The 111,789-nt window shown below is 66.7% G+C and carries 112 protein-coding genes (2 of these 112 only partly in view); 42 read left to right on the forward strand and 70 right to left on the reverse strand.

Going from position 1 to position 111,789, the window contains the following annotated elements; all coding sequences use genetic code 11:
• From FB478_RS13190 to FB478_RS13235, 10 genes are all read right to left on the reverse strand, one after another.
• Positions 1-604, reverse strand: partial view of an amino acid permease gene (locus FB478_RS13190; RefSeq protein ID WP_018769034.1) — the 5' end (the start) only. 959 nt of this gene lie to the left of the window's left edge; only the first 604 of its 1,563 coding nucleotides appear in the window; it begins with the start codon at positions 602-604; the stop codon falls past the left edge of the window.
• 176 nt (positions 605-780) lie between these two features.
• On the reverse strand, positions 781-1,188 hold the full coding sequence (locus FB478_RS13195; RefSeq protein WP_026265729.1) for a DUF779 domain-containing protein: 408 nt from the start codon (positions 1,186-1,188) through the stop codon (positions 781-783).
• Complete coding sequence (gene adhP, locus FB478_RS13200; protein ID WP_186447799.1) at positions 1,188-2,210, reverse strand: alcohol dehydrogenase AdhP; 1,023 nt, start codon at positions 2,208-2,210, stop codon at positions 1,188-1,190. The genes FB478_RS13195 and adhP overlap by 1 nt, the downstream gene beginning before the upstream one ends.
• 42 nt (positions 2,211-2,252) lie before the next feature.
• Positions 2,253-3,776, reverse strand: a complete 1,524-nt coding sequence (locus FB478_RS13205; protein ID WP_056393041.1) for an aldehyde dehydrogenase family protein — start codon at positions 3,774-3,776, stop codon at positions 2,253-2,255.
• A gap of 124 nt (positions 3,777-3,900) precedes the next feature.
• A complete protein-coding gene (locus tag FB478_RS13210) occupies positions 3,901-5,262 on the reverse strand; it encodes a helix-turn-helix domain-containing protein (RefSeq protein WP_056393038.1) in 1,362 nt (453 codons plus the stop codon).
• A gap of 33 nt (positions 5,263-5,295) precedes the next feature.
• Positions 5,296-6,567, reverse strand: coding sequence for a glycosyltransferase (locus FB478_RS13215; RefSeq protein ID WP_056393035.1), 1,272 nt, complete (start codon positions 6,565-6,567; stop codon positions 5,296-5,298).
• A complete protein-coding gene (locus FB478_RS13220) occupies positions 6,567-7,172 on the reverse strand; it encodes a TetR/AcrR family transcriptional regulator (protein ID WP_056393033.1) in 606 nt (201 codons plus the stop codon). The genes FB478_RS13215 and FB478_RS13220 overlap by 1 nt, the downstream gene beginning before the upstream one ends.
• A 54-nt stretch (positions 7,173-7,226) precedes the next feature.
• Positions 7,227-7,541 (reverse strand): DUF4304 domain-containing protein, encoded by a 315-nt coding sequence (locus FB478_RS13225; RefSeq protein ID WP_056393031.1) that lies wholly within the window; start codon positions 7,539-7,541, stop codon positions 7,227-7,229.
• Positions 7,542-7,584: 43 nt separating this feature from the next.
• On the reverse strand, positions 7,585-9,012 hold the full coding sequence (locus tag FB478_RS13230; protein ID WP_056393029.1) for an FAD-dependent oxidoreductase: 1,428 nt from the start codon (positions 9,010-9,012) through the stop codon (positions 7,585-7,587).
• A gap of 75 nt (positions 9,013-9,087) precedes the next feature.
• Positions 9,088-10,083 (reverse strand): DNA topoisomerase IB, encoded by a 996-nt coding sequence (locus tag FB478_RS13235; protein ID WP_056393027.1) that lies wholly within the window; start codon positions 10,081-10,083, stop codon positions 9,088-9,090.
• Between the two features lie 119 nt (positions 10,084-10,202).
• On the opposite strand from FB478_RS13235, the gene rarD reads away from it, so the two are divergent.
• Positions 10,203-11,207 carry an EamA family transporter RarD gene (gene rarD / locus FB478_RS13240; protein WP_144600821.1) on the forward strand — a complete coding sequence of 335 codons (1,005 nt, stop codon included), beginning with the start codon at positions 10,203-10,205 and terminating at the stop codon, positions 11,205-11,207.
• A 78-nt stretch (positions 11,208-11,285) separates the two neighbouring features.
• Here the strand turns inward: rarD and gabT are convergent, their stop codons facing one another.
• Positions 11,286-12,656 (reverse strand): 4-aminobutyrate--2-oxoglutarate transaminase, encoded by a 1,371-nt coding sequence (gene gabT, locus FB478_RS13245; protein WP_018769023.1) that lies wholly within the window; start codon positions 12,654-12,656, stop codon positions 11,286-11,288.
• A gap of 37 nt (positions 12,657-12,693) precedes the next feature.
• On the reverse strand, positions 12,694-14,124 hold the full coding sequence (locus FB478_RS13250; RefSeq protein ID WP_056393178.1) for an aminobutyraldehyde dehydrogenase: 1,431 nt from the start codon (positions 14,122-14,124) through the stop codon (positions 12,694-12,696).
• Positions 14,125-14,292: 168 nt separating this feature from the next.
• On the opposite strand from FB478_RS13250, the gene FB478_RS13255 reads away from it, so the two are divergent.
• Positions 14,293-15,729, forward strand: coding sequence for a PucR family transcriptional regulator (locus FB478_RS13255; RefSeq protein ID WP_056393023.1), 1,437 nt, complete (start codon positions 14,293-14,295; stop codon positions 15,727-15,729).
• 43 nt (positions 15,730-15,772) lie between these two features.
• Here the strand turns inward: FB478_RS13255 and FB478_RS13260 are convergent, their stop codons facing one another.
• Complete coding sequence (locus tag FB478_RS13260; RefSeq protein ID WP_056393021.1) at positions 15,773-17,368, reverse strand: CYTH and CHAD domain-containing protein; 1,596 nt, start codon at positions 17,366-17,368, stop codon at positions 15,773-15,775.
• Positions 17,369-17,504: 136 nt separating this feature from the next.
• Here FB478_RS13260 and FB478_RS13265 point away from each other — a divergent pair, with 136 nt between their 5' ends.
• The 3 genes from FB478_RS13265 (at position 17,505) to FB478_RS13275 (ending at position 20,900) form a co-directional block, all read left to right on the forward strand.
• Positions 17,505-18,806 (forward strand): MFS transporter, encoded by a 1,302-nt coding sequence (locus FB478_RS13265; RefSeq protein ID WP_056393020.1) that lies wholly within the window; start codon positions 17,505-17,507, stop codon positions 18,804-18,806.
• 4 nt (positions 18,807-18,810) lie between these two features.
• Positions 18,811-19,491, forward strand: coding sequence for a FadR/GntR family transcriptional regulator (locus FB478_RS13270; protein ID WP_018769018.1), 681 nt, complete (start codon positions 18,811-18,813; stop codon positions 19,489-19,491).
• 146 nt (positions 19,492-19,637) lie between these two features.
• Positions 19,638-20,900 (forward strand): AI-2E family transporter, encoded by a 1,263-nt coding sequence (locus FB478_RS13275; RefSeq protein WP_056393015.1) that lies wholly within the window; start codon positions 19,638-19,640, stop codon positions 20,898-20,900.
• A gap of 89 nt (positions 20,901-20,989) precedes the next feature.
• On the opposite strand, the gene FB478_RS13280 is transcribed toward FB478_RS13275, so the two are convergent.
• Complete coding sequence (locus FB478_RS13280) at positions 20,990-21,529, reverse strand: hypothetical protein (protein ID WP_056393014.1); 540 nt, start codon at positions 21,527-21,529, stop codon at positions 20,990-20,992.
• 160 nt (positions 21,530-21,689) lie between these two features.
• Here FB478_RS13280 and FB478_RS13285 point away from each other — a divergent pair, with 160 nt between their 5' ends.
• The 4 genes from FB478_RS13285 to FB478_RS13300 are packed head-to-tail and all read left to right on the forward strand — an operon-like array spanning position 21,690 to position 24,098.
• Positions 21,690-21,980, forward strand: a complete 291-nt coding sequence (locus FB478_RS13285; protein WP_026265726.1) for a hypothetical protein — start codon at positions 21,690-21,692, stop codon at positions 21,978-21,980.
• Positions 21,981-21,983: 3 nt separating this feature from the next.
• Positions 21,984-22,811 (forward strand): DUF1206 domain-containing protein, encoded by an 828-nt coding sequence (locus tag FB478_RS13290; RefSeq protein WP_018769014.1) that lies wholly within the window; start codon positions 21,984-21,986, stop codon positions 22,809-22,811.
• 28 nt (positions 22,812-22,839) lie between these two features.
• A complete protein-coding gene (locus FB478_RS13295) occupies positions 22,840-23,628 on the forward strand; it encodes a hypothetical protein (RefSeq protein WP_056393009.1) in 789 nt (262 codons plus the stop codon).
• Positions 23,629-23,648: 20 nt separating this feature from the next.
• Positions 23,649-24,098 carry an SRPBCC family protein gene (locus tag FB478_RS13300; protein ID WP_144600909.1) on the forward strand — a complete coding sequence of 150 codons (450 nt, stop codon included), beginning with the start codon at positions 23,649-23,651 and terminating at the stop codon, positions 24,096-24,098.
• Between the two features lie 73 nt (positions 24,099-24,171).
• Here the strand turns inward: FB478_RS13300 and FB478_RS13305 are convergent, their stop codons facing one another.
• From FB478_RS13305 to FB478_RS13360, 12 genes are all read right to left on the reverse strand, one after another.
• Complete coding sequence (locus FB478_RS13305; protein ID WP_144600823.1) at positions 24,172-25,638, reverse strand: FAD-dependent oxidoreductase; 1,467 nt, start codon at positions 25,636-25,638, stop codon at positions 24,172-24,174.
• 97 nt (positions 25,639-25,735) lie between these two features.
• Positions 25,736-26,998 (reverse strand): uroporphyrinogen-III C-methyltransferase, encoded by a 1,263-nt coding sequence (gene cobA / locus FB478_RS13310; protein ID WP_018769011.1) that lies wholly within the window; start codon positions 26,996-26,998, stop codon positions 25,736-25,738.
• 74 nt (positions 26,999-27,072) lie between these two features.
• A complete protein-coding gene (locus tag FB478_RS21535) occupies positions 27,073-27,210 on the reverse strand; it encodes a hypothetical protein (protein ID WP_395858351.1) in 138 nt (45 codons plus the stop codon).
• A 322-nt stretch (positions 27,211-27,532) separates the two neighbouring features.
• The gene (locus tag FB478_RS13320) at positions 27,533-28,489 is read right to left on the reverse strand and encodes an ABC transporter permease (protein WP_018769009.1); all 957 of its coding nucleotides are present in this window, start codon (positions 28,487-28,489) and stop codon (positions 27,533-27,535) included.
• Positions 28,479-29,204, reverse strand: coding sequence for an ABC transporter ATP-binding protein (locus FB478_RS13325; protein WP_056393004.1), 726 nt, complete (start codon positions 29,202-29,204; stop codon positions 28,479-28,481). The genes FB478_RS13320 and FB478_RS13325 overlap by 11 nt, the downstream gene beginning before the upstream one ends.
• 28 nt (positions 29,205-29,232) lie before the next feature.
• On the reverse strand, positions 29,233-30,363 hold the full coding sequence (locus FB478_RS13330; protein ID WP_018769007.1) for an ABC transporter substrate-binding protein: 1,131 nt from the start codon (positions 30,361-30,363) through the stop codon (positions 29,233-29,235).
• A 130-nt stretch (positions 30,364-30,493) separates the two neighbouring features.
• Complete coding sequence (locus tag FB478_RS13335; RefSeq protein ID WP_144600825.1) at positions 30,494-31,660, reverse strand: RtcB family protein; 1,167 nt, start codon at positions 31,658-31,660, stop codon at positions 30,494-30,496.
• A gap of 110 nt (positions 31,661-31,770) precedes the next feature.
• A complete protein-coding gene (locus FB478_RS13340; RefSeq protein ID WP_056393001.1) occupies positions 31,771-33,177 on the reverse strand; it encodes a sulfate adenylyltransferase subunit 1 in 1,407 nt (468 codons plus the stop codon).
• Positions 33,177-34,121, reverse strand: a complete 945-nt coding sequence (gene cysD, locus FB478_RS13345; protein WP_018769004.1) for a sulfate adenylyltransferase subunit CysD — start codon at positions 34,119-34,121, stop codon at positions 33,177-33,179. The genes FB478_RS13340 and cysD overlap by 1 nt, the downstream gene beginning before the upstream one ends.
• Entirely contained in the window at positions 34,118-34,846 is a 729-nt protein-coding gene (locus tag FB478_RS13350) for a phosphoadenylyl-sulfate reductase (protein ID WP_018769003.1), read from the reverse strand. Before FB478_RS13350 ends, cysD begins: the two co-directional genes overlap by 4 nt.
• Positions 34,846-36,591: a nitrite/sulfite reductase gene (locus FB478_RS13355; protein WP_056393000.1), complete on the reverse strand. Its 1,746-nt coding sequence runs from the start codon at positions 36,589-36,591 to the stop codon at positions 34,846-34,848. The genes FB478_RS13350 and FB478_RS13355 overlap by 1 nt, the downstream gene beginning before the upstream one ends.
• Positions 36,592-36,645: 54 nt before the next feature.
• Complete coding sequence (locus FB478_RS13360) at positions 36,646-37,515, reverse strand: sirohydrochlorin chelatase (protein WP_018769001.1); 870 nt, start codon at positions 37,513-37,515, stop codon at positions 36,646-36,648.
• 60 nt (positions 37,516-37,575) lie between these two features.
• Between FB478_RS13360 and FB478_RS13365 the strand changes: the two genes are divergently transcribed.
• Together FB478_RS13365 and FB478_RS13370 are read left to right on the forward strand one after the other, a co-directional pair.
• Positions 37,576-38,229 (forward strand): trimeric intracellular cation channel family protein, encoded by a 654-nt coding sequence (locus FB478_RS13365; RefSeq protein ID WP_144600827.1) that lies wholly within the window; start codon positions 37,576-37,578, stop codon positions 38,227-38,229.
• Between the two features lie 51 nt (positions 38,230-38,280).
• Positions 38,281-38,709: a hypothetical protein gene (locus tag FB478_RS13370; RefSeq protein ID WP_056392997.1), complete on the forward strand. Its 429-nt coding sequence runs from the start codon at positions 38,281-38,283 to the stop codon at positions 38,707-38,709.
• Between the two features lie 140 nt (positions 38,710-38,849).
• On the opposite strand, the gene FB478_RS13375 is transcribed toward FB478_RS13370, so the two are convergent.
• The 4 genes from FB478_RS13375 to FB478_RS13390 all read right to left on the reverse strand — a co-directional run bounded on the left by FB478_RS13375 (position 38,850) and on the right by FB478_RS13390 (position 43,293).
• Complete coding sequence (locus FB478_RS13375; RefSeq protein WP_144600829.1) at positions 38,850-39,689, reverse strand: type IV toxin-antitoxin system AbiEi family antitoxin domain-containing protein; 840 nt, start codon at positions 39,687-39,689, stop codon at positions 38,850-38,852.
• 398 nt (positions 39,690-40,087) lie between these two features.
• The gene (locus FB478_RS13380; RefSeq protein WP_056392994.1) at positions 40,088-41,188 is read right to left on the reverse strand and encodes a polyprenyl synthetase family protein; all 1,101 of its coding nucleotides are present in this window, start codon (positions 41,186-41,188) and stop codon (positions 40,088-40,090) included.
• On the reverse strand, positions 41,185-42,516 hold the full coding sequence (locus FB478_RS13385; RefSeq protein WP_056392992.1) for a geranylgeranyl reductase family protein: 1,332 nt from the start codon (positions 42,514-42,516) through the stop codon (positions 41,185-41,187). Before FB478_RS13385 ends, FB478_RS13380 begins: the two co-directional genes overlap by 4 nt.
• 3 nt (positions 42,517-42,519) lie before the next feature.
• The gene (locus tag FB478_RS13390) at positions 42,520-43,293 is read right to left on the reverse strand and encodes a demethylmenaquinone methyltransferase (RefSeq protein WP_261377409.1); all 774 of its coding nucleotides are present in this window, start codon (positions 43,291-43,293) and stop codon (positions 42,520-42,522) included.
• A 115-nt stretch (positions 43,294-43,408) separates the two neighbouring features.
• On the opposite strand from FB478_RS13390, the gene FB478_RS13395 reads away from it, so the two are divergent.
• The 4 genes from FB478_RS13395 to FB478_RS13410 all read left to right on the forward strand — a co-directional run bounded on the left by FB478_RS13395 (position 43,409) and on the right by FB478_RS13410 (position 47,717).
• Positions 43,409-44,809, forward strand: coding sequence for an isochorismate synthase MenF (locus tag FB478_RS13395; protein WP_144600833.1), 1,401 nt, complete (start codon positions 43,409-43,411; stop codon positions 44,807-44,809).
• A gap of 183 nt (positions 44,810-44,992) precedes the next feature.
• Positions 44,993-45,946, forward strand: coding sequence for an ABC transporter substrate-binding protein (locus FB478_RS13400; protein WP_018768629.1), 954 nt, complete (start codon positions 44,993-44,995; stop codon positions 45,944-45,946).
• A 35-nt stretch (positions 45,947-45,981) separates the two neighbouring features.
• Complete coding sequence (locus tag FB478_RS13405) at positions 45,982-46,944, forward strand: amino acid ABC transporter permease (protein WP_144600835.1); 963 nt, start codon at positions 45,982-45,984, stop codon at positions 46,942-46,944.
• Entirely contained in the window at positions 46,941-47,717 is a 777-nt protein-coding gene (locus FB478_RS13410) for an amino acid ABC transporter ATP-binding protein (RefSeq protein ID WP_144600837.1), read from the forward strand. Before FB478_RS13405 ends, FB478_RS13410 begins: the two co-directional genes overlap by 4 nt.
• A gap of 117 nt (positions 47,718-47,834) precedes the next feature.
• On the opposite strand, the gene menD is transcribed toward FB478_RS13410, so the two are convergent.
• Both menD and FB478_RS13420 read right to left on the reverse strand, forming a co-directional pair.
• On the reverse strand, positions 47,835-49,592 hold the full coding sequence (gene menD / locus FB478_RS13415) for a 2-succinyl-5-enolpyruvyl-6-hydroxy-3-cyclohexene-1-carboxylic-acid synthase (protein ID WP_144600910.1): 1,758 nt from the start codon (positions 49,590-49,592) through the stop codon (positions 47,835-47,837).
• Positions 49,593-49,783: 191 nt separating this feature from the next.
• The gene (locus FB478_RS13420; RefSeq protein ID WP_144600839.1) at positions 49,784-51,850 is read right to left on the reverse strand and encodes a PhoX family phosphatase; all 2,067 of its coding nucleotides are present in this window, start codon (positions 51,848-51,850) and stop codon (positions 49,784-49,786) included.
• A 300-nt stretch (positions 51,851-52,150) separates the two neighbouring features.
• Here FB478_RS13420 and FB478_RS13425 point away from each other — a divergent pair, with 300 nt between their 5' ends.
• A complete protein-coding gene (locus FB478_RS13425; protein ID WP_144600841.1) occupies positions 52,151-53,323 on the forward strand; it encodes a serine hydrolase in 1,173 nt (390 codons plus the stop codon).
• A gap of 34 nt (positions 53,324-53,357) precedes the next feature.
• Here FB478_RS13425 and FB478_RS13430 read toward each other — a convergent pair whose 3' ends face one another.
• The 6 genes from FB478_RS13430 to FB478_RS13455 all read right to left on the reverse strand — a co-directional run bounded on the left by FB478_RS13430 (position 53,358) and on the right by FB478_RS13455 (position 58,948).
• Positions 53,358-53,600: a hypothetical protein gene (locus tag FB478_RS13430; RefSeq protein WP_018768635.1), complete on the reverse strand. Its 243-nt coding sequence runs from the start codon at positions 53,598-53,600 to the stop codon at positions 53,358-53,360.
• A gap of 158 nt (positions 53,601-53,758) precedes the next feature.
• Positions 53,759-54,745, reverse strand: a complete 987-nt coding sequence (locus FB478_RS13435) for an o-succinylbenzoate synthase (RefSeq protein ID WP_144600843.1) — start codon at positions 54,743-54,745, stop codon at positions 53,759-53,761.
• 70 nt (positions 54,746-54,815) lie between these two features.
• On the reverse strand, positions 54,816-55,832 hold the full coding sequence (gene corA, locus FB478_RS13440) for a magnesium/cobalt transporter CorA (RefSeq protein ID WP_018768637.1): 1,017 nt from the start codon (positions 55,830-55,832) through the stop codon (positions 54,816-54,818).
• Positions 55,829-56,341 (reverse strand): GbsR/MarR family transcriptional regulator, encoded by a 513-nt coding sequence (locus FB478_RS13445; protein ID WP_134163956.1) that lies wholly within the window; start codon positions 56,339-56,341, stop codon positions 55,829-55,831. Before FB478_RS13445 ends, corA begins: the two co-directional genes overlap by 4 nt.
• Positions 56,338-57,960 carry an ABC transporter permease gene (locus tag FB478_RS13450; RefSeq protein ID WP_261377402.1) on the reverse strand — a complete coding sequence of 541 codons (1,623 nt, stop codon included), beginning with the start codon at positions 57,958-57,960 and terminating at the stop codon, positions 56,338-56,340. The genes FB478_RS13445 and FB478_RS13450 overlap by 4 nt, the downstream gene beginning before the upstream one ends.
• Before the next feature lies 1 nt (position 57,961).
• Positions 57,962-58,948, reverse strand: coding sequence for an ABC transporter ATP-binding protein (locus FB478_RS13455; RefSeq protein WP_144600845.1), 987 nt, complete (start codon positions 58,946-58,948; stop codon positions 57,962-57,964).
• Between the two features lie 53 nt (positions 58,949-59,001).
• On the opposite strand from FB478_RS13455, the gene FB478_RS13460 reads away from it, so the two are divergent.
• Both FB478_RS13460 and FB478_RS13465 read left to right on the forward strand, forming a co-directional pair.
• Positions 59,002-60,216 (forward strand): MFS transporter, encoded by a 1,215-nt coding sequence (locus tag FB478_RS13460; protein ID WP_144600847.1) that lies wholly within the window; start codon positions 59,002-59,004, stop codon positions 60,214-60,216.
• A gap of 101 nt (positions 60,217-60,317) precedes the next feature.
• The gene (locus tag FB478_RS13465) at positions 60,318-61,250 is read left to right on the forward strand and encodes a phosphatase PAP2 family protein (RefSeq protein WP_144600849.1); all 933 of its coding nucleotides are present in this window, start codon (positions 60,318-60,320) and stop codon (positions 61,248-61,250) included.
• Positions 61,251-61,384: 134 nt separating this feature from the next.
• Here the strand turns inward: FB478_RS13465 and FB478_RS13470 are convergent, their stop codons facing one another.
• The 6 genes from FB478_RS13470 to FB478_RS13495 all read right to left on the reverse strand — a co-directional run bounded on the left by FB478_RS13470 (position 61,385) and on the right by FB478_RS13495 (position 65,278).
• A complete protein-coding gene (locus tag FB478_RS13470) occupies positions 61,385-61,762 on the reverse strand; it encodes a VOC family protein (RefSeq protein ID WP_018768643.1) in 378 nt (125 codons plus the stop codon).
• A 351-nt stretch (positions 61,763-62,113) separates the two neighbouring features.
• Complete coding sequence (locus FB478_RS13475; RefSeq protein ID WP_056392971.1) at positions 62,114-62,608, reverse strand: hypothetical protein; 495 nt, start codon at positions 62,606-62,608, stop codon at positions 62,114-62,116.
• Positions 62,609-63,253 (reverse strand): signal peptidase I, encoded by a 645-nt coding sequence (locus FB478_RS13480; RefSeq protein WP_144600851.1) that lies wholly within the window; start codon positions 63,251-63,253, stop codon positions 62,609-62,611.
• On the reverse strand, positions 63,243-63,851 hold the full coding sequence (locus FB478_RS13485; protein ID WP_144600854.1) for a hypothetical protein: 609 nt from the start codon (positions 63,849-63,851) through the stop codon (positions 63,243-63,245). The genes FB478_RS13480 and FB478_RS13485 overlap by 11 nt, the downstream gene beginning before the upstream one ends.
• Before the next feature lie 75 nt (positions 63,852-63,926).
• Complete coding sequence (locus tag FB478_RS13490; RefSeq protein WP_018768647.1) at positions 63,927-64,469, reverse strand: alternate-type signal peptide domain-containing protein; 543 nt, start codon at positions 64,467-64,469, stop codon at positions 63,927-63,929.
• Positions 64,470-64,624: 155 nt separating this feature from the next.
• On the reverse strand, positions 64,625-65,278 hold the full coding sequence (locus tag FB478_RS13495) for a TetR/AcrR family transcriptional regulator (RefSeq protein WP_144600856.1): 654 nt from the start codon (positions 65,276-65,278) through the stop codon (positions 64,625-64,627).
• Positions 65,279-65,426: 148 nt separating this feature from the next.
• Between FB478_RS13495 and FB478_RS13500 the strand changes: the two genes are divergently transcribed.
• On the forward strand, positions 65,427-66,551 hold the full coding sequence (locus FB478_RS13500) for an NAD(P)/FAD-dependent oxidoreductase (RefSeq protein ID WP_144600858.1): 1,125 nt from the start codon (positions 65,427-65,429) through the stop codon (positions 66,549-66,551).
• Here the strand turns inward: FB478_RS13500 and FB478_RS13505 are convergent.
• The gene (locus FB478_RS13505; protein WP_144600860.1) at positions 66,520-67,221 is read right to left on the reverse strand and encodes a triacylglycerol lipase; all 702 of its coding nucleotides are present in this window, start codon (positions 67,219-67,221) and stop codon (positions 66,520-66,522) included. The genes FB478_RS13500 and FB478_RS13505 overlap by 32 nt on opposite strands.
• Positions 67,222-67,327: 106 nt before the next feature.
• Positions 67,328-67,933: a TetR/AcrR family transcriptional regulator gene (locus FB478_RS13510; RefSeq protein ID WP_261377403.1), complete on the reverse strand. Its 606-nt coding sequence runs from the start codon at positions 67,931-67,933 to the stop codon at positions 67,328-67,330.
• Between the two features lie 113 nt (positions 67,934-68,046).
• Here FB478_RS13510 and FB478_RS13515 point away from each other — a divergent pair, with 113 nt between their 5' ends.
• Complete coding sequence (locus FB478_RS13515; RefSeq protein WP_144600862.1) at positions 68,047-68,724, forward strand: NADPH-dependent F420 reductase; 678 nt, start codon at positions 68,047-68,049, stop codon at positions 68,722-68,724.
• 80 nt (positions 68,725-68,804) lie between these two features.
• Here FB478_RS13515 and FB478_RS13520 read toward each other — a convergent pair whose 3' ends face one another.
• Positions 68,805-70,022 (reverse strand): MFS transporter, encoded by a 1,218-nt coding sequence (locus FB478_RS13520; RefSeq protein WP_144600864.1) that lies wholly within the window; start codon positions 70,020-70,022, stop codon positions 68,805-68,807.
• Positions 70,023-70,115: 93 nt separating this feature from the next.
• A complete protein-coding gene (locus tag FB478_RS13525; protein WP_056393166.1) occupies positions 70,116-70,547 on the reverse strand; it encodes a hypothetical protein in 432 nt (143 codons plus the stop codon).
• A 193-nt stretch (positions 70,548-70,740) separates the two neighbouring features.
• Here FB478_RS13525 and FB478_RS13530 point away from each other — a divergent pair, with 193 nt between their 5' ends.
• The gene (locus FB478_RS13530; protein ID WP_056392959.1) at positions 70,741-71,136 is read left to right on the forward strand and encodes a hypothetical protein; all 396 of its coding nucleotides are present in this window, start codon (positions 70,741-70,743) and stop codon (positions 71,134-71,136) included.
• 7 nt (positions 71,137-71,143) lie between these two features.
• On the opposite strand, the gene FB478_RS13535 is transcribed toward FB478_RS13530, so the two are convergent.
• Positions 71,144-71,665, reverse strand: coding sequence for a PAS and ANTAR domain-containing protein (locus FB478_RS13535; protein WP_235509853.1), 522 nt, complete (start codon positions 71,663-71,665; stop codon positions 71,144-71,146).
• Between the two features lie 280 nt (positions 71,666-71,945).
• Here FB478_RS13535 and FB478_RS13540 point away from each other — a divergent pair, with 280 nt between their 5' ends.
• Positions 71,946-72,287, forward strand: a complete 342-nt coding sequence (locus FB478_RS13540; RefSeq protein WP_018768657.1) for a hypothetical protein — start codon at positions 71,946-71,948, stop codon at positions 72,285-72,287.
• Positions 72,288-72,337: 50 nt separating this feature from the next.
• On the opposite strand, the gene trxB is transcribed toward FB478_RS13540, so the two are convergent.
• Positions 72,338-73,315: a thioredoxin-disulfide reductase gene (trxB, locus tag FB478_RS13545; RefSeq protein ID WP_056392955.1), complete on the reverse strand. Its 978-nt coding sequence runs from the start codon at positions 73,313-73,315 to the stop codon at positions 72,338-72,340.
• A gap of 22 nt (positions 73,316-73,337) precedes the next feature.
• Positions 73,338-73,772 (reverse strand): arsenate reductase ArsC, encoded by a 435-nt coding sequence (locus FB478_RS13550; RefSeq protein ID WP_056392953.1) that lies wholly within the window; start codon positions 73,770-73,772, stop codon positions 73,338-73,340.
• Positions 73,773-73,928: 156 nt separating this feature from the next.
• Between FB478_RS13550 and FB478_RS13555 the strand changes: the two genes are divergently transcribed.
• The gene (locus tag FB478_RS13555) at positions 73,929-74,252 is read left to right on the forward strand and encodes a hypothetical protein (protein WP_018768660.1); all 324 of its coding nucleotides are present in this window, start codon (positions 73,929-73,931) and stop codon (positions 74,250-74,252) included.
• A 141-nt stretch (positions 74,253-74,393) separates the two neighbouring features.
• On the opposite strand, the gene FB478_RS13560 is transcribed toward FB478_RS13555, so the two are convergent.
• Both FB478_RS13560 and FB478_RS13565 read right to left on the reverse strand, forming a co-directional pair.
• Positions 74,394-74,837 carry a hypothetical protein gene (locus FB478_RS13560; RefSeq protein WP_235509852.1) on the reverse strand — a complete coding sequence of 148 codons (444 nt, stop codon included), beginning with the start codon at positions 74,835-74,837 and terminating at the stop codon, positions 74,394-74,396.
• Between the two features lie 62 nt (positions 74,838-74,899).
• Positions 74,900-75,418 carry a MarR family winged helix-turn-helix transcriptional regulator gene (locus FB478_RS13565; protein WP_056392951.1) on the reverse strand — a complete coding sequence of 173 codons (519 nt, stop codon included), beginning with the start codon at positions 75,416-75,418 and terminating at the stop codon, positions 74,900-74,902.
• Positions 75,419-75,645: 227 nt separating this feature from the next.
• Here FB478_RS13565 and FB478_RS13570 point away from each other — a divergent pair, with 227 nt between their 5' ends.
• Both FB478_RS13570 and FB478_RS21135 read left to right on the forward strand, forming a co-directional pair.
• Positions 75,646-76,395 carry an ANTAR domain-containing protein gene (locus tag FB478_RS13570; protein WP_018768663.1) on the forward strand — a complete coding sequence of 250 codons (750 nt, stop codon included), beginning with the start codon at positions 75,646-75,648 and terminating at the stop codon, positions 76,393-76,395.
• Positions 76,396-76,690: 295 nt separating this feature from the next.
• On the forward strand, positions 76,691-76,837 hold the full coding sequence (locus tag FB478_RS21135; RefSeq protein ID WP_155845532.1) for a hypothetical protein: 147 nt from the start codon (positions 76,691-76,693) through the stop codon (positions 76,835-76,837).
• Here the strand turns inward: FB478_RS21135 and FB478_RS13575 are convergent.
• Together FB478_RS13575 and ftsW are read right to left on the reverse strand one after the other, a co-directional pair.
• Positions 76,834-78,123: an MFS transporter gene (locus tag FB478_RS13575; RefSeq protein WP_235509851.1), complete on the reverse strand. Its 1,290-nt coding sequence runs from the start codon at positions 78,121-78,123 to the stop codon at positions 76,834-76,836. The genes FB478_RS21135 and FB478_RS13575 overlap by 4 nt on opposite strands.
• Complete coding sequence (ftsW, locus tag FB478_RS13580; RefSeq protein ID WP_235509850.1) at positions 78,107-79,408, reverse strand: putative lipid II flippase FtsW; 1,302 nt, start codon at positions 79,406-79,408, stop codon at positions 78,107-78,109. Before ftsW ends, FB478_RS13575 begins: the two co-directional genes overlap by 17 nt.
• A gap of 203 nt (positions 79,409-79,611) precedes the next feature.
• On the opposite strand from ftsW, the gene FB478_RS13585 reads away from it, so the two are divergent.
• Positions 79,612-81,147 carry an LCP family protein gene (locus tag FB478_RS13585; RefSeq protein ID WP_056392945.1) on the forward strand — a complete coding sequence of 512 codons (1,536 nt, stop codon included), beginning with the start codon at positions 79,612-79,614 and terminating at the stop codon, positions 81,145-81,147.
• A 17-nt stretch (positions 81,148-81,164) separates the two neighbouring features.
• Here the strand turns inward: FB478_RS13585 and FB478_RS13590 are convergent, their stop codons facing one another.
• On the reverse strand, positions 81,165-82,724 hold the full coding sequence (locus FB478_RS13590; RefSeq protein WP_056392943.1) for an HNH endonuclease signature motif containing protein: 1,560 nt from the start codon (positions 82,722-82,724) through the stop codon (positions 81,165-81,167).
• A 177-nt stretch (positions 82,725-82,901) separates the two neighbouring features.
• Between FB478_RS13590 and FB478_RS13595 the strand changes: the two genes are divergently transcribed.
• Both FB478_RS13595 and FB478_RS13600 read left to right on the forward strand, forming a co-directional pair.
• A complete protein-coding gene (locus FB478_RS13595) occupies positions 82,902-83,228 on the forward strand; it encodes a helix-turn-helix transcriptional regulator (RefSeq protein WP_144600866.1) in 327 nt (108 codons plus the stop codon).
• Positions 83,225-83,953, forward strand: a complete 729-nt coding sequence (locus FB478_RS13600) for a cation diffusion facilitator family transporter (protein ID WP_018768670.1) — start codon at positions 83,225-83,227, stop codon at positions 83,951-83,953. The genes FB478_RS13595 and FB478_RS13600 overlap by 4 nt, the downstream gene beginning before the upstream one ends.
• 31 nt (positions 83,954-83,984) lie before the next feature.
• Here the strand turns inward: FB478_RS13600 and FB478_RS13605 are convergent, their stop codons facing one another.
• Positions 83,985-85,226: an acyltransferase gene (locus FB478_RS13605; protein ID WP_018768671.1), complete on the reverse strand. Its 1,242-nt coding sequence runs from the start codon at positions 85,224-85,226 to the stop codon at positions 83,985-83,987.
• A 143-nt stretch (positions 85,227-85,369) separates the two neighbouring features.
• On the opposite strand from FB478_RS13605, the gene FB478_RS13610 reads away from it, so the two are divergent.
• Positions 85,370-86,107, forward strand: coding sequence for a GAF and ANTAR domain-containing protein (locus FB478_RS13610; protein WP_261377404.1), 738 nt, complete (start codon positions 85,370-85,372; stop codon positions 86,105-86,107).
• A gap of 90 nt (positions 86,108-86,197) precedes the next feature.
• On the forward strand, positions 86,198-86,614 hold the full coding sequence (locus tag FB478_RS13615) for a VOC family protein (RefSeq protein ID WP_144600868.1): 417 nt from the start codon (positions 86,198-86,200) through the stop codon (positions 86,612-86,614).
• Between the two features lie 14 nt (positions 86,615-86,628).
• Here FB478_RS13615 and FB478_RS13620 read toward each other — a convergent pair whose 3' ends face one another.
• A complete protein-coding gene (locus FB478_RS13620; RefSeq protein ID WP_144600869.1) occupies positions 86,629-88,080 on the reverse strand; it encodes an FAD-dependent monooxygenase in 1,452 nt (483 codons plus the stop codon).
• 195 nt (positions 88,081-88,275) lie between these two features.
• Here FB478_RS13620 and FB478_RS13625 point away from each other — a divergent pair, with 195 nt between their 5' ends.
• Complete coding sequence (locus FB478_RS13625; RefSeq protein ID WP_018768675.1) at positions 88,276-88,611, forward strand: YciI family protein; 336 nt, start codon at positions 88,276-88,278, stop codon at positions 88,609-88,611.
• The gene (locus FB478_RS13630) at positions 88,611-89,858 is read left to right on the forward strand and encodes an RNA polymerase sigma factor (RefSeq protein WP_144600870.1); all 1,248 of its coding nucleotides are present in this window, start codon (positions 88,611-88,613) and stop codon (positions 89,856-89,858) included. Before FB478_RS13625 ends, FB478_RS13630 begins: the two co-directional genes overlap by 1 nt.
• Before the next feature lie 277 nt (positions 89,859-90,135).
• Here the strand turns inward: FB478_RS13630 and FB478_RS13635 are convergent, their stop codons facing one another.
• From FB478_RS13635 to pdhA, 6 genes are all read right to left on the reverse strand, one after another.
• Positions 90,136-90,870, reverse strand: a complete 735-nt coding sequence (locus FB478_RS13635; protein ID WP_261377405.1) for a glycoside hydrolase family 16 protein — start codon at positions 90,868-90,870, stop codon at positions 90,136-90,138.
• A 441-nt stretch (positions 90,871-91,311) separates the two neighbouring features.
• Positions 91,312-91,620, reverse strand: a complete 309-nt coding sequence (locus tag FB478_RS21140) for a hypothetical protein (protein WP_186447800.1) — start codon at positions 91,618-91,620, stop codon at positions 91,312-91,314.
• Positions 91,621-91,830: 210 nt separating this feature from the next.
• Positions 91,831-91,977 carry a lmo0937 family membrane protein gene (locus tag FB478_RS13645; RefSeq protein ID WP_018768678.1) on the reverse strand — a complete coding sequence of 49 codons (147 nt, stop codon included), beginning with the start codon at positions 91,975-91,977 and terminating at the stop codon, positions 91,831-91,833.
• A 172-nt stretch (positions 91,978-92,149) separates the two neighbouring features.
• Positions 92,150-93,646 carry a dihydrolipoamide acetyltransferase family protein gene (locus tag FB478_RS13650; RefSeq protein ID WP_144600871.1) on the reverse strand — a complete coding sequence of 499 codons (1,497 nt, stop codon included), beginning with the start codon at positions 93,644-93,646 and terminating at the stop codon, positions 92,150-92,152.
• Positions 93,647-93,648: 2 nt separating this feature from the next.
• On the reverse strand, positions 93,649-94,776 hold the full coding sequence (locus tag FB478_RS13655; RefSeq protein ID WP_144600872.1) for an alpha-ketoacid dehydrogenase subunit beta: 1,128 nt from the start codon (positions 94,774-94,776) through the stop codon (positions 93,649-93,651).
• Complete coding sequence (gene pdhA, locus FB478_RS13660; protein WP_056392928.1) at positions 94,773-95,999, reverse strand: pyruvate dehydrogenase (acetyl-transferring) E1 component subunit alpha; 1,227 nt, start codon at positions 95,997-95,999, stop codon at positions 94,773-94,775. Before pdhA ends, FB478_RS13655 begins: the two co-directional genes overlap by 4 nt.
• Positions 96,000-96,341: 342 nt before the next feature.
• Between pdhA and FB478_RS13665 the strand changes: the two genes are divergently transcribed.
• From FB478_RS13665 to FB478_RS13695, 7 genes are all read left to right on the forward strand, one after another.
• Positions 96,342-96,569 carry a hypothetical protein gene (locus tag FB478_RS13665; protein WP_056392926.1) on the forward strand — a complete coding sequence of 76 codons (228 nt, stop codon included), beginning with the start codon at positions 96,342-96,344 and terminating at the stop codon, positions 96,567-96,569.
• 180 nt (positions 96,570-96,749) lie between these two features.
• A complete protein-coding gene (locus FB478_RS13670; protein ID WP_018768683.1) occupies positions 96,750-97,211 on the forward strand; it encodes an Lrp/AsnC family transcriptional regulator in 462 nt (153 codons plus the stop codon).
• An 892-nt stretch (positions 97,212-98,103) separates the two neighbouring features.
• Positions 98,104-98,556, forward strand: a complete 453-nt coding sequence (locus FB478_RS13675) for a hypothetical protein (RefSeq protein ID WP_144600873.1) — start codon at positions 98,104-98,106, stop codon at positions 98,554-98,556.
• Positions 98,557-98,634: 78 nt separating this feature from the next.
• Positions 98,635-99,771, forward strand: coding sequence for a hypothetical protein (locus FB478_RS13680; protein WP_144600874.1), 1,137 nt, complete (start codon positions 98,635-98,637; stop codon positions 99,769-99,771).
• Between the two features lies 1 nt (position 99,772).
• The gene (locus tag FB478_RS13685; protein WP_018768687.1) at positions 99,773-100,270 is read left to right on the forward strand and encodes a hypothetical protein; all 498 of its coding nucleotides are present in this window, start codon (positions 99,773-99,775) and stop codon (positions 100,268-100,270) included.
• A complete protein-coding gene (locus FB478_RS13690; protein WP_144600875.1) occupies positions 100,267-102,399 on the forward strand; it encodes an OmpL47-type beta-barrel domain-containing protein in 2,133 nt (710 codons plus the stop codon). Before FB478_RS13685 ends, FB478_RS13690 begins: the two co-directional genes overlap by 4 nt.
• Before the next feature lie 175 nt (positions 102,400-102,574).
• Positions 102,575-103,201, forward strand: coding sequence for a maleylpyruvate isomerase family mycothiol-dependent enzyme (locus tag FB478_RS13695; RefSeq protein WP_018768689.1), 627 nt, complete (start codon positions 102,575-102,577; stop codon positions 103,199-103,201).
• Here FB478_RS13695 and FB478_RS13700 read toward each other — a convergent pair.
• From FB478_RS13700 to FB478_RS13725, 6 genes are all read right to left on the reverse strand, one after another.
• Positions 103,183-103,545 carry a metalloregulator ArsR/SmtB family transcription factor gene (locus FB478_RS13700; RefSeq protein ID WP_018768690.1) on the reverse strand — a complete coding sequence of 121 codons (363 nt, stop codon included), beginning with the start codon at positions 103,543-103,545 and terminating at the stop codon, positions 103,183-103,185. The genes FB478_RS13695 and FB478_RS13700 overlap by 19 nt on opposite strands.
• Positions 103,542-104,000 (reverse strand): SRPBCC family protein, encoded by a 459-nt coding sequence (locus FB478_RS13705; RefSeq protein ID WP_018768691.1) that lies wholly within the window; start codon positions 103,998-104,000, stop codon positions 103,542-103,544. Before FB478_RS13705 ends, FB478_RS13700 begins: the two co-directional genes overlap by 4 nt.
• 130 nt (positions 104,001-104,130) lie before the next feature.
• Positions 104,131-104,343, reverse strand: coding sequence for a hypothetical protein (locus FB478_RS13710; protein WP_018768692.1), 213 nt, complete (start codon positions 104,341-104,343; stop codon positions 104,131-104,133).
• A gap of 515 nt (positions 104,344-104,858) precedes the next feature.
• Positions 104,859-106,208, reverse strand: a complete 1,350-nt coding sequence (locus FB478_RS13715; protein WP_144600876.1) for an MFS transporter — start codon at positions 106,206-106,208, stop codon at positions 104,859-104,861.
• A 223-nt stretch (positions 106,209-106,431) separates the two neighbouring features.
• Complete coding sequence (locus FB478_RS13720) at positions 106,432-107,484, reverse strand: S1C family serine protease (RefSeq protein WP_223992434.1); 1,053 nt, start codon at positions 107,482-107,484, stop codon at positions 106,432-106,434.
• A 73-nt stretch (positions 107,485-107,557) separates the two neighbouring features.
• On the reverse strand, positions 107,558-108,022 hold the full coding sequence (locus tag FB478_RS13725; protein ID WP_056392911.1) for a hypothetical protein: 465 nt from the start codon (positions 108,020-108,022) through the stop codon (positions 107,558-107,560).
• A gap of 435 nt (positions 108,023-108,457) precedes the next feature.
• Here FB478_RS13725 and FB478_RS13730 point away from each other — a divergent pair, with 435 nt between their 5' ends.
• From FB478_RS13730 to FB478_RS13740, 3 genes are all read left to right on the forward strand, one after another.
• On the forward strand, positions 108,458-110,563 hold the full coding sequence (locus FB478_RS13730; protein ID WP_261377406.1) for a transglycosylase domain-containing protein: 2,106 nt from the start codon (positions 108,458-108,460) through the stop codon (positions 110,561-110,563).
• Positions 110,564-110,716: 153 nt separating this feature from the next.
• Entirely contained in the window at positions 110,717-111,478 is a 762-nt protein-coding gene (locus FB478_RS13735) for a phosphatase PAP2 family protein (RefSeq protein WP_018768697.1), read from the forward strand.
• Between the two features lie 133 nt (positions 111,479-111,611).
• On the forward strand, positions 111,612-111,789 hold the start of the coding sequence (locus FB478_RS13740) for a glucose 1-dehydrogenase (RefSeq protein ID WP_144600877.1). 896 nt of this gene lie beyond the right edge of the window; the window shows 178 of its 1,074 coding nt (coding positions 1-178); it begins with the start codon at positions 111,612-111,614; the stop codon falls past the right edge of the window.

A 111,789-nucleotide genomic window follows, 5' to 3' on the forward strand; every position in this document is an offset into this window, starting at 1 on the left:
TCACGTAGGTGAAGCCCACCACGATCACGAACAGCACCACGCCGATCTTGATCAGGGTGAAGATGTTGCCCACGCGGGCGGACAGCTTGGTGCCCAGCACCAGCAGCACGGTGAAGATGGCCACGATCAGGAAGGCGCCCCAGTAGAGGTCCACGCCGCCCAGCGAGAGGGCCGGCGGGATGTCGAGGCCCGTGAGGGCAAACACCTTGCTGAGGTAGATGCCCCAGTACTTGGCGATGACGGCGGCGGCCGTGAACAGCTCGAGGATAAGGTTCCAGCCGATGATCCAGGCAAGGAGTTCGCCCATGGTGGCGTAGGTGAAGACGTAGGCCGATCCGGCCACGGGGATGGCGGTGGCGAACTCGGCGTAGCACATGATGGCCAGCGCGCACGTGACGGCGGCGATGGCGAAGGAGACGGTGACGGCGGGGCCCGCGAAGTTGGCAGCGGCCTTGGCGCCCACCGAGAAGATACCGGCGCCCACAGCAACGGCGACGCCCATGATCATGAGGTCCCAGGTGCTGAGGGAACGCTTGAGTTTGCGCCCTGGCTCATCGGCGTCGGCAATCGACTGCTCGATGGATTTTGTCCGCAGAAGATTCATAAGGGGGGTCACAATCCTGGTTTGTGATGGAAACAGACCTATCAACGATAGTGTCCATCCACTGGACGGCCCCAATCGTCCCGAATAGTGAGACGGCCTCTGCGCCGAATATTCTTCCGCCAACGCACTCGGGGCCCTCCTAATGGAGAGCCCCGACGCGTAAAGCGTCGAACTTGCTAGGCAGGCCAGTCCATCAGCGTTGACCGGATCAGGAAGCGTTTGCCCTCCGGCGCTTCCACCGAAAAGCCGCTCCCCCGGCCCGGTACAACGTCCACGGTCAGGTGGGTGTGGCTCCAGTAATTGAACTGTTCCCGGGACATCCAGAACTCCAGCGGAAGTGGCTGCAGGCCGTCGGACAGGTCGAACAGCCCCAGCAGGACGTCCGAGTCCCCCGTGATGAAGTCCCCTGCCGGGTAACACATGGGTGAGGACCCGTCGCAGCAGCCTCCGGACTGGTGGAACATGAGCGGTCCGTGCCGGTCCCAGAGCATCCGCAGCAGGTCCACGGCCGCCGGCGTGAGCGCCACCCGGGAAAAGTCTTCCCCGGGCAGCGTCACGGCGGCATCCATCCCGTGGTCCGGCATCAGAACCTCAGCACCACGCGGCCGTCGATCTTGGCGTGCTTCATCTCATCGAAGACGGCGTTGACCTCGGAGAGCTCCCGGACGGACACTGTGGGGCGGATCTTTCCCCTGGCGTAGAAATCCAGCGCTTCCTCAAGGTCCTGCCGGGTTCCGACGATGGAACCGCGGACCGTCAGCCCCTTGAGCACGATGTCGAAGATCGGCGCCGGAAAGTCCCCCGGAGGCAGTCCATTGAACACGATGGTGCCGCCCCTGCGGGCCATGCCAATGGCCTGTCCGAACGCTGACGGATGCACCGCCGTAACCAGCACCCCATGGCACCCTCCTGTTTCACGCTGGATCACCTCTACCGGATCTTCATGCAGCGCGTTGACGGTCACTTCCGCTCCGTGGGCCCTGGCCAGGGCCAACTTGTCGTCGGCGACGTCCACGGCGGCCACCCGCAGGCCCATGGCGACGGCGTACTGGACGGCGATGTGCCCCAGCCCTCCGATGCCGGAGATGGTGGCCCACTGCCCCGGCCGGGTTTCGGTCATCTTCAGGCCCTTGTAGACGGTGACGCCGGCACAGAGCACCGGCGCCACCTCGACGGGGTCGGATCCCGCCGGTATGCGCGCCGCGAAGCGTGAATCCACGAGCATGTACTCCCCGAAGGACCCGTCCACCGTGTAGCCGCCGTTCTGCTGGGCCTCGCAGAGGGTCTCCCAGCCGGTGCGGCAGTACTGGCAGTCGCCGCAGGCGGACCACAGCCAGGCGTTGCCCACCACGTCTCCGATGCGGAGGTCGGTGACGCCTTCACCCAGTGCCACCACCTCCCCCACGCCCTCGTGGCCGGGAACGAACGGCGGGGCGGGTTTGACTGGCCAGTCCCCTTCTGCTGCGTGGAGGTCGGTGTGGCATACGCCGGTGGTCAAGACCTTGACCAGTGCCTGGCCGGGCCCGGGTACCGGCATGGCGACGTCCTGGACGGACAGGTCGGCACCGAATTTGGTTACTACTGCTGCTTGCATTGTCGTCGTCATTGGCGAAATCCTTGCGTCGTTGTGGCGGGGGGTAGTGCTGGCCTAGAAGAAGCCCAGCTTGTTTTCGTCGTAGCTGACCAGCAGGTTCTTGGTCTGCTGGTAGTGGTCCAGCATCATGGCGTGGTTTTCACGGCCGATGCCCGAGGACTTGTAGCCACCGAAGGCGGCACCCGCCGGGTAGGCGTGGTAGTTGTTGACCCAGACACGGCCGGCCTGGATTTCCCGGCCGGCGCGGTAGGCCACATTGCCGTTGCGGGACCAGACGCCGGCGCCCAGGCCGTACAGGGTGTCGTTGGCGATGCCCATGGCGTCGTTGTAGTCACTGAACCGGGTCACCGCCACCACGGGGCCGAAGATCTCCTCCTGGAAGATCCGCATCCGGTTGTGGCCCTCGAACACGGTGGGCTGGACGTAGAAGCCGCCGGCGAGGTCCCCCGGGAGTTCGGCGCGGGCGCCGCCGGTGAGCACCTTGGCGCCTTCCTGCTTTCCGATGTCGATGTAGGACAGGATCTTCTCCAGCTGGTCGTTGGAGGCCTGTGCACCAACCTGCGTATCGGTGTCCAGCGGGTTGCCCTGGACCATCTTTTCCACCCGGGCCACGGCGTCCGCCATGAAGGAGTCGTAGATGTCCTCCTGGACCAGCGCCCGGGACGGGCAGGTGCAGACTTCGCCCTGGTTGAAGGCGAACAGCGCGAAACCTTCCTGGGCCTTGTCGTAGAACGCGTCGTTCTCCTGGGCAACGTCGTTGAAGAAGATGTTGGGGCTCTTGCCGCCCAGTTCCAGGGTGACGGGGATGAGGTTCTGGCTGGCGTACTGGCTGATCAGCCGGCCGGTGGTGGTCTCGCCGGTGAACGCGATCTTCCGGATCCGGGAGCTGGAGGCCAGCGGCTTGCCGGCCTCCACGCCGAAGCCGTTGACCACGTTCAGCACGCCGGCGGGCAGCAGGTCCCCGATGAGTTCCACCAGCACCAGGATGGAGCTTGGCGTCTGTTCGGCGGGCTTGAGCACCACCGTGTTTCCGGCGGCGAGCGCGGGTGCCAGCTTCCAGACGGCCATGAGGATGGGGAAGTTCCAGGGAATGATCTGGCCCACCACGCCGAGCGGTTCGTGGAAGTGGTATGCGGTGGTGTTCTCGTCCAGCTGGGAGAGGCTGCCTTCCTGGGCACGGACGGCTGAGGCGAAGTAGCGGAAGTGGTCCGCCGCCAGCGGCAGGTCCGCGTTCAGGGTCTCCCGGACCGGCTTGCCGTTGTCCCAGGTTTCGGCGACGGCGAGCATTTCCAGGTTTTCGTCGATGCGGTCGGCGATCCTGTTCAGGATGGCGGCACGTTCCGCTGCTGAGGTCTTGCCCCAGGACGGTGCCGCCTTGTGCGCCGCGTCCAGCGCCAGTTCGATGTCTTCGGCCGTGCCGCGGGCCACCTGGCAGAACGCCTTGCCCGTCACCGGAGTGATGTTGTCGAAGTATTGCCCCTTCACGGGGGCCACCCATTCCCCGCCGATCCAGTTTTCGTACCGATCCTTGAAGGTGACCTTCGAACCGTCGGTTCCCGGCTGTGCGTAAACGGTCATGTGCTTAGCTCCTTTGCTGTGCAGAAGGCGGGCCCCAGGGGCCGTTCGCCGTTGGAGACAGCGTAGGAGTTGGCAGGTTGCAGCCAGGTTGCAGGCCTGTGGCCGGTGTCACAGGGGGGCGTTGTCAGGCGCGCAGTTCGGCTTCCAGCCGTTCCAGGTCGGCCACGACGGCGGCCCGCTTGGGTGAGCGCGGCGGCAGGAGGCGGAGCGCGGCGCGGCGGATTCCGACGTCGTCACTTGCCTCGGGAAGCGCGGCGTACTTGAGCAGGGACTCGGCACTTCCATCCGTGAGGACGGCCTCCCGGAGCAGGGACGAGACCCTGTTCCTCAGCTCGATGATGCCGGGCGCCTCGGAGCGCGGGAGCACGCCGCCGCGGTAAATCTCCAGGGCAATCCGGTGTGCACCGCGCTGCAGGCAACTAAGCACCTGGCCGGTGTCCGGCACCAGGTCGACAGGCAGCCGGTAGGGGCGCGAGCCGGGAACAGCGTCCGGGGAAAGCTGTTGGATGACCTTGCGCAGGCGGACCATCTCGGCGCGCAGCGTCATGGTAGGGCCGTCCCCGGGATACAGCAGAGAGCTGAGTTCCTCCGCGGTGAGCCCGTCCGGGTGGGTGCTGAGCAGGGCCAGGATCTCGCTGTGCCGGGCGGACAGCGAAACCGTCCTGCCGCCCAGGCTGAGCAGCGCCTGGTCGCGGCCCAGCAGCTGCAGGCTGTTCCGGTAGAGGCTGCCTTCCTTGGCACCCTGGCCCTGCCTGCCGGCGGACGCCGGGGACCGCCGTCGTACGGGCTTCCTGGCCAGCTCCGCCGCGCGCTGCAGGCGCTCCACCCGCAGCTGCGCCTGCGCGGCCGCCACGGTGGCCTCCACCAGCGACAGCGTATGCGGCGCCACCGCGGTGGCTGTCCCGGTGATGTCCACGACGCCCAGCACGGCGCCTGAATCGGGGTCGTGGAAGGGGACGGCGGTGCAGCTCCAGGGATGGACGGCCCGCTGGTAGTGCTCGGCGCCGGCGATCTGGATCCCCTTGCCCAGGGCCAGGGCCGTTCCCGGGGCACTGGTGCCAACACTGGCCTCGGACCAGTCGGCACCGGGGACGAACATCATGCCTTCGGCGCGGCGCTGGAGCGTGGGGTCGCCGTCCACCCACAGGAGCCTGCCCACCTCATCGCCTACGGCCACCAGGAGGCCGCTGTCATGGCTGGGCTGGACCAGGAGTTTGTTGATGACCGGCATGATCGCTGCAAGGGGGTGCTGCCGGCGGTAGTCCTCCAGCTCGTCCCAGTCGAAGGCAAGCGGCGCGGCCGCATTGTCAGGATTGGCTTTGAAGCCGGCGGACCGTAGCCACGATTCCCTGATGAGTTTGCGCAGGCCGGGGATTTCGGGCGTGGCATCGCCCAGGCCCGGCATCTCTGGAATGGCACCGTCCAGGCGCTCGTGACCTGCCAGCGCGGCGCGCTGGCGCGGTTCAGGCTGGAGCAGGTTCGTCATCGAACTCCCGGAAAGTGCAGGCTTCTGGCGCGGCTAGTCTAGCCGTACCAGTTCCTCCAGCGCATCCACCCCTGCCACTGCTCCACCCGCGGCAGCGTAGCCCTCCGCAACCCGCCGCGCCCCCGGCGCCTTGGTCCGGGCCTGGTGGACGGCGGCGCGGAGCCTTTCCGGGGTGAGGTGCTTCCGGCTCAGCCGCACCCCGGCGTCGGCGGCCACCACCCTCGCCGCCACCTCGTGCTGGTCCCTGCCGAACGGAACCACCACCACGGGCACCCCTTTGGCGAGCGCCTTCTGCGTCGCCCCCATGCCGCCGTGCGTGATGGCGACGGCGGCGCGGTCAAGGACGGGACCGTGCGGCACGAAGTGTTCCAGCCGGGCATTGGCCGGGACGGACGCAAAGGCTTCGGCGCCGGATGCCCGGTGCGCCCCGGCGGACCCGGTGTCCGCTGCCGGCAGGGTGGCCACCACGGTGAAGGGTTCAGCGGCCAGGCCGGCCAGCGCCGCCCCTACCAGGGCTTCGTCGGCCTGGTATTCGGAGGATGTGGTCACCAGGACCACGGGGTCCTGGCCATCCCCGAGCCAGGAGGGAGGCTCCGCGGGCGGTTCCCAGCCGAGCGCGCCGATCATCCGCACGTCCGGCCCCCAGTCCGGATGGGGATACTCGAACGGCTGCGACGTGGCCACAAGCATCAGCGGCGCGGTGCGGAACATCTCGTCCGCACCGCTGACGGGTGGCAGTTGGCCGGCGGACAGCTCCGTCCGCAGCGCGTTGATGTGCGGCAGCATCAGCTTTTCCACGGCGCCGGTCACCAGGCGGCGGGCCAGTGCATCACGGGCCCTCCCCAGCGGGCCGGACATGGGGGCAAGCCCGGGTCCGAACGGCGGCGTTCCCTTCGACTGGAGCGGCGGGGTGTAGGGGCTGAAGGTGGCCCACGGCAGCCCCGAGGATTCGGCCTGGATGCGGGCTCCCCAGGCGTTGATGTCGATGAGCAGCAGGTCCGGGCGAACGTCATCAATGGCCTGCTGCAAGTCCGGGGCGTCGAACCGGGCGCGGGCCGTGAAGGTCTCCACGCTGGAAGCCAGGGCCGCCTTCGCGTTGTTGGCGCGGTAGTCAGTGGCCTCGACCGCAAGTATCCGGTCATCCACCGGTCCGGCATGGAACCCCGCCTCCATGAGCAGCGGGACCTGCCGGCGCAGGGTACGGACGTGGACACCATGGCCGCGGGCCTTCAGCTCCTGGAGCAGCGGGACCATGGGGAAAAGGTGGCCGATGGCGGGAGAGGTGTAGGCAAGGACGGTGGACATCAGGGCCTCCGGATGAAGGGTTCCAGCATTTCGAGCAGGCAGTGGGCCACGTGGTCGCGGCTGAGCCCGGCATCGAGGCGCAGCAGCTTCCAGGTGTAGACGTCGCAGAGGGCGACGAACTGGGCAAGGCGGCGCTTCCGCTCTACCCCGTCCGGCAGGAAGTCATCTGCCAGGAAGGGCGCGAAGACGCGTTCGCACCACTGCCGGTGGAGCTGCCGGCCGCCTTCGGTGATCTCTGCGAGGACAGGGGACGTTTCCTCCTCGGCCAGCATCTTCAGGGCCAGGGCGCCGGTGGTTTCGTAGTGTTCCAGGAGATTGTCGACGGCGGCGGGTACGTCGCCGGGAGGAGCGGCACCGCGCTTGCCGGCAACCTGCGCTGACGCGAATTCCGCCGTGGCGTGGATCAGGCCCGGGCGGTCGCCGAAGCGGCGGATGACGGTCTGGACGGTCACCCCGGCCCGTTCAGCAACGGCGTTCAGCGTCACGCCGGCGAGCGGTCCCTCCATGAAGAGGTCCAGCGTTGCCTGCAGGATCCGGCGCCCGGTTGCGGCGGCAGAGGCCGCACGCTTCCGGGAGTCGTAGGCACGGGTTCGCACCGTATTCATGTTAATTAGACTAACTTGAATACGGCTCTGCGGCCAGAGGTCACAGGGCCAGGTTTACAACCAGGGCCCGCCCGACCCATCAGATGGCCCCTTCACGGCCAGCGCCTCCAGCTGCCCGTCCGCGCTTCCAACAAGCAGTGAGAGGCGGGTGCGAACGTGGCAGGCCTGCTCCTTGGGGGTTTTCGCCTCTCCCAGAGGGCGCAGCCACAGTGCAATGTTCACGTAGTACTGCAGTCCATACTGCGATTTCTGCAATTCGGCCACAGTGATCACGTCATCGGTGTCGCGGTACCAGGATCCGCTGTGCTTCGAGAATCCCGCACCCTTCATGAAGCCGTCAAAAGTGGTTTGAATGACGTTCCTGCTCATGGCCCTCCCTAAGTAACCACCTGCTGGTGGAGTGCGGCCGGAGTCAGCCGCGGGAGATGCGGATCATGTCTTCGCGCGGCACCACTTTGATCCGTTCGCGCACCACGTGGTCCAGGCCTTCGGGTCCGGTCCAAGCGGCCCCGAGTCCAGCCTCATGGGCGTCGAGCTTGTTCCACCCTTCCCAGGTGGTGTATTCGATGCCGCGTTCCTCGAGCAAGTCGATGATGGCCTGGGGATCCGGGTTTTGTGCAGCGGGGAGGTTCGGCCGGTCCTCCAGCAGGAAGCCGATGGTCTCCAGCGCATCGCCCTTGGTGTGGCCGATGAGCCCGACGGGTCCGCGCTTGATCCAGCCCGTGGTGTAGATGCCCGGGACGGGGTTCCCGTCGGCATCCAGGACGCGTCCGCCCTCATTGGGGATGACGCCGCGCTTGGCGTCGTACTCCAGTTCGTCCAGGGCGGAGCCGTGATAGCCGATGGCCCGGTAGACAGCCTGGACGTTGTATTCGACGTACTCCCCGGTGCCCTTGGCGTTGCCGGTCCCGTCCAGCTGCATGCGCTCAAACTTGATGCCGCCCACCCTGCCCGTGCCGTCGTCGAGCACTTCCACGGGGCTGTGCAGGAAGTGCAGGTGCAGCCTGCGGGAGGAGGGGCTCTCCGACTCCGCGTGCTCCTCAACCAGCCAATTGGTGAGCGTGTTCACCATGGTCTTGACCTGGTTGTTGCTGCGGATGGCCTCATCCGAGGCATCGTCGAATTCAAAGTCCTCCGGATACAGGACGATGTCCACGTCGTCCATATGGCTGAGCTCGCGCAGCTCCAGCGGGGTGAATTTCACCTGGGCCGGTCCGCGGCGGCCGAAAACGTGGACGTCCGTGACGGGCGAGGACTTCAGGCCCTGGTAGACGTTGTCCGGAATCTCGGTGCTCAGCAGCTCCTCGGGGTGCTTGACCAGCATGCGGGCCACATCCAGGGCCACGTTGCCGTTGCCGATGACGGCGATTTCCCTGGCCTCGAGCGGCCATTCCCGGGGAACATCGGGGTGCCCGTCGTACCAGGACACGAAGTCGGCGCCGCCGAAGGAACCCTGGAGGTTGATGCCGGGAATGTCCAGGTCCGCGTCCTTCACGGCGCCCGTGGAAAAGATCACGGCATCATAGAAGGCCCGGAAATCGTGCAGGGTAAGGTCCCGGCCGTAGGTCACGTTGCCCAGGAACCGGATGTCCCCGCGGTCCAGGACCTTGTGCAGGGCGTTCACGATGCCCTTGATGCGGGGGTGGTCCGGGGCCACGCCGTAACGGATCAGTCCGTAGGGCGCGGGATAGGCCTCGAAAAGGTCGATGCTGACCTGGAAGTCGCCGTCCTTCACCCCGCTGGACTTGGTGAGGATGTCCGCAGCATAGACTCCTGCCGGTCCTGCGCCGACGATCGCGACGCGGAGGGGACGGTTGGCGGTTTCGCTCTTGTTGGACACCGGGAGCCCTTCTGAACTGGTCCTGCTCACGTTTCATGAGACTGCGCCGCGTCATGCAGCGCACAGTCCCCCATTCTAGTTGGCGGCCAGGGCCACCACCTTGCCTTCGCGGTACAGGAGTGCCCGGAGTTCGGCCTCCGCCGAGTCCAGGCGCTTTGGATCGATGGTCTCTCCGTCATGGAAGTGGTCCAGGACGCGGGGGTCCACGTAGCTCTTCCGGGCGATGGAGGGTGTGTTGCCCAGCGTCTCCGCGGCCTCGTGCATGGCCCGGCTGATGGCCCGTTTCCGTTTGGCCGCCGTGCGCTGGGGGCCGGTCCGGGCAAGGCTTGCCGCCGCGGCCACCGTCCCGCGAAGGGTGCGGAAATCCTTGGCGGTGAAGTCCGATCCGGTCCGCTCCTTCACGTAGGCGTTGATGTCCGCGCTGGTGACCGGACGCCAGATCCTGCCCTCCTTGTAGGCCAGGAGCCGGGCGTTGGGCCCGCGGCGCTTGAGGAGGCGCAGCACGACGGCGAGGTCCGGGTCGCGGATCTCCGATTCCCAGTCCTTGCCGCTCTTGCCCGGGAAGCGCAGCAGGATGCGGTCCTTGCGGACCTGGACGTGGGCGCACAGCAGGGTAGCCAGGCCCCGGCTGCCGTTTTCATTGGTGTAGCGTTCGGATCCGACGCGCAGGGATCCGCTGTCCAGCATCCGGAACGCGGCCGCCAGGACCCGCTCGCGGGTGAAGCCATCGCTGCGCAGGTCCATGGTGACCATGCGGCGTGCCGCGGGCAGCGATTCGGCCAGCTGGAGGGACCGGTCGAACTTCACCCGGTCCTTACGCTCACGCCACTCCGGGTGGTAGATGTACTGGCGACGGCCCACCGCGTCCACCCCGGTGGCCTGGATGTGGCCGTTCTCAAACGGGGCAATCCAGACGTCCGTCCACGCGGGCGGGATGCCGATGCTCTCCAGCCGGTCACGGACGGGACCGGGCGGCAGGGTGGAGCCGTCCAGGTCCCGGTAACTGAAGCCTTTGCCTGCCGGCACCCTGCGGTAGCCGCGGCCCGAGGCGTTGCTGCGCCGGAGCCTCATGGGGCCGACTGCGGGGTACGGGCACATGTCATGAAAGAAAGCCTACTGACTATTTTCGGGTTTTCCCGCCTGCCTCCCGGAATACCTGCCCGCGGGCTGCTGTTATGGAGAGCGTGCCCATGCCAGAAGGAACCCCCGTAGCCACCTCCCACACGTCACGCTCCACGGCAGGTGATGCGGTGCCCGCGGGTCCCAAGGCAGTCGCCGGGGATTCGACGGCGGGAATGCTGTTCGGCATCGGCGCGTACGTTTTGTGGGGGCTGCTCCCGCTGTACTTCTTCATCCTGATGCCGGCCGGCGCCGTCGAGATCGTGGCCAACCGCGTGGTGTGGTCGCTCCTGTTCTGCGCCCTCCTGATCACGGTCACCCGGGCGTGGGGTGCGCTGGCTGCCGCGCTGAAGGACCGCCGCGTATTTGGTTCCCTGGCGCTGGCTGCTTTCCTGATCGCCATCAACTGGCTGACCTATACCTACGGCGTGACCACCGGGCAGGCGGTGGAAACGTCACTGGGCTACTTCATCAACCCGCTGGTCTCGGTGCTCCTCGGCGTGCTGGTCCTGAAGGAAAAGCTGCGTCCGCTCCAGTGGGCCGCGGTGGGCGTGGGCTTCGTGGCCGTGGGCGTCCTCACCTACTCCTACGGGAAGTTGCCGTGGATTGCGCTGACGCTGGCGTTCAGCTTCGGCCTGTATGGCTTCGTCAAGAACCGGGTGGGGTCGAGGGTGGACGCCATCACCAGCCTCAGCGTGGAGACCATGGTGCTGGCACCGCTGGCCGCCGTGGCCATGGTGGTCCTGGCCGCGAACGGCAACTCCACGCTGACTTCCCAGGGGCCCGGGCACTTCTGGCTGCTGCTGGCGTCCGGCGTGATCACCGCCGTTCCGCTGCTCTTCTTCGGCGCCTCCGCGCGGCGGCTGCCCATGACCACCATCGGGCTGCTGCAGTACTTTGCCCCCGTGCTGCAGTTCCTGGTAGCGCTGCTGGTGTTCCGGGAGGCCATGACCGTGGAGCGCTGGATGGGGTTCGGGGTGGTGTGGCTGGCACTGCTCCTGCTGACCCTGGACATGCTGCGGACGGCGCGCAGGAACTCGGTGGCCCGCCGGGCAGCGCTCCGCCAGGCCGCCTAGAAAGCGTCCGATGACAAAGAAGGTGGGCTCCCAACCGGGAGCCCACCTTCTTTGTGTTGCCGGAGGGAGTCGTTCCGGTTAGGCGTTGGCCTTGATGGCGGCGGCGAGGACATCCAGGCCGTCGTTCAGCAGTTCGTCGGTGATGACCAGCGGCGGCAGCAGGCGGATGACGTTGCCGTAGGTGCCGCAGGTGAGGATGATGACGCCTTCCTTGAGGCAGGCGGCGGCAACAGCCTTGGTCAGTTCCGGGTTCGGCTCCTTGGACCCTGCCTGGACAAGTTCGACGGCGAGCATGGCGCCGCGGCCGCGGACGTCGCCGATCACGGCGGTGCCGGAGCCGGCCAGTTCAGTCTGCAGGCCGCGGAGCCGGCCCAACGCGAGTTCCTCGATGTGGCGGGCACGGCCGTTCAGGTCGTACTCCTCCATGGAGCCGATGGAGGCCAGCGCCGCGGCGCAGGCCACCGGGTTGCCGCCATAGGTGCCGCCCAGGCCGCCGGGGTGGACGGCGTCCAGCAGGTCGGCGCGGCCGGTGATGGCGGACAGCGGCATGCCGCCGGCGATGCCCTTGGCCATGGTGATGATGTCCGGGACGACGCCCTCGTGGTTCACTGCGAACCATTCGCCCGTGCGGCAGAAGCCGGACTGGACCTCGTCCGCGATGAAGACGATGCCCTTTTCCTTGGCCCAGGCGGCCAGCGCGGGCAGGAACCCCTCGGCGGGAACGATAAAGCCGCCCTCGCCCTGGATGGGCTCGATGATGATCGCGGCCACCTGGTCGCCGCCGATCTGCTTCTCGATCATGGTGATGGCACGCTTGGCGGCCTCGGCACCGGTGATGGAGGGGTTTTCCTCGCGGTACGGGTAGCTCATGGGCATGCGGTAGACCTCGGGAGCGAACGGTCCGAAGTTGGTCTTGTACGGCATGGCCTTGGCGGTCAGCGCCATGGTCAGGTTGGTGCGGCCGTGGTAGGCGTGGTCAAAGGCGACGACGGCGTCCCGGCCGGTTGCCAGGCGGGCCACCTTGACGGCGTTTTCCACTGCTTCCGCGCCGGAGTTGAAGAGGACGGTGCGCTTTTCGTGGTCGCCCGGGGTGAGGCGGTTCAGCTGCTCGGCGACCGCCACGTAGCCTTCGTACGGGGTGACCATGAAGCAGGTGTGGGTGAAGTGCTCCACCGCTTCCTTGACGGCGCCGACGACGGCGGGATCGGACGCTCCCACGCTGGTCACGGCGATGCCCGAGCCGAGGTCGATGAAGGAGTTGCCGTCGACGTCGTGGATGATGCCGCCGTCGGCGTCTGCAACGTAGACCGGGACGCTGGAGGCGACGCCGGCAGCCACCACGGACTTGCGGCGTTCGGTCAGTGCCACGGACTTGGGGCCCGGGAAGTCGGCCTGGACGTTGCGCTTCTGCTCCAGGCGGTAGGTGATGTCTGATGCGGTGGTGGTCATGGGAAGGCCTTTCTTTGAAGCCTGGCGGTGGGTGGTTTTACGCGTCGAGGGCGGACATCACGTGCTTGATGCGCGTGTAGTCCTCCACGCCGTACATGGAGAGGTCCTTGCCGTAGCCGGACTGCTTGAAGCCGCCGTGCGGCATTTCGGCGGTGAGCAGGATGTGGGTGTTGATCCAGACGGCGCCGAAGTCCAGGTCGCGGCTCAGCCGCATGGCGGTGCCGTGGTTGGTGGTCCAGACACTGGAGGCCAGGGCGTAGTCCACGTCATTGGCCATGGCCACTGCCTCTTCTTCGGTGCTGAACTTCTGCACCGTGATGACCGGGCCGAAGGTTTCCTTCTGCACCACGTCGTCGGTCTGCTTTGCTCCGGTGATGATGGTGGGTTCGAAGAAGTAGCCCTTCTCCCCCGCGCGGTGGCCGCCGGTTTCGATCCGGCAGTTGGCCGGCAGGTTCTCCACCACCGACGTGACGGCGTTGAAGTGGTTCACGTTGTTCAGGGGGCCGAAGTAGTTGTCTTCGTCGTTCTGCGAGCCGGTGTGCAGGGTCCTGGTGTGCTCCACCATGGCGGCCACGACGTCGTCGTGCACGGACTCCTCCACCAGCACGCGGGTGATGGCGGTGCAGTCCTGGCCGGCGTTGAAGAAGGCGAACTCGGCGATGGCCGCGGCGCTCTTCTTGATGTCGGCATCCTTGAACACGATGGCCGGAGCCTTGCCGCCGAGCTCCAGGTGCGCACGCTTCAGGCCCTTTGCGGCACCGGAGGCAACGGCGATGCCGGCGCGCACGGAACCGGTGATGGACACCAGGCCGGGGACCTTGTGCTCCACCATCATGGCGCCTGTTTCGCCAGTGCCGAGCACCACGTTCAGCACGCCGGCCGGGAAGATGCCGCCGGCCAGGCGTGCCAGGACCAGGGTTGATTCGGGGGTGGTGTCCGACGGTTTCAGGACCACGGTGTTGCCGGCCGCGAGCGCGGGGCCGATCTTCCAGATCGCCATCAGGAACGGGTAGTTCCAGGGCGCCACCTGGGCCACTACGCCGATGGGTTCGCGGCGGACGTAGGAGGTGTGGCCCTCGAAGTACTCGCCCGCGGACTTGCCTTCCATGATGCGGGCGGCGCCGGCGAAGAAGCGGAGCTGGTCGGCGCCGGCAGCCACTTCCTCGGAGGCGATCAGGGAGCGGACCTGGCCGGTGTTGCGGTGCTGGGCTTCGACGAGCTCGTCGCTGTTGGCCTCGATGGCGTCGGCGAGCTTGAGCAGCATCAGCTGGCGCTGGCCCGGGGTGACATGCTTCCAGGTCCTGAAGGCGTCCTTGGCAGCCGCCATGGCGGCATCGACGTCCGCCTGCACGGAAACGGGGGCCTGCGCCACCACGTCGCCGTTGGTGGGGTTGACCACGTCCAGCAGGGTGGTGCCGGCGGGGGTGACGAACTTCCCGTTGATGAAGTTCTGCAAGGTTTGGACCACGGTGTGCAACCTCTTTCGTAAGGGCCATCGGCGGCCGGGCGGAGACCACGACGGATGGATGGAACTGCCTTGAGCCTATGCCAGCGCCCAAGCGGGGTGAATAGCCACCTGCACACCCTTGCCAAAGAGGTTTAGTGCGGTTGCCCAGCTCACGTTTATCCTTGCTTCATGGCCATTTCCCTTGCTGCCCTGGTGGGCGTGTCCTCCCTGAAGCTGTCCAAGGCGGGCGTGGCGGAGACTACCTGGAACCAGGACATCAACTGGGTTGCCGTCACGGAGCTGGAGGATCCCCAGCGGTTCCTCAACGGCGGCGAGCTGGTCCTCACCACCGGCCTGCGGCTGCGTTCCGCCCCTGAGCAGCGCCGTTTTGTCCGCCAGGTGCAGCGCGCCGGCGCGGTGGGCATCGGTTTCGGCGTGGGCCTTTCGCATGAGGCGGTGCCGCCGGCCCTCCTGGCGGAGGCCAACCGCTGGGGCCTGCCCGTAGTGGAGGTGCCGTACGAGACCCCCTTCATTGCCATCACCAAGCTGGTGGCGGACGCCCAGTCGGCGGACCACTACGCCAAGCTGGAACGGCTGATCGCAGGGCACCAGGTGCTGGCGCGGGCGCTGCTGACCGGCGGCGGACTTTCCGAGCTGTTGAAGAACCTGGGGGGCATGCTGCGTACCGACATCGCGCTCACGCAGTTCACGGCACAGCTGTACAACAGCAGCACCGCCAGCCCGTCGGCGGAGACCTGGTCCAGCTATCCCGTCCCTACCGGGCGGCGCGATGCGTGCACGCTGTGGGTGCGCCAGCCGTTCGAGGACACAGGGATCATTGGCTACGCGCAGAACCTGATCAGCGTGGAGCTGAACAACATGGTCAAGCAGCGGCAGGCCCAGCGTGCCCTCTGCGGCCAGGTGCTGGAGGACGTGATCCACGGCGCGCTGGAGACCAGCGAGGCGCAGCGCCGCCTGGCCGGCGTGGGCGTGAACAGCACCCGCAAGAACGTGGTGCTGCTCGCTGTTTCGGCCGCCCATGGCAAGGCCCTGGGGAGCACCTCGGTGCCGCTGGAACTGGAAAAGGCCGTTGCCGCCGTCGTGGGCAAGGACCTGGTACTGGTGGTCAATGACGACGGCGGGACGGCGCCGGCGCTGGCACGGAAGCTCAGCGACCACCTCGCCGAAGCCGGGATCCACGCCACGATCGGCATCGGCGGGGCGTACACCAAGCCGAACGGCCTGCGCTGGAGCTACTTCGAGGCCCGGGACGCCGCCAGCCACGGCCTGCCCGTCAACGAACCCGAGCGGCTCAGCCTGACGTCGCTGCTGCTGGCCAGCGAGGATGTGCCGCTGGCGGATATGGCCCACGAATCACTGAACCCCCTGCGGTCCTTCGATGCCACACACGGCTCTGAGCTGATGGCCACGCTGGAGAGCTACCTGAACAACAACGGCTCGGTGGCCGCGGTGGCGGAGGAGCTCACGCTGCACCGCAACACCGTCCGCTACCGGCTGGCCCAGATCACCGAACTGACGGGGTACGACCCCGCCGTCACCGCCGACCGGGTGCAGCTGTGGCTCGCCCTGGCCGTGGCCCGGTTGTCGGCCCGCCAGGGCCGGTAGGCAGGGAGGCAGAATAGGGGGCCGGCAGCGCCCTGCTGCCGGGTCAGATGACGCCGTGCCCCAACAGGTCGCGGGATTTCTTCCAGGCCTTCCGGAAGCCGGCCCGGGCTGCCAGCATCCGTTCTTCCTGCCGGCTGAGCAGGTGGGCATAGATGCCTGCGGCGGCCGCGTCGGTGTTGTCGGCGGCGACACCGGCAAGCAGGTCACGGGCCACTGCGGCGTCCTGGAACCTGCCCAGGATCTTTTGCTGCCGGCGGGCGGCCTTTGCCACCTTGCCCGCACGCTTGCCATGCACCAGCGCGGCTGATTCGGCCACGTGGCGCAGCCGCTTGGCGTCCTTGCGGACACGGTGGAGGGCAAGTTCCTGTTCCCTGCCGCGCCGTGCCCCCTTGGCAGCCTTGCGTGAGCGGCGCAGCCGTTTGGCGGCCTTGTCCACCGCCTTTGCCGCCGCCCGCCGGCCGGCCGTCACAGCTTCGGCCCGCACCGGCGGGTTGTCCCGGAAGTCCTCGAGCTTGTCCAGGAGCCGGAAGTAGCGCTCCGTTCCCAGGGCTTCGCGCAGGAGCCGGTACGCGTCGTCGTAATCGGCGGCCGTGCGCTGTTCCAGCCCTGCCGTTGCTCCCGCAACACCGTCCCCGGGCGGCAGCCCGGCCAGCTCTCCGCGGAGCTGCTCCCGCAGGACTTCAGCGTCGCGCGGCCGGCCCAGCAGCTGGCCCAGCCACTTCAGCTCGCTCCGCAGCTTGCGCACCGGCGACGCCCGGTACAGCCTCCCGTAGGCGCCCAGGACCGAGCGGATCCGGCGCGTTGCCGAGCGCATGGCATGGACCGCTTCCGGCTCCTCGCCCCGGACAGCGGCGTCGGTGGCAAGGATCTGCTCAATCTGCGCCCCCACGTACACGGTGACGACGGCGGCTGCGGGGGCGCGCTTTCCGGCCAGCAGCGCCGGGCTGCCTTCGTCGCCGGCGGGGCCGGCGGCGTCCCCGCTGCCGGGGGACCGCGTTCCGGCCGCCTTGCCCGGCCCCAGTGCGCGGGCCAGCTTGGAGGCGTGGCCTGCGGGGCGGGCGCCGGCAGCGGCAAGCAGTTCCTCCACCGGGCCAAAGAGGCCTGGGTCGCCGTGAACCAGTTCCAGTTCCCACTCGCGCCACTGCTGCCGGGTGGCTGCGGCCCCATCCTGCAGCCGTTCCGCGGTGACCTGGTCGTCGGCGAGGTCGGCGAGGTGCACGCCGTCGTCACCGTACAGGGGGTAGGTGGTGCGCCGCGCGTGCAGTCGGACCACCGGCACCGGGACGGCACCCCTGAGGTAGGCATGCAGGTGGGTGAGCAGGGCGTCCGGGACCACGTCCGGGCGGCCCAGGGGTGCGTGCAGTTCCGTGCGTTGCTGCGGGCCTTCCCCGGCTGCGGCGGCGGCCTGGGGTGGCAGCTTCAGGTGCCACCCGGCGTCCTTCCCGCCCGTTCGCCGGCGGAGGGTGATGCGCCGGGCGGCGAGGGAATGCTTTGGCGTGTCGAAGTAGACCGCTTCAAGGAGATCGGTATGCGGCTTGCCCATGCGGGCCACCCCTGCCGCCTGCTCCAATGCGGGCACTGCGGCGCCAGTGTCGACGTCGTATTTTTTCTCGATCTCGAGTCCCCGGGAAGCCTCCACAGCCGTCCTTCCGCACCACCTGGTCCGCGCCAGGCCCTCCGACAGTCCGTTGGCAGTCTATTGCAGCGGCGCCGGACCGGGAGAGGTTGGCCACAAAAGCGCAAACATCAAACGTCTAACCTTTAGTGTGGAGGGTATGTCCGCCACTCCCCCCGCTTCCCCGCCCGCAAGCATCCAGGCGCCCACCGCAGCCCCCGCCGCGCCGGCACCCGGCATGGCGCCTGCCAAGCCACGCTCCGCCGTCGTGTTCGGTGTCATTGCGTTGGTGCTGATCGGGCTGAACCTCCGCGCGGGCATCACCGGGGCGTCAGCCCTGCTGCACGACCTCCAGTCGGTACTGGGCTACGGGGCGTTGGTGGCGGCCATCATTCCGTCGATTCCCACACTCTGCTTCGCGGTGGCCGGCGCCGCGACGTCCTGGCTCAGCGGCAAGGTGGGTGTGGAGAAAGCCATCCTGCTGTCGCTGGCCCTGCTGGCCGGCGGCCTGTTGCTGCGCGGCATCCCCGCCACCGGCATGCTCGTGGCCGGCAGTGTGGTGGGCATGTCCGGACTGGCCATCTGCAACGTGGCCATGCCGTCCTTCATCCGCGAGCACTTCGCATCCCGCACCTCGCTCATGACCGCCGTCTACACCGTGACCATGACCACCGGCGGCACCCTGACCTCCGTCCTGGTAGTACCCCTGGCCCAAGCCCTCGGATCCCCGTCCGCCGCGGTGGGCGCCGTGGGCATCGCTGCCGTGGCCGCCTTCCTGGGGTTCCTGCCCGTGGCACTGCACGCGCACCGCAACGCCGCCCCGGCCTCGGGCCTGCGCGTGTCCCCCTGGCCGCTGTTGCGGACCCGCAAAGGTCAACTCCTCACCGCGATCTTTGCCCTTCAGGCCCTGCTCGCGTACGCCCTGCTCAGCTGGTTTCCGTACATGCTCACCACCATGGGCCTGAGTGCCTCGGACAGCGGACTGATGTTCGGGCTCATGCAGCTGGTCTCGGTTCCGGCGGGCATGGTGCTGATCGCCATCGGCTCCCGCCCGCGGATGCTGCGCCCGGCGTTCTACCTGGTGAGCATCACCATGGCCGTGGGAATCCTGGCGCTCCTGGTCCTTCCCGTGGGGCTGGCGGCCGCGCCCGCCGTCCTGCTGGGCTTTGGCCTGGGCATCTTCCCGCTGGTGATGGTCATGATCAGCCGCAGCGGCACCAGCACCGCCGAAACCACTGCACTGTCCACGCTGGCCCAGTCGTCGGGTTACCTGCTGGCCACGGTGGGCCCGTTCGGCATGGGCCTGCTGCACAGCGCCACGGGCGGCTGGATCCTGCCGCTGGTGCTGCTGCTGGCACTGGCCCTGGTACAGATTGTGGTATCCCACCTGATTACCGGCCACGCCATGACCGGAAAGCCCGCAGGGGCAGCTCCGGTCCGGGCTGCGGACGGAAGGAAGTAACGCCATGTCCTTGAGCCCGTCAGTCCGGCCGCCGCTCGCCGCCGAAGTCACGGCCAAGCTGCGCGGGATGGTCCACTCCGGCGAGTGGGCCCTGAACCAGCGCATCCCGCCCGAACCGGAACTCATGGCCCGGCTCGGCGTCTCCCGCGGGACCCTCCGTGAAGCGGTCAAGGCCCTTGCCCACGGCGGCATGCTGGAGGTCCGGCGCGGGGACGGCACTTATGTGCGCGCCACAAGCGAGATGTCCGGCGCCGCGCAGCGGATGTACCAGGACCACACCGAGCAGCACATCCTTGAGGTGCGGCTGGGCCTGGACACCCAGGCGGCCCGGCTGGCCGCCCGCAATGCCACGGACGACGACGTCACGGCCCTGCGTGCCCTGCTCGCCAGCCGGGACCAGGCCTGGAACAACGGGGACGTCGACGCCTGGGCGGACGCCGACTGGCACTTCCACGAAGGCATCGCCCGGGCGTCCGGGAACCCGCTGCTGCACGAGCTCTACGCCAGCTTCGGAACCGCGTTCCACCAGGATCTCCTCAAGCAGCAGCGCCGGCCCGGCTTCAACGGGCTTCCGCGGGACGGCCACGAGACGCTGCTCGCTGCGATCGAGCGGCGCGATGAAGACGCTGCCGTCGCCACGGTGAACCGGAACCTGAACTCCTGCGCGGAGTGGCTGGCCGAGTAGTCCCGGCGGTACACCCTGCGGGGAAGGGCCCGCTCCGGGGTTTCCGCACCCCCAAACCATCAGTAGGCTTACCATCTGACGAAGGTTGTTCTGCCCTGCGCCGCATCCCGTGGCGCAGGGCACCCTCCGGACGATGAGGAGTACCCATGGCGCGATCAACACGCCTTAGTGATCAAGAGCTGGGCAACGAGCCCCTCCGGCAGGCGCAGGACGGTGCAGCGGCTGCCGATGGGGCACATGCCGATGCCGGGCGGCCGGGCGGTGCAGCCCGCCAGGGTCAGCGCCCAGGCACCATCAGGAAGGCCTCCGGGTCCAGGCCGCCGGGCGCGCTCTGGTCTGACGGCCTGGGCAGGGCAGGCACCCGCGCAGCCCAGGTTCTGCTGGTTGTGCTGGTGGTCGCCGTCTCCGTCTTCGCGCTGATGCAGATCAAGCTCCTGGTGATCCCCGCCCTGATCGCCCTGATCCTGGCAGCAGCGATCGGCCCGTTCGTGAACATGCTCCGCCGCCGCGGGATACCGGGCGGCCTGGCCACCGGCATGGCGTTCGTGGCGCTGCTGGTGATCCTGGCCGGCGTGTCCACCGTCATCTATTTCTCCGTCCGGAACCAGTGGGGCGAACTGGCGGCGCAGGCCTCCTCCGGCCTCGACGAGCTGGAGCAGTTCCTGCTGACGGGGCCCATCCCCATCGAGCAGGAACAGCTCAACCAGGCACGGGAGGCGGTGGTGCAGTTTGCCACCAGCAGCCAGGTCCGCTCCGGCGCGGTCACCGGGCTGTCCGTGGTGACCGAATTTATTGCCGGGGCCAGCCTCATGGTGGTCATCCTGTTCTTCTTCCTCAAGGACGGCGCCAAGATCTGGGACTTCTTCCTCCGCCCCTTCTCCGGCCAGCGTGAAGCCAAGCTGCGCCGGTCCGGACGCCGCACGCTCGAGGTTTTGGGCGGCTACGTCCGCGGCACCGCGATCGTGGCCCTGGTGGATACCGTGGCCATCGGTGCGGCGCTGCTGATCATGCAGGTACCGCTGGCCATTCCGCTGGCCATCATCGTCTTCATTACCGCCTTCATCCCGCTGGTGGGGGCCACGGTCGCAGGCATCCTGGCCGCCCTCGTGGCGCTTGTTGCCAACGGGCCGGTGGTGGCCCTCATTGTGGTGGCCGTCGTCGTCGCGGTCAACCAGCTGGAGGGCGACCTCCTGCAGCCGGTCGTCATGGGCAAGTCGCTTCAGCTCCACGCCCTGGTGATCCTCATGGCATTGACTGCCGGCACCATCCTGGCCGGGATCGTGGGCGCGGTCCTGTCCGTGCCGCTGGCGGCGGTGGCCTGGGCCATCATCCAAGTGTGGACAGCCGAGGACCCGGACCTGAAGGACATGAACCCGGACCTGCCCCCCGCCAATACGCAACCGGTCTAGTGGGCTCCGCCCCAAGCACCCCGGACACGGCAGCGGCCCGGCACTTACGTGCCGGGCCGCCGTCGTCAGCTTCTTACTGCGTGTCCGCCCTACTCGCCGCGGAGGCCTGCAAAGACGTTCTTGGGCCGCTGCATCTCGCCGTGCTTGGCGCCGAGGATGATCACCAGGGCTGCGAAGCCGGGGATGGCCCACTGCAGGAGCTTGAGCTGCTGCTGGGCCGTCCTCAATTCGTCCGAGGCCGCGCCGTGCGGCTCCGTTGCGCCTTCGGCGCCTTCACCGGCAAGCTTTTCCACCTTCTTGCCCAGGATGCCCGAGTACAGGGTCACCGCGGCGCCCACCACGGTGACCGCCGTCTTGATGACGGTGTCGCGGGCCACGCCCTCCTGCTTGGCGATGCGGCCCTTGTTCTCCCAGGCGATGGCGAGGTCCGCCACCAGGTGGGAGGCGAAAGCCGCCGTCTGGAACGGCGCCCACTTCATCCAGCCGGCACTGGAAAGCCGGGTGCGCTCAGCGGGGTCCTTGGCCTGGGCCGCCGCGCCGTTGAGTCCGATTGCGCCCATGAGTGATCCGCCAAACCATGCTGCCGCGGTCAGGTCGTGAACTGAACGGGCAATGAGGTTTCCTGCCATGATGTGCGTTCCTAACGTTGTGAACTGGTTCCGGGTTTTGCCGCTGTGCAGCGGACTTCGCTTGCCTGTTCCATCGAGGTATGGTGCGCCCATGGTAAGCACACTTACTAATATTACGAAACCCCGTCCCGGGCGGGGGCAACCGCGTAATATCGTCGCCATGGGAAAAACAGGAACATTGTTCGGCTGGGCCTTCGGGGACCCCGCCCGTGAAAGTGACGGCGGCTACGTGGACGGCCTGCAGCGCGAGGCGCTCAGGAATGCGCGGGAAACCGCCAAAGCCAAGGGCGTGGAGGCGGTCACCGGGTCCGAGGTGTTCACCGTCCTCAGTGCGGACGATTCCCTGGTGGAACTGGACAACGCCCCGGGCCAGCTGGTGGTCCGCTGCACCGTGCACGTGGAGGGACCGGGCGCGGAGAAGCTGAGGGCCGAAGGGCCCATGAACGGCTGAACCATGTCCGACGGCGATTCCACCCTCAGCCAGGCAGCAGACGCTGTCGAGGAGGCGTCCAACCACAAGGCCCTGGACGTCCTGGCCCGCACCGGATTTGCCGTCATGGCGGTGCTGCACATCATCGTTGGGGCCATCGCCGTTGCCATCGCCCTCGGCCATCCGGGCGATGCCGAACCCACCGGCGCCATCGCCCAGCTCGCGGACAACCCGTGGGGACCCGTGGTCATGTGGGGGTGCGTGGCGGCCTGCCTGGGCCTTGCCCTGTGGCAGGCCAGCGAAGCGACGTTGCGCGCACGGAGCCTGGCCCGCAAGGAACGGCTGGCCAAGCTGGTCTCCTCGGGATTCCTGGCCATCGCATACGGCAGTGTGGGCCTTACGTTCGCGGGCTTCGCCCTGGGCCAGCGCAGCGACTCGGGAGACAACACCCGGGACTTCAGTGCCAGCCTGATGGCCAACCCCCTGGGGCCGTGGGTCCTGGTGGCGCTGGGGCTGACCATCCTGGGCATCGGCATCTACTTCATCGTCAAGGGAATCCGTCGCGGCTTCAAGGAGGAGCTGTTCCACTTCGACGGCACCCGGCGCGGCAGGCTTATCGACAGCCTGGGCGTCACCGGCCATGTGGCCAAAGGGATAGCGCTGGACCTCACGGGCCTGTTGTTCGTGATCGCCGCGGCCAAGCACCGGCCCGAGGAATCCACCGGCCTGGACGGCAGCCTCAAGGCCCTGCAGCACCACCCGTTCGGGCCCACACTCCTGGTGGCCATTGGCGCCGGCTTCATCGCTTACGGGATTTTCGCGCTGATCCGGGCCCGGTTCGGGCGCATGTAGTCCGCCGCTTTATGGGTAGGAAGGAAGTATGACCCAGCAGCCGCGCGTTCTTTCCACCGTCACCGGGAGTGCCGGGCAGGCCTTTGCCGCCCTCTTCCGGCTCCTCAAACTCGCGCGGCCGGACCGGCCCATCCACCCCCAGGGCCTGGGCCTGGCCGGACAGCTCACCAGGACCGGCAACCCCGCACAGCCCAGCGGCATCGACTGGCTCGATTCCCCGGGGACCGACCCGGTGGTGGCCCGCGTTTCACGGTCCCTGGGCCTGCCGCAGGCGCTGCCGGACATCCTGGGCCTGGCGCTCCGGGTTTCGCCGACCAGTGCTTCCGCCGGTTCCTCGACCCCTGCCGCTGCCTCCGCTACCAACCCCGCGGACGTCCTGTTTGCCTCCACCGGCTGGGGACTGCCGGGCAGGTTCCTCCTGATGCCGCGGCTGGACATTGCGGGAGCCACCCTGACCACGCTGATGCCGTACCGCGGCCGGACGGGCCCGGTGCTGTTGGGACTGCGGACGCTGAACCTGCCTTCGGGGTCGCCGGCCTCCGGCGAATGGGTGCTGGGACTGTCCTGGGCCAGACCCGGAGGGCCGTGGCGGGCGTGCGGTGAACTGCGGCTGAACGCGGGTGCTGACCCCGCGGACATCCCGCTGCGTTTCGACCCCCTTGAGAACCAGCCGCCGGGCGCCCGGACGTACGCCTGGACCCGCCGCCTGCGGAAGCCGTCCTACCGGGCCGCACGGCGGGCCCGCACCTCCCGCCGTCGGACATTTGAAGGACACCGGACGCCGGCGGGGTCCGCCGAAGCACCCACCAAAGCATGACCGGAACCGGAAGGAACTCCATGTCCACCGTCTCGCAGCTGTTCACCTCCCCCGCGGCCGACGTATGGCGGGTCATCGCCGACGGCTGGCTGTATTCCGGCTGGGTGGTGGGCGCATCCCGGATCAGGGACGTGGACGCCGAATGGCCCCGGCAGGGTTCCCGGCTGCACCACTCCGTGGGCGCCTGGCCGCTGGTGATTGATGACAGCACCAGCGTGGCGGCCGTCGAGCCAGGCCGCTCGCTGGAACTGGTGGCGCGGGGCTGGCCGATGGGCGAGGCCAAGGTGGAGATCACGCTGGAGGACCGGGGCGACCAGTGCCTGGTGACCATCGCCGAGGATGCCATCCGCGGGCCCGGCAGGCTGATGCCGAAATTCCTGCGGGACCCGCTGATTTCGGCGCGGAACCGCGAGACCCTGCGTCGGCTGGAGCTCATGGCCGTTGGCGGCGCTGGTAAGCAACAGGGGTAGGGCATATTAAAGCAGGAACCGCGGGACCAATGGCCCCCGCGGTTCCTGTCTGATGGTGCGTTGAATCGGTGCATCAGACCTGCGCGGCCACACCGTCGCGGGAGATGTCCACCATGTCCTCGCGCGGCACCACCTTGATGCGCTCACGCTTGACCTCCACGCCGTGCGATCCCCCGGCCTCAGTGGCAGCTGCACCCAGTGCGAGTTCGTGCGCGTCCAGCGCCAGCCAGCCTTCCCAGCTGGTGAACTTCACGCCGCGTGCGTCGAGGAGTTCGGTGACGGCGTCCTCCTCCGGTGCCGAAGCGACGGGAAGGTTTTCGCGGTCTTCCAGCAGGTAGGTGACGGTCTCCAGGGCGTCGCCCTTGGTGTGGCCGATGAGGCCGACCGGCCCGCGCTTGATCCAGCCGGTGGCGTAGATGCCCGGCACGTGGTTGCCGTCGGAGTCCAGGACGCGGCCGCCGTCGTTCACCACAACGCCCTTCTTGTGGTCGAACTCCACGTCCGGGAGGGCGGAACCAAAGTAGCCGATGGCTCGGTAGACGGCCTGGACCGGGTAGTCCACGTACTCGCCGGTGCCGCGGGCGTTGCCGGCGCCGTCCAGCTCGGTGCGCTCAAACTTGATGCCGGCCACCTTGCCCGGGGTCTCGGCGTCGTCATAGATCTCCACCGGGCTGTGCAGGAAGTGCAGGTGCAGGCGGCGGGACGCCTTGAGCTCGGAGACGTCCTCGGGCTGCTCGGCAATCCAGTTGGTGAGCGTGCCCACCATGGTCTTGGTCTGGTTGTTGGTCTGGATCTGGCGGTCCGATTCCTCGTCGAACTCGAAGTCCTCCGGGTACAGGATGATGTCCACGTCCTTGGAGTGGGACAGCTCGCGCAGCTCCAGCGGGGTGAACTTGACCTGGGCGGGGCCGCGGCGGCCGAAGACGTGCACGTCGGTGACCGGGGAAGCCTTCAGACCGGCGTAGACGTTGTCCGGGATCTCGGTGGTGAGGAGGTCGTCGGCATGCTTGGACAAAACACGGGCCACGTCCAGGGCCACGTTGCCGTTGCCGATCACCGCGATTTCCTTGGCCTCGAGCGGCCATTCGCGCGGGACATCGGGGTGGCCGTCGTACCAGGAGACGAAGTCGGCGCCGCCGAACGAGCCCTCCAGCTCGATGCCGGGGATGTTCAGGTCCGCGTCCTTGATGGCGCCGGTGGCGAAGATGACGGCGTCGTAATGGGTCCGGAGGTCCTCAATGGTGAGGTCCGTGCCGTAGTCCACGTTGCCGAAGAAGCGGATGTCGCCGCGGTCCAGCACCTTGTGCAGGGCGTTCACGATGCCCTTGATGCGGGGGTGGTCCGGGGCCACGCCGTAGCGGATCAGGCCGTAGGGTGCCGGGTAGCGGTCAAAGAGGTCGATGCTGACGGTCAGCTCGCCGCTTTTGACGGCTTCGCTCTTGGTGAGGATGTCGGCGGCGTAGACGCCGGCCGGGCCGGAGCCCACGACGGCGACGCGCAGTGGACGCGCAGCAGTTCCTACGGTGGTGCTGGATGACACGGCTGTGTTCCTTTTCTTCGTTCCGGCCCAACTGGCTCGCATTTGTTGTCGTTTTGACGGCTCAGAACGACAACAACTGCCAGTCAGTTGGGTGGGGCTAGGTGGTGAGGACGGTCTTGCGGGGGCTGTTCGGGGTGGTGGTGCTGTAGTCAGCGGTTTTGAAGTGCGACGGCGCGAAGGGGCTCACGCGCACCACGTCACCGATGACAATCACGGCAGGATTTGCGACGCCGGCCGCCTGGGCCTGGTCGGCGATGGAACCGAGCGTGCCAATGGTGACGCGCTGGTCCGGCAAATAGCCGTTTTCCACGATACCAACCGGGGTGTCCTGCGGCAGGCCGGCTTCGCCCAGCGCGGACGCGGATTCGCGCAGCTGGCCGACGCCCATGAGCAGGACGATCGTGTGGTCCGGACGGGCGGGTACCTCGGAGAGTTCCTCGTGGCCGGTGACCACGCTGAAGCCCTTGGCCAGGCCGCGGTGGGTGACGGGAATGCCGGCTGCTGCGGGAACGGAGATTGCCGAGGTGACGCCGGAGACCACTTCAACCTCGACGCCGTGCTGGCGGCAGTATTCGGCTTCCTCGCCGCCGCGGCCCAGCACGTAGGGGTCCCCGCCCTTGAGCCGGACAACGCGGTGTCCCTTGAGGGCTTCCTCGACGAGGATCCGGTTGATCCCAGCCTGCGGAACGGGGTGGTGGCCGGGGGTCTTGCCGACTTCGATGATCCGGACGTCCGGGGCGAGTTCGTTGAGCAGTCCGCGGGGGCCCAGACGGTCGGCGACCACGACGTCGGCCTGGCCCAGGAGACGGCGGCCGCGGACCGTGATGAGGCCCGTATCGCCGGGACCGCCGCCAACCAGCGCGACGGATCCCTGGTGTGCGCGGCGGCGGCGCAGCGGCAGGTCGCCGGTTTCGAGGGCGGTGGCCACGGCATCGCGCACGGCCATGGCCCGCCGCGGGTCGCCGCCGGCGTTGATGGCGATCTTGACGTCGTCCACCTCCGCAACGGCGGGAGTCCAGGCGGCGGAAGCTTCATGGTTGGAGGCGTTGACGCACCAAACGCGCTGTGCCTCGGCGTCGGCCGACACCTGGGCGTCCACGGCGGAATCGCCGGTGGCGGTCTGGACGAACCACACGCCGTCGACGTCGCTGGAAAGGTAGGGCCGCGCTTCCCAGGTGAGCAGGCCGGCGCCGGCCATCTCCAGCAGCGCGGGCGAGGCAACCGGAGCCACGACGGTGACCACGGCCCCTGCGTCGAGCAGCCCCTTGGCGCGGCGGGCGGCAACGGGGCCGCCGCCCACCACCAGCACCGGGCGGCCGAGCAGCCGCAGCGCCGTGGGGTAAATGTCCTGAATTGCCATGAATCAACGGTAGGTCCGCGTCACATTCGCCCACAAAGGCCGAGCAACACCAGTTCACGTAAGGTAATGCTGCGTCACAAACGTTTAGCCGCAGCGGCGAGGAACCTGCCCCTGCGGACGATGAGGCGCTCCAGGTACCGGGTCAGGAACAGGCGCTCGACGGCGCGGCCCAGGACCCCCAGCGGGGCGGTGAACTCCACCCGGTCAACCATCAGGCTTCCCGTGGCAGTAGGCGCGAATTCGTGGACGTGCCGGAAGGCCTTGAAGGGGCCCTTGACCTGTTCGTCGGTAAAACTGCGCGGGGATGGTAAGCCCGGTTGTCACCCCTCCCACGGCCCGTCCTGGTGGGCGCCGGCGGTCCCGGGGCACTTTGGCGCGTTCCGGCGTCGAACCGGCCCTGAAACCCGGCGTGTCCGTGTCAAAGTGCCCCGGTTCCGTCAGGTCAGGGCACAGGACAGTCAGGGCACAGGACAGCAGAGAGCCCGACGGCGGGACTCGCCGTCGGGCTCTCAGGGTGCCTGGGTGCGGGCTGACTTAGCGGGTGCTGCCGGCCAGGAGGCCGCGGCGGCGCAGGAGGCGCTTCTCGATGGGGCCGAACACCAGAAGCTCAATCAGGATGCCGACTGCGAGGATCAGCAGGATGGCGGCCATGACCACGCCCATATCGGACAGGGTCCGGCCCTGGTCCAGCAGCGACCCCAGGCCGAAGCCGATGGTGCCGCCCACAGCGATGATCTCCGCGGCCATGAGGGAGCGCCAGGAGAAGGCCCAGCCCTGTTTGAGGCCGCCCAGGTAGCCCGGCAGCGCGGCCGGGAGGACAATCTGCAGGGCCATCTGCAGCCGGGACGCGCCAAGCACCGTGCCCACCCGGCGGTACTGCGGCGGGATCTGGTCCACGCCGGAGATGAGCCCGTTGATGATGGACGGGATGGCGCCCATGAACACCACGAAGTACACGGTGGCGTCAGTAAGGCCGAACCAGATGATGGCCGCGGGGACCCACGCCACGGAGGGCAGGACCTGCAGTCCCGAAATGAGCGGTCCAAACGCGCGCCGCAGCGGTGCCACCTGGGCCAGGAGCAAGCCGACCGGCGTGGCGATGGCCACCGAAATCAGGAAGCCCACCACGCCGCGCTGCAGCGACGTCCAGACTGATTCCTGGAACTTGCCGTCGCCCCAGAGAACGCCCAGCTGGCCAAGGACGTCCAGCGGCCCGGGAACCAGGTCGCGCCGTTTGACGCCCAGGGACACGTAGAACTGCCAGACCAGCACCAGCACCAGCAGCGCGGCTACGGGCAGGAGGATGCGGCTCCAGTCGATCCGGTGTTTGCGGTCGGCGTCGGACTGCAGCGAGTCAAGGCCGGATTCCAGCTCCCGGAGGTCCTCGTTGCCGGTGGACGTCCGGGTCAGGGCGGCATGGACTGGCTCGCGGGTTTTGGTTTCGTCGGGCTCAACCACCGGCGCGGAGCCGGACAGGGACTTACTTGGCATGGCGGCGAATCTCCTCCCGCAGCCGGGCGGTGATGACCCCGGTCAGCTGGCCGGCGAGCCCGGCGTCGGTTCGGTGTTCCTCGGTGACGGCCCATTCCTGGACCACGCGGCCGGGGCGCGAGGACAGCAGCAGGACGCGCTGGCCCAGCCGGACGGCCTCGCGGACGTTGTGGGTGACGAAGACGATGGTGCGCCCGGTTTCCTTCCAGATGCGTTCCAGCTCGTCGTGCAGCAGGTCGCGGGTGATTGCGTCCAGCGCGGCGAACGGCTCGTCCATGAGCAGGAGCTGCCGGTCCTGGGCCAGCGAACGTGCCAGCGAGACGCGCTGCCGCATGCCGCCGGAGAGCTCGTGCGGGCGCTTGTCCCCCGCCGTCCCCAGGTGCACCAGTTCCAGGAGCTCCTGGGCCTTGGCCTTGCGCTCGGCCTTGCCCACCCCGCGGAGCTTGAGGGCCAGCTCGATGTTTTCCCGGGCGGTGAGCCACGGGAAGAGGGCGGCGTCCTGGAACATGAAGGCGGCGCCGTCGCTGGGTACTTCCAGGGCGCCCGACGTCGGCGCTTCGAGTCCCGCGATGATGTTCAGGAGGGTGGATTTGCCGCAGCCGGAGGCACCGAGGAGGGCAACGAACTCGCCCTGCTTGATGTTGGCGTTGACGTCGTCCAGTACCGGGGCGCCGTCGCCGAAGCGCTTGCCCAGGTGTTCCAGTACGACTGGCATGGTGCCGTCCTTAGGTAGTGGGGGTGGGTCAGTCCTGGCCGAGTCCGGCCGCAGAAATCTTGTCGGTACCGCCGGTGACCTGGTTGAGGGCACGGAGGTCGAAGAGGCCGTTGATGTCGGCCTTCTTGGTGGTGCCGGCCTCCACGCCGTCCTGGAGGAGCTTGGAGTAGCTGCCGGCCAGGGGGTCCAGGGTGAAGGTGATGTTGGCCAGCGACCTGGTAAGGACATCTCCCGGCAGTGCTGCCCCGGCGGTTTCCTGCAGGGCGGAGTTGATGAGCTCCGCCTTCTGGCCGGCCGGCGCCGAATTGAGCCACGCTACCGATTCCGCGTTCCCCTTCAGCAGCGCCTTGACCGTGTCCGGGTGGTCCGCGGCGAACTTCTGGTTCACGATCAGGATGGTGGTGGGGAACTCGCCCGGCTTGCCGGTGCCGGTTCCGTCCCACAGGTCCTTTTCGTCCACCAGCACCTGGGCGCCGGCCTGGAGCACCAATCGTGAGGCCCACGGCTCAGGCAGCCACGCGCCGTCGAGCTTTCCGTCCTGGAACAGCTTGAGGGACTGGGCGTTGTCTGTGGGGTTGATGGCGACATCGCCGCTGCCGTCCACGTTGGTCTTGTAGCCCTGCTTGCTGAGCCAGGCCCGGAGGGCCACGTCCTGCGTGCCGCCGAGCTGCGGGGACGCGAGCGTCTTGCCCTTGAGGTCGGCGGCGGAGTTGATCCCGGGCCTGACCACCAGCTGTGCACCGCCCGCCGCGGCGCCCGCAATCACCCGCACGGACTGGCCCTGGCTCTTGGCGAACGAGTTGATGGCCGGATTGGGGCCGATGTAGGCGGCGTCGATGGCACCGGCATTCAGGGCCTCGATGGCTGCCGGGCCGGCGTTGAAGGTTTCGGTGCTGAGCCTGGTGCTGCCCAGGGCGTGCGCGAGGAACCCCTTTTTGATGCCCACCAGGGCCGCGGCGTGGGTGACGTTGCCGAAGTAGCCCAGCTTCAGTTCCGCGGCCGGGGTGGGCTCGGCGGCCTGCGCCTCGCTGTTGCGGGAAATGTTCGAGGCCACGATGGCGCCGACGGCGATCAGCAGGACCAGCCCGATGGCCAAGGCAGCCTCGACGGCGCGCCTGCGCGTGGGAACCGCGCTTTCGCCTGCCACGATGCGGGTCATCCCGGGCTTGGAACTAGTCATTGTTTCACCATAGGGAGTGGCCCAAACCCGTTCAACGACGCGGAAACGGGGGGTCACGCACGTTCATCTAGCGTCACATTTGGCCGCACTCCTGCCCTGTTTCGCAGATTCAGTTGCCTTTGACGTTGACCAGCTGCCGCAGCTTGTGCCGCACCGTGACCAGGTCCGCGGCATCCTGCATGACCTGGTCGATCGGCTTGTACGCGGCCGGGATTTCGTCAATGAAGGCCTCCGAGGCGCGGAACTCGATGCCCCGCATGGCCCGCTTCAGCTCCTCCAGCGTGAAGGCCTTCCGGGCAGCGTTCCGGGAGTACTCACGCCCCGCCCCGTGCGGTGAGGAGTTCAGCGACGCCGGGTTGCCACGGCCCACCACAACATACGACGCCGTCCCCATGGACCCGGGGATAAGTCCGGGATCTCCGGGGGCGGCTTTGATGGCGCCCTTGCGGGACACCCACACGGACTTGCCGTAATGCGTCTCCAGCTCGGTAAAGTTGTGGTGGCAGTTGATCCGCTCGCGTTCCCGGACCGGCCCGCCCACCCAGTGGCTGAACTGGGTTCTTACGCGGTCCATCATCTCCTCCCGGTTCAGCAGGGCGAAGTGCTGGGCCCAGCGCAGTTCGGCGATGTACCGCTCGAACTGCGGGGTTCCCTCGTCCAGGTACGCGAGGTCCGGGTGCGGCAGGTATATCTGGTTCTTGCGGCTGATATGCCGGGCGACGCCGATGTGGTGCTGGGCGATCCTGTTGCCGATGCCCCGCGAGCCCGAATGCAGGAAGAGCCACACGCCGTCGTCCTCATCTGCGGACACCTCGATGAAGTGGTTCCCCGAGCCCAGGGACCCCAGCTGCAGCTCCCACTTGGGAACGTACTGGGCAGGGTTGAAACCGGCCTTCGCGGCCCGCTGCTTCAGCTCCGCGATCCGCGGCTGCGCCGTGGGAAGGACCTGCCTGTTGTTATGCCCTGCCGATAAGGGGATGACCCGCTCAATGTCCTCCCGGAGGCGCTTGCGGTCCTTGGGCAGGTCCTTCACGGAGTACTGGGTGCGGACCGCGATCATGCCGCAGCCGATGTCCACGCCAACCGCGGCCGGAATGATGGCGCGCAGCGTGGGGATGACGGAGCCCACGGTGGCGCCCATGCCCAGGTGCGCATCCGGCATCAGCGCCAGGTGCGGGTAGATGAACGGCAGGGCCGCGGTCATCACTGCCTGCTCGCGGGTCTTGTCATCCAGGATGGACGCCCAGTTGAGGAGCTTCGGGCTGATGGTCTCCATGCTTTCGCCTCCTCTGACAACCTTACGAGACGGCAAAACCGCGGCTTGTTCGCGCGTCAGAACCTTCACGGTCCGGATCTGCGAACAAGCCGCGGTTTCGAAAGGAGTACCTAGATGCTGTAGCGCTCGTCCTCGTGGTCGCCCGGGTGGTCCTTGACCAGGCCGGCGGCCAGCGTGTTGCCGTCCAGCGGGTCGATCACCAGGAATGCGCCGGTGCGGCGGTGGTGCAGGTAGTTCTCCAGCGGCAGCGGGGCGGCGAGCCGGAGCTGCGCGTGCCCGATGTCGTTCAGTTCCAGGCTGGAGGCGCCTTCAAGCTTGAAGGTGGCCAGGTCCAGCTTGCCTGAGACGCTGCGGACCATCGCCTGCACCGTCCGGGTGCCGTGCTTGACCAGCACCTTCTGGCCTTCGCGGAGCGGCTTCGGGGACAGCCAGCACAGGGCGGCGTACAGGTCGGCGGAAGCCTCGCGGACGGTGCCGGCGGCCGCGATGGTGTCACCGCGTGCGACGTCGAACTCGTCCGCCAGCCGGATGGCCACCGACTGCGGGGCGGCGGCTTCCTGCAGGGAAGCCCCGGCAAAGTCGATGCCCACCACGGTGGTGGTCCGCGGTGCCTGGCCCGGTGTCAGCACGGACACCTGGTCCCCCACCTTTACGGAGCCTTCGGTGATCTGGCCGGCGTAGGCGCGGTAGTCGCGGAACGCCTCCACATCCAGGCCGGCGGCGACGGCGTCGGGGGCCAAGGCGCCCTGCGGCCGGATGACCAGCTGCACCGGGAAGCGGAAGCTTTCCAGGTGGCTCTCCAGTTCATCGGCGGCTGGCAGGGTCTCCAGGACCTCCAGCAGTGCGGGGCCGGTGTACCAGGGGGTGCGCTCGGAGCGCTCCACCACGTTGTCGCCGTCGAGAGCGGAGACCGGGATGACCAGGAGGTCGCTGATGCCGTCGGCGCCCAGGCCCAGTTCGCGGCCCACCTGCTGCACGTCGGCTTCGATCCCGCGGAACACGGACTCGCTGAAGTCCACCAGGTCGATCTTGTTCACGGCCACGATCACGTGCGCCACGCGCAGCAGCTGCAGCACGGACAGGTGCCGGCGGGTCTGCTCCAGCACACCCTTGCGGGCGTCAATGAGCACGACGACGGCATCCGCAGTGGACGCGCCGGTCACCGTGTTCTTGGTGTACTGCACGTGCCCGGGGCAGTCGGCCAGGATGAAGCTGCGCTGGTCGGTGGCGAAGTAGCGGTAGGCCACGTCGATGGTGATGCCCTGTTCGCGCTCGGCGCGCAGGCCATCGGTCAGCAGGGCCAGGTCGATGCCGCCCTTGTCGCCGCCGAAGCCGCGGTCGGCCGAGGTGCGGGCGACGGCGTCGAGCTGGTCAGCCAGGATGGCCTTGGAATCGTGAAGGAGGCGGCCCACCAGAGTGGACTTGCCGTCGTCGACCGATCCTGCCGTGGCGAAGCGGAAGAGCGTGGTGGGCAGGGCCGTTTCCAGGTCTGCCGGGAGAACTGCTTCGGTGGTCATTAGAAGTACCCGTCCTTCTTGCGGTCTTCCATGGCGGCCTCGGAGATGCGGTCATCTGCGCGGGTGGCGCCACGTTCGGTCAGGGTGGAGGCGGCGACTTCCACCACGACATCGGACACGGTGTAGGCGTTGGATTCCACAGCGCCGGTGCAGGACATGTCCCCCACTGTGCGGTAGCGGACGGTCTTGGTGATGACTTCCTCGCCGTCGCGGGGCTGGGACACTTCGCCCACCGCGCGCCACATGCCGTCGCGGGCGAAGACCTCACGCTCGTGGGCGTAGTAGAGGCCCGGCAGCTCGATGTTCTCGCGCTCGATGTAGCGCCAGATGTCCAGCTCGGTCCAGTTGCTGATGGGGAAGGCCCGGACGTGCTGGCCCACGGTGTGGCGGCCGTTGTAGAGGTTCCACAACTCGGGGCGCTGGTTGCGCGGGTCCCACTGGCCGAACTCGTCGCGGAGGCTGAGGATGCGCTCCTTGGCGCGGGCCTTGTCCTCGTCGCGGCGGCCGCCACCGAAGACGGCGTCGAACTTGTTCTGCTGGATGGCGTCCAGCAGGGGGACGGTCTGGAGCGGGTTGCGGGTGCCGTCGGCGCGCTCGGCCAGCTCGCCGCGGTCGATGAACTCCTGGACGGAGCCCACCACCAGCTTCAGGCCCAGCCGCTCAACGGTGCGGTCGCGGAAGTCGATGACCTCGGGGAAGTTGTGGCCGGTGTCCACGTGCAGCACGGGGAACGGCACCTTGCCGGGCCAGAACGCCTTGGTGGCCAGGTGCAGCATCACCACGGAGTCCTTGCCGCCGGAGAACAGCAGCGCAGGCTTCTCGAACTCGGCAACAACCTCGCGGATGATGTGGATGGCCTCGGACTCCAGGGTGTCCAGGCTGGACAGGCGCGTGGATACGGCGGCGTCAGTCACCTGGGTCTCCTCGGTAAGTGAAGTGCTCATACGTGTAGTCCGCATTCTGTCTTGTCGGTTCCTGCCCAGCGGCCGGCGCGGGGGTCCTCGCCGGGTGCCACCTTGCGGGTGCAGGGCTGGCAGCCGATGGAGGGGTAGCCCTGGGAAAGGAGCGGGTTGACGGGCAGGAGGTTGTCGTCGGAGTACTGGACCAGCTGGTCGAATGTCCAGGCGGCCATGGGGTTGACCTTGACCAGGCCGTTCTTCTCATCCCAGCCGATCAGCGGCGTGTTGGTCCGGGTGGGGGCTTCGTCGCGGCGGACGCCGGTGAACCAGAGCTCGTAGCCGGCCAGGGTGCGCTGCAGCGGGGCCACCTTCCGGAGGGCGCAGCACTGGGCGGCGTCGCGGGCAAAGAGGTCCTTGCCCAGGAGCCGGTCCTGCTGCTCCACAGTGTTTTCGGGGAGCACGTCCACCACGTTGACGCGGAGGTTCGCGGCCACCTCGTCACGCGTGGCGTAGGTTTCCGGGAAGTGGTAGCCGGTTTCCAGGAAGAGGACGTCGACGCCGGGCATCTGGTCCGCCACCAGGGCGGGCAGGACGGCGTCGGCCATGGAGCAGGCGACGGCGACGGCGGGCAGTTCGAAGTTGCGCTCCACCCAGGCGATGACATCGCGGGCAGGGGCGTCCCAGCCGAGTTCGGCCGCGCCGGCTTCAGCCAGCGCCTTGAGCTCCTCGACGGGACGCTTGGCGGGTGCGGGTGCCAGGTGTTTTGCCATTACTGCAATGCCTCCTCGTCTGCTGCGTGGGCCCATTCGGCGAAGGTCTGGCCTTCGGCACGGTCGGCCACGAACCGGCGGACCACCCGCTCCACGTAGTCGGGCAGGTCGTCCACGTACACCTTCAGGCCGCGGACGGTGCGTCCCAGCCCTGCTTCCTCGCGGTCGTTGGAAGCCAGCCCGCCGCCCAGGTGGACCTGGAAACCCGGGGAGGGGTCGCCGTCGGGCGTTGGCAGCATCATGCCCTTCAGGCCGATGTCCGCCGTCTGGATGCGGGCGCAGGAGTTGGGGCAGCCGTTGATGTGCAGCGACAACGCCTGCGGCAGCTGGCCCGAGCCGGCGAGGTCGGCCAGGCGGCGCTCCAGCTCGGCCACGGCCGTGGCGGCGGTGTGCTTGGTCTCCACAATGGCCAGCTTGCAGTACTCGATGCCGGTGCAGGCGATGGTGCCGCGGCGGAACACGGACGGACGGGCGGACAGGCCCAGGGCGTCCAGTTCAGCCACCAGGGGCTCAACCTGTTCCTTCTCGACGTCCAGGACCACCAGCTTCTGGTGCGGGGTGGTGCGCAGGCGCCGGGAGCCGCGGGCCTCAAGGGTGTCCGCGAGCTTGACCAGCTGGGCACCGGACAGCCGGCCGGCCAGCGGGGTGGCGCCGATGAAGAACTTGCCGTCCTTCTGCTCGTGCACGCCGATGTGGTCGCCCGGTGCGGTGGGCTTGGGCGCGGCGGGACCGTCGGCCAGCTTGTAGCCCAGGTATTCGTCCTCGAGGATCTGGCGGAACTTCTCCGGACCCCAGTCAGCCAGCAGGAACTTCAGGCGGGCCTTGGTGCGCATGCGGCGGTAGCCGTAGTCACGGAAGATGCTGGTGACGCCCAGCCACACGTCCGCGGCCTGCTCCGGCTTCACGAACGCGCCCAGGCGCTTGCCGAGCATCGGGTTGGTGGACAGCGCGCCACCCACCCACAGGTCGTAGCCGGCGCCGAATTCGGGGTGCTTCACACCAACCAGGGCGCAGTCGTTGATCTCGTGCACCACGTCCTGGCTGGGGTGGCCGGTGATGGCGGTCTTGTACTTGCGCGGGAGGTTGGACAGCAGCGGGTTGCCGATGAACCGCTCCCCCAGCTCCTCGATGAGCGGGGTGGGGTCGATGATCTCGTCCTTGGCGATGCCCGCCACGGGCGAGCCCAGGATGACGCGGGGAACGTCCCCGCAGGCCTCGGTGGTGGACAGGCCCACGCCTTCCAGGCGGTTCCAGATCTCGGGGATGTCCTCCACGCGGATCCAGTGCAGCTGGATGTTCTGGCGGTCGGTGAGGTCGGCGGAGTCGCGGGCGAAGTCCACGGAGATCTGGCCGATGACGCGCAGCTGCTCGGTGGTCAGGGCGCCGCCGTCGATCCGCACGCGCAGCATGAAGTACTTGTCCTCGAGCTCGTGCGGCTCAAGCGTTGCGGTCTTGCCGCCGTCGATCCCGGGCTTGCGCTGGGTGTACAGGCCCCACCAGCGGAACCGGCCGTGCAGGTCCTGGCCGGGGATCGCGTCGAAGCCCTCTTTGGCGTAGATGGTCTCGATACGCTCGCGCACGTTCAGGCCGTCGTCTTCCTGTTTCCAGGTTTCGTTGGCATTCAGGGGCGTCTTGCCGTCCACCTTCCACTGCCCGTGCGGCTTCGCAGCAGGACGGGACGGGCGGGCGGGGCGCTTGGTGGCAGCGGAGTCCGCGGACGCTCCGGCTAGAGCTGTATCAGTCATGCATCGACTGTAGGTCCCGCCCGAATTGCGTCACAAAGGGCCGGAAACGCTAAGTCACCTAGGGAAATATTTCGTCACGAAACGCCGGAGGGCCTTGAAGATGCCACCCTCCTGTGCATCCGCGGCGGGTGCGGCCGGGGCCGGTGCGGCGGCTTCCAGGGGTGCCGCTGCCGGTGCTTCCGCAGGGGTCCCGTTCATCGTTGCGACGGCGGCGTCGTACCTGTCCAGCGCGATCTCGGCGAGCACCGGGGACGGCAGCAGGGGTTCGGTCACGACGTCGGCTCCTGCCTTGGCCAGCTGGTCGTGGAAGAAGCCCGGCGCCAGGAGGTAGGAGGCAATCACCACCCTTCCGCCGACGTCGACGGCCCCGGCGGACTCCCCCGCCCCGGCACCTCCTTCAAGTTCCTCCCGAAGCATCGCGACGGCGTCGGGCACTGAGGGCTTGGCCGAGGCACCGTAGGCGGCCACGATCCGGTTGGACCGGAGCTCCTGGAGCTGGCGCAGCAGCTCCTCCACGCTGACGGCGGCGTTGGGGTTGGACGAGCCGGCGGCGGCAAGGACGATGACGTCGTTGTCCGTGGTCCCGGCTTCGCGCAGCCGCTGGTCCAGCAGTCTGGCGAGCCGCGGGTCGGGGCCCAGCGGTGCGGCGGCCGCACTGCCCGGACGGCTCTTCACGGCCCGCGCGATGTCCACCTTCACGTGGTAGCCAACGCTGAGCAGCAAGGGAACCACCACGGCGGCCTCCCCCTCCGGCAGGCCCGCCACCACATCCACCAGGTCCGGCTGCTGGACGTCCACATAGGCTTCCCGGACGTCGAGGCCTGGCCGCAGTTCAGCAATGGCGGCGCGCAGGGCGTTGACCTCCGCGGCCCCCTGTGTGTTGGACGTCCCATGGGCACAGGCGATCATGATGGGGCTGTTCATAGGGGCTAGCGTAACGTTGGAGCCGCCCTGTCCGCCCTCTTTGAAATACCGGGACGCCCCATGACATTCGCCTTTGACAACTCCCCGGTGTGGCTGGATCTGCTGGGCGTGTTTTTCTTTGCCGTCTCGGGCTCGCTGCTGGCGGCGCGGAAGCAGATCGACATTGTGGGATCGCTGCTGCTCGCTTCCCTGGTGGGGCTCGGCGGAGGCGTCATCCGGGACATCATCCTGGCCATTGTTCCGGCGGCCTTCACCAATCCGGCGTACCTGGCCCCGCCGCTGCTGGCCACGGTGCTGGTCTTCTTCCTGTTCTCCAGCGTGCAGCGCTACACGTCCCTGCTGATCCTTTTCGACGCCGCGGGCCTGGCCCTGTTCTGCATGACCGGCACGCTCAAGGCGCTGGCAACGGGCCTTAACCCGGTGGCGTCCGTGCTGCTGGGGGTGACGACGGCGGTGGGCGGAGGGCTGCTGCGGGACATCACCGCCAATGAGGTTCCCGAACTGTTCAACCCCAAGGACATCTACGCGCTGCCGGCTTTTGTAGGGGCTGCCATGACTGCCGTGCTCTGGGTCTTCGGCGTGTTCAACGTCCTCACGGCGGCCGCCATCGCGGCAGTGGTTTTCACGTTCCGGGTCCTGGCGTGGCGGCGTTCCTGGCAGGCCCCCCTCGCAGTCCGCGGGTGGCACCGGCGCGGCACCGGTCCAGGGCTGTGAGTGCTGCCCCGGTGTCATTTTGGGGTGCTCCGCATTGGCTAGGATATGAGCATGACTGACATGTTCCTCGAGAAGTTCCGTGCGCTTGTTCCGAAGTATCTCGAGGATGAATGGCAGGAAGAGGACGGCCTGACCCCGGAGGAACTGGATAAGGCCCTCGCCGGGCACCAGTTCCAGATCCCCTTGGTTTTGCGCGAGTTCTACCTGGCCCTTGGCGGCTGCGAGGACCTCATGGAGGCCTACCACTACTTCTGGGACCCCGAAGAGCTCGAGGTCGACGACGAGGGCTTCCTCATGTTCCTCGAGGACGAAGAGGAACAGTTCACCTGGGGCTTCCGCGTAGGAGACCTCAGCGTCCCCGATCCCATCGTGTACCGCCGCAACAATGCCCGCGGCCAGTGGAAGTCCGAGGAAGGCACCTTCTCCGAATTCGTCTTCGACATGTTCGAGTGGGCGTTCGAGGACGAAGAGGAAGAGTAGGGACTCCCCGCTTCGGCTGGGCTGCCTTGCTGCGGTCCTGGGGCACTGCTGCGGTCCTGGGGCACTTTGACACGGACACGCCGTGATGCCAGCCTGTTTTGCCAACTGTCGCGGCCAAAGTGCCCCGCGACCGCGGGAACTCACCGCGCACTGAATGATCCCCGCCGGCTCTGTTCCAGCACCGCCAGGACCTGGTCCACCATCACCCCGGGATGGTGGACCACATCCGCATAGCCGAACCTCAGGCAGAGACGCCCGCCAACCACTGTGGCATTGTTGCGTGCCCTGTCCTTCTTAACCTGCTTTGCCTCCAGGTGGCTGGCGCCGTCGGTTTCCACCACCAGGCAATCCTCAATCAGGAAGTCCACTTCCCCCACGCCCGGGAGCTCCACGTGCCGGCGGACATGGAGGCCGGCCCTGTGGAAGTGGTAGTTGGCCAAGACTTCCAGGAGCGAGTCCGCCCGCGGAATTACGTGATCCAGGACTGACCGGGCACGGGCGTTACGGTTCCCGGGAAGCTTGCGCCGCAGGAAGTCCACCGTCACATCTCCGCGTTGCGCGGCGCACTGGACCATTACCAGCGCCTCCAGTTCCGGCAGGCAGTGCAGGGCATGGATGAGGACGTCGGCCAGGCCTGCCACCGGCAGCCAGGGATGGACAGGGTGGCGGATCCGGCCGTGGGTGAGGGTGCCCGGCACTGCCTTCCTGTGCCCAGGGCTCAGATGGACCACACCCGCCTTCTCCAGGGTCCACAGCTGATAAACGGGGGCAGCGGAAAGGCAGGTCACGAGCGCATTGTGCTGCAGCGCCAAACCGAGCACGCCGCCTTCCACCGGCAGGCCATAAACACCCCGCCGGACCCTCACGATGAGGCCTGCTGCCAGGAACTTGTCCACCCGCGTTCTGGGGAACCCCGCCCGGTGCAGTGCTGCAGTCCGGGCCACCCCTCCCCGGCGACGGAGAAAAGCCTCAATATCCATGGCTCCACAGTCCCCTGCACCTTGCCGCAAGCGACAGTTCCGGGCCGCGCCATGTGGAGAACCTGCAGTCGTGGGGCACTTCGACACGGACCCGCCGCGGGTTCAGCCCTGTATGCAGGGGCGGCCCTCAATGTGCCCCACGACGGCCGCAAAGGCAGCCCTGAAAAATCTTTGACACCGGCAGTAACAAGGGACTTGCGCATTATGACAAAGCTGTCATAAGCTATTCACGGATCCGCTAAACGCCTCCGGCGGGTCTGATGCGAACGGAGAGATGGCCCCGGTTCACAGCAGCTTCGGTTGTTGAGGACCGGGGCTGTCCCGTTAAGCGGGGGCACAAGAAGAAGCCCGGCACCAACTGGATAAACCAGGGGAACCGGGCTCCTAGAAACCAAGGATCAGCTGGCGCGGTCCACCACGGCCAGCGCGAAGTTGGACAGCGACTCCTTGACCACGCCCTCGGGCAGCGGGGCCAGGGCAGCGATGGCTTCGTCGGCCCAGCGGCGTGCCACCACCCAGGACTGAGCAGTGACAGGGTGCTCGCGCAGCCCGGCCACGGCGGCAGCCAGTGCATCATCAGAGGACAGGTCGCCGTCAATCAGCGTCAAAAGGTCGACGGCGGACTGGTCACCGTCAGCGGCAGCCTTGCGCAGGAGCAGGACGGGCAGGGTGGGAACGCCTTCACGCAGGTCCGTTCCGGGCGACTTGCCGGACTTCACCTTCACGCCGGTTACATCGATGACGTCGTCGGCCAGCTGGAACGCGACGCCCACCTTCTCGCCGTACTCCACCAGGATGTCCTCAAAGGCCTCGTCGGCGCCGGAGAAGATGGCACCGAACTGGCCGGAAGCTGCCACCAGCGAGCCGGTCTTGTCCGCGATCACGGAGAGGTAGTGCTCCACCGGATCCTCGTCAGGGCGGGGCCCCACCGTTTCGTGCAGCTGGCCCAGGCACAGCCGCTCAAACGTGCGGGCCTGGATGCCCAGCGCACGCCCGCCGAGTTCGGACACCAGGATGGAGGCCCGGGCAAAGATCAGGTCCCCGGTCAGGACGGCCACGGAGTTGCCCCATACTTCGTGGGCCGTAGGGGCGCCGCGGCGGAACGGCGCGGAGTCCATAACGTCGTCGTGGTACAGGGTTGCCAGGTGCGTCAGTTCCACCACGACGGCGGCCTGCACCACTGCGGGCAAGGATGCGTCCCCGAGGTGGGCGCAGAGCAGGGTCAGCAGCGGCCGGATGCGCTTGCCGCCGGCTTCCACCAGGTGGCGCGACGTTGCGTCAGCCAGCGGATCCGAATTGGCGATGGCTTCCCGGAGTTTCTTCTCCACCTTGGCCAGGTTGTTGGTGATGGCCGGCCCCAGCTCGGCGTCCCCCGCGATGGCCGCGAAGCCTGCCGGCAGCTGGAGGCCCGTGGCAATGGCGGTGGTGTTGAGGCTGGGTTCGGAGTCCGGCAGGCCGTGCCCGGCGTGCGTCCAGCTGTGGTCTGCGGATTTGGTCACGGGTTAACCCTAACTTTTTGTTGCGGATACCGCTGATTCGGAGCTGACGGGGTATTGGACGTGGCCGGAACCAGCGATTCCAGGACGCGGATCACCCGGTCCTCGAAGCCTTTGGCGGTGGGGTCCGTGAGGTTGGCAAGGAGCCTGACCACGAACCGCATGAGAACTGGGATTGGCATGCCTGTCCGCAGCGCGAGTTTCATGACGGCCGGCTTGCCGATCAGCGCGGCGAAGGCCCGGCCGAGGGTAAAGTGCGAGCCCCACTCGTCCCGCACGTAGTCCGCGTACCGCGAAAGGTGCGCGTCGGCGTCGTACGTTCCGCCTGCTGCCATGGAGCGCGAGGAGGCGTCGATGATGAACTCCGCGGCAAAACGCGCCGACTCCATCGCGTAGGAGATGCCCTCACCGTTGAACGGGGACACCATGCCGCCGGCGTCGCCCAGCAGCAGGAGTCCCGGCGAGTAGTGCGGGGTGCGGTTGAAGCCCATGGGCAGCGCGGCGCCGCGGATCTCCCCCACCTGGTTTTCCGGTGTGAAGCCCCAGTCGGCGGGCATGCCGGCGGTCCATTCACGCAGGACCTGCTTGTAGTCGAGCTTGCCGAATTCCTTGGAGGAGTTCAGGATGCCCAGGCCCACGTTGGAGGTGCCGTCGCCCACGCCGAACACCCAGCCGTAGCCGGGCAGCAGCTTGCCGTCACGGCCGGGAAGTTCCAGCCAGCCTTCCATCCAGTCGTCGTCGGTCCGCGGCGAGGTGAAGTAGGTGCGGACGGCGACGCCGAGCGGCCGGTCGTCGCGCTTCTGGATGCCGAGTGAGACAGCGGTGCGGGTGGAGTTGCCGTCGGCGGCCAGGACGACGTCGGCACTGAAGTCGTGCGTCTGTCCCGTCTTGCGTCCGGACTCGTCAAGGAGCGCTGCGCGGACCCCGGTGACCCGGCCGTCGTCGTCCCGGAGGGCATCGGTGACGCTGTGCCGCTCGAGAATGGTGGCACCCGCGGCCTGGGCGTGCCGGGCCAGTTCCTCGTCAAAGCCAAGCCGGGTGCGGATCAGGCCGTACTGCGGGAAGTCGGACACCTCGGGCCAGGGCAGTTCGATGGTGCGGCCGCCGGCGATCAGGCGCAGGCCCTTGTTCCGCCGCCAGCCGTCGTTCTCAGGGTGCGGCAGGCCGAGCTTCTGGATCTCGCGGACGGCCCGGGGCGTGAGCCCGTCGCCGCAGACTTTCTCGCGCGGGAAGCTGGTTTTCTCCAGGACCGTGACATCGAGGCCGGCCTTGGCGAGGTAGTACGCGGCGGTGGATCCGGCAGGGCCGGCGCCGACAATCAGTACCTTCACAGGTCAGCGGACGATGTTGCGGCGCAGCTTGGCCACCGGGCCCTTGTGGGCGGCGATGGCGGCCGCGCCGCCGTTGGACGGCGAGGCGGGCTTGAAGGCGCGGTGGACTGCCACGATGCCGCCGGTCAGGTTGCGGTAGGTGACATTCTCCCAGCCGGCCTCCTGCAGCCAGGCGGCCAAGTGGTCCTGGTCCGGCCAGGCACGGATGGACTCGGCCAGGTAGACGTAGGCGTCGGGGTTGGAGGCGACCTTGACCGCGATGGCCGGCAGGGCCCGCATCAGGTATTCGGTGTACATGGTGCGCCACAGCGGGACCACGGGCTGGGAGAACTCGGCGATGACCAGCCGGCCGCCCGGCTTGGTGACGCGCAGCATCTCCAGCAGCGCCTTCTTGGGCTCGTTCACGTTGCGGAGGCCGAAGGAGATGGTGGTGGCATCGAACGTGTTGTCAGCGAACGGCAGGTTGGTGGCGTCACCGGCAATGAAGTTGATGTCCGGGCGGCGGCGCTTTCCCACCTTGAGCATGCCCAGGGAGAAGTCGCAGGCCACCACGTCTATGCCGGCGTCGGCATATGGCTCGCTGGAGGTCCCCGTTCCGGCCGCGAGGTCCAGGACGCGCTGGCCCTTGGAGACTTCCATCGCCTCCACCACGATCTTCCGCCAGCGGCGGGTCTGCCCCATGGAGAGGACATCGTTGACGACGTCGTATTTCGGTGCGACGTCGTCAAACATCGTGGCTACTTCGTCCGGACGCTTATCCAAGGATGCTCGGTTCACCATGACATTGTCTCAAATGTTCCCGGGCGTGCTGACCAGCCCTTTTTTGCCCACTCAAGCCTGCATCAGGGTGCCGGGGAGGCCACCGTGTACGCGGGAGTAGTGTTGTCTCATCATGACGAGCACGTTCCGCACCTTGACAGTCCCCCTGGATGGCAAAGCGTTCCCCGGGGGGCTGCCTTCGTTTCTGGTCAGGGACGATGTCCTGTGCTGGACCCGCAGGGAAGCCGGGCTGGCCGGGTTTGGCGAGATTGCCCGCTTCACTGCCACCGGGCCGGACCGGTTCCTGGAGGCGGACATCTGGTGGCGGCACCTGGTCCTCGAGGCTGAGGTCGCGGACTCCGTGGAGCTGCCCGGCACTGGCCCCGTCGCCTTCGGCTCCTTTGCCTTTTCCAAGACTTCCGCCCACGAGTCGCGGCTGATCGTGCCCGAGATCGTGGTGGGCGTCCGGGACAACCAGGCATGGCTCACGCAATTGACGTTCGACGACGGCCAGCTCACCGAAGAGTCAGCCCTCGCCGCACTGGACCGCTGGCTCAGCGGTGCTCCCGCCGAAGACCCGGACGTTGAAGGCACGACGGCGGCAGCGGACTCCGCCGGGGACGCTTCCCTGGGCGGCGTGCCCGGCAAAGCCCGCGGCGCCGTCGTACGCCCCCTCCCCCTGGCGGCCGGCGCAACGCTGCACACCGGTTCCCTCAGCGAGGAAGCCTGGATGGAGGCCGTGGCCGCCGGTGTTGCCGAGATCCGCACGGGTGCACTGGAGAAACTGGTGCTGGCGCGGGACGTGGTGGCTACTATTCCTTCCGGCGTACATGCTGCGGACGTGCTGCGTGAACTGGCCGCAAGGTACCGCGAATGCTGGACCTACGGCGTGGACGGGCTTGTCGGCGCAACGCCCGAGATGCTGATCCAGGTGGAGGGCCGCACAGCGCAGGCCCGCGTGCTGGCCGGCACCCTGGACCGCCGCGACGCGCACGGCGAGGACGGCCCGCCCATGGATTATGCAACCCGCGTGCTGGCCGGTTCCGAGAAGCAGCGGCACGAGCACGAGATTGCCATCCAGTCCCTGACCAAGCAGCTGGCGCCGTTCTCGGAAGCCATGAACGCGCACGATGAGCCCTTCATCCTGGAGCTGCCCAACGTGTGGCACCTGGCCTCGGACGTCAAGGCGGAACTCACCGAGGTGGAGGGCCACGTGCCCACCTGCCTGGCCCTGATCAACGCCCTGCACCCCACGGCAGCTGTCTGCGGAACTCCCACGCTGGTGGCGGGCGAACTGATCCGGAAGCTGGAACATCTTGACCGCGGCCCCTACGCCGGTCCGGTGGGCTGGCTGGACGCTGCCGGGAACGGCGAATGGGGCATCGCCCTGCGCGGTGCGGTCATCGAGTCGACCGACACCGTGAGGCTATATGCCGGCTGCGGCATCGTTGACGGCTCGCAGCCCAAAGCCGAGCTGGCCGAAACGTGGGCCAAGTTCCGGCCCATGCTGGAATCGCTGGGCATCAAGAGCTGATTTTCCCCCGGATTGGGTACGAGGTCTGGGATTACAGACTCTTCCCGCTCCTAAAGGCTTGCTTTTGCCCCCGCTACAGTTATCCAATAGTGAAACTTAGTTGCGTGTGACGTACCTCTCTTGTTGAGCGTTACACTATAAGCCGCGTTAGTACCTCATAGCCCCTGCAACAAAAGGTAAGAAATGCAGACTCCCCGTACCCTCCTGGGCACTTCCAAGCTGACCGCTGCCACCATGATCGCCATCAGCGCCCTGGCCCTCTCAGCATGCACGAACGCCTCGGAAACGGGTCCCTCCGGCGCGGCCACGTCCTCAGGCAAGGCCAGCGCGAGCTTTGATCCGTCCACGGTTAAGAAGGACGACGCCCTCGCTGCCATGGTCCCGGACACCATTAAGTCCAAGGGCACCATCACGGTAGGCTCCGACACCAGCTACGCACCGGCCGAATTCCTGGGTCCGGACGGCCAGACTCCCGTGGGCTACGACGTGGACATCGCCAAGGCCATCGGCGCCACGCTGGGCCTCAAGGTCCAGGTCCAGACTGCCGAATTCACCGGCATCCTTCCGGCCCTCGGCCCCAAGTACGATCTGGGCATCTCCTCGTTCACCATCAACCCGGAGCGACTGGGCGCCGTGAACATGGTCAGCTACTTCAACGCCGGCACCGCCTGGGCCGTGCAGAAGGGCAACCCCAAGAAGTTCTCCCTGGATGATGTCTGCGGCAAGTCCATCGGTGTGCAGACCGGCACCGTCCAGGAAGACCCCGATCTTTCCGACCGCAACAAGAAGTGCGTCGCAGACGGCAAGAAGCCCATTGACATCGTCACCCTGAAGAACCAGACGGATGTCACCACCCGCCTGGTAAACGGCAGCATCGACGCCATGACCGCCGACTCCCCCATCATCGGCTACGCGCTGACCCAGACCAACGGCCAGCTGGAGAAGCTGGGCGACGTCTACGATTCCGCTCCCCAGGGCATTGCTGTGGCCAAGGCTGACACCGCCTGGGCAGAGGTCATCCAGAAGACCGTCACCAAGCTGATGGAAGACGGCTCCTACAAGAAGATCCTTGAGGGCTGGGGCAACTCTGAGGGCGCCATCACCAAGTCCGAGGTCAACCCGGCGGTCAAGTCTTGAGTTTTCGCGTTACCGACGACAAGTCAGGCGTGCATATGGAACACCCTCAACACCGGGATGCGCCGGTACTGAACAAGTCAGTGCCGGTGCGCCACCCCGGCCGGTGGATCAGCGCCGCCATCATCCTCCTCCTGGTCGCAGGCCTTCTTCAGAGCCTGTTCACCAACCCCAACTTCCGTTGGGACATTGTGGGCACCTACATCCTGGACGTGAAGGTTGTCCAGGGCGTGGGCTGGACCCTGCTGCTGACCGTGGCGTCGATGGTTCTGGCGATTGTCCTGGCCATCCTGCTGGCAGTCATGCGGCAGTCCGACAACCCCGTGTTCCGCTGGTCCAGCTGGGTCTGGGTGTGGTTCTTCCGCGGAACACCGGTCTACACGCAGTTGGTGTTCTGGGGCCTTGTTACGGTTCTCTACCCGGCCTTCACGCTGGGGATCCCGTTTGGTCCTGAACTGTTCAGCTATGCGCTCTCCGATCCCAGCAAAGGCCTGATCCCCGCGATCCTCGGCCTCGGCCTGAACGAGTCGGCCTACCTGGCGGAAATCTTCCGGGCCGGCCTCAAGTCCGTGGACAGGGGCCAGCAGGAAGCCGCGGAGGCGCTCGGCATGTCCAAGGGCAAGATCATGTGGCGGATCATCCTGCCGCAGGCCATGCGGATCATCGTGCCGCCCACAGGCAACGAAACGATCGGCATGCTGAAGACCACCTCGCTGGTCCTCGCCGTCCCGTTCACCCTGGACCTGACCTTCGCCACCAACGCCCTCGCCAACCGCATCTACCTGCCGATCCCGCTGCTGATCGTTGCCGCCTTCTGGTACCTCCTGGTCACCAGCATCCTGATGGTCGGCCAGCACTACCTTGAGGCCTACTACGGCAGGGGCGTGGACAACCAGGCCCCGGCAGCCGGCGTCAACCCGGCTGCTGCCAAAGCCTCCGGTGCGGGTGCTGACGCGCACCACTCAATGAAGACGGACTTCCCCGAGGAGAGTGCACGATGACGATCACAGCCGAAAAGCCGCTGGTCAAGATCGAAGGCCTGCACAAGTACTACGGGCACCACCATGTGCTCCGGGGCATCGACATGACCGTCAACCAGGGCGAAGTGTCAGTGGTGATCGGGCCCTCGGGTTCGGGCAAGTCCACCATGCTGCGCTGCGTGAACCTCCTGGAAACTATCAGTGCCGGGCGGATTTCCGTGGGCGGTCAGTTGATCGGCTACCGCGAGGTCAACGGCCGGCTCCACGACCTCAAGACCAAGGAAATCGCCGCCCAGCGCCGGGAAATCGGCATGGTGTTCCAGCGGTTCAACCTGTTCCCGCACAAGACCGCGCTCCAGAACGTCATGGAAGCACCGGTGCATGTGAAGGGCCAGTCGAAGGCTGTAGCGCAGAAGCGTGCCCTTGAGCTGCTGGACCGGGTGGGGCTGGGCGACCGCGCCGGCCACTACCCCTCCCAGCTCTCCGGCGGCCAGCAGCAGCGCGTCGCCATCGCCCGGGCCCTGGCCATGGAGCCGGAGCTCATGCTCTTTGATGAGCCCACCTCGGCCCTGGATCCGGAGCTGGTGGGCGACGTCCTGAACGTGATGAAGGACCTGGCCAAGTCCGGCATGACCATGATCGTGGTCACCCACGAGATCGGCTTCGCCCGCGAGGTGGGTGACACGCTGACGTTCATGGACGGCGGCGTGGTGGTGGAGTCGGGCGATCCCCGCGAGATCATCGCCAACCCGCAGCATGCGCGCACCAAGGAGTTCCTCAGCCGAGTGCTTTAGCTTGGTCCGCTTTCGAAGCCCAAATTCCCTGGCGCTGCCGTTATCTCGGTAGCGCCAGGGAATTTGTGCTTCCAGAGGGAATATGCGCGTCGAGGACGTGCGCACGCCCCCAGGCGCTTACCGGCCGGCCAGCACGCCCTCAACTGCCGCGGCCACCGCTTCCTTGATGCGGGCGTGGAGCTGCCGCAGCTGCCGGCGGTCCGTCCGGACCTCCACGATGCTGCGCCCCTGCACAGGCCGGGCCAGCGCTTCGGCGAGTCCCGCCGTCGTACTTACCAGTGAATGTGCGACGCCGTACGCTGCGGCGAGTGCCGCGATGTCCACTGAGTGCGGGGTACCGAAGAGGCGCTCGACGACATCCCCGTAGCGGCCGCCTTCCTGGACTCCCCCGTGCTCCAGCAGCCCGAAGATGGCGCCACCGGAGTCATTGAGGACCACGATCCGCAGGTCCGGCTGCTCCTCCCCCGCGCCGAGGAGGAGTCCGCCGGCGTCATGGAGGAAGGTCACGTCGCCCATGAGGGCGGTGGTCTCCTGCCGGCCGCCCAGGGCAATGCCGGTTGCTGTGGAAATGGTGCCGTCGATCCCGGCAAGGCCCCGGTTTGCGTAGACGGTGGCGGACGGATCAGTGGCGGGCACGCCGGCCAGGTCCACATCCCGGATGCCATTGGAGGACCCCAGCAGCAGCTGGCCGCGTGCATGCTTCCAGACCTGTGAGGCAACGGAGGGGCCGGTGGCGGCGGCCTCTGCGGAGACCACCTGGTCCAGGGCATGCTGGGCAGCAGAGCCGGCGAGCAGCCAGGTGTCCAGCCAGGCGGAGGTGCCCCGGCCGGCGAAATCGGCGAGGTCGGCCAGGTTCTCCAGCGGCAGCTCGGTGCGCCGGCCCGGCTCGTACCACGCGACCGGAACCGGCTGGTACAGGGCGGATTCAACATCGTCGCGGGCCAGCAGCGCGGCCACGGGACGGGACAGGGTGGGCCGGCCGAACAGCACCACTCGCTCAACCGGCTGCGCCGATCCGGGTCCGAAATGCTCCAGCAGCAGCCGGTACGGGCCCACGGCGTTGGGTCCGAACCGGGAATTGGAGGACGGTTCGGCGAGCAGCGGCAGGTTGTGGGCGCGGGCGAACGCCTCGGCCACCGGGCCGGCGTCGTGCCCTGCCAGCACCACGGTGCGCCGCTCCGGCAGGCTGTCCGCTGCCGGGGGCAGGTTCATGACCAGGGGCTCGGTGCCCACCCGGTAGCGCGTCCGTTCCACCGCCTCCGGCAGACCTTCTTCGGGGGACGGGACCAGGGGGTCGCGGAACGCGAGGTTCAGCTGGACCGGGCCTGGCGGCAGGTCCGGGAAGGCGCCGGTTGCCGCGGAAAGCCCGGTTTGAATGGCCCGCTCCGGACTGGTTCCGGCGGGTATGTCGGCCGCGAACCGGACCTGGTCACCGAACAGGTCCGGCTGCACGGTGGTCTGGTTGGCGCCGGTTCCGCGCAGCTCCTCCGGCCGGTCCGCGGACAGGACGATGAGCGGTACGGCGGCATGGTTGGCCTCCATCACCGCCGGCATCAGGTTTCCGACGGCGGTCCCGGACGTGGTGAGCACGGCTGCGGGCGAGCCGGTGGACAGGGCCAGGCCCAGGGCCGTGAACCCGGCGGACCGTTCGTCGATCCGGACCAGCAGGTCCACCCGGCCGGCCGCGGAGGCCTCGGCCAGGGCGTACGCCATGGGGGCCGACCGGGAACCAGGCGACACCACCACGTGCCGCACGCCGCCGTCGAGCAGGACGTCGACGGCGATCCGCGCCGCAGCCAGGGCGCTCAACTGGGCTTCCGGGTCATCCCGGTCGGGGAATCCAGGGGCGGCCCCCGGGGCAGGTTCGTTCGGCAAAGTCACCCAACCAGTCTGCCACCCACCGACGCCCGCTCATGTATGGCAAACAATCTCCCAACCCCCGCTCACCTTTGGTCGCCCAAAACCAAACGCCCGCTCACCTCCGGGCCCCATTAGGAGTCAAAGGTGAGCGGGCGTTTCCAGAAAACCCGTCAAAGGTGAGCGGGCGTTTCCAGTCTTAAGGAAGACTAGCCGCGGAACACCTGGACCACCGCGGGACGGGGCGCGCGCACCTGGCCGGGTGCCGGCGTCGTGCCTGCCGGGACGTAGTCCGGGAAGTAGGAGTGCGGCGCCTCGAAGGTGCCTTCCTCGCCCGGGTGCTGCACGGAGACGAACACCATGCGCTCGTCGTCGTGGATGACCGGGCCGCAGGTTTCGGCGTCGCGGGGAACGGAGAGGAACTGCTCCACCTTGCCGCGCTCGGCGCCGTCCAGGGTGACCTTGAAGAGGCCGTCGTTGTAGCCGATGCCGGACGGCGCGCCGTCGGTGGAGATCCAGAGGTTGCCCACGGAGTCGAAGGCCACATTGTCCGGGCAGGAGATGGGCGAGACCTTGTCCGCCGGGTAGCCGGAGAAGTAGGTGACATCGCCCTGCGCCGGGTCGCCGCAGACCATCAGGAGGGTCCAGTTGAACTTGGTGGAGGTCTGGTCGCCGGTTTCGGTGATTTCCACGATGTGCCCGTCGCGGTTCTGGGTGCGCGGGTTGACTTCGGTGGCGCCCTCCTTGGTGCCGGTGCCGCGGTCCGAGTTGTTGGTGCAGACCACGTAGACCTTGCCGGTGTGCAGGCTGGGCTGGACGTCCTCGCACCGGTCCATTTTGGTGGGTCCCACCTTGTCCGCTGCCAGTCGGGTGTACACCAGGACCTCCTCGACGGACATGCCGGGCACGGCTGACTTGCCGCCGACCACCAGGGGCAGCCATTCGCCGGTACCGTCGAACGCGCCGTCGGCGGGAAGCGCCCCGGTTCCGGTGATCTCAGCAGCGGGAGAGTTGCCGGTGAACTTGGCGACGTACAGATCGCCCTCGGACAGCAGGTCCATGTTGTGCCTGCGGTCGCCCTCACGGTACTTCTCCGCCGAGACGAACTTGTAGAGGTAGTCGAACTTCTCGTCGTCGCCCATGTAGGCCACCACGTGACCGGATTCGGCCACGATCACGTTGGCACCCTCGTGCTTGAAGCGGCCCATCGCGGAGCGCTTCTTGGGCGTTGAGGTGGGGTCGAAGGGGTCGACTTCCACGATCCAGCCGAAGCGGTTGGTTTCGTTTTCGTAGCCGGCGTTGCGGGTGTCGAAGCGGGGATCGTCCAGCTCCCACTTGCGGGCGGTGGGCTTGGCGGTGAGGCCGTAGCGCTTGTCGCTGGCGGAGGTGCCGCCGGCCACGAAGTAGCCGTTGAAGTTTTCCTCGCCGGAGAGGATGGTGCCCCAGGGGGTGGTGCCGCCGGAGCAGTTGCCGAACGTGCCTTTGATGGCGCGGCCGGAGGGATCGGCGACGGTCTTGACGAGCGCCGAGCCGGCGACGGGGCCGGTCAGTTCGTAGGTGGTATCGGAGAGGTAGCGGCGGTTCAGCGGGGCGCCCTTGACGTAGCTCCACGGCTTGGTGGTGTTCTTGCGCTCGAGTTCCACCACGGCCAGGCCGTGCGCTGCGCGGCCGATGGCACGGGTTTCGGCGGCGTCGTAGCCGGCCGGGACCATGATGTTCTCGTTGGTGTATTCGTGGTTGGTGAACAGTACCGCGCGGCGGCCCTTGCTGCCCGGGATTTCCACGATGTCCGTGTAGTCGTTGTTGTAGCCGAACTGGCGGGCCTGGGCTGCGGCAGTCTGGTTGTTGAGGTCGAAGTCCGGCGAGTCAGCGAACAGCGGGTCGCCCCAGCGGATGATCGGCTGCCAGGTGAAACCTTCCGGAACGGTGAAGGCGTCGACGGCTTTGTCCACGGGCTTGATGGCGGTGAACTGCAGCTTGGAGTTGCCGAAGCCTTCCTTGGCGGCCTTGGACAGGCCCGCAGCGGAGGCGGGTTCGGCGGAGCTCACCGCGGAACCGAGGACGACGGCGAGTGCACCGGCGGCTCCCATGCCCAGGGCGGCGCGGCGGGACAGGGTGGCGGAGGCGATGTCGCGGAAGTAGCTGTTGGAGCTGGTGTTGCAGACGTCGCCGGCGCAGGCGTTGTCGCACTTGAGCGCGCAGGTGACGGGGCTGCGCTTGCCCTTGGTATGGCCGAGCATGGGCAGCAGGGTGAACTTGCGGGCAGTTTCAGACATGGGAACCTTCCAAGAATTCTCGCTGGGGTGCCCGATCACCCTTCCAGCCGGTTCCTACAGGAAGCCATCAATTGGATGAAGTTATGGTGAACCGCCCGTGACCTGCAGGAACGTTTCATCCGTCAATGCAGGTGGTACCGCCCGTTCCGTGGGTTGGCTGAACATGCCGCGGCTGCTTCCCGCTGGCGGTGGCGGACTTAAAATTGGAGTGCTGGGCGGACGGCGCCATCAGAGGTTTGGCCGGACACGGCGCTGCAGGCGGCCCAAACACGTCACCCTGTCCAGAGCGGATGCCCCGGCATGAGCACGAACAGACCTGCCTGGCGGCGGGCGGTCTTCGCCGCCGTCCTCGCCGTGACCGGCTGCACCTACACCCCGGACGAGCCCGTCCCCTCCCCAAGCTCCCCCAACCCCTTCGGTTCCCTTGAGAACCAGGTGAAGCTGTTCATGAACGACGGCGCGGTGGCCACCGTCGTGCAGGTCAAATGGCCGGAAGGTGAGTGGTCCAAGGCCTTTGGCATGCGCGACCTTGAAACGAGGACCCCGGCACAGGCCACCGACCGTGTGCAGATCGCCAGCGTCACCAAAACGATGACGGCCGTGGCAGTACTCAAACTCGTCGACGACCACCTCATCGGCCTGGACGACCCCGTAAACGATGTCATCCCCGGCTTCACAGCACTCAAGCCTCCGGGCCCCATCACGGTGAGACAGCTGCTCAGCCACACGTCTGGCATGCCGGAGGCCAACGATGCGTTGCCGCGCGACGTCGACTTCCGCCCAAGTGTTTCCCGGACGATGACGATGGAGCGGGGTTTGCAGCTGGCCGGCACCCTCCCGTGGGATGGGTCCAGCGTCGGCTCCTTTAGGTACTCGAACACGAACTACCTCGCACTCGGCCTGCTTATCCAGGAACTGCGGCATAAGCCCTTTACCAGCGTCATGCGTGAGGAGATCTTTGGTCCGCTTGGTTTGAAGAGCACCACCCTGGACCACCTCGACCCGCTCGAATCCGGGCTTCTCCACGGCTATGTGACCCTCCGGGGTGAGCGGATCGATACCACTGACAACATCTTCAGTGCCGGTTCGCCGGCCATGGGCGCCGTTTCGACAGTGGAGGACATGAACCACTTCATGGCGGCCCTTTTCCAGGGCCGGGCAATCTCCGCCGCGTCGTTGGGCGCGATGACGGCGAAGACCGTCTTCTCGCCGTACGGGCTGGGCCTCTGGGAACACGCAGATGGCTGCTCGCCCCAGCCGCGCTACGCGGGCAGGGGGCTCTTCTGGGACTATCAGACTGTGGCGGTCAGCAGCAGCGACGGGCGCTACCAGGCCGCGATGACCGTCACCACCCCGCCGCTTCCGACAGAGCTGGAGGATGAGTCCACCCAGAACATGCGCGAACTCCTGGTCGGCCAAATCGAGTCAACCCTTAACGAGGCCCTTGACCGGCTGTGCGCGCCGGCAAAATGAGGAAACACCACTCCCCGATTGGTGGCCGTCTTCCTCAACCCACGGGATGCCCGTGCGAGCAGTGGTCCTCCCCCGGCAGGATCTCATGCCCCTGGATGCAGGTCCGTTGCGGGGCAAGGGGCCGGTCATGGCTGCTGAGGAAGATACTGCTGGAGGCACGCTCGATGCCCTCGTCCTCCCGCCTCAGCCATTCCGCCAGGTGCAGCCGGTGATGCTCCCCGGAGTTTTCCCGCTTTTTCGATTCATCCGCCTGATGCCTGAAAGGTATCTTCACCATGGCACTTGCGACCTTAAATAACGTCCCTGTTCGGTGCAGGGAGGAACCGGTGGAACCATGATAGGAGCCGCGCAACCCTCCGGCAATCACCCGCAGCACGCCACCCTGCAGCGACATCCAATGCCGGCTAACTGCCGTTTGGGGCGTGAAAACGGCAGCTACTCAGCAGTCGCTCGGGGGAGGAGGGCGTGGACACGGCGGAGCCGTGCCAGCCACCAGTCCCGCCGGTCCGCGGGAGCCGCAAACCGCTCAAGCAGCCCGGCGTCGGCGGCAACGTCGCGCAGGCGGATGGCGCCGTCGTCGGCCACTAGGGGGTCCGTGGTGATGTCCGAGTCAAACAGCGACACCGTTCCCAGGCCGCAGGCGTAGGGCAGCTCGGGCAGGGCGGCGGCGAGGGCAAGGCCCGCGCGGATGCCGATGGAGGTGTCCAGCGCGGAGCTGACGACGGCGGGGAGTCCGGCCTGTGCCACGATGTCCAGGGCGCGCCGCACTCCCCCAAGCGGTGCCACCTTGACCACGATCAGGTCCGCCGCGCCCGCCCGGGCCACCCGGAGCGGATCGGTTTCCTTGCGGACGCTTTCGTCGGCCGCGACCAACACCGGCGTCCCGGCGTCCCGAAGCCGGGACCGGACCTCGGCAAGGCCCTCGATGGAAGGCACCGGCTGCTCTGCGTATTCCAGCCCAACAGGCGCCAGCCGGGTCAACGCCTCCACGGCGCCGGGCACGTCCCAGCCGCCGTTGGCGTCCACGCGGATGGCCGCGTCCGGCAAAGCGGCGCGCACGGCACGGACCCGGGCGACGTCGTCGTCAAGCGACTGGCCCTGCTCCGCCACCTTGACCTTGACGGCGTCCACGCGGCCGAACCGGGCCAGGACGTCGGGCACCCGGTCCGCGGAGACAGCCGGCACGGTGGCGTTCACCGGGATGCTGTCCCGCAGCGGGGCCGGGAACCCCTGCCAGCCCGCCTCGATGGCGGCGGCCAGCCAGTGCGATGCCTCGGCGTCGCCATACTCGGGAAAGGGGCAGAACTCGCCCCAGCCCGCCGGCCCGCGGAGCAGGAGGGACTCGCGTTCCATGATGCCCCGGAACTTCACGCGCATGGGCAGGCTGACCACGTGCGCGCTGGCCAGGAGTTCGTCAAGCATGCCGTTTACTGTAGCCGCACCTCACTGCGAATTTTGCGCGTCGTGGAGGCACAGGGCCAGCGAAGGAAAGTCAGATCCACTTGTTGTGCTTGAACGCCAGGTAAAGGGCCAGCCCCATGGCCGCCATCACGCCCAGCGCATAGGGGTAGCCATAGGTCCACGCCAGTTCGGGCATGTTGACGAAGTTCATGCCGTAGATGGACGCCACCAGCGTGGGGGCGAACAGGATGGCAGCCCAGGAGGAGATGCGCTTGACCTGCTCGTTCTGCTCAAAGCTGGACTCTGTCATCCGCTGCATTTCATCGTTTTGCCGCTGGGCCACGAGGGCGGCGTTGACGGCGAGCGCGTTCTGGAGCAGGGCCCGGAAGGATGCCACGCGTTCATTGATCCTGAGGACGTGGTCCAGGACATCGCGGTAGTGGTCCCGAAGCTCGGTTGACTGTTCGCGGTCCGGGGCTCCGGCGATCAGGGCCTGCAGTATCCCCGCCAGCGGACTCGTGGCCCGCTGGAAGGTGATGACCTGCCGGGACAGTTCATAGATGCGGCGGGATACGTCCGGATCCGCACCGAACAGGTCATCCTCAATTTCGTCGATGTCGTTTTCCAGGCCCGCCACCACCGGCTCGTATTCGTCCACCACCTGGTCCAGGATCCCGTAGAGCACCGCGTCCGGTCCCAGGGCCAGGAATTCCGGCATGGACTCCATCCGGCGGCGGACCTTGGCCAAATCCGGGGACTCGGCGTGCCGGACGGTCACCACGTACTCGTCGCCGGCGAAGACGTGGATCTCGCCGAAGTCCACCCTTTCTTCGTCGTCACGGTACCGGGCTGGCCTCAGCACCAAAAACAGGCACTCGCCGTAGTGCTCCAGCTTGGCCCGCTGGTGGCCGGCAAGTGCGTCCTCGATGGCCAGCGCGTTGAGGTCGAATTCCTCGCCGACGGACTGCAGTTCCTCTGCGTCAGGCCGGTACAGCCCTATCCACGCCATCCCCTCCCGCTGGCGGAGCAGGAAGTAGGTCTCGTCAAGGTCTTCCGGGTCCTCGGTGCGCAGCCCGTTCACGTACACGGCGTTGTCGATGATGGTCACGGCGTGGCCTCCCTGGCCCGTTCGCGCTCCCAGTCGTCCAGCAGGGCCGGCATCCGCGCATTGAGGAACCGGTAGAACCGGGCCATGTCCGCCACCCGGGCCCGGGCCGCTGATCCCTCCGGGAGGGTTTCCGCCGTGGCGTCGGTCAGGGCCGCCAGCTTTTCGTAGATGGGGCTGTTCCGCATGGACACCACGTACCACTCGTCCTCATGCAGGGCGTAGAGGTCGCGGCGGCTGCCGGGCTGGGAGACGCGATGGACGAAGCCCACCGTCTGCAGGTACCGCACAGCCCCGGAGACCGCCGCGGCGCTGGCCCCCAGCCGCTCCGAAAGTTCCGCAGCCGTGAGGCTCCCCTGCTCGGAGGACACCAGTGCCAGCAGGGTCCGTGCCGGCATCTTGGGGAAACCGGCGGCGGCGAAGGCAGCGGCAGTTATTTCGGCAGCGGCGGCGGTGGAAGCCGCGGCGGCCAGCGTGTCCCGGGCAGCCGCCACCTCAGCTCGGGTGCTCATGCCGACCCCACTTCCCGCCGCCGCATGCCCGCAATGGCCAGCGCGGCGGCAGCCGCGGCGATGGCCAGCATCCACCATGCGCCGCTCCAGTCCGTGGCGTCCCCGTGCGGTACCGGTGTGTGGGTGAACGGGGACAGGTCGCGCAGGCTTTGGTCCAGCCCCAGCATGCCCCCGAAGATTCCCAGCATCACGCCCAGGGCCAGCAACGCCCAGCTGGTGGCGGTGGTCCCGGCAGGCCACAGGACGAACACCAGCGCCGGAACGGCAAGGTAGATCAACGCTGCGGGCAGCTGGGCCAGCTCGGTTTCCCACAGCGCATCGGCCGGCATTGAGGTATCCCCGGAACCGGTGAGCGTGGCCCACGCCCCCACCCCGGCCAGGCCCACCACCAGCACCACGGCCCCCGCGCCCAGCAGCAGGTAGCCGGCCAGCCACCGGACCCGGCCCACCGGTGCGGCCAGCAGGAGTTCGGCGGTTCCGGCGGCTTCCTCCTGCCGCAGCCTGATCACCGCCTGGAGGGCGCACGCCGCCGCCAGGACCCCGGCCATCGAGAAGAGTACCGACACCATGAGCTGGGTCAGTGATGTGCCCTGCGACTGGAGCATGGCCCGCATCACGGCAGTGATGTTGGTGTCAGGGGTGTCGACGGCGGCAATCGCCTTTCCGAGCGACCCCGCCAGCAGCCCGAGGGCCAGCCCGCTGAGCCCCCACCCGATGATCGACCCGGACTGCAGCCGCAGTGCCAGGGCTGCCGGGCTTCGCAGCCCCGGCCGGGCGGCGGCGCGTCCCGGCCTGGCGCCCCAGACGCTTGCCCCGCTGTCCCGCGTTCGGAGGATGAGCCAGGCGGCCGCGAGGCAGCCGGCGGCGAGCCCCACCGGCAGCAGCAGCGGCCAGGTGCGGTTGCCGGAGAACGCGAACGTCTGCTGGCCCCAGCCGATCGGTGAGAACCAGCTGGCAGCCCCTTCAGTCATAGTGGTCCCGTCGGCGCCGGGCGTTCCGGTGGCGTCCCCGATCCCACGCAGGATATAGGCCAGGACCACCAGCGCGGCCGAGACCCCGTTCGCACCGCGCGAAGTCCCCATGAACTGGGCCACCAGCAGTCCCACGCCCAGGAAGGCGAGGCCGACGGCGCCCGTTGCGGCTCCGGCGATCAGGGAGCCTTGCGTGTCCAGCCCCTGGGCGGCGAAGCCACCGAACACCGCGAGCGCCACGAGGATGTTGGCCGTGGCGCCGTGCAGCAGGGTGGCGGCGTTGGGCAGCAGGCGACCGGCAGGCGTGGCGGCCACCAGTTCCGCCGTCCCGGTTTCCTCGTCCGCCCGGGTGTGGCGGACCGCGAGGAAGGTGCTCATCAGACCTGCCAGCAGGGCAAGGAACGCGTAGATCAGGAAGAACGTGAAGGCCCCCTGCTCAGCGCCGCGGGGCAGGCCGCGCAGCATCAGGATGGCGGGCGTGGCGATGGCCACCTGCAGGATTTCCGTGCGGCTGGCCACGTTGCCGTAGGTCTGGGTCACTGCGGCGGCTGCGAACCAGGCGAACGCCCCGATGGCCGCCACCCAGCTCAGCAGCTGCCAGCGGTCCCGGCGCAGCCGCTGGCCCCAGAGGACCAGGAGGACGGCCATGTCAGCTCCGCCCCCTCGCGCCGAGCAGGTGGCGCCGGGAGCCGTGTCCGCCGTCGGGCGCGTCAGCCTGTGGCCCTGCGGTACCGGCGCTGTCGCCGTAGTGGCGCAGGAACAGTTCCTCCAGGGACGGCGGAACAATCGTCAGGCCCTGAACGCCCAAGGCGCCCAGGGCAGGAAGCACCTCCGCGATCCGGTCGGTGTCGGCGCTGAACCGGATCCGCCCGGCGTCGACCGTCAGGTCATGCACCGCGCCCAGCCTGGCCAGGGCCTCCGGGTCCAGTCCGTCAGCGGCGAAGGAAACCTCGGACCTGGTGAGGTGCCGCAGGGAGTCCAGCGTCCCGCCGTCGACAATCCTGCCCGCGCGGATGATGCTCACCCGGTGGCACAGCACCTCCACCTCGGAGAGGATGTGGCTGGAGAGGAGCACGGTGGCTCCGCGGTCGACGGCGGTGAGCAGCTCCCTGCGGAAGACCTCCTCCATGAGCGGGTCAAGGCCGCTGGTGGGTTCGTCGAGCAGGTATACCTCGGCTTCGGTGGCGAGGGCCGCGATCAGGGCCACTTTTTGCCGGTTGCCTTTTGAGTAGGCGCGCCCCTTCTTGGCGGGATCGAAGTCGAAGACCTGGCACAGCCGGTCTTTTCGACGCCGGTACGCACCGCCGTCGGCGGTGCCGCCGCGCAGCCGGGACAGCAGGTCGATGGTTTCCCCGCCGGAGAGGTTGGGCCAGAGCCGGACGTCGCCGGGAACGTAGGCCAGCCGGCGGTGCAGCTCCACCGCCTGTGTCCAGGGCTCAAAACCCAGGACGGACGCGGAGCCGGACGTGGGCCTGGCCAGCCCCAGCAGGATGCGCAGGGTGGTGGATTTCCCGGCGCCGTTGGGACCCAGGAAACCGTGGATCTCACCGCGCTGGACTTCCAGGTCGAGGCCGTCAAGGGCCTTGACGTGCCCAAAGTGCTTGTGCAGGTTCGCTGTGTGGACAACGGTGTTCATGGTTCAAGTCTTCGAAGTTTTCACAAATTTATGAAGGTACTAAAGTCCCCACTATGAGCACCGGCCACCCCCAGTCCAGCGGCAAGGCCGCCAGCTCGTCCTCGGCACCGCTGTATGCCGCGGGGTTCGTCACCGCTTTCGGTGCCCACAGCATCGCGGCCGGGCTGGGCGCGCAGAGCGGAAACATCGGGCTGACCCTGCTGAACCTGGGCATCCTGCTGGCCCTCTACGACGTTGCCGAGGTCTTCCTGAAGCCCGTCTTCGGTGCGCTCAGCGACCGGATCGGCGCCAAACCCGTCGTCGTCGGCGGCCTCTTCGCTTTTGCCGCCCTGTCCTTGATCGGCCTTGGCGCAGCTGACCAGCTGATCCTTGCCCTGGCCAGGCTGGGACAGGGGGCGGCGGCGTCGGCCTTCTCGCCGGCGTCGTCCGCCATGGTGGCAAGGATGGCCCGCGGCGGGAAGGCCGGCACCTACTTTGGCCGGTACGGGTCCTGGAAAAGCCTGGGATACATCATCGGCCCACCGCTGGGCGCGGGGCTGATCCTGGCCGGCGGTTTCCCGCTGCTGTTCGGCACGCTGTCCGCGCTGGCTGCGGTGACCGCGGTGTGGGTGCTGCTGTCCGTGCCGCATCTGGCGCCGCTGCCGCGGAAGCGGTACACGGTGCTGGACCTGGCGCGGCAGGTGGGCGAGCGCCGGTTTCTGGTCCCCACGCTGGTGCTGGCTGCCTCAACGGGTGCGTTGGGTGCCGCCGTCGGCTTCCTTCCGGCGCTGGCCACCCGGCACGGCCTGGACGCCTTCGCCGGGACGGCGGCGGTGAGCGTGGTGGCGCTGGGCTCGGTGCTGACCCAGCCGTGGATCGGGCGGCTGCGGGACCGGCACGCCGTCACGGACAACAGGGGCACGACGACGGGCCTGCTGCTGATTGCCGCGGGCGTCGGCGTGGTGGCGGCCGCCCCGGGAGTGGTCACCATCTTCGTTGCCGCGGCGTTCATCGGGGTTGGGATCGGCGCGGTGACCCCCCTCGGTTTCGCCCACCTGGCGGACACCACGCCCCCCGAACGGATGGGCAGGACCATGGGCTCGGCGGAACTGGGACGCGAACTGGGCGACGCCGGCGGGCCGCTGCTGGTGGGCGGCATCGCCACGGCCACGGCGCTTCCGTTCGGGCTGGGTGTGCTGGCGCTGCTGGTGGCCGCGGCGAGCATCCCCCGGCTGGACCCGGTCCAACCCACCCACCGCAGCCCAATCAACCCCCCGCGGCCCAACTAGCTCGCAGTAACTGTCGTTTTGAGCCCTGAAAACGACAGTTAGTGCGAGCCAGTTTCAACGCTTGAGAGGTCTTCCAGCTTTCTGTGTCACCCTTAACCGCGATGACTTTTTCACGGCAACTACCCACCAGGACCCCGGCCCGGCCTGCCCCGGGCTCGGCGTTCCTGTTCGTGCTGTCCACCCTGGCGTGCATTGCCGGGCTGGTTGCCACCTACTACTTCTTCGTCCAGACCACCACCGGACAGTTCATTGACGAGTCCGCGCTGGTGGAGGCCGTGGAGATCCACGGCCCCGCCGGCAAGGCCGCCACCCGGTTCCTGGACCTGCTGCCCACCATCTCGCTGGTGATGGCCGCCGTCGTGGTCCTTTTTGTGACGGTGATCCGGCGGCACTGGACGGAGGCAGGGATCGCCGTGGCCGCGTGCATCGGCGCCAACGTGGCAACCCAGGTACTGAAGGACCTCCTGCCGCCGCGCCCGGACAAAGGCGTGTTGACGCTGGAGCTGAATTCGCTGCCGTCCGGGCACACCACCCTGGCCGCGTCCGCGGCGGCTGCGGTGTTTTTGATGGCGTCGCCGCGCTGGCGCCCCATGGCCGGCTTCATTGGCGGCACCTTTGCCATCGCCTCGGGGGTGTCCACGCTGATCAACCAATGGCACCGGCCGGCCGACGTGGTGGCAGCGTTCCTGCTGGTGGGGGCGTTCATGATCCCTGCCGGCTGGCTGATCCTCCGCCGTGGTTCATGGAACGAATGGGACGGGTTCGGCGAGCATGTGGGATCCGCCCGGATCTGGCTTACGCTGCCGGTGCTGATCGGCTTGGCCTCGGCCGTGGTGGCGGTGTATTCGTTGATCCGGATTGCGCCCAGTCCATGGCAGGAGGCCAGCACCACCAACTACTTCTGGGCGGGCATCTCCCTGATTGTGATCGCGGGATACCTGGCCACCGTTGCCACAACCTCCCTGTTCGCCTACGCGGCACGACGGCGGGACGCGCCCAGTAGCACGGAGCGGCCGCCGGCAGCGGGGTTTTGAGCAAATCTTGAGGAATTGATACCCCTGGCTTGAGCCATGCCCGGGATAGTTGCAGGTGCCCGGGCGGCGTCTTGAAGTGGGCGCCGCCCGGTACCCCCACTGCTCTCCCGCTTGCAGCCTCTCCGGCGGAGGTCTCAGGGATCGAGCCGCTTGCGCAGGAGGCAGAACTCGTTGCCTTCCGGGTCCTGCAGCACGTGCCACTGCTCGTCGCCGGTCTGCCCCACGTCGGCCGGCCGTGCGCCGAGGGCCAACAGGCGTTCCAGCTCCGCGTCCTGGTCCCGGTCCACGGGGTTGACGTCGATATGCAGCGGAAGCCTCCCCACCCGCGGATTGCTGCTGGGGCTCAGGAAGATGGTGGGCTGCAGACCGCCGAAGCCGGCATCGGGCGGTCCGATCTCGATCGCACCATCCTCCCGGTCGATCTCCACATAACCCAGGACCCCGCTCCAGAACCGCGCAAGCAGTTCCGGGTCGGCACAGTTCAGGACCAGTTCGCTGATACGGCATGACATGGTGCCAGTGTACGGACGGGCCGCGGCTGCGTGCGGGCGGACACGGACCGGAAGGCACGACGGCGGCACGCACCTTGCGCGGGAACTCACCTTCGACGCGCATCGCCTTTCCCGACGCGCAGGGTTGTTCTCGACGCGCGTAGTTGTTCTCGACGCGGATATTCCCCTCCGCGGCCCAAATATCCGGGGCGCAAAGGCAACTGCGGGTCGAAAGTGAATATGCGCGTCGTGACGAGGGCGGGCAGAACCACCGCTGGACGGGCAAGCTCCAGCCCGGCGGGAGGCGGCGCCGCTGCATGGGGGGTGTTAGCAGCGGCGCCTTCTTCCGTCGGGCTGGCGGTGGACCGGCGCCTAGAAGGTCGTGGACAAGCAGGTGACTTTGTTGCTGTTGTTTCCTTGTTCAAGTGACACGGTGGCTGACGCGGTGGTCTGCACCTGGTTCGCGTATGTCGCTGTGACACGGATGGTCAGTGGGGTGGTGGTCCTGTTGGCCAACACGATCTGCGAGTTGATGGTCAGGGTGATGGTGCTGGTTGTTCCCAGGCTTACGGACTCGTTGTAGGAGGGCCCATACGTGCCGTTCGACTGGAGTGCGGCGTAGGTAAGTGTCGTTGGCGCCGTCGTCCCCACCGCTGACAAGGTTGCGGTTTGCCGCGGGTTGTCATTGGTGCAGGTGAATCCCGAGAACTGGTTCGGCCACGCGCCGGAGGCAGTGACGGTCATGGTGGCCGTGGCGCTCTGCTGCCAGAGGGCCGAGGCCGAGGCGCCGCCTATGCCCAGCAGCACCGTGAGGATGAAGGCCCCGGCGGCCAGGCCCGCACCGGGAACATTCCCGAACCGTGCCATCTACTGCGCCCCGGCAGCCGCGTTGTCCCGGGAACGGGTCTTGCGGACCGACCTGTACACGGTGATGGCTCCGCAGCCGATGAGTGCCACGGCAGCGATGACTGTCCAGGTCCCACGGTCGGAATTCCCCAGGAAGTTGGCCACGAAACCCACGTACGGGACTGCGTAGAACAGCTTGCCCTTGACCTGGATGGCGCGGACGGGGTTCTCATCGTTGGCGCCGTTGTTGTCGCCCTTGGTGATCAGTGTCTTCTCGCCCTGCTGGGTGGACCCGAACCCCACGATCCGGTGCGTCTCCACATCGGGCCGGCCTGAGTAGAGCTGGAAAGTGATGACGTCACCATATTTCAGCTCATCAAACGGGGCAGGTTTCATCACCATGAACGTGCCCGGCGGGTACTTCTGCGCCATGGATTTGGTCAGCACCGTGTAGGTCTGCGAACCCGTCGCCACCGGAACCACGATGAGGACCAGGGCGGCGAACAGTGACACCAGCATGGCTGCCATGCCCAGGAAACGTCCGACGACGGCCCAGGCGGCAGTGCGCCTTCGTCCACGCTGCCGGGTGGTTGCCGGAGTCCCGCTCCGCGGTTCTGTCGGGTCGGCTTCGCCGCCCAGCAGGCGTTCGGTCAGGTCAGCAGCCACTGGGCACCCCGCAGAGCTGACGTGCGGTGAGTTGGAGCGAGATGTTCACTGCCTGTCCTTTCACTGTGGAGGGGGCGCTGGTGCTCAGGCTCACCTGGAAACAGAAGACGGTGGAACCGCCTTTGGCAACCGTGGGCGAGACAAGCCCTGCGGTACTGATTGACGCGAAGCCTGTGGCGGTGCTGCATTCCGCGGAGGAAGCCGCAGATTTGGCGTTGACGCTGACGTAACTGGCGAGGGTTCCGCCGCTGACGTTTGCGATGGTGGGCTGGCCTGCCGTGATCGCCGTGTTGAACTGGCCGCCGGCATTGGTGTTGTTGGTGACCACCACTCCGCCGTAGACCGAGGTGCCCGGGCCCAGTGTCCCTGCGGGAGAAAGGGTCAAGGTGGCAGCCGAACCGTCAGCAAGGGTCATTGTGGTTGTTTGTCCCGTGTTGACCGCCGTCAGCGCCGTATCGAACGACGCCGACGTGATGGTCCCAGGGGAGGCTGATGCCGCCGCGCTCCACAACGCGTAGGTTCCCTGAACGGTGAACAGTCCCAGGACCACTGCAACGGCGGTCAGCGCTGCCGCCTGCAGCCTGCGCTTGGTGCGCATGGTTCCTCCTGGGTCCTGATTCCGGGCTTCGGTCAATCCAGCCGGGTGACCTTGAGGCCACCCGCCTGCGCAAGGCTAGGAAAGACCGGTCTGGGTCACCTGGGTCAGCTGGAACGCCACGTTGTTGAAGTTGTAATTCGCTGTGGTGTCCGCGCGGCCGGCAGTGCTGGACAGGAACTCAAAGGTGATTGTCGCGGTGACCGTCTGGGCTGAACCCGTCGGCAGCAGGGGGTTGGCTACGGGCGCGCCGGCAACGGTAAGAGCCGGACCGGTCACAGACACGTTGGCGGTCGTGAAGCCGTTGGTCGCGGTGATGCCAGTGGTTGCCACGTTGGCGGCCATCTTGTTGCCGACCAGGGTTACCGTCAGATCCTGGGTGAAGGTGAGCTTGTCGCCCGGGACCACCTTGTAGGTGCTGATGTCGGCAATCGTGGTGCCCGCACGGTCCTTCCAAACACCGGATGCAGTCTTGGCAACGTTCAAGTCACCGGCAACGATGGTTCCCGGAGCCGCAATTGCCTCCGCGTTCCAGTTGGCCAGGGTTCCCCCGCCGCCCAGCAACAGTGCTGCGCCAACGGCGATGGCTGCGGTTCCCTTAATCAGAGTGCTGTTCTTCATGATGTCCCCTCAGACTTTTTGTGTGTGCGTTTTGTCTAGCTGGGGACAACATTGCCGTGCCAAGCTCAGGAAGTGAGGGGGTAAAACGTCAACGAAAGCTCAAGTTATTTGAAATTTCAACCCGCCCCTGACCTGCACTTCTATCGGAATACAGCTTATTTCTGCTCCACCAACAGCCGGCACCAGGCATCGGTCAGCCAGTCTGCGAACCGTTCCGGACTCCACCCGCGCTGATCCACCAGCAGCACCCAGTATTCGGGCCCGTTCATGCTCCACACGGCGTCGGCCAGCTCTTCGGCAGGCCGGTCCGTCCGCAGTTCCCCGGTGGAGGCAAGGTCCTCAACGAACTTCAGCATGTTCGCCGCCCGCCGGTTGGAGATTTCCTGCCACAGTGCTGCGCAGTCGGGATCCGTGCCGGCGGCATCGCGCAACGCCACGTATACCGGAGCCAGGCGCGGCTGGATGCGGGCCAGAGCATGGGCGTAGATGGAAATCTTTTCGGCTGCCGCCTTCGCCTCCCGCATTCGGATCACATAGTCGCGGCGCTCGGCGGGCACCGCCTGGCCGGTCCCGGAGATGGCCGTTTCCACCACTTCCCGCAGGAGGTCCGGTTTTCGGCCGATGGTGGCATAGATGGTGTCGACGGCGACGCCAGCCCTCCGTGCGATGCCGGCCACGGTGCTGGAACGGTAGCCCTCCCCCACAAAAAGTTCACGGGCAGCAGCCAACACGGCGTCGCGGGTGGCCGCCGCCTGTTCCTTCCGGAGCGGCGAGTGATAGCGGCGGGCCGGGGCATTGACTGCATCCATCGGGAGGCCTACCCTAATTTCATCCGAAGTATATTCGGATGAATCTTAGCAGGAAGCCCGGACAGGCAGTAGCGAACCCGCAAGGCGGCGGCAAAAGCCGCAACGCCGTGGCAGGCTCACAGCAGTCCGGGGCGGAAGGGCAGGCGTCATGTCAGAGCACTTCGATACGGTCGTCATCGGCGGCGGCCAGGCGGGTTTGGCCATGGGCTACCACCTGTCCCTCCTCAAGCGCCCCTACGTCATCCTGGATGAGAACGCCAGTACCGGGGACAGCTGGCGCAGCCGCTGGGACTCCCTCCGGCTGTTCACCCCGGCCCGGTACGACGCCCTTCCCGGCAGCCGCTACCCGGCTCCTCCGTGGTCCTACCCGTCCCGGGAGGAGTTTGCCGGTTACCTGAGCAGCTACGCGGAAAGATTCGCGCTGCCGATCCGGAACAACGTCCGGGTCACCAGCCTCAGCCGCAGCGGACATCACTTCGTCATTGAAACCGAGAGCGGCCGGCAGTTCGAGGCGGACAACGTGGTGGTCGCCGCCGGCTGGGACCGGAAGCCCAAAGTTCCGGCATTCGCACATCACCTCAACCCTGACATCCAGCAGTTCACGGCGGCAAGCTACAGGAACCCAGGAGACCTCGCCCCGGGCCCGGCCCTGGTGGTCGGCGCGGGCAATTCGGGCGCGGACATTGCCCTGGAGCTGGCCACCAGCCGCACGACATATCTCTCCGGCAGGCATCCCGGCGAGATTCCTTGGCCCATCGACGGCGTGGCAGCAAGGCCACTGACCCTCGCGGTCTTCTTCGCTTTCTCCCACGTCCTGACGCTCAATACGCCGATGGGCCGCAAGGCCCGCCCACAAATCCTTGCGCACAGCGGACCACTGGTCAGGGTGAAAAACCGGGACCTGGTGCGTGCCGGCGTCGAACGCGTCCCCAGGACGGAGGACGTCAAGGACGGCCGCCCGTTGCTGGCGGACGGCCGGACCCTTGAGGTTGCCAACGTCATGTGGTGCACCGGCTTCCGGCCCGCGCTGGAGTGGATCCGTCTGCCAGTGTTCGGCCCGGACGGCGAGCCGGAGCAGGACCGCGGCGTTACAGCGCAGGCGGGGCTCTACTTCCTGGGCGCCATCTTCCAGCAGTCGCTGGCGTCCTCCATGGTCCACGGCGTAGGCACGGACGCAGCGTTCATCGCCAGGAGCATCGCAGCAACCAGGGCATCCACGGCAACACAGACACCGGCCGGCGTCAGGCCGGAAGGTTCAGCTGCTCCACAATGATCCGCGCGGTTCCGGGGTCGCCCAGGATCCTGAAGTGCCCCGCCACCGGGAGTTCAATGTTGGTGGCACCGGGAAGGACGCTCCCCTCCGGAATGTGCGGATCGAACGGCCCGTAGATGGACGTGATGCGGCTGTTGACAGTCAGTTCACGGGACATCTGGAGGGTCAGGGCGTTGCGCGGCGAGAAGATCCGGAGGCTGGGCAGCAGCATGTACCGGGCGTAGCGCGAGCCGGAAAACGGTGCGCACACGGCGATCATCCGGTCGATCCGGTGCTCCGGGTCCAGGGACAGCATGGCGTACTTCCCAATCAGGCCGCCCTTGCTGTGCGCCACCAGGATGGCATCGCGCAGTCCCGCCTCCTCCAGGTGCTGGGCCACCAGCTTTGCTGCGTCCGGGACCTTCATCTTGTTGCGCTGCAGCACCGTGACCACGTGCACGGGATGCCCGGCGTCGTGGATGGCCTGGATGAGCGGCATCATGAACTGCCAGTTTTCGTACACGCCGGGAATGATCAGCACGGGCTGCCGGGTGCCGTTGCGGAAGGACTCCGGCTGCACGCGCGACAGGAATCCGCGGACCTGCCAGCCCGCGGCATAAACATAGTCCTGCGCCCACCACACGGCTTTTTGCAGCGGGCTGATGCGGGCTTCAGCGCCGGGATCACTCATGTGTCGAGAATAACGCGCTCCTGCGACACTTCCCGCAATGACGGTCCGGGGGAAAGTGGAGCCGCAGCTGGACCTGGCGTATTGGCCCCGACCAGCTTCACCGTGACTAGCGCTGGGTGCAGGCGTCGTCCACGAGGCGCCGGGCCAGGTTCAGGGCACGCTTGCCGTAGCGGGCGCCGTCGAGAACCGCGCCTGTTGCATAGGCCCCGTTGAGGACGATGAGCAACTCCTCGGCCAGCTCGCCAGGGTCCTGCGCACCGGCGTCGGCTGCCAGCGACTGGAACCAGTCCCGCACCTGCTGCTTGTGCGCTGCCGCCACCAGATGGGCCGGGTGGTTGCCCTCCGGGAACTCGGTGTTCGTGTTCAGCATCGGGCAGCCGCGGTAGGTAGCACCGGCGGTATCTCCGGCCAACACCTCAAACACGGCAGTGAGTTTCTCCCGGGCGTCGTCGCGTTCCCCGGCCGCCTGCCGCATCCGCTCGAACCAGGCGTCCGCGCGTCCCTGAACGAACGCTGTGGCGAGGGCGTCCTTGGTGGGGAACTGGCGGTAAATGGTGGCGTTTCCCACCCCGCATTCCTTGACCACCGTATCCATCCCGACCGCGCGGATTCCCCGCTGGTAGAACAGGCGCGTGGCCACCTCAAGCACATTGCGCCGGTTCTCCTCGCCGCTCTTGCGCGCCACGGCAAACCCCACCCTTCCAAAACCCAAGCCAAAAAATGTACCGCCTTTAGTTTGACAGACGGATCGATCCGTCACAAACTAATGAGAACGATCCGTCACATCAGATCCGACCCGATAAATAAGAAGCTAAGGGAACCACCATGAAGACTGCTGTCCTCGGAACCGGCACTGTCGGCCGCACCATCGCCACCCGCCTGGCAGAGCTCGGACATACCGTGACCATTGGCACCCGCAGCCCCGAAGCCACGCTCGGCCGCACTGAGGCCGACGCCATGGGCAACGCACCCTTCGCCACCTGGGCTGCAGCAAACCCGGGCGTCACGCTGGCCGGCTACGCAGAGGCCGCCGTCGGGGCAGAGCTCATCGTCAACGCCACCAACGGCAACGGATCCCTGGATGCCCTGGCACAGGTAGGCGCGGAGAACCTTGACGGCAAGGTCATTCTGGATATCGCCAACCCGCTCGATTTCAGCCAGGGCATGCCGCCCACCCTGTTCGTCAAGGACACCGATTCACTCGGTGAGCAGATCCAGCGCGCTTTCCCCACCGCCCGCGCGGTGAAGTCCCTCAACACCCTCAATGCCGACCTCATGGCGCGTCCGGACACCCTTCCCGAGGCCAGCACTGTCTTCGTCTCCGGAAACGACGCGGACGCCAAGCACATGGTCACGGAACTGTTGAAGGATTTCGGCCACCAGGACGTCATCGACCTCGGGGACATCTCGACCGCCCGTGGCACGGAGATGCTCCTCCCTGTCTGGCTTCGCCTCTGGGGCGCCCTCGGCACGCCCGAGTTCAACTTCAAGATCGTTCGCTGACCCGGGGAACCGGTTCGGGACGCCAGCCTTGGGGTGGCGTCCCGGCGGTCAGCAGTTGCGGCGGTCAGCAGTTCCTGCGGTCAGTAGTTGCGGCGGTGCTTCAGGCGGGGAATGACGACGCCGAACACGGCCGCCGCCGCGAACCCCAGCAGGCCTGTGGCTGAGATCCCCGGGCCCAGGGAGGCCAGGGCGGTCACCCCGGACAGCAGGACCGGGCCGCCTGTGGAGCCGGCATCCGCCATGAACCGCCAGAGGCCAAGGAACTGGCCGCGGCCCCGGTCCGGCGAGAAGTCGGCGCCCAGCGTCATCACCAGGCCGGAGCTGATGCCGTTGCCAAAGCCGATCAGCAGCGCCGCCAGCAGCAGTCCCACAAAGGAACCGGTGAGCGGGATCAGGAGCAGCGCAGTCCCCATGAGCAGCGTGGAGGGAATCGCCACCCACTGCCGCCCCTTCCGGTCCATCAGTTTCCCGGCGGGATAGAACACCAGCATGTCGATGGCACCGGAGAGCCCGTAGATCAGGGATGCGGAGGTGGCGTCCATGCCCAGGTGGTCGGCCCAGAGCGGGATCACCACCTGCCGGGAGGACCGCAGCGCGCTGAGCAGCAGGATGCCCACGCCCAGGGAAAGGAACACGCCGGCATGCGACACCGCGACGCTCCGAAGCGTGGGCTGGGGGCCCGCGTCCCCGCCCAAGGGGACATCCGGCGTCGCAAGGTCCGGGATGGTGAGGGACAGCAGCGCGGCGGCCGCCATGGCCACCACCCCCACCCAGTAGGCGCCGGCGATGCCGAAGAACTGCATCACCGCCGCGCCCGCGAACGGGCCGATGAACACGCCGATGCGGTTCACGCCGCCCAGCGTGGACAGCGCCCGGGCGCAGAAGGCCACCGGCACCGCCTCCGTCAGGTACTTCTGGCGGGCCAGGCCAAACACCGCCCCGGACATCCCGACGACGGCCATCGCCACGGCGAGCAGCCACAGTCCGTTCGGGGCCAGGGCGGAGGTGGCGGCGGCTGCCAGCGCCAGGCCACCGGCGACGGCGGCGCCCACGATGGACCAGCGTTCACCGAAGCGAAGGGTTACCAGCGACGCCGGCAGGTTGAAGAACCAGGATCCCAGTCCGATGAGGGTGACGATCAGGGCCGCCACTGCCACCGAAGCGCCCAACTCGCGGGCAGATAATGCCACCACCGGAAGGATGGCGCCCTGCCCAATTCCGAAGAGCAGTGTGGGTCCGAAAGCGGCGACCGCAATGCTGCGCAGGCTGAAGGGCTGGGAGGGGTCCGGGGAAGTCATCAGATTTATCCTATGGCCGCCCCCTCCCTGGGGAGGCTGCGGTGTGACGCAGCGGACAGGGACTCACAGTGGCCTCCGCGGAGACTGGATCAATCAACGGGCCCTTGGTTCCAACCCGGCCAGGGCGCGGAACAGGTTGACGACTTCCACCACCGCCCCGATGGCCGAGCCCACGATGCCGAGCACCAGCAGCACCCGCACCAGCACCGGCCAGCCGGACCAGCCGGTGCCGAAGTCGAAGGGAAATACCTCCCACAGGCGCAGCATGGCGGCAACCCCGAAGCCTATGACCACCAGGTTGCCCAGCGCCACGAGGGTACGTGCGTGGATCACCACGCAGACGAGGTTGACGATGATGCCCGCGATCAGGGACGCGTTGATGAGGTCAAGGACGCGGGACATGTCGGCTGTCAGGAACGGCAGCACCTGCCACCCAGGCCACATGTTGATCCCGTACAGCAGCAGGGCGTTGACGATGGCTGAGCCAAGGTTGCCGCTGCGGCTGGTGGTTGTCCTGTCCGCCATGGCAACAGGGTCCGGCATAGGGACCATGCCCGAAAGTGCCGAAGGTCCCCCGGCGGCGCCTTCCTGCCACCGCCCAGCCCTACCGCCCAGCCGCCGAGAACCCATGGACCCACGAACCGGACAACGGCGGGCCCTTCGGCCCTGTTTCGCCGACGCCCAGGGCAACCACGCTGGCTGAAGGAGGTGGTGGAAGATGTTTACTCTTCGCACCCTGGGCGGCATCGCCCTCTTGATGGCCGGGAACAGCTGGTTGTGGATTACGCCCACCTTCGCCACCCGCGGGGTCAACACGTCAGGTATCTGGTGGAACATCACCATGGTGCTTGCGCTGCTGACCGTCTTGGGGTTCCTGGTGGCCACGTGGGGACTCTTTGCCCGGTGGAGCTGGTGGGAAAATGCGGCCCTCGCGTCGGCTGCACTTGGGCTTGTGGCCTTGGTGCCCTTCTGGTTCGCAGCCATCGGCGGGGGCGAAACTGTCGGGACCACGGCGTGGAATGTGTTCGTCCACGTCCTGATGGTGGCCGGCGTCGCGGTGTTGCTGCTGGTCCCGTCGCTGGAGCGGTGGGTGAACCAGCAGGTCATGGGATAACCGGGAATCAGTAACCCTCCAGGACTTCCCTGGCCTTCCCGTTTGCCGCCGCGCTGGTCAATTCCTCCGCCACGAGGTGCAGCTTGACGTTGGCGTGCTGGCTTCTGGCGGCCAGCACCCGGAACGCCGATTCGGCATCCACACTGTGCAGGGCCATGACAATGCCTTTCGCCTGCTCAATGACCGCCTTGTGCCCGAACGCACCCTCGATGGCCTCCGTCGCGGCATGCTGGGACTCGATGCGCAGGCTCTGGGTCACATCCACCATGAAGCCGCGGGCCAGCTCCACGCGCCCGGAAGGCGCGGCGACGGCCTGGATCGCAGAAAAGACGCGCCGCTCCCTGCCGCGGACGTCAATGATCCGGTGCAGCAGGGCACCCTGGCCACCGCCCTCAAGGAGGTCCGCCCACAGCGCGCGCACCGGTTCCCGGTCCCCCGGGTGCTTGTGGGCCATCAGCACGTCAAAAGTGGGCACCACCTCACCTGGCTGCAGCCCGTGAATGCCAAACATGCCCTCGGACCAGTTCATGCTTCCTGAGGCAACGTCCAGCTCAAAGGTCCCCGACGGACAGACGGCAGTAATCGGCAGCGGAAAGAGGTACGCATCCAACTTCGACCACATGCATTCCTCCAAAACTCACATACCCAGTGCGGGTTTTCTCGCACAACAATAGCTGAATCCGGCGGCCGCTGGTTGCCATATCCGCTGGCGCAGCAGGCGGATTCGGGGGGTCACAAAAGCCGCGCGGAGGAGTAGCGTTCGCCTTATGGGCGCTGATCCGCGCCCGCAGCCAAGGGGAGGTCAATTCATGGGTGAAGTGTGGATCCGCACGCTGGGCAACGGGCTGGTCCGGGCAGATCGAGTCACGGAGATTTCATCTACCCGCGGGTCCCTGCATGAGGACAGCGGGTATTCATTGAAAGTGATCGTGGACGGCAAGGGCCACGTGCTGATTGACGACGGCGGGCTGCAGGGGTCCCTGCCCGAACGGCTGGAATATGCCAGGCATATGGAAGACGCCCTGCTGCTGGCCATCGACGAGGCGCGCGAGAACGACGCGTCCATGGTGATCTCCTACGAGCCGGAGCGTGAACGCTGGTCCGCAGCACCAGTTTCAGTATTAACCGGACGGCTTCCCGAAGTCGTCTGACCCGCGGATGAAGCCTGCCCGGGCAACAGTGAGTGCCCGGGCAGGAGGACTTAGCTGTGCGTGGGTTCTTCCACGAGCGCGGTGGCGATGCTGGCCGCGTCCTCCAGTGCGGCCAGGAACCGCTCTGCGTCCAGGGCGGCGGCACAGCCGGTGCCGGCGGCGGTGATGGCCTGCCGGTAACGGTGGTCCACGGCGTCGCCGCAGGCAAAGACGCCCGGCAGGTTTGTGCACGTGGTGGGGGCGTCCACCTTGATGTAGCCTTCCTCGTCCAGGTGCACCTGGCCCGCCACCAGTTCGGTCCGCGGCAGGTGTCCGATGGCCACGAAGATGCCGGTGGCGTCCTGGTGCCGGGTCTCACCGGAACGGGTGTCTGTGAGGGTTACGCCGGTGACCTTGCCGTCGCCGTGGATGGCGGTAACTGCAGAGTTCCAGGCGAAGCGGATCTTGGGGTTGTCCTTGGCCCGCTGCGCCATGATGCGGGAGGCGCGCAGCTCGTTCTTGCGCACCACCACGGTCACGGTCTTGCCGAACCGGGTCAGGAAGGTGGCTTCCTCCATGGCGGAGTCGCCGCCGCCAACCACGATGATGTCCTGGTCACGGAAGAAGAACCCGTCGCAGGTGGCACACCAGGAAACACCGTGGCCGCTGAACTTTTTCTCCTCAGGCAGGCCGAGTTCCTTGTACGCCGAGCCGGTGGCCAGGATGACGGCCGTAGCCTCATAAGTCTCCCCGCCGCCGGTGACCACGCGCTTAACGGAACCTCTCAAGTCAACGGACGTGGCGTCGTCGTACTCAATGCGCGCGCCGAACTTTTCCGCCTGCTGCTGCAGCCCGTCCATCAGCTCAGGGCCCTGGATGCCGCCGGGGAAGCCCGGGAAGTTTTCCACTTCAGTGGTGTTCATCAGCGCGCCGCCGGCGGTGACGGAGCCGGCCAGGACCAGGGGGTTCAGGCCCGCGCGGGCGGCGTAGATGGCGGCGGTGTAGCCGGCGGGGCCGGAGCCGATGATGATCAGCTGTTCTTTGCTCATGGATTGTCCTTCGGTGGCGGTACTACTGGGCGTCCGCGTGCTGCGCGGGCAGGAGTTCGGTGATCAGTTGTTCAACGCGTGCCTTGATCTCATCACGGATTGGACGGACGGACTCAACGCCCTTGCCGGCCGGATCCTCCAGGACCCAGTCTTCGTAACGCTTGCCCGGGAAGAACGGGCACTCGTCACCGCAGCCCATGGTGATCACCACGTCCGATTCTTTCACTGCCTCGGTGGTGAGTACCTTGGGGACCTCTGCGGACATGTCGATGCCTGCCTCGGCCATGGCCTCCACCGCCGCCGGATTGACCTTGTCGGCCGGCTGGGAACCGGCGGAGCGCACCTCGACGGCTCCCCTGGACAAGGATGTGAGGAACGCTGCCGCCATCTGGGACCGGCCGGCGTTGTGGACGCAGACAAAGAGGACGGAAGGCTTTCCTGCGGGGTCGATGCTCATGGCACTCCTCAAACTGGTAGGAAACTACGTTCGGTGTAATAAAGCCCCCCCGTGTTGCGCAGGTCACATTTGTTGCCTAATCTAATTGAGGCTCATGCAAACGGGCCATGCAAGAAGCTGCAGCGTCGCAGCCAATGCCGGGGAAGGCTTTACAACTTGAACTCTAAGCTGAACATCGTAGTCCGGGTGGATCTGGACCACAGCAAGGCCAAGGTGATTGCAACGGGGCATATCACCATTCACAGCGTCAACGCCCTCTATGTAGTGGCAAAGCGTGCCAACTCCCTCAGGGGAGGCCTGGACCTGGAACTGGACGTTTCCAGCGCCTGGGTGGACGAGGAAGCACTGGAAATGCTCCGCGCCGCCTCTGAAACAAGGCACCTTCCAGCCAAAATCGATCCGGAACAGGCTCCCTGCACCATCAGCGTGCTGGCTGACCGCCGACATCCGCGTCACACGGCCGGCCGCCTGGCCGCATAAATTTCCCGGCCGCTCGCCGCGCCCATTTTTCGGGCCAGAGCAGGCCGACCACCGCTTCTCTTTCCGCTCCAACAGCCCGAAGTGCAGCTGCATCTGAACAAACGGATGGCTGCACTTCGGGATGGTGGGGCAGTTTTTGTTTTACCGGAGCTGGTCCTTGGCAACCAGGATGTCCTGAAGCTCCTCAACGGTGAGGCCGGCGGCCCTGCCCAGGTCCTCCTGCCCTGCACCCAGCCTCGCGGCGCTCTGGACTGCATGCTCAAACCGCTCCTGCGCCGCATCCAGCTCCCACTGGAGGCTCTCCACCCTTGCGGAAGCCAATTGGACGGCCTCCAGCGGATCACCGGCAGTGCCGCCGTCGACGATCCTGTAACCGCATGCGCAGGACCATTCCGCCGAGCCAAGCTCCAATGGTGCCCACCCCAGCGACGCTATCGGTACGGGGCCGGCCGCCATCGCTGCGCCGCAGTGAAAGGGTGCCTTGGGGACGCCAATCACAGAGGGTGCGGGCTGAAGCGGGAGTTCTTCGTAGTGCTCAACGCGGGTCGACTGCCCCGGCGCCTGAGGTTCAAGTACTGCAGTCATGCAATCCGCCGTCCAGTAGTTAACTAACAATGTAGCTAGTCTAACTAGGATTATCTCTTTGTCTACCGGCCGGTAATGCCGGGGCCGGAGTTGACGGCGTCCACTGCTTCCCGCATGCGCACCAGGAAGTGCATGACGGCCTTGATTTCTTCGGAAGACAACGATTCGGCGGCTTCCAGCATGCGCTTGTGCATCTGGTTCAGGTTGTGCCGGACTTCCTCGTCGGCGCCGGGAGTAGGCCGCAGGATGACGGCGCGGCGGTCCGAGGGGTGGGGCTCCCGGGTGACGTAGCCGCCGGACACCAGGCGGTCCACAAGACTGGTCATGGAGGCGGACGTGATGCACAGGCGGGCTGCAAGTTCCGTGGGTCGGATTCCCACGCCGGCAGCCTCTGCATCGATGAGGTGCCGCAGCGCCAGGAGGTCCGTCTCCCCCATTGCGGCGGACGATCGGGTGCGCCTTCTCATAGCGCTCTCCGAGGTCCGGAATTCGCGGAGCGCGTTGATGACATCAACAGCCCCGGGCTCGACGCCCTCGACGGGTGGGTACCAGTAGCCTTCGCTTGCACCATGCGGGTTCATGCGAATTCCTTCGATATCCTACTTGCTTGGCTGTCTAACAAACCCATGGTAGCCCACTTGTTCCCCCGCCACCTCCACAACGTTGAAAAGCAGCAGGCAAGTACCCGGGCGGGCGGCACGGGAAAAGTAGAGTACCGGCTACTCGTGCCGCACACCGTCCCGGCCCAATAGGTTTCTTCCAACCCGCGGCGCCACGGCCAAGGGGCGTGACGAGACGGGGGTGCAGGGTGGCGGTTGGCCCGGCAGACAATGTGGAGCCCGAACGGCAGGGGTTCCTGCTGGATTTGGTGACAGGGGCCGACGGCGATGCAGGGTCCCTGCAGAAGCTCACCGATGCTGCCGCCCGCTGGATCAGCACTTCCGCCGGAAGGGCACTGGAGTGCGCCGCCGTCCTGCACCGGCAGCGGTCCTGTTTTGCCACCGCCGGCAGCACTCCGGCCGCGGCCAGCGTGGCATCGGAGGACGAGCACGGGGACAGCCCCACCGCTCTTGGTTCGCCGCTGATGGCGCCGGCAGTGATCAACCAGGCCGGCGCCCGCTGGGAGGCGTACCGCAGGCGGCTGCTGGACAAAGGCTTCGGCTCAGCGCTTGCCGTTCCCCTGGAACTGCAGCCGGGCTCGGCTGGAGCCCTCGTGTTCCTGGGACCGGCAAACTACGTTTTCAACGCCAAGGTGATCAACGAGGCAGCCTGGTTTGGCGAGGTGGCATCGCACAGCCTGAAGCTGGCCCTCGACGTGCACGGCGTCATCCGCGCCGGGGACAACCTGAAACAGGTACTGGAGAGCCGGACCAGCATCGACGTGGCCTGCGGCGTGCTCATGGCGCAGAACCGCTGCTCATACACGGAGGCGTTCAGCAAGCTTGCCGGCACCTCGCGGCACCGGAACCTGAAGGTCCGCAGCGTTGCGGAGAACATCCTGAGGTCACTGCCCAGCGGCACGCCCGGAACACGGTTCGAGCCCCCGGCAATCGCGTAGGAACTGCGGCGAAAAGCCTAGTGCCGTGCCCGTGCCCTGATAAGGCCGGCCGCCACCAGCCCTGCACCTCCGAGTGAAGCCAGCATGCCGCCGAGAGCCACAAAGTAATCGGTAATGGTCATTGTCCTGCGCTCCTTCCGTACTGCCTGATGAGCCCAAGCTATGCGGCGAAACTCAGCATTTCCTGAAGGATCGCCAGCAGCTTTGGTCAAGATCCGGTAAAGGAAAACTGCGGCGATCCACATACTTTGGCCCGCGATCTTCTCTTTGTGGGGGCGTTCCGTATTATTCATGCATGTGGACAAAACAAAGCCAGAGCTTCTGCCCCACCTGCGGCAGGACCACCAATCACGTCACCCATTTCCAAAAGGACGACGCCGGGTCCCTGGTTGCGGACGTCCGCTGCGTTGAGTGCCCCGAGATTGCCGGGGCGGTCGCCTAGGTAGTTTCGTTCCCCGAAGACGGCGGTTGGCCTTCCCTGCCGGAGGCGTGCGGACGTACGACGGCGAAGACCGCCAGGGCCGCGGCCTGGACCACCGTGACGGTAACCGCAAGTGCAGGAACTGAGATCTCGTAGAGCAGGCCGATGACGAAACTGCCGGCCAGCCAGGCAAGGCCGTAGCAGGCAGTGAACATCCCGTAAGCACTCCCCCGCCGGGCCACCGGAGCGAGGCCCGCCACCCCGGCCCGCATGGTACTTTCCTGGACACCCATCGCTGCTCCCCACAGCAGCACCCCCGCCACCGCAAGCGCCGTGCTGTTGCTGAAGCCCAGCCACGGGACCGCGGCGGCCAGGACCGGAAGGGCCAGGAGAACCTTCAACCCCACCCGGTCAAAAAGCCAGCCGGAAACCAATGCCGCCACGGCATCCACTCCCATGGCCGCGGCGTAAAGCACCGGGACCAATGAGGGCGGCAGGAGTCCGGTGGCCACCAGATGGAACGACAGCAGGCCGAACGTGGCATAGCCGAACATGGTCAGGCTGCTGAAGGCTGCGTAGAGCCAGTACTGGCGCGGCATTGGGGCCGGCTTCCCAGCAATTGTGTCCTGGGCGGGAACGGGGCTGGCGGGAGCGGGGCTGGGTGGGGCTGGCGGCGCGGCGGAAGGCTCGTAGACACCGGGGTCGGGAACACGTCGCCTGAGGCGGAACAGAATCAGCATGGCAGCAAGCCCCGGAACAGCCAGGAGCAGGAACCCGGGACCGTAGCTGCCGGACAGCGCCAGGGCCGCCCCCACCAGCAGCGGCCCCACCAGCGCCCCCACCTGGTCCAGCGCCTCGTGCAGCGCGAACGCCTTGCCCTGCCCCATCGCTGAACCGGCCTCGGCCAGCATGGTGTCCTTCGCCGGGCTCCGCACCGCCTTGCCCAGCCTTTCCGCCAGGACCAGCAGGCAGGCTATCCACAGCGCATCGGTGATCCCCAGCAACGGCACGGACAGCGCGGTCAGGGCATAACCGCTGAGTGCGAGCGTCCATCGCAGCGCCGGCCGGTCGGCCAGCCGCCCGAACACCAGGCGGAGCACCAAGGCCACCGCTTCACCAGCCCCCGTGACCACGCTGACCAGGAGCGCGGACGCGCCCAGCGCACCCAGGTAAGGGCCGGTGACGCTCCGCGCCCCTTCGTAGACCATGTCCATCAGCGCACTGACCACCCCGAAGACCAGGATGAAGCGGATGGCAGTCATGGGCGCCGGAGGAGTTGTCCCGCCGGCGCTACCGCTGGTACGCATGCTCCCGGGCCTGCTTCACGCCCCGGCCGGACACAGCTCGGGTTGACACGGCCCGGGCTGACACGGGACGGCCGGGTCCGGCGCGACGGGACCGGGTGGGGTGAGGGTGTACACCTTCCGGACGCGTTACCGCCAGGATCACCCCGATGCCGGCCAGTGAGGAGACCATGGCCGATCCGCCATAGGAGATGAACGGCAGCGGCACGCCGATCACCGGCAGCAGTCCGCTGACCATGGCAATGTTGATCACGGCCTGTCCCAGGATCCAGGTGATCACGCTGCAGGCCACGATCCGCGAGAAGGTGTCCGTGGTGCGGGCAATGGTCTTGAACACCGCGATGGCCAGGATGGCGAACAGCCCCAGCACCAGCAGGGTTCCGGCCAGGCCGAGTTCTTCGCCGAGGATGGAGAAGATGAAGTCGTTGTGGGCTTCCGGGATCCAGTTCCATTTCTGCCGGCTCTGTCCCAGGCCCACGCCAAACCAGCCGCCGGAGGCCAGGGCGTACGCGCCGTGCTGCGCCTGGTAGCCCATTCCCTGTGCGTCCTCGTCGGATCCCATGCCCAGCCAGGATGAGATCCGCCCCATCCGGTTGCCGCTGGTGGCCGCGAGCAGCAGCGCTGCCACCGCGCAGACCAGCCCCGCAACCGAGAACACCTTCATCCGGACTCCGCCGTAGAACATGGTGGCGGCGAGGATCATCATGATGATCATGGTGGTGCCCAGGTCGTGCCCCAGCGCCACGATCAGCATGATCAGTCCCCCTGCGGGTGCCAACGGAATGACCGCATGCTTCCACTGCCCCAGGAGGGCCTGCTTGCGGTCCAGGATGGCGGCGGCCCAGACGATCAGCGAGAGCTTTGCGAACTCGGAGGGCTGCGCGGTGAAACCTCCCACGCTCAGCCAGTTCCGGTTGCCGTTGACGGACATTCCCAGCGGTGTGAACACCAGCACCAGGGCAACAAGGGAGCCGATCAGCAGCGGCCAACCCAGCCATCGGATACGCCGCACGGGCATCCGGGCCAGCACCAGCATGATCACCACGCCAGCCACGGTCCACATGGCCTGCTTCAGGGGCAGGTCGTACGGATTGTTTCCTGCCGCCACAGATTCCACGGACGACGCCGATGCCACCTCCACGAGTCCGATCGCCGAGAGCGTGAGGACCACCGCCAGGATCAGCGGCCGGAGGCGTCCCGGGGAGTCATCCACCAGCCACACCGCCACTTTGCCCAGCCCGCGCCGGGCAGGACGGCCCGCCACGCGCTGCTTTTGTCCTGTATTCATCTGTCCGTTCCTCAGCCTGCACAGCAGGGCTTCCCCCATGGCCGGGCCCATCTCCGGGGCGGGTACCCGCCGAGAAAAAAGAGTACGCCCTCTGCCGCCGCCAGGACCGGGACGGCGCGGCTGCAGGCTGCCGTTCTTGGGGAATTGCCAGCTTGGGCCTGTAGGGTAGCCGAAACCTGTCCCCTCCCGAAGGTCATTTTTTCGTGTTCGGTTCCAGAAAATCCCCCGGCCCGGATCAGGTTGGCTCCGCCCCCGGCGCCTACCCCGGCCAAGGCGAGCTGTACGCCGCCAGTTTGCGCCGCCGTCGGCCTGTACGCCGTGTCCCGCGCTGGCTCAAGGCCGTTACCGCCGTGGTGTCCGCGCTGCTCGTCGGTGCCGTGGCCTTCGGCGGCTACTGGGCGTGGCGCCTGCAGTCGAACATCACAACGTCTGAACTGACGGCGGGTGGAGAGCGGACCGAAGGGACCGTGAACGACAGCACGGACCGGATGCAGATCCTGGTCCTGGGCTCCGACACCCGGGACGGCAGCAACAGCCAGTACGGCAGCGCGGAGGACTCCTCCGGCTACGGCCAGTCCGACGTCATGATGCTGCTGGACATTTCCGCGGACAACAAGCACGTCAACGTGGTCAGCTTCCCGCGCGACCTGCTGGTGGACGTGCCGGCGTGCACGGACCCCAAAACCAAGCAGGCATATCCCGCCCGCCAGGACGTGATGATCAACAGCGCCATGGCACAGGCCGGCATCGGCTGCGCCGTGGACACCGTGAACAAACTGACCGGCCTGGAGGTGGACCACTTCATGATGGCCGACTTCAACGCGGTAAAGGAACTGTCCAATGCCGTGGGTGGCGTGGAGGTCTGCGTCAGCGATGCCGTGCACGATCCGGACAGCGGGCTGAACCTGCCTGCCGGAACGTCCCAGGTGCAGGGCGAACAGGCGCTGGCGTTCCTGCGGACCCGGCACGCTTTCGCCAACGGCGGGGACCTGGGGCGCATCCAGGCCCAGCAGGGCTTCCTGGCTTCGCTCAGCCGGAAGCTCAAGTCCGAGGGCACGCTGGGCAATCCGCAGAAGACCCTGACCATTGCCGACACCATCACCAGGAACCTGACCGTTGACTCGGGCCTGTCCTCCATCCCATCGCTACTGACCATCGCCAACCGGCTGAAGAACATCGACCCGGCCAACATCAACTTCATCACCACGCCCACGGTGCCGGCGCCGGCGGACCCCAACCGGCTGGCACTGAATGAGCCGACAGCCTCCAACTTCTTCGCCGCGCTCCGAAGCAGCCCGGACCTGAGCCAGCCCTCCTCCGCCTCCCCCACGGAGGCGCCCGCAACTCCCGCGGCACCCGCCTACGACAAGTCACTGCAGCCCATCTCCATTGCCAACGGCACCGGCGTGACGGGGCGGAGCAATGCCATTGCCGGGCTGCTCTCCGAGGCCGGTTTCACCAACCTGACCAAGCTGCAGGCCCAGGCGCAGGAGAAGACCATGGTCTACTACTCGGCCGGGTTCGAGGACGTGGCCGCGGACGTGGCAGCGCTGTTCGGCCTGCCCGCAGGCAACGTGCAGCAGGTGGCGAACATCCAGGGCGTGCAACTGTACGCGGGCACGGACTTTGCCGCCGGCACCAAACCCGCCGCACCGCCGTCGTCCGCCGACTCCTCAGGCGGCGTGGTGGCCCAGACGGGCAGCGACCAGACCTGCCAATCGGCCAACCCCCTGGGGTAGCAGGACTACAGGCCGGTCTACCGGCGCGGCGGCTCACACGGCATGGGGCTGAAGGCGCGCTTCCCCAGGAGGCTTCGTTCGCGGGTCCGGCATCGTTCGCCGGGCAGGCTTCGTTGGCGGGACTGGCTTCGTTCGCCGGGCAAGAACCCTGGCGGCCACTTTGGTGGTTCCCAGTCCTGGTGTTCGCTTGTGTAGTGGCGGCCGGTGGGCGAGGTCCAGCCGGGTGGTTCGTTCGTGCTGGCCGGGGTGGGTTTCCAGCCGGTGGTGTGCCGGAGCCTGTGGTGTTTCGGGCAGGGCTGTCCCAGGTTGCTGATTCCGGTGGTGCCGCCGTGGTGCCAGGCGAGAAGATGGTCGGCCTCCGTGTCCAGGGAGGTGTTGCTGCAGCCCGGGAACGGGCATTTCCCGTCCCGCATCCGCAGCCAGGCCCGCATCGCCTTGGGAACCCGGTAACTCTTCCGGCCAATCTCCAACGGCGCCCCGTCCCGCGGGTCCACCAACACCCGGTAGAACGAGCCCGCCCCGTCCGCGACCAGTCGCCGCGCCATCGACGCCGGCACCGGACCATACCCATCCAGCATCGCCGGCTCATCGGTCAAACCCATCAGCGCGAACACCGGAACCGTAACCAGCACCTCGGCGCGGACCGATGGCGAATGGTGGCCAGTTCCCGATGCGGCGCTGGTCCCGCTCCTGCTGGTGCTGCCGCCCCGGGTGTCGCCGCTGCCGAGGATCGCTGCGGCGAAACTGTCGGCCCGCAGCTGGGGCATGGTCCTGTCCTCGCCCGGCCCCTGCAAACCCCGTGCGGCAACGGTGAGCCGGTTCCAGCCAGCCTGGGCCTGGTCCGCGGGCAGGTACGCGCCCAGCCACGCCATCCCGTCCCGGTCCGGCCGGAACTCCACCCGCCGCTCCGCCACACCCCTGGCATGCCGCTTCTCCATCGATTCGGCGTGGTGGCGCTCCCGCCAGGTCCGCGCCTTGACCCGGAACCGGTGCGCCGGCAGCTCCCCAACCGGGCACCCCCTGGCCGGGGGAAGGGCGTCCGGGTCCGGTGTATCGGGTGGCAGGAAATGCGCCTCCAACGCCGCCGCCCCGGCCGCATCAAGGCTCGCCGTTTCGTCGGCCAGCACTATCGCGTGCTGCCATGACAGGGTCCCGGACTGCAACGCCTCCAAAGTCCGCGGCAAGCTGCTGGTCAGGGCGTGGGAGGTGGCCAGGAACGACGCCGCCGCCCGGGGACCCAACGCCAGCACGCACCCGATCTCCGCCGCGACCGCCATCTCCTGCGCCACCACCGGCACGTCCGGCCCCGCCACAGCATGCGCAGCCTCCGCGTACGCCACCGCAGCCTTCGCCTTCACCCCCGCAACCCGCGCCTCCACCTCCCGGGCCCCGGCAAGGATGTCCAGGCACCCATCCGCCAAACCGCACAACGGATCAGGAACCGAGAAAGGCTCAGCATCCAAAAACGCATCAGCATCCGCGAACGCCTCCAGACCCGCCCCATCCACCTCAGCCTGAAGCACAGCAAGGGCAGCACGGATCTCCTCGAACGCCCTCACCACCGCCACTTTCCCCATAAACCCATCATGACAAGGGGGTCTGACAATTGCCGGTGGGCCACCGAAAGTGAACCGCCCCTCCACTGCAGCGGCGGTTGTTCAAGCCGAAAACTTTGCGGGGGACTGGGATTACAGTTCATCTTCACCTGAATACAGTGATGGATGTACTCTAAAACCGTGCAAACCCTCCAGCCCATGCAGACCCTCACCCACGCCCCTGTGCTGGCCCGTTTTGGCTATGCGGTGTCGGACCCTACCCGCGCCCGAGTCCTGCTGGCACTTGCAGATGCCCCCTCCTATCCTTCCGACCTGGCGGACAACTTAGGGGTGTCCCGGCAGAGCATGTCCAATCACTTGACCTGTTTGCGCGGCTGCGGACTGGTGGTTGCGGTGCAGGACGGGCGGCGGAGCCGTTATGAACTGGCGGACGCCCGGATCGGCCACGCTATCAAGGACCTCATCAATGTTGTCCTCGCGGTTGACCCAGCCTGCTGCGCCCCGAATGGGGAGTGTTTCGCATGACCGCTGCGCTTAACTCCCCCACCGCGGAACGCCGCAGGGTGCTGAGCCGGCGAATCCGGCTTCTGGCGGGAGCAACCATCACCTACAACGTCATCGAGGCCGTCGTGTCCCTGTGGGCGGGCGGCGCGGCCGACTCCTCGGCGCTGATCGGCTTCGGCCTGGATTCGGTGATCGAAGTAGCCTCCGCACTGGCATTGTCCTGGCAGTTCTCCGCCAAGGACCCGGAGCGGCGTGAGCATCTGACCCTGCGGATCATCGCCATCTCATTCTTCGCCCTGGCCGCATTCGTGGCTGTGAATGCCATCCGCTCTTTGGCGGGTGCGGGAGAAGCCCAGCACTCAGTGCCCGGCATCGTGATCGCGGCGTTGAGCCTGGCCGTCATGCCGGTCCTGTCCTGGACCCAGCGCAGGGCTGGGCGGGAACTGGGATCACGCACAGCGGTGGCCGATTCCAAGCAGACGCTGCTATGCACCTACCTCTCCGCCGTGCTGCTGGTTGGCCTGGTCCTGAACAGCACCCTGGGCTGGTGGTGGGCAGACGCCGGCGCGGCGCTGGTGATCGCCGGCATTGCGGTGCGTGAAGGCGTCAACGCGTGGCGCGGGGACGCCTGCTGCGCCGTTCCCCACGTGGTGGCTGACGAAGCCGAAAACACTGCGTGCTGCCCGGACTGTTCCAGCGCCGCCAAACCGGAGTCCATGGGTATGCCCAGCATCCGAAAGGACTGACCTGCAGCTTCAGGCGTCGGTTGGTCAGGCGTCAGTTGATCAATTGGCCGGCAGGCTCGGGTTCCTGCGCTGGTTGCTTGGAAGCATTAGGCGCGGAAGGCGCTCGGCCCGGAGTCCCGGGAGTGGAACCTGCAGGCGTTGAACGGTCGACGGCGGGCTCCAGCCTTTTGTTCGCCCATCCCCGGAGCGGCCGCTCAACAAAGCGGAACGACGCGTACGCCAGCAATACCGTGAGGGCTGCGGTCAGTGCGATGCGGAGCGGCAGCGCCGGGATCAGGGGCATCAGCAGCAGGTAGACCGGCAGGTGCCAGAGGTACAGGCCGTAGGACAGATCGCGGCCGGGGCGGGCCAGCCAGGGGTGGCTGAGGATACGGGAAAGGAACCCGGCCGGCTGGAGCACCAGGGAACCGATCAGTACCGCGGACAACAACGCGAGCGCCGCGGGCCCCCACGTCCAAAACAGGTTGAACCAGTCGCCGGGGGTGTCCGGCTCCTTAAGCAGGAACAGCGCTGCCACCAGGGAGATGCCGGCCAGCGGTGCAGCCCAGCGGGCAGCGGACACCAGTGCGCGGTGCAGCCGGGAACCGTCCCGCACGGCCGTGAACATCAAGGCGAGCGCACAGCCGATCAGCAGTTCGTCCGCCCGGGTGTCCGGTCCGTTGTAGATGCGGTCCAGCGGCTCGCCCGCGTTCACCAGCAGGAACCGGTTCAGTACGAAGACGGCGGCCAGGGCGACGGTGGCCAAGGCTGAGGTACGGACCTTCCAGAAGCGGAGCATCAGCAGCAGGAGCAGCGGCCACACCAGGTAGAACTGCTCTTCCACGGCGAGGGTCCAGGTGGGGCCGAGGGTTTCACCCGCGATGGACTCGCCGAACATGCCAAAGTGCGCCAGGTTCATCACGTACGCGGCAGCGGGAAGGACGAACCCCGCCTGGCCGCCCCAGCCTGACGCCGGGAACAGAAGGCCGACGGCGACGATCACCGCGCAGAGTGCCAGGAGCGCCGGCCAAAGCCGGGCCAGGCGCTTGGCGTAGAAGACGCCCAGGTGGAGCCGGCCGGTGGCGATCCGTTCCTTCATGATCAGCAGCGTGATCACGAAGCCGCTCAGCGTGAAGAACACGTCAACACCGATGGATCCACCCGGCATGGAGTCCGTGGCGGTATGGAAAAAGAACACGCCCGCCACGGCGATGCTCCGGAGCCCATCCAGGGCATGCTTGCGCCCCGCGATCAGCCCCGTTTGGGGCGCCGACGGGCGTTCCGGTACTGACAAATTTCCGCTGCTGGACCTAAAAACCACTAAGCAAGCATATATAACGTTTCCATAACTGCGCTGTGCGCGGGCTTGGAGAAGGCTGGTATCGGTGCGCTGATCCCGCCCTTGTGGCTGATTCCTGCTGCTTCTACATTGAACAGATGGTGGACCAGGACATGGCGGACGACTTTGAAGGGATTGTGGATCTGATCGCCGGGACGGAGGACATCAAGTCGGTGCTGGATGGACTCACCGGCTTCGCGGCAGCCAGCATGACCAGCACTACCGGAGTGCCCATCGAATGCGCTGTCACCCTGCACCGGCGCAAGCGTACGGCCACCATCGGCGGCAGCAGCGGCAGGGCCGCGGTGCTTGACCGGATTGAACAAACGCTGGGAGACGGGCCCTGCGTGGAAGCGTTGGAAAGCGGAGTTCCCGTCCTGTTGGGAGACGTTTCGTCCGACCTGCGGTGGCCGGAATACCGGAGCGCCCTTTCTGCCGCGGGGGTTGCCAGTGCCCTTGGCATCCCCATGAAGATGAATGACGACGCCGGGGCAGTCCTGGATTTCTTCGCCCCCTCCACGGGGTGCTTCACTGAGCAGGCGGTGTCTGATGGGCTCCGGTTCGCCGAGATGGCGGGAAAGGCCCTGCGGCTCGCAGTCCGGATCGTGGCTGCGGAACAGCGGGCCGAGCACTTGAAGTCGGCCATGGACACCAGGACCGCCATCGACCTGGCCTGCGGCATCATTATGGCCCAGAACAACTGCAGCAGGGATGCCGCCTTCGGCCTTCTCAGCAACGCCTCCAGCACTCGAAACCAAAAGCTCAACGAACTCGCCGAAACGCTGGTGGACCGGTTCTCGGGCCCTGGAACAGCTGAGGCCCACTTCGACGACTGAGGCTTCACCCCACCCCTTCCCGCTTGGGGAGGGCCCTGTTAGCATGACGCGTGCCGACAACGAAGTCCCGCTCACAAAAGGAGTCCCCGTATGCCCACCCGGCTCAATCCCTATCTGAGCTTTCGAAACAATGCCCGTGAAGCCATGGAGTTCTACAAAGACGTCTTTGGCGGTGAACTGAACATCGGCACGTTCGCGGAATTCCAGGCCAGCCAGGATCCCTCCGAAGACCCGTTGGTCATGCACGCACAACTCGATACCCCAACGGGGCTGACCCTGATGGCGTCGGACACCCCGCAGCGGATGGACTACACGCCCGGAAACACGTTCAGCATCTCCCTCAGCGGCGGTGACGACGCGGAACTCAGGGGCTACTGGGAGAAGTTGTCCGAGGGCGGCACGGTGACAATGCCGTTGAACACAGCCATCTGGGGTGACACCTTTGGCATGTGCACCGACAAATTCGGTGTCCAGTGGCTGGTGAACATCGCCGGGCCGAAGCAGTAACTTGCGCTGAGAGGTCAGCCGCCGGCCCTGCCGCACCAAGTGTCCAGGGCCTCGGCAAGCCCGTCTGCTGAGCCCGCGCCCACCCAGGCGACGTACCCGTCCGGCCGCACCAGGACTGCGGCGGGCGCACCCACAGCACCCAGCACGGGAAGCTGCCAGCCGCCGTCGTACGTGGCCGGAACATCCCGCACCCTGCCGTTGGAAAGGCCCGCACCCAACTCCTGCCCGCTGAAGTCCAGCAGCAGGGGCCGCGCCTGGTGCAGCAGTTCGAAGACCCGGATGGGACCTTCGGCAGTGGTGACGTCCAGGTCCGGCATCCGGCGACCCAGGAGCGGATGGCCGGCGCCCAGGTCGTAGGCCACGTCGAGCCCTGTCACAAGCGCCGCGATGGGAACCCCGGCCCCCTCCACGCGGAGCACCTCGCCCAGCAGGTCGCGCAGCGCCTCCTGCCGGGGGTCTGATTTTTGGAAAAGCGACTGCGCCATGGTGTACTTCAGCGCCCGCTCCCCCGCCTGGTGGCGCTCCGCGTGGTAGGTGTCCAGCAGTTCCTCGCAGGTGAGGCCCCGCACCACCTGCCCCAGCTTCCACCCAAGGTTGACCGCGTCCTGCACGCCGAGGCCAATACCGAGCCCGCCTGTCGGTGAGTGGACATGCGCCGCGTCGCCGGCCAGCAGCACCCGGCCCTTCCGGTAGGTCTCCGCCTGGCGGGTGGCGTCGGTGAACCGTGACAGCCAGGTGGGACTGTGCACGCCGAAGTCGGTGCCGAACACGTCGGTCAGCGCCTGCCGCAGGTCCGCCAGGGTGGGCTCGGTGGTTGGACCGAGCGCAGCCTCGGTCACCACCACCCGGACCGTGCCGTCCCCCATCGGGTAGAGGCCGTGGATGCCGCGGGCGTCCACCTTTCCCTGCTGGACAGGCTCCCCCGCCACCTTCACCTCGGCAATCAGGCTGCTCCGGGTTGCGTCCGGGCCCGCCATGGTGATGCCCGCCGAACGCCGCACCGTGCTGCGGCCCCCGTCGGTGCCCACCACATACCGGGCCCGCAGCGATCCGCCCGCGCCAAGCTGAACGTCCACGCCGCCGTCGTCCGCCTCCACGCCGGTGACCTCTACACCGCGCCGGACCTGCACGCCCAGCTCCTCCACCCACTCAAGCAGCAGCCGCTCAATGTGGTTCTGGAACAGCGCCAGCGTGTATGGATGCCGGGTGGGCAGCCCGCCCAGGTCCAGCGGTGTGTTGCCGAACGTGGCCGCGTTAATCGTTTTGCCCTCGGCAAGGAACCTGTCCACGATGCCGCGCTGGTCCAGCAGTTCAAGGGTGCGGGAATGGATTCCGCCCCCGCGGGAGCCCGCCAACTCCTGGGACTCCCGCCGTTCAAGGACAACGGCGTCCACCCCCGCCAGCCGCAGCTCGCCCGCCAGCATCAACCCCGTGGGCCCACTCCCCACAATCACCACGTCATGCATGCCGTCCCCCTCAATCCACGAATAGTCGACCGCCAGTATGCGGCACCCCCGGGGCCTTGCGGCAAGGCCCCCGCGGCGGGGTACCTTGGAAATGGAAGGGGATTCCCGCGCTGCTGTCGATTTTCGCTTCCGGTGCTCGTCGTATGGGTAGGGGCTCCACTGAAGGGCTCCGGCCAACAGCGAAGGGAGCACGACATGTCCAAGTATTTGATCCTGATTTTCCAGGATGAGGCGGTAGCGCGGCAGGCCGAAGGCGAGTCGATCAGCGCCAGCTACCAGGAGTTTATGCAGCGGCGCGGTTCCAACCTGATCAACGGGGCCGCCCTGCAGCCATCCTCGACTGTGACGTCCGTCCGGCGTGATGGGTCGGGCGGGTTCCTGGTCTCGGATGGTCCGTTCGCGGAGTCGAAGGAAACCCTGGGCGGCTATTACCTGGTGGAGGCAGCCGACCTGGATGAAGCCCTCGAAATCGCCAAGGAGGTACCCGCCGGGGTTGGAGTCGAGGTCTGGCCCGTTCGGGTGGTCAGCTGATGCCGCACGCCGCCAGCTCCGAGGTCGCCGCGGCGGTGGCCGACGCCCACCGGCGCGAATGGGGGTTCGTGCTGGCGGCCACGGTGCGTGTTGCCGGGGATATCGACGCCGCCGAAGAGGCGGTCCAGGACGCGTATGCCAGTGCTTTGTCCACGTGGGGCGTGAACGGAATCCCCAGGAATCCGGGGGCCTGGCTTACGGTTACGGCACGACGGCGGGCCCTGGACATGCGGCGCCGCGTGGCCACCCTCCAGCGGGCCCTGCCCAAGCTGCTGGAACCTGAGGAGTATGGCGGCGACGCGCCGGACGCTGATGACATCCCGGACGACCGGCTCCGGCTGATTTTCACCTGCTGCCATCCCGCCCTGGCGCTCGAAGCCCAGGTGGCGCTGACGCTGCGGCTGCTGTGCGGACTGTCCACCGCCGATGTGGCGCGCGCGTTCCTGGTCCCGGAAGCCACCATGGCGGCACGGATCACCCGCGCGAAAAAGAAGATTGCCGCCGCCGGCATCCCCTACCGGGTACCGCCGGTGTCTGAGCTGCACGAACGCGTGGACGGCGTGCTGTCGGTGGTGTACCTGGTGTACACGACGGGGCACACCTCCCCGTCAGGTTCGGACCTGATGCGCCGCGACCTTGCCGAACGCGGTTTGGAGCTGGCCAGGACACTGCGGGTCCTGCTACCCGCTGACCCCGATGTTGCCGGCCTGCTGGCCCTGGTCCTGCTTACGGACGCCCGCAGGGACGCCCGGGTAGACAAGCACGACGACCAGGTTCTGCTCGAGGACCAGGACCGGTCGAAATGGGACCGGCGTGCCATCGCGGAAGGTGTTGGGCTGTTGCGGGAGGCCTTGGTTTCGCGGCCTCCGGGCAGGTTCGCCCTGATGGCCGCGATTGCAGCTGTGCACGATGAAAGCGGATCCTGGTCCGACACCGACTGGCAGGAGATCCTGGTCCTGTATGACCTGCTGATGGAAAGGTGGCCGTCCCCGGTGGTCCAGCTCAACAGGGCCATCGCGCTGGGCTTCGCCGTGGGTTATGCGGAAGGCCTGGCGGAGCTGGATGCGCTCGGTGCCGAGCCGCAGCTCGCCCGGTACCCGTATCTTGCCGCGGCGCGGGCCGACTTCCTGGCCCGGCTTGGGCACCCGGAGGAGGCGCGGGTGGCGTTCCAGGAAGCCCTGATCCTCACCGGCAATGAGGCGGAGCGGCGTGCCCTCCGGGCCCGCCTGGGTCAACTCGTGGAGTAGCCATCGCCGGTTCCTGTCCTGTTCCGGGAAAAGGGAAAGCCCCTCCTAGGAGGGGCTTTCAACGTAGTGGTCATTTGTCTGTAGGTAACGGTCAGTGGTGATGCACTCCCCCTTCCCGGACGCCCCCGGCGCCCATCCGGACTATGACCCAACCCACTTTAATAACATGTGGCCAGTGCGTAAAGACCCTTGTGCCGAAAAACTTGAAAGGAACGACGACGGCGCGGGGCCGCCGTCGTGCCATGGCTGGTTGGGTCAGTCCAAGCCTTCGCCGTGGCTAGGACCTAGCCCAGATGGACACCCAGTCGACCAGGACGTGGCCGCTGGTCTCGGGCAGCGGGCATTTTGGCGAGCAGGACTCGGTCTGCAGGATGTAGTGCATGGGTGTGTTCAGTCCGAACGACCTGGACACGCCGATCGAATTTCCATCAAGGAAGAATTCGATGCCGTCGGCACGCCACTCAGTAGTAGCGATATGCCAGTCCCCGTACGGTACTTCCGGACGTAGGGCGTCCCAACGGTGCACGCCGTTCTCCACGCCGTGTACGGCTGCGTAGATGAGCTTTGACAGGTCTCCCTCGGGAAAATCGATCTCGCCGTCCTCGGGCCATCGCTTGCTGTCCGGCCACAGCAGCCATGCCAGTTTGAATCCCGGCAGGACATCGGCCTTGAAGCGGACCGAATAGCGCCCGTACACCAAGCTGTTGTACGGCCGCTGGCTGGCCCCATCCAGTTTCGGTGACGGAGCAGCACCCATTGCCACACCGTTTTCAGAATGCAGGTAGAAGTCCAGGACGCCATCGTGGACACTCAGGACCTTCGACGGGAAATACCCGGATGTCCGTTCGCCCTTGTTTTGCTGCTGGGCGGCTGTGTCCGGCGTGCCGTCCGCGTAGTTGGCGCTCCAGCGCGTGCCGTAGACGGGGCCCGGGAATCCGCCAGCGCCAACGTCTCCTTCGGCGAAGTCCTCAACAAAGACCTGCCTCCAGCCAGGCAGGTCTCCCACTGGCACGGACAGGGAGGCTGCAGAAGGGTCTGAGGGTCGATCGAGGACAAGGGGCGGTACCGAACCAGGTGAAGGCTCCTCTGTTGGTGGCTGTGCTGACTCAGAGGCCGCGGAAGGGACGTCCGTCGCCGCCTGCGCAGAATCGGAGACCGTGCTCTCCGGGTCGGCTCCCTGGGGCGGCGATGAACCTGGAGCACGCCTGAGGTCGCCGCATGCCACAGCTGATAAAAGCGTCATAACCAAGACGAGGACGACGCAAGTCCATGCACGATGCTGAATCCTCTTCAAGAGTTTCGCTCCTCCCAGAAGACCTTGGACGGGAGCCTGGTCCCCCTAGTCAATTCAGCCTACGGACAAGCCGCGCATTCGGTCACGAGTAGTGGGTACTCATATTTCCGTTCAGGGCCTTGAGGGGGCTACGCGTTAGGTTGATTACGGGGAGGACCGTCAGCCCAATGGGGATACCGTGCGCCAGTATGAGGTTGCGCCGGTTTCCTTTTGGTGCGCGTTACGGGAAAAAAGCCCTGTCCCTGACTCGGCCATAGGCGGCGGAATACGGACAATTTCGAGTTCAAAGATATCGAGCAGACACCTGCTTCCCGTCAATGTGTCCAGAATCCAAAACCGCCCGTATTCCGGGTCTGTGTCCGTCACCGGGCCCCGATGAATCAACGTGTTCTGGTAGAAAGCTTCGATCGCATCGCCGGAAACGAGCTCACTGCAGGATCCAACGACATGGGGGTCAAGACTTGTCACGACTCATCCTTTTCTCTTGGCTTACAGATCCCCCTGTCTCATATCCTTCCTGCGCAAGCTGACTGCCGGGTGTCTACAGGATGATGATTCCCTGACATTTTGGGTGCGGGGCCCCGCACGAGCCCACGCAAAGGCCCGGCCCTTGATTGCGGGTGCTAGCCGACTACCGGGACCGGGCCTTTGCGTGACGGACGGGCCTTTGCAGGAATGTCAGGCGCGGGTCCTGCCACGCAGGAAATGGAAGATCAGGACCACCACGGCGACAACCAGAAGTATGTGGATCAGTCCCCCGCCGATATTGGCTAGCAGGCCCAGAAGCCAGAGGACCGCGATGATAATGGCTATCCAAAGCAACATCAGAATCTCCTTGGTTCGTTTCCAGATGGCACATATATACCCCCGCCAGGGGCGGCCCCTGGAAAGGCCCACAAAGGTTTACCGCGTGGTGCCTCTTACCCTAATTCAGATTTCCATTAGGGGAAATGGCGCCACGAATTGCACCAAGAATTCGTCCCTCAAACAGCGGCCACTAAATGTCGGCCAGCAGCGACGTGGGGTTTTCGATGGCATCTGCCACGAAGCGGAGGAAGCCGCCGGCGGTGCCGCCGTCACAGACGCGGTGGTCGAAGGTCAGCGTGAGTTCGGTGACCTTGCGGACCGCCAGCTCACCGTTGACCACCCACGGCTTGTCGATGATCCGGCCGACGCCGAGGATGGCCACCTCCGGATGGTTGATGATCGCCGCGGACCCGTCCACACCGAACACGCCGTAGTTGTTCAGGGTGAACGTGCCGCTGCCCAGCTCGGTGGGCGTCGCCTTCCCGTCCCGGGCCACTTGGGTGAGGCGGCGGATCTCGCCGTCGAGCTCCCTGGCGCTGAGCTTCTCGGCGCCGCGGACGGACGGGACCACCAGGCCCCGGTCGGTCTGCGCCGCGAAGCCCAGGTTGACGCCGTCGAACGCGACGATCTCCTGCGACCCGTCCTCCGCGGCTTCGATCCGGGTGTTCAGCTCCGGGTACTTCTTCAGCCCTGCGGTGACGAAACGGGCGATGAAGGCCAGCAGGCCCGGAGCCTCGGCGCCGTTGGCCTTAAGTCCCTCGCGGAGCTCCAGCAATGCGGTGGCGTCCACATCCACCCATACGGTTGCTTCCGGGATCTCGGACCGGCTGCGGGCCATGTTGGCGGCCACGGCCTTGCGGACCCCACGGACCGGGGTGCGGGCGGCAATGCCAAGCCCGGTGCGGGCGTCCACGCCGTTGGCCGGGGTGGCTTCCCGGGGCGCCGTGGCCGGCCGCGTTTCGGCGGCCTTGGCCTCCTCGGGCTTGGCTGCGGGGGCTTCCACCGGTGCAGTGGTCCGCAGCGCAGCCTCAACGTCGCGCCGCATGATCAGGCCGCTGTCGCCGGAGCCTGAGATGTCCCCGAGATCGACGCCGTGCTCCCGGGCCATGCGCCGGACCAGCGGCGAGATCACCGCGCCGAGCTTGCCCGGCACACGGGTGCGCAGGAGGGTGAGGTCGTCCTCGGTGGGCTTCGGTTCAGCCGGCTCAGCGAGGGCGACGGCGGTCTTCCGGGCACGGGTGCGCCGGGCAACACCGTGTCCGCCGGGAGTCCCATAACCGATCAGCACATTGCCGGATCCGGCCTTCTCTTCTTCCCGGTAGGCTTCGGCTGCCGCATTGGCCGGCTTGGGCTCGGCAAGCTCGGTCTCTGTGGGCTGGACTTCCGGCTGGGCCGGCGAAGGGGCGGGGGCGGCATCATCCGCGGCGACCCCAGCACCAGAGGAAACAGGCGTCACCGAAATCAGCGGCTGCCCCACGTCCAGGGTCTCGCCGGGCTGGCCGTGCAGTTCGGTGACGATTCCGGCATACGGGGACGGTACCTCCACGGCGGACTTGGCGGTCTCCACCTCGGCAATCGGCTGGTCGACGGCGATCTCGTCGCCCACGGCAACGTGCCAGGAGACGAGTTCAGCTTCGGTAAGGCCCTCGCCGAGGTCGGGCAGCAAAAACACACGTGGTTCGCTCATGGTCAGTTCTCCCACTGAAGGTCGTCAACGGCGTCGAGGATGCGGTCCACGCCGGGCAGGTAGTACTTCTCGAGTTTGGGTGCCGGGTAGGGGACGTCGAATCCGGTAACGCGGCGGATGGGGGCGGCCAGGTAGTGGAAGCAGCGTTCCTGGACCCGGGCCACGATCTCGGAGGACACGGACGCGAAGCCGTGCGCCTCGGCGATCACCACGGCCCGGCCGGTCTTGCGGACGGATGCGCACACGGTGTCGTCGTCGAACGGGACGATGGTCCGCACGTCGATGACCTCCAGCGAGCGGCCTTCCAACGCGGCCGCTTCGGCGGCGGCGAGCGCGGTGGGGACGGACGGGCCATAGGCAATCAGCGTGGCGTCCGTGCCGGGACGTGCGACGGCGGCACGGCCTTCGGAGGTGCGTCCCGCCGTCGTGCCTTCCGCGGAAGCACCTTCCTCGTGAAGGCGGCGGAGCTCGGGAAGGTCCACGGAGTCCTTGGTCCAGTACATCTTCTTGGGCTCCATGAAGACGACGGGGTCGTCGGAGTCGATGGCTTCGCGCAGCATCCGGTAGCCGTCCGCCACCGTGGCCGGGGTATAGACCTTCAGGCCGGCGGTGTGGGCGTAGTAGGACTCGGAGGAGTCGCAGTGGTGCTCCACTCCCCCGATGCCGCCGCCGTACGGGATGCGGATCACCATGGGCAGCTTCACGGCCCCCTTGGTGCGGTTGTGCATCTTGGCCACGTGGCTGACGATCTGCTCGAACGCAGGGTAGGCGAACGCATCGAACTGCATCTCGATGACAGGGCGCATCCCGTTGATGGCCATCCCCACGGCCATGCCCACGATGCCGGACTCGGCCAGCGGGGTGTCGAAGCAGCGCTGTTCGCCGAACGTGGCGGTGAGGCCGTCGGTGATGCGGAAGACCCCGCCCAGCATGCCCACGTCCTCGCCGAACACCAGGACGGAGGAGTCGGCGTGCATGGCGTCCGCCAGGGCGGTGTTGAGGGCCTTGGCCATGGTGACGGGCTGGGGACCCGCGGCTTCGGCGGACGCGGCGGCCGAGGCTGCGGCCCGGGCGGTGGCGGCACTGACGTTGCCGTTGGCTTCGGACGAGGTGGTGATGGTGGGGCTCACTTGCCGGCCTCCTGTGAATCAGTAGCTGCTGCGTCGCGGGCCAGCTCGTCGGCGAGCATGGCGGACTGTTCCTTCAACTGCGGCGTCTGCCGGGCGAAGACGTGGCGGAACAGTTCCTGCGGGTCCACCTGCACGTCCTCGCTCAGGCCCTCGCGCAGCTGGGCGGCAACCGCTTCAGCGTGGGAAGCGATGCGCGCTTCGGCGTCGTCATCCAGCAGCCCCCGGTCCGTCAGGTACGTCCGCATCCGGTTGACGGGATCCTTGGCCCGCCACTCCGCAACCTCGCTATTTTCCCGGTAGCGGGTGTCGTCGTCGGCGTTGGTGTGGGCCTGCATGCGGTAGGTGTTGGCTTCCACCAGGAGCGGTCCGGAGCCTTCGCGGGCGAGTTTCACGGCGCGGTCCAGGACGGCGAGGAGGGCCACCACGTCATTGCCGTCCACGCGTTCGCCGGCCATGCCGTAGCCCACGGCTTTGTGCGCCAGCGACGGCGCCACAGACTGGTGCGCCAGCGGCACCGAGATGGCGTACTTGTTGTTCTGGACGAAGAAGACCACCGGCAGGTGGAAGACGGCGGCGAAATTGAGGGCTTCGTGGAAGTCACCTTCGCTGGTGGCACCGTCACCGCACATGGCCAGCACCACGGTGTCCTCGCCGCGGAGCTTGGCGGCGTGCGCCACGCCCACGGCATGCAGCAACTGGGTGGTCAGCGGCGTGCACTGGATGCCCACCTTGTATTTGAGGGGGTCGTAGCCGCCGTGCCAGTCGCCGCGGAAGATGGTCATCACCTGTACCGGGTCCACGCCGCGGGTCATCACGGCCACGGCGTCGCGGTAGGTGGGGAACATCCAGTCATGCTCGGACAGGCAGAGGGCGGCGGCCACCTGGCAGGCTTCCTGGCCGTGGCTGGAGGGGTAGACGGCCATGCGGCCCTGCCGGACCAGGGCGGAGTTCTGGTCGTTGACGCGGCGTCCGACGACGAGGCGTTCGTACGCTGCCAGCAGTTCGTCATCGCCGGGTACAGGGTATTCGTGGCCGGGCTGGGTGCCCTGCTCGCTGTCCGGGATGAGCCGGCCGTCCGGATCCACCATCTGGATCTGGTGCCGGGCGGGGAGCATGTAGTCCTCCACCGTGATGCCGAACTTCTTCACAGCTTCCGTGAGCGCATCGTCTGCGGGCTCGGTGCTGGCGGTGTCCGGCGCGGTGTGGTCTGCGGAGATCGTCATTGGTCCGTCCTTCGGTAGCCACTATTCCCTCCCAGTATTGTCCCGGGCGAGGTTTCGTATCCAGCACCTGCGCAAATCGTGGAGAAGCTGCCCTGAAGTGCCGGCTTTGGAAGACGATTTGTAACTGTGACGTGGATTACCGACCGGAGCCGTGGACAAAATGGCGGGCTGGGAAACTGCTCATGCTTCCATCCGGGCGCGAAAGCCTGGCGGCCAACGAAAGAAGTGCATTGACCCCTGTCTCCCGAAGGCCCACACTCGGATGATGCGGGTACGCACCGTCCCGGGACATCCGGGACTGCGGCATTTTCCTAACAGCAGTGACAGGCGGGGGCGTTAGCTATGGAAATAGCCAAATTGTGGGACAGGCTCGACCCGGACACGCGGCAATGGCTGGTTGATAATCCCGGCTGCAAGATCCTTCCGCGCACCGTCGCGGCGGCCATCATGAAGAGCACCGGAGTCGAATTCGAACAGGACCGGCATGGCGAAACCGTGCTCTCCCCCGGCGACTGCGACTTCATCCGCGGCGCAGCGGAGGGGACCGGGACCCGCCACCACGGGTCCTGATCCACACCCCGGACGGCCCGGGCAAGGCCGACCGGCCGAGCATCATTCGTTCCAGCGGCGTTCCTGCTGCCGGTTTTGTATTCCCGCGCGCTCCTGCCACGGAGACTCTCCTCAAATCTGCCTACTATGGAAGACGATTTGTATTCGTGAGGTGGAGTACCGACGGGAGCCGAGTGCACAATGGCGGGCAAGGATGTGGCGGCCGAGGTTCCGCTGGATGAGATCGACCGGCGCATCATCAGCGAACTCACCCGGGACGGCCGTATGTCGGTCACGCAGGTGGCGGAAAACGTGCACATTTCCCGGGCGCATGCCTATTCCCGCATTGCCCGGCTGACCGGTGACGGCGTGCTCACCCGGTTCACCGCGCTGGTGGATCCCATCAAGGCAGGGTTGAAGTCCTCCGCCTACGTGACGCTGAAGCTGAAGCAGGATTCGTGGCGGGAACTCCGCGACCAGTTGGGCGCCATCCCGGAGGTGCACCACATCGCGCTGGTGGGCGGCGACTTCGACGTGATCCTGCTGGTCCGGGCCGTGGACAACATCGACCTGCGCCGCGTCATCTTCGACCAGCTGCAGACCATGCCCGGCGTGCTGGACACGCAGACGTTCCTGGTGTTCGAGGACGTGGATACGCGGTAAGCCGGCCTTCCTCGCTGCCGCGCACCGGAATCAAGCGGTCAATATTGAGCCGACCTTGATGAATTCTTGACCGGATCCGGGGACGTCCTTGAGGCGTTCCCTCCAAAGTGATGTGTGAAGGACGGGAGCGCATCGCTGATGCACCTGGGTACTGGGTCCCAGTCAACCCGCGCCTGCGTCGGATAACACCGACGGTCTCAGAAGCCTGGCGGCGCTAAGCAAGGGCGCCGCCAGGCATCCAACTTAACGTTCCGCACAAGACCAGGGGCCTGCGGCGGAGGCACGGATCAGCGTCGATCCGAAAAAGCCGCCGGCCCCCGCACCCCAAGCGGGAATTACGACGGCGGGACGCGGCCGCCGTCGTACGCTCGCGTCCCTGCGTTGATTGACGCGCATATTCGCCCACGACGCGCACATTCCCTTTCGCCGCCCACATTCGAGCCGCGCCACGGAATATGCGCGTCGAAAATCGGGAAGCGCGTCGCGGGTCACTTCCTGCGGCGCACCACCAGCACGATATACAGGGCAACGGCCACCGCCACCAACGCGCCGATGCTGACCCCTGCGCTGGGACCGTCGAGCATCCGGAACTCCTCTCCAGCGCTACATCGTTACTGACGGCAAAAGCATACGTCCGGCCGTCGTCGTCGCCCGCCGGCTGCGGACAGCGGACTGGGGGGGCATTGGCACCCGCTTTGACTTTGGCCACCCGAGTAGCGGCGCACGAATCCCAGTAGTGGAATTCACACTCCCCTGAAAATTCGAGTACCGGTACGTGTTGTTGGGCAGAGCTCCAGCCGAAAACATTGGGTCATCGATCCACCGAAAGGCACCAGGATGGGGCCGCTCATGGGGGAACGGGTTCTCAATCACATTCACAAGGAGTCTTTCCATGCGCCCAATGACCAAGAAGAACAAGATCGCCGCTGTTGCCGCATCCGCCGCCCTGGTGGCTGTTGGCGGCGGTGCCGCCTACGCCTACTGGAGCACCACGGGCTCCGGCAATGGATCGGCAGCGGCGGCGGCCGGCACGCAGGCCGTCACGATCAACGTGACAGTGGCGCCAGGCGTCGCCCCCGGTACGCCCAAGGCCATCACCTACACGGCCACCAATCCGAACACCAGCAGCACCCCGGTGACGCTTGCCGCGCCGGTGGTCACCACCAGCGCTTCCGGTTGCCTGCCGGAATGGTTCACGGCCACGGCACCGACGACCACCACCACTGTCCTCGCCGGCGCAACCACCGGCCTTGGCACCGGAACGCTGACGCTCAGCGATCTCCCTGACACGGACCAGAACGCCTGCAAGGGCGCCACGATCACTGTGACCGTCGGCAGCAACTAACAAACGAGCGGGCCGGGGACGGGTGGAAATCCCGTCCCCGGTTCGTCGTCAACCGCACCAAAGTGGAAGGGGCACGGGGTGCACAACAAAGACGGGCAACCGCGGCATCGCCTGCGGCAGGCCATCAAGGTGGCGCTGATCGGGCTTGCGGTGATGCTGGCCAGCGCGGGGGCGCTGTTCGCCGCAACGCAAAGCACCAAAGCGGGCATCACGGTCCAGGTCTCGCCCGCCAGCCAGTCGGTCCAGCAGGGGCAGTCCGCGGCCTACACGGTGACGGTGACGTCCACCGGGGGCTTCAGCGGTGCGGTCAACCTGACCACCGCGGGACTGCCGGCCGGAGCAACAGGTGCCTTCACGCCGTCGTCCGTCCCCCTCAGCTCAGGCACCACGTCAACTTCCACCCTGAACGTCAGCACGGGAGCCACCACCCCGGCGGGCACCAGCTCGTTGACCATCACCGGCACCAGCAACAAGGTCTCCGGCAGCGTCACCGCCGGCCTCACGGTCAACTACAAGATCTCCTCCGGCCTGACAGTCGCCGCCTCCCCTGATTCCCTCACCGTCCCGCCCGGTTCCACCGCGGTGTACACCCTGCAGATCACCCGGAACAACCTGTCCGGGCCGGTCACCTTCAGCGTCCTGGGCGGACTGCCCTCCGGCGCCGCCGCAACGTTCTCGCCCAATCCGGTGACCGGCACCTCCACCACCCTGCAGGTGGCAACAACGGCCGCTTCACCGAACGGCAGCTACAGCCTCTACCTCATGGGCACGGGCAAGGATGCCGCCGGGAAGGCCCAGTACGCCTACGCCAACGTGCAGCTGGTCCTGGACTCCACCATCAAGCAGTTCGTCCTCTCCGGAAACGTCCCCGGCGCCCTGTCCCCCGGCACGTCGGCCGGCCTGGACCTACGGATCAGCAACCCCAACAACAAGGCGCTCTCGCTGACCAACATGTCCGTGGCGGTGGCAGGCGTCACCCGCAGCGCGGACGCCGTGGCCAGGAACCTTTCCTGCACCGCAGCGGACTTCGTGGTCACGCAGTACAGCGGCCCCTACCCGGTCTCCGTTCCGGCGGGCAGCAGCTCCCTTTCCGGGCTCCGTTTGGCACCGTCGGTGTGGCCCAGGGTGGGAATGCTGGACACCTCCGCCAACCAGGACGGCTGCAAGGGTGCCTCGCTCCAGCTCAGCTACTCAGGATCAGGACAGGGGAACTGAGATGACCGCCAACCCAACCACCCGCCGTCGTGCGGTCAGGGCAGCGGCCCTCGCCGGACTCCTGGCCGCTGCCGGCGCCGGAACCGCCTACGCGTACTGGGGCACCGCGGGCACCGGCACCGGTTCCGCAGCCGCGGCCACCATGCAGGCCGTCACCGTGGACGCGCTCGTCGCCGGGGACAACCCAAAGTCGACGCTTGTTCCCGGCGGTACTGCCGACGTCGTCCTCCGCCTCACCAACCCCAACCCCTACGCCGTGCAGGTCTACAGCGTCACGGCCAACGGGGCCGCCACCGCGGACGCGGCACACCCCGGCTGCACCACCACCGGAGTCAGCTTCGTGGGGAGCGCGGCACCACTGTCCCCGGCCACCTTCGTTCCGGCCAACTCGTCCACCCTGCTCACCCTTCCAGGATCGGCCGCCATGGATACCACCTCTCTCGCAGCCTGCCAGGGCGCCACCTTCCACCTTCCCGTCACGGCGGAGGTGCGCAAATGAGCCTCGCCATCCGTGCTTTGTTCGGCCGCCCGTCGCGCCGGGTGCCCTGGATCATCACCGCGCTCCTGCTCCTGCTGGGCACGGGCACCGCGGCCTATGCCTTCTGGGCCTCCACCACCAGCAGCAACAACGCGGCCGCCGCTGCCGACGCGCTGTCCGCGGGGTCCAAGCCCGCCGTCACCGCCAACGGTGCCTCGCTCAGCGTCAGCTGGGCGGCCGGCACCACGGTCAACGGCCGGGCGGCCACCGGGTACACCGTCACCAGGTACGCGGCGGCCACGGGCGGCACCGGAACACCGGCAACAGGTGGTTGCGCGGGGACCGTCACCACGCTCACCTGCACCGAACAGAATGTCCCGGGCGGCATCTGGTACTACACGGTCACCCCCACCATCGCGCTGTGGACGGGTTCGGAAAGCCCGCGCAGCACCGGCGTCAGCAGTGACTCCACCGCCCCGGTGGCCTCGGTGTCCGGCATTTCGCCCACCCCCAACGCCGCCGGCTGGAACAGCACCAGCCCGGTCACCGTGACCATCACCGCCGACGACGGGACGGCTGGATCCGGCGTCGCCTCCATTACCTACGCGGTCGACGGCGGCGCCAAGCAGACTGTGGGCGGCAGCGTCACCAGCATCCCGGTGAGCGGCGACGGAACGCACACGGTCTCCTACTTCGCCACCGACAACGCCGGCAATGCCGGCACGGCGCAGAGCCAGACGGTGCGGATCGACACCCAGGCGCCTGCCGCGCCGGGGCTCAGCGTGCCCGGCTTTGTGAACTCCGCCAACGTTGCCGCCGTACCCGTCACCGGAACGGCGGAGGCGGGGGCCAAGATCACCCTTACTGCCAGCGACACCGGCACCGCCCATTCCGCTTCCCCCGCTACCGCCACGGCTGACGGGACCGGCAATTGGACAGCGAGCCTGGACCTGACCAGCCTGAACCAGGGCACCCTGACCTACTCGGCGGTGGCCACGGACGCTGCCGGAAACACCAGCACGGCCAGGACGGCGACGAGCATCAAGGACACCATTGCTCCGGCACCAGCGCAGGGCGTGGGCGTGCCGATATACGTCAACAGCTCCACCGTTTCCTCCGTGCGGGTCTCCGGAAGCGCCGAAGCCGGGACCACTGTGACGGTTGCGGCCACGGACACCACTACTGCCCCTCCGGTCACTGGCACGGCCACTGACGCCGGAACGGGTTGGTCACTGAACCTGAACCTCACGCCGCTCAAGGATGGAACAGTCACCTACGCCGTCACAGTCAAGGACGCCGCAGGCAACAGCAGTTCGGCCGTTACACCGAGCCCCACCAGTTTGAAGGACACTGTGGCACCGAAGCTGACCATTGACACCCCGGCGTACATCTACTCGGGCAACGTGGGCGGCTATAAGGTCAGCGGCACCAATGATCCTGGCCTGACCGTCAACCTGAGCGTCAGCGATTCGTCCACCAGCGTCCCGGCAACGGCATCAGGGACGCCATGGACAACCGGCGGCCTCAACCTGGCGGGCCTCAAGGAGACGTCCACGGTTGTTCCGGTGGTCACGGTCACTATCACTGCCACCACAAGCGATGCGGCAGGGAACAGCAGTACGGTCACGGCCACAGCGGTCAAGGACACCCAAGGGCCCACAGTTACCTCAGTCAAGCTGCTCAACGGCGGCTCGACCAATACACGCCAGGCCTCAGCGGACGCTGGCGACACCATTACCCTCAAATTCTCGGAAAAGTTGGACCTGGCCAAGGTGTGCACCAACTGGACCGGCTCCCAATTGTCGGGCACTGCAACGATCACTGATAATGCGGGCAATGACACACTGGGTGTCACGATCCCCGGTTGCTCCGTCGGCACGGTATCCCTCGGCGGGGACTACCTCAACGGCGCCGCGGCCACCTTTGGAGCCCAGGGAACAGGCTCAACCCTCAACTGGGATGCCGCCAACAACGCCATGGTTATCAGACTCGGCAATGCGCCTAACGGCAGCGCAGGCGCGGGCACACTCAACGCGGGTGTCCCTGCGGGCCTGCCGGCGTACGCCCCACCACAGAGCCTGACCGACGTGGCGGGGAACCTGATCGGTACTGTCTCGTTCAGAGACACCCTCTCCTCAGGACTGGGATAGGTGACGCGTTACCGGCTCCCCACCGACTATTCGGCGGGGAGCCGGTGCGTGTCCGGCCGGGGTGTGGTTCACGCTCCTTACGACACACCCCACATACACTTTGGCTAGCGGATCCAGCAAAGGGGCGCGTGATCAAGCACCCCCGGACCGCCCAAGGGAACAGGAACCCAACGTAATGACGGACTTTGATGCCTTGATCGACGCCGAACGGAACCGCCTCATCGGCGCCCTGGAAAGGCTCGACGACGAACGCTGGAACTCACCGAGCCTGTGCGGTGGCTGGCGGGTGAGGGACGTCGTCGTCCATCTCCTGATGCCCTACCAAATGTCCCTACCGCGGTTCTTCATCAATATGGCCGCAGCCGGGTTCGCGTTCGACAGGATGGCGGACCGCTGGGCCACCCGGGACACCCGCCCGAAGGATGAACTGCTGTCAGCCCTTCGGCGCACGAAGGCGGAGCGTTTCGGGGTTCCAGGCGCCGGCCCTGAAGCACCGCTGAGCCACCTTGTCATACATGCGGAGGACATCTACAGGCCCCTGAAGATCGACCATGTGATAGAGCCGGAGAGTGCCAACATCGTCCTGGACCAGCTCACCACGCCCCAGGCCCAGCGTTCACTGAAACCGGGCCTGATCGATGGGCTTGCCTTCTCCACCCAGGACACGGGCTGGAGGCACGGCACCGGCGCCCAGGTGCTGGGCAGCGCGTCGGCCCTGATCTCCACCCTTGCGGGGCGGCAGGGATCCGCAGCCGAGCTGACCGGCGAAGGAGCCATTCTGCTTCAGGGCAGGGGCCGCTGACTTTCCCGATCCCGGCTGCTTCGTTGAATGGCTTCGGCCATGCTCTTGATTCTCTGGAGCCGGGCATCCCATGCAGCGCTGACCGACGACAACTGGGCAACGGCGCGGGAAAGCTCTGCCTGGTTCACCTCATAAACGCGTTGCCGGCCTGCGGGCCTGACATAGACCATCCCCGCACGGTGCAGTACCTCCAGGTGCTTCGCCACCGCCTGCCTGGTCACGGGCAGCCGGGTGCTCAGGCCCGTGGCCGTGCCGCCGCCTTCGGACAGGATCAGGTCGAGCATCTTCCGCCGGGTGGGATCACCCACCGCGGACCAGAGATCGTCGTCGATAGCGATGGTCATTGCGCAGCGACCAGCCGGCCGATGTAGGCCACAAGCCGTGGCAGGAAGTAGTCCCAGCCCCGGACGTGGTCATTGTAGTTAAGCTCGACGTCAGCTTGCTCCCATCCCTTGTCCTGGAACCCTGCCTCCGTAAAGCGCAGCAGTGTCCCCGAGCCCTGCGGAATCAGCTCAAAAGTCACCAGGAGGGAGTTTTCCGGCGATGCCGCGGCTTCGTCGTAAACCCACCTGAAGGAGAAGCGCCGCGACGGCTCGACCTCCACAACCGTCAGCTTCACCACTTTTGCATCTGCCGCCGTCCGGTCGCCGAAGACTATGTCCCCGCTTGAACCCGCGGTGGGGTCAAAGGCGGCCTCATCGGGCCACCATTGGCGCAGGTGTTCGGGGGTGCTGATGACCTCGAAAACAATCTCCGGCGCCGCTTCAATGTGGATTTCCCGCTCAATGCTGTTGTGCATGTCCAGTTCCTTTCGCAACCATTGGTTGCTAAGAGCCTAAACGACGCAGCACCCGAAGCGCAACCATCGGTTGCGCAGGCGTCTTCGCCAACCCGGAGCGGCAGAGATGACGACGGCTGAGATCGCCTGCCTACTTCTGCTCGGGTATCCAGAAGGGAGCATTCACCCCCGCTCCTGTGAGGTTGTCGCAGCGGACCAGCTGGGTGCCGATGCGCTCCAGCGGGCAATCCACGTAGGTGTTAAGGACTTCCTCGTCATAGCCCGCGGTGGCCGGGGCTGGCCCTGCGGAGAGGAAGAGTGCCGGAAAAACGGCAGCGATGACCGGGACAGTGCGCTTGTGCAACGGGGGGCTCCTTGGATTCGGCAAGGGAGATTGACGGGCGGCCGGCCCTGGACGAGGGCCAGCGCAACTGGGTCCCCAGCCGATTCCCCAAAATGCGAATCCTGCCAGCTCAGGACTCTCCGGCAGGACCAAAGTACATGAACCGCCCGGGCAGCCATAAGGGTCCCGGGCACCCCTTATGCAGCACGGCCTACCCAATCATGACTCCCGCAATCCCGGGAACGGGCGCGGGGTGGGCCTACGCAACGAAAGGAAAATCCCCTCCTCCTGGAGGCTTATCCCCCAACACCCACCCCTCCGGAACCCTCTCCGGCCCTTAGTTGTTCGCGTGGATATGCGGACTCCTCCCCCACAAACCCACAATCAGTTGCACTGGCGCAACTGATGCGGGGGTGGGTCATGTCTCGGAATGGCCCACCCTCACCGCTGAGTTACCGTGACGAGCGCCTACCAGTGACGAGGCTGCGACCGGCATCCCGCTACCGGCGCAGTTGCCCGTGCTGCAAGGGCGCCCGTCAGGATGTTTTCTTCCTGGTTGCTTCTGCCTCCGCCCCGCCGGAGAGGGCACCCTGCAGCCGGGCACCGGACAGCGGCCTGTCACCGCTTCGCCGCAATGCCAGCATCACCAGGCCTGCAGCCAGGAGGCAACATGCCAGGAAGATGGACGTGGCCAGGAAACTGCCGTGCGTCACATCCTGCAGGAAACCACCAACGTAGGGTCCAACGAATCCGCCGAGGTTTCCTACCGCATTGATCAGTCCCATAGCGGTGCCGGCGACGGCCACCGGCATGGCCCGGGACGCTGAAGCCCAGAATGGACCGTCGTAGGCCAAGGCCCCGGCGACGGCGATGCTAATGAGGGTAACCGCAAGGAACGGCATATTGTCTCCGGTTGCTACCGAGACCACCAGCGCAACAGCACCGACTGCCATCGACAGCAGCACGTGAGTGGAGTAGCGGCCGGAACGGTCGGCCGCTTTGGCGTTGTACCAGAGGCCGACCATCGCCAGCACGTACGGAATTGCGGTGATGAGCCCCACCTCCATAGACGATCCGGAGGTAATTGTCTTGATCACGTGCGGCAGCCAGATGTTGATGCCATAGAAGCCAATCTGGATGAGGAAGTACACCAAGGTCAGTCGCCACACAACGGTGTTGGACATAACGTGGCGCAGGCCCAGTTTCTCCTGCTGAGGATGTTCCCTTGCATCCGCAGCAAGCCCATTCTCGATGTACTCACGCTCCTGGACCGAGCACCATGCCGCCTCGCGCGGATGGTCAGCGATCAGGGCCCACCACAGGGGTGCGGCGATGACGAAGGGGAAGATGCCCTCGATGATGAACAGCCACCGCCAGTCCGAGAAGGAGAGAATCCAGCCGGAGAGGGGGGCCGTAATGATGGAAGCGATGGCGATGTTCATCATCCACAACGCGTAGGCCCGTGCCCGCTCAGCGGCGGGGAACCAGTGGCTGATCAGGACAAGGATCGCAGGCCAGATTCCGGCCTCGGCGACACCCAGGAAAAAGCGCACCACCAGCAGTTGCGTGAAATCTTGGATGAATCCGGAAAGAACGGCCAGTACGCCCCAGATGAGCACCATGATTCCGACGAACTTCTTCGCGCTCCAGTGCTCGGCGAGGTGGCCGCCTGGAATTTGCAGGACGAGATAGCCGATGAAGAAAATGCCTGCAGCCAGGCCCTGCTGGGCGGCGTCGATGCCCAGGTCCTGATGGAGTCCGTTCAGGGCGAACCCGATATTGGTCCTGTCCATAAACGAAATGATGTAGACGACAATGGCGACGGGAATCAACCGCTTCCACCGGGCATTGCCCACTGCCGTTGCTGACTTGACGTTCTGTGCCATTGGAAATGCTCCTTCGCGATATGGCTGATCAGACCGCCCCCCAGTAAAGCTACTGCTCTCCCGCGGACCTCGTCGGGGTTCGCTTTCCGCCAAGCGGCGGAACGAGCGGGACTTGTTCGGATAGAGCCGACCTGACGTTGCAGGCTTTTACGCCTTGAGTTGGCGATCCTTACCCGAGCAGCATTTTCTTATTTTTACGCAACTATTGCGTTAACGCAATAAGTCATTTAGCCAGGTCGCCAAGGGTGACGTGCAGGTTCTGGGATGCTGAGCCGCGCTGCACGATGACGTCCACCTGCTGCCCGGGGTCCTGTTTCCTGAGGGCCACCAGCAGGTCCGTCACGTTTCCAATGTCTGCCTGGGCGAACTTGGTGATGATGTCTCCTGCCTTCATGCCGGCTTGTTCCGCTGGGCTTCCTTGCGAAACGCTCACGATCAGCGCCCCCGCCGTCGTGGGCAGGGAGAACCGTTGGGCGAGTTGCGGCGTGATGTCGGTGGGGACCACACCGAGGGCGGCGTGTTTGACCGATCCGCTGGCCAACAGCTGGTCTGCAACGTCGGTGACAGTGGAGGATGGCGTAACGAACCCGATGGCTACGGCTCCGGTGCTGGGTGGAAGGTAAGCCTCGGAAAGACCGATTACCTGTCCGCCGGCATTCGCCACCGCACCGCCGGAATTACCGGGGGAAATCGGCGCATCGGTCTGCAGCAGGTCGATGGCGCCGTGGGGTGATTCCTTCGACGGCGGCATGTTCCGGTGCAGGCTCGAGACAATTCCGGCAGTGACGGTTTCCTCCAACCCCAGCGGGCTTCCGATGACAACGGTCATCGAACCCACCTCCGGATCTGTTGCAGCAAATTTTGCGGCCGGAAGGCCGGTGCGGTCGACCTTGAGGACAGCAAGGTCCGTGACGTCATCAACGCCAACTATTGTGCCTTGGGACTGAGAGCCATCAGCGAACTGGACCTCAACGTTCTTAAAGGGCTGTTTTTGCTGGTCCTCCACGACATGGGCGTCTGTGACAATGGATCCATTGCCGTCGTAGATGACACCGCTGCCAAGGCCGACAGCAGTCCTGATGGTGACCACGGATGGTTCAACCTCCCTGACCACGCCGGGAACCGCGGCCAGGCCGCCGCCGCCCGACAGGCTTGCCTTGGATGCGTCCGGTGATGCAGTGGAGGAACCGGGCCCCGGTGCCGGGTTTCCCGTACAGCCCGTCAGCGTCAGCGCCGCTGCGGTCATTCCAGCCGCCGCGTAGAGTCTTAACCTCATTGGATACCTCCTCTTTGAGAGATCGCCCGGGAGGGGCGGTCGCCTGTCTTGCCCAGCAGGGCTGCTGCCAGCGTCAAGGGCTGGGCGAAGGAACATAAGGCTGGTACTGGTCAAAAGTCCCGTCCTGAATGGGGACGTTGATTCTGGTTTCCTGCCCCTTCACGCTTACTGTCAGGTCAGTGCGCGCCCCGGGAGCCTCCGCGGCACTGTTGAGAATGAGGGGCGTCTGGTCAAACTCCTTGTTCCCGCTTGCCGGGATCCTGACCTGGACTTGCTCGTCGGAGTCGGCCAGGACCATCTCAATATCAGCAGCCGTGGTGTTGATGATCGTTCCCAACACGCGTGCGGGTTCATTTTGCCCTGATGTCACCAGCAGAACGCTTCGCAACTCCAGCCCGGCAAAGTTCAAGTCGGAACCGAGCGCAATGGGATCGCGGTCCCCTTCGGAAGGGTTGTAGCAGCCGGTAGCCAGAAGGGCCGAGATCACCAGGACGGGCAGGAGGCGGAGAAACCGTATGGTGCCGTGGGCGGGTTTCATGGATGTTCCTTTCCCTGGCGTTGAGATGCTGCCGGCTGGTCAAAACAGAAGCCTGCATGAGATCTGCAGGTGACAATGCGGCGGAGATGGCGCAGGTCGCCTGGCAGCCCAGTACAGCTTTTCCCCTGCCCCACCGTGGTTAGCTTTAGGGCTTCATCCGTGGGCTTCCCCGGTATATCCCCTCCCTCAGTGTGGCGCAGCACTTGCGCCAACGCAATCACTATCCACTTAGCAAGTTCCACTTTTCTGAATTGTTGCCCTCCTGTTACCGGATTCAGCCCTGTCGATGCAGATTCGGGACATAGCATTGTTTGCACATTGGCAATCATTCCGAGACAAGCGGCACTAGACCCAGGAGGGGTTGCTTCCAGGCACCCCTGTCCATGCGACGCCTTGATCGAAGTGCAGTGACGACACGACAAGGAATTCTCCTGCATGCTCCTCAGAGACAAACTGTGGCGAAAGGCTGCCGCCTTCATGGCTGCCTGCGTCATCGGCGGCTTCCTGGTCACCGGGCTCCTGGTCCCCGCGGCGGCGTTGGGCTCATCCCTGGCCGCTACATCCACCAAGCTTTTCGAGCAGCTGCCCTCAGTGCTGGATCTGAACCCCCCGGCCCGGAACTCGGAGGTGCTGGCTAAAGATGGGTCGGTCATCGCCACGTTCTATTCGCAGAATCGCGTGCCGGTGGAACTGGAGCAGGTATCACCGTTTATGCGCGACGGGATCGTGGCCATCGAGGACTCCCGTTTCTATGAGCACGGCGGCATCGATCCAGCGGGCATTCTCCGGGCCCTCTACGTGGACACCTTGGGCGGCCGGCAGGGCGCATCGACCATCACCCAGCAGTACGTCAAGAACGTGCTCATCCAGGCGCTGATCTCCAGCGGCAGGGCGGACGAGGTCAAGTCCAGCGCGGCCAGGACCATCGGCGACAAACTTCGGGAGATGAAACTCGCCGTCAGCCTCGAGGACAAGTACTCCAAGGACCAGATCCTTCAGGGCTACCTGAACCTGGTGTATTTCGGCAACGGAGCCTACGGCATCCAGTCGGCAGCCAAAGAGTATTTCGGCGTCCCCGCAAGCGACCTCAGCCTTACCCAAGCCGCCGCCCTGGCAGGAGTGGTCAACAGGCCCCTGTACTACGATCCGATCACCGAACCAGGCCATGTGGTGGCCCGGCGCAATGAAGTTCTGGACCAAATGCTCCAACAGGGTTACATCTCCACGGTCCAGCACGACAAGGCTACCGCCGCGCCCCTCGCCTTGAACGTCCAGCCAACCGTCCAAGGATGCGCCGCGGCGACTTCTCCATACTTCTGCGACTACGTCCAACGTTTGATCCTCAACGACCCCGCCTTCGGGGCCGACGAGACGGCCCGGCGCAGACTTTTGTACCAGGGTGGGCTGTCCATCCACACCACTCTGGACCCGAACCTGCAAAAAGTGGCCCAGGGACAGGTCAATGCCTCGCTTCCCCCGGCGGATCCCCTGCAGCGCGGGGCCGCCCTTGTCAGCGTCCAGCCCCGGACGGGCAAGATCCTTGCCATGGCCCAAAACACCATATACAACCCGGCGCCTGGGCCCGGACACTACACGGGCAACTTCGCCCTCCCAGAAACGGACAGCCGCGGTAAGCCGCTCCATGGTGCCGGCGGCTTCCAGATCGGTTCCACGATGAAACCATTCGTCTTTGCTGAATGGCTCAATTCCGGCCGGTCCATGGCTGTCCGGCTGGACGGCTCGGTCCGCACCTACAAGGCCGGCTTCCCATGGAAAAACAGCTGCGGCACGACGGCCGGGTCCTACGATCCCGCCCTCGGCCAGACACCCCTGCCCAACGACGACCCCTACCACTACTACCGGATGAGTGTCCTGGAAGGCCTGTACCACTCCATCAACACCATCACGTTCCAGTCAGCAACGCAGCTGGATTTCTGCAACATCCAGAAGATGGCCACAGCGGCGGGCATCAAGGACGGCCACACCAACAAGCCCTACGACCTCTCCAGTATCGCCAACCTGATCGGCACCCAGGATGTCGCGCCGCTGGACATGGCTACCGCTTACGCAACTTTCGCGGCCGGAGGAATCCGCTGCAGACCCGTCGCCTTGGAGACGGTCACCGGACCCGGCGGACACCACTACCCGGTGCCAGCCGCGGACTGCACCCAGACCATCGACCCGGACGTCGCTGCCGGCGTCACGTACGCCCTGAAGCCAGTACTGACCAAAGGATCGGGCTACAACATTCCCGTGAACAAGGAACAGGACATCTTCGCCAAAACCGGCACCACCGACGGACACACCCAGACATGGACCGTTGGCGCCACCACAGGCATCGCCACCGCCTCATGGTTCGGAAGCTACAAAGGATTCGGGCCGGAATGGGCAAATGAGCACATCACCATCAACGGAAAGTACTACGCCGGTCTGGACGGAGCAAACATCGCCGGCACCCAGTGGGCCCACCTCATGAACGCCGCGGCCCCAAAATACCCAGGCGGCCCTTTTCCCTCGCCACCACCATCAATGCTCCGCTGACGGGGGCGGGCCAGCCCCGTATTCCATTGCGCAATTACAATTATTGCGCTATCGTTCATTGATACTCGGTGAAGCAACGGTGGCTTTTTCACGAGCTTCACTTCCCAAACCGCGAAAGTTCCCCAACGACGAGGAACCAGTCCAGCAGGAGGAATGGGTGCCGCCGTGGCAAGCGATGACGACGATGTCCGCCCTGATGTAAAAGAGTCGCAGTCTCAATCCTTGGCTTTTCGCTTAGGCGACGGATTCATTGTTCCCCCAGGCCGGTTCCTCGTCCTGAGCGCAGTGTCACTTGCGCTGGCCCTGGCCGGCGCCGCTTCCTTTTTGCTGACGCTGGGGGAAGTGCTTCACGGCAATGGCGTCACAGCGGCTGACGGTCCCATGACCGAGTGGTTCGTGAATCACCGGACCAGTGCTGCCACCATGGTTCTGGCGGGACTCGCCATTGTGTTCGGCCCGGTCGCCCTTCCGCTGATAACACTGCTCGCCACCACGGCCTGGGCCCTTTTGACCCGCCGCCTTTGGCGCCCCTTGCTGCTCGCCGGGTCGATGCTCACGGGGGTCATCATTACGGAGGTCATCGCCCACGCCGTGGGACGTTCCCGTCCCCCAGCGGCACTGATGATGCTGGGCGCCGATGCCACTTCATCGTTTCCTTCCGGGCACGTCGTCGGTGCCTCAAACTTTCTGCTGATCGGCGCATACCTGCTCTATTCCCGCTCCTCCCGCACGGTTTCCGTGATCGTTGCCTTCAGCGCTGCAGCCGGAGGCCTGACACTGGAAGCAGCAAGCCGCGTTTACCTCGGCTATCACTGGTTTACAGATACGCTCGCGTCCGCCTCCATCTCCGTGGTTCTCCTCGCGGTCGTGATCATGCTGGATATCAACCGCGGCGGCCATGCGGCAGAACAATGAGTGCGAAAGCCGACTGGCTGCCCGGCTGCTGAGCGGGCTCGATGGACGTTAGCGCTTGCTTCCCCCACACTGTTGCGTTATCGCAAATAAAGCGAGACACTGGCCAGGACAACCACGGCTAAAGGGAGACATCATGCGTGCGCTGACAGTGACCCCGGGAATCAAGGACTCCCTTCACCTGCGCGACATTCCGGAACCGGCAGCGGGTGAAGGACAAGTGCTGGTGAATGCCCTGGCGGTTGGCCTCTGCGGCACCGACGCCGAGATCATCGCGGCAGATTACGGCGAGGCTCCGCCGGGCCAGGACTACC

Source organism: Arthrobacter sp. AG367 (assembly GCF_007828995.1).
Lineage (GTDB): Bacteria > Actinomycetota > Actinomycetes > Actinomycetales > Micrococcaceae > Arthrobacter.

Excerpts from the sequence above, each read along its gene's own strand:
- FB478_RS13195 (WP_026265729.1), bottom strand. The coding sequence starts at position 1,188 with ATGCCGGACCACGGGATGGATGCCGCCGTGACGCTGCCCGGGGAAGAC.
- adhP (WP_186447799.1), bottom strand. The coding sequence starts at position 2,210 with ATGACGACGACAATGCAAGCAGCAGTAGTAACCAAATTCGGTGCCGAC.
- FB478_RS13205 (WP_056393041.1), bottom strand. The coding sequence starts at position 3,776 with ATGACCGTTTACGCACAGCCGGGAACCGACGGTTCGAAGGTCACCTTC.
- FB478_RS13210 (WP_056393038.1), bottom strand. The coding sequence starts at position 5,262 with ATGACGAACCTGCTCCAGCCTGAACCGCGCCAGCGCGCCGCGCTGGCA.
- FB478_RS13215 (WP_056393035.1), bottom strand. The coding sequence starts at position 6,567 with ATGTCCACCGTCCTTGCCTACACCTCTCCCGCCATCGGCCACCTTTTC.
- FB478_RS13220 (WP_056393033.1), bottom strand. The coding sequence starts at position 7,172 with ATGAATACGGTGCGAACCCGTGCCTACGACTCCCGGAAGCGTGCGGCC.
- FB478_RS13225 (WP_056393031.1), bottom strand. The coding sequence starts at position 7,541 with ATGAGCAGGAACGTCATTCAAACCACTTTTGACGGCTTCATGAAGGGT.
- FB478_RS13235 (WP_056393027.1), bottom strand. The coding sequence starts at position 10,083 with ATGAGGCTCCGGCGCAGCAACGCCTCGGGCCGCGGCTACCGCAGGGTG.
- rarD (WP_144600821.1), top strand. The coding sequence starts at position 10,203 with ATGCCAGAAGGAACCCCCGTAGCCACCTCCCACACGTCACGCTCCACG.
- gabT (WP_018769023.1), bottom strand. The coding sequence starts at position 12,656 with ATGACCACCACCGCATCAGACATCACCTACCGCCTGGAGCAGAAGCGC.
- FB478_RS13255 (WP_056393023.1), top strand. The coding sequence starts at position 14,293 with ATGGCCATTTCCCTTGCTGCCCTGGTGGGCGTGTCCTCCCTGAAGCTG.
- FB478_RS13265 (WP_056393020.1), top strand. The coding sequence starts at position 17,505 with ATGTCCGCCACTCCCCCCGCTTCCCCGCCCGCAAGCATCCAGGCGCCC.
- FB478_RS13270 (WP_018769018.1), top strand. The coding sequence starts at position 18,811 with ATGTCCTTGAGCCCGTCAGTCCGGCCGCCGCTCGCCGCCGAAGTCACG.
- FB478_RS13275 (WP_056393015.1), top strand. The coding sequence starts at position 19,638 with ATGGCGCGATCAACACGCCTTAGTGATCAAGAGCTGGGCAACGAGCCC.
- FB478_RS13280 (WP_056393014.1), bottom strand. The coding sequence starts at position 21,529 with ATGGCAGGAAACCTCATTGCCCGTTCAGTTCACGACCTGACCGCGGCA.
- FB478_RS13285 (WP_026265726.1), top strand. The coding sequence starts at position 21,690 with ATGGGAAAAACAGGAACATTGTTCGGCTGGGCCTTCGGGGACCCCGCC.
- FB478_RS13290 (WP_018769014.1), top strand. The coding sequence starts at position 21,984 with ATGTCCGACGGCGATTCCACCCTCAGCCAGGCAGCAGACGCTGTCGAG.
- FB478_RS13295 (WP_056393009.1), top strand. The coding sequence starts at position 22,840 with ATGACCCAGCAGCCGCGCGTTCTTTCCACCGTCACCGGGAGTGCCGGG.
- FB478_RS13300 (WP_144600909.1), top strand. The coding sequence starts at position 23,649 with ATGTCCACCGTCTCGCAGCTGTTCACCTCCCCCGCGGCCGACGTATGG.
- cobA (WP_018769011.1), bottom strand. The coding sequence starts at position 26,998 with ATGGCAATTCAGGACATTTACCCCACGGCGCTGCGGCTGCTCGGCCGC.
- FB478_RS21535 (WP_395858351.1), bottom strand. The coding sequence starts at position 27,210 with ATGGTTGACCGGGTGGAGTTCACCGCCCCGCTGGGGGTCCTGGGCCGC.
- FB478_RS13320 (WP_018769009.1), bottom strand. The coding sequence starts at position 28,489 with ATGCCAAGTAAGTCCCTGTCCGGCTCCGCGCCGGTGGTTGAGCCCGAC.
- FB478_RS13325 (WP_056393004.1), bottom strand. The coding sequence starts at position 29,204 with ATGCCAGTCGTACTGGAACACCTGGGCAAGCGCTTCGGCGACGGCGCC.
- FB478_RS13330 (WP_018769007.1), bottom strand. The coding sequence starts at position 30,363 with ATGACCCGCATCGTGGCAGGCGAAAGCGCGGTTCCCACGCGCAGGCGC.
- FB478_RS13335 (WP_144600825.1), bottom strand. The coding sequence starts at position 31,660 with ATGGAGACCATCAGCCCGAAGCTCCTCAACTGGGCGTCCATCCTGGAT.
- FB478_RS13340 (WP_056393001.1), bottom strand. The coding sequence starts at position 33,177 with ATGACCACCGAAGCAGTTCTCCCGGCAGACCTGGAAACGGCCCTGCCC.
- cysD (WP_018769004.1), bottom strand. The coding sequence starts at position 34,121 with ATGAGCACTTCACTTACCGAGGAGACCCAGGTGACTGACGCCGCCGTA.
- FB478_RS13350 (WP_018769003.1), bottom strand. The coding sequence starts at position 34,846 with ATGGCAAAACACCTGGCACCCGCACCCGCCAAGCGTCCCGTCGAGGAG.
- FB478_RS13355 (WP_056393000.1), bottom strand. The coding sequence starts at position 36,591 with ATGACTGATACAGCTCTAGCCGGAGCGTCCGCGGACTCCGCTGCCACC.
- FB478_RS13360 (WP_018769001.1), bottom strand. The coding sequence starts at position 37,515 with ATGAACAGCCCCATCATGATCGCCTGTGCCCATGGGACGTCCAACACA.
- FB478_RS13365 (WP_144600827.1), top strand. The coding sequence starts at position 37,576 with ATGACATTCGCCTTTGACAACTCCCCGGTGTGGCTGGATCTGCTGGGC.
- FB478_RS13370 (WP_056392997.1), top strand. The coding sequence starts at position 38,281 with ATGACTGACATGTTCCTCGAGAAGTTCCGTGCGCTTGTTCCGAAGTAT.
- FB478_RS13375 (WP_144600829.1), bottom strand. The coding sequence starts at position 39,689 with ATGGATATTGAGGCTTTTCTCCGTCGCCGGGGAGGGGTGGCCCGGACT.
- FB478_RS13395 (WP_144600833.1), top strand. The coding sequence starts at position 43,409 with ATGACGAGCACGTTCCGCACCTTGACAGTCCCCCTGGATGGCAAAGCG.
- FB478_RS13400 (WP_018768629.1), top strand. The coding sequence starts at position 44,993 with ATGCAGACTCCCCGTACCCTCCTGGGCACTTCCAAGCTGACCGCTGCC.
- FB478_RS13405 (WP_144600835.1), top strand. The coding sequence starts at position 45,982 with ATGGAACACCCTCAACACCGGGATGCGCCGGTACTGAACAAGTCAGTG.
- FB478_RS13410 (WP_144600837.1), top strand. The coding sequence starts at position 46,941 with ATGACGATCACAGCCGAAAAGCCGCTGGTCAAGATCGAAGGCCTGCAC.
- FB478_RS13420 (WP_144600839.1), bottom strand. The coding sequence starts at position 51,850 with ATGTCTGAAACTGCCCGCAAGTTCACCCTGCTGCCCATGCTCGGCCAT.
- FB478_RS13425 (WP_144600841.1), top strand. The coding sequence starts at position 52,151 with ATGAGCACGAACAGACCTGCCTGGCGGCGGGCGGTCTTCGCCGCCGTC.
- FB478_RS13430 (WP_018768635.1), bottom strand. The coding sequence starts at position 53,600 with ATGGTGAAGATACCTTTCAGGCATCAGGCGGATGAATCGAAAAAGCGG.
- FB478_RS13435 (WP_144600843.1), bottom strand. The coding sequence starts at position 54,745 with ATGCTTGACGAACTCCTGGCCAGCGCGCACGTGGTCAGCCTGCCCATG.
- FB478_RS13445 (WP_134163956.1), bottom strand. The coding sequence starts at position 56,341 with ATGAGCACCCGAGCTGAGGTGGCGGCTGCCCGGGACACGCTGGCCGCC.
- FB478_RS13450 (WP_261377402.1), bottom strand. The coding sequence starts at position 57,960 with ATGGCCGTCCTCCTGGTCCTCTGGGGCCAGCGGCTGCGCCGGGACCGC.
- FB478_RS13455 (WP_144600845.1), bottom strand. The coding sequence starts at position 58,948 with ATGAACACCGTTGTCCACACAGCGAACCTGCACAAGCACTTTGGGCAC.
- FB478_RS13460 (WP_144600847.1), top strand. The coding sequence starts at position 59,002 with ATGAGCACCGGCCACCCCCAGTCCAGCGGCAAGGCCGCCAGCTCGTCC.
- FB478_RS13465 (WP_144600849.1), top strand. The coding sequence starts at position 60,318 with ATGACTTTTTCACGGCAACTACCCACCAGGACCCCGGCCCGGCCTGCC.
- FB478_RS13470 (WP_018768643.1), bottom strand. The coding sequence starts at position 61,762 with ATGTCATGCCGTATCAGCGAACTGGTCCTGAACTGTGCCGACCCGGAA.
- FB478_RS13475 (WP_056392971.1), bottom strand. The coding sequence starts at position 62,608 with ATGGCACGGTTCGGGAATGTTCCCGGTGCGGGCCTGGCCGCCGGGGCC.
- FB478_RS13485 (WP_144600854.1), bottom strand. The coding sequence starts at position 63,851 with ATGCGCACCAAGCGCAGGCTGCAGGCGGCAGCGCTGACCGCCGTTGCA.
- FB478_RS13490 (WP_018768647.1), bottom strand. The coding sequence starts at position 64,469 with ATGAAGAACAGCACTCTGATTAAGGGAACCGCAGCCATCGCCGTTGGC.
- FB478_RS13495 (WP_144600856.1), bottom strand. The coding sequence starts at position 65,278 with ATGGATGCAGTCAATGCCCCGGCCCGCCGCTATCACTCGCCGCTCCGG.
- FB478_RS13500 (WP_144600858.1), top strand. The coding sequence starts at position 65,427 with ATGTCAGAGCACTTCGATACGGTCGTCATCGGCGGCGGCCAGGCGGGT.
- FB478_RS13505 (WP_144600860.1), bottom strand. The coding sequence starts at position 67,221 with ATGAGTGATCCCGGCGCTGAAGCCCGCATCAGCCCGCTGCAAAAAGCC.
- FB478_RS13515 (WP_144600862.1), top strand. The coding sequence starts at position 68,047 with ATGAAGACTGCTGTCCTCGGAACCGGCACTGTCGGCCGCACCATCGCC.
- FB478_RS13520 (WP_144600864.1), bottom strand. The coding sequence starts at position 70,022 with ATGACTTCCCCGGACCCCTCCCAGCCCTTCAGCCTGCGCAGCATTGCG.
- FB478_RS13525 (WP_056393166.1), bottom strand. The coding sequence starts at position 70,547 with ATGGCGGACAGGACAACCACCAGCCGCAGCGGCAACCTTGGCTCAGCC.
- FB478_RS13530 (WP_056392959.1), top strand. The coding sequence starts at position 70,741 with ATGTTTACTCTTCGCACCCTGGGCGGCATCGCCCTCTTGATGGCCGGG.
- FB478_RS13535 (WP_235509853.1), bottom strand. The coding sequence starts at position 71,665 with ATGAACTGGTCCGAGGGCATGTTTGGCATTCACGGGCTGCAGCCAGGT.
- FB478_RS13540 (WP_018768657.1), top strand. The coding sequence starts at position 71,946 with ATGGGTGAAGTGTGGATCCGCACGCTGGGCAACGGGCTGGTCCGGGCA.
- trxB (WP_056392955.1), bottom strand. The coding sequence starts at position 73,315 with ATGAGCAAAGAACAGCTGATCATCATCGGCTCCGGCCCCGCCGGCTAC.
- FB478_RS13550 (WP_056392953.1), bottom strand. The coding sequence starts at position 73,772 with ATGAGCATCGACCCCGCAGGAAAGCCTTCCGTCCTCTTTGTCTGCGTC.
- FB478_RS13560 (WP_235509852.1), bottom strand. The coding sequence starts at position 74,837 with ATGACTGCAGTACTTGAACCTCAGGCGCCGGGGCAGTCGACCCGCGTT.
- FB478_RS13565 (WP_056392951.1), bottom strand. The coding sequence starts at position 75,418 with ATGAACCCGCATGGTGCAAGCGAAGGCTACTGGTACCCACCCGTCGAG.
- FB478_RS21135 (WP_155845532.1), top strand. The coding sequence starts at position 76,691 with ATGTGGACAAAACAAAGCCAGAGCTTCTGCCCCACCTGCGGCAGGACC.
- FB478_RS13575 (WP_235509851.1), bottom strand. The coding sequence starts at position 78,123 with ATGCGTACCAGCGGTAGCGCCGGCGGGACAACTCCTCCGGCGCCCATG.
- ftsW (WP_235509850.1), bottom strand. The coding sequence starts at position 79,408 with ATGAATACAGGACAAAAGCAGCGCGTGGCGGGCCGTCCTGCCCGGCGC.
- FB478_RS13590 (WP_056392943.1), bottom strand. The coding sequence starts at position 82,724 with ATGGGGAAAGTGGCGGTGGTGAGGGCGTTCGAGGAGATCCGTGCTGCC.
- FB478_RS13595 (WP_144600866.1), top strand. The coding sequence starts at position 82,902 with ATGCAGACCCTCACCCACGCCCCTGTGCTGGCCCGTTTTGGCTATGCG.
- FB478_RS13600 (WP_018768670.1), top strand. The coding sequence starts at position 83,225 with ATGACCGCTGCGCTTAACTCCCCCACCGCGGAACGCCGCAGGGTGCTG.
- FB478_RS13610 (WP_261377404.1), top strand. The coding sequence starts at position 85,370 with ATGGTGGACCAGGACATGGCGGACGACTTTGAAGGGATTGTGGATCTG.
- FB478_RS13615 (WP_144600868.1), top strand. The coding sequence starts at position 86,198 with ATGCCCACCCGGCTCAATCCCTATCTGAGCTTTCGAAACAATGCCCGT.
- FB478_RS13620 (WP_144600869.1), bottom strand. The coding sequence starts at position 88,080 with ATGCATGACGTGGTGATTGTGGGGAGTGGGCCCACGGGGTTGATGCTG.
- FB478_RS13625 (WP_018768675.1), top strand. The coding sequence starts at position 88,276 with ATGTCCAAGTATTTGATCCTGATTTTCCAGGATGAGGCGGTAGCGCGG.
- FB478_RS13630 (WP_144600870.1), top strand. The coding sequence starts at position 88,611 with ATGCCGCACGCCGCCAGCTCCGAGGTCGCCGCGGCGGTGGCCGACGCC.
- FB478_RS13645 (WP_018768678.1), bottom strand. The coding sequence starts at position 91,977 with ATGTTGCTTTGGATAGCCATTATCATCGCGGTCCTCTGGCTTCTGGGC.
- FB478_RS13650 (WP_144600871.1), bottom strand. The coding sequence starts at position 93,646 with ATGAGCGAACCACGTGTGTTTTTGCTGCCCGACCTCGGCGAGGGCCTT.
- pdhA (WP_056392928.1), bottom strand. The coding sequence starts at position 95,999 with ATGACGATCTCCGCAGACCACACCGCGCCGGACACCGCCAGCACCGAG.
- FB478_RS13665 (WP_056392926.1), top strand. The coding sequence starts at position 96,342 with ATGGAAATAGCCAAATTGTGGGACAGGCTCGACCCGGACACGCGGCAA.
- FB478_RS13670 (WP_018768683.1), top strand. The coding sequence starts at position 96,750 with ATGGCGGGCAAGGATGTGGCGGCCGAGGTTCCGCTGGATGAGATCGAC.
- FB478_RS13675 (WP_144600873.1), top strand. The coding sequence starts at position 98,104 with ATGCGCCCAATGACCAAGAAGAACAAGATCGCCGCTGTTGCCGCATCC.
- FB478_RS13685 (WP_018768687.1), top strand. The coding sequence starts at position 99,773 with ATGACCGCCAACCCAACCACCCGCCGTCGTGCGGTCAGGGCAGCGGCC.
- FB478_RS13690 (WP_144600875.1), top strand. The coding sequence starts at position 100,267 with ATGAGCCTCGCCATCCGTGCTTTGTTCGGCCGCCCGTCGCGCCGGGTG.
- FB478_RS13695 (WP_018768689.1), top strand. The coding sequence starts at position 102,575 with ATGACGGACTTTGATGCCTTGATCGACGCCGAACGGAACCGCCTCATC.
- FB478_RS13700 (WP_018768690.1), bottom strand. The coding sequence starts at position 103,545 with ATGACCATCGCTATCGACGACGATCTCTGGTCCGCGGTGGGTGATCCC.
- FB478_RS13705 (WP_018768691.1), bottom strand. The coding sequence starts at position 104,000 with ATGCACAACAGCATTGAGCGGGAAATCCACATTGAAGCGGCGCCGGAG.
- FB478_RS13715 (WP_144600876.1), bottom strand. The coding sequence starts at position 106,208 with ATGGCACAGAACGTCAAGTCAGCAACGGCAGTGGGCAATGCCCGGTGG.
- FB478_RS13720 (WP_223992434.1), bottom strand. The coding sequence starts at position 107,484 with ATGAGGTTAAGACTCTACGCGGCGGCTGGAATGACCGCAGCGGCGCTG.
- FB478_RS13725 (WP_056392911.1), bottom strand. The coding sequence starts at position 108,022 with ATGAAACCCGCCCACGGCACCATACGGTTTCTCCGCCTCCTGCCCGTC.
- FB478_RS13730 (WP_261377406.1), top strand. The coding sequence starts at position 108,458 with ATGCTCCTCAGAGACAAACTGTGGCGAAAGGCTGCCGCCTTCATGGCT.
- FB478_RS13735 (WP_018768697.1), top strand. The coding sequence starts at position 110,717 with ATGGGTGCCGCCGTGGCAAGCGATGACGACGATGTCCGCCCTGATGTA.